At 61.0% G+C, this 115343-nt stretch carries 111 protein-coding genes, 2 tRNA genes and 1 riboswitch (2 of these 114 running past the window's edge); of the genes, 29 read left to right on the top strand and 84 right to left on the bottom strand.

Going from position 1 to position 115343, the window contains the following annotated elements:
* The 5 genes from QEZ49_RS03435 to QEZ49_RS03415 form a co-directional block, all read right to left on the bottom strand.
* On the bottom strand, window positions 1-903 hold the 5' portion of the coding sequence (locus tag QEZ49_RS03435) for a bifunctional [glutamine synthetase] adenylyltransferase/[glutamine synthetase]-adenylyl-L-tyrosine phosphorylase (RefSeq protein WP_280384247.1). 2058 nt of this gene lie to the left of the window's left edge; the window shows 903 of its 2961 coding nt (coding positions 1-903); the start codon lies at window positions 901-903; its stop codon lies beyond the left edge, outside the window.
* A gap of 68 nt (window positions 904-971) precedes the next feature.
* Window positions 972-1349: an ATP-binding protein gene (locus tag QEZ49_RS03430; protein WP_280384245.1), complete on the bottom strand. Its 378-nt coding sequence runs from the start codon at window positions 1347-1349 to the stop codon at window positions 972-974.
* On the bottom strand, window positions 1268-2356 hold the full coding sequence (locus QEZ49_RS03425; RefSeq protein ID WP_280384243.1) for a histidine kinase dimerization/phospho-acceptor domain-containing protein: 1089 nt from the start codon (window positions 2354-2356) through the stop codon (window positions 1268-1270). The genes QEZ49_RS03430 and QEZ49_RS03425 overlap by 82 nt, the downstream gene beginning before the upstream one ends.
* Window positions 2343-3023 (bottom strand): response regulator transcription factor, encoded by a 681-nt coding sequence (locus QEZ49_RS03420; RefSeq protein ID WP_068461670.1) that lies wholly within the window; start codon window positions 3021-3023, stop codon window positions 2343-2345. Before QEZ49_RS03420 ends, QEZ49_RS03425 begins: the two co-directional genes overlap by 14 nt.
* Before the next feature lie 144 nt (window positions 3024-3167).
* A complete protein-coding gene (locus QEZ49_RS03415; protein WP_280384241.1) occupies window positions 3168-4709 on the bottom strand; it encodes a Do family serine endopeptidase in 1542 nt (513 codons plus the stop codon).
* Window positions 4710-4916: 207 nt separating this feature from the next.
* On the opposite strand from QEZ49_RS03415, the gene QEZ49_RS03410 reads away from it, so the two are divergent.
* Window positions 4917-6008 carry a peptidoglycan-binding protein gene (locus tag QEZ49_RS03410; RefSeq protein WP_280384239.1) on the top strand — a complete coding sequence of 364 codons (1092 nt, stop codon included), beginning with the start codon at window positions 4917-4919 and terminating at the stop codon, window positions 6006-6008.
* Window positions 6009-6151: 143 nt separating this feature from the next.
* On the opposite strand, the gene QEZ49_RS03405 is transcribed toward QEZ49_RS03410, so the two are convergent.
* From QEZ49_RS03405 to QEZ49_RS03275, 27 genes are all read right to left on the bottom strand, one after another.
* Entirely contained in the window at window positions 6152-6637 is a 486-nt protein-coding gene (locus QEZ49_RS03405) for a cytochrome c-type biogenesis protein CcmH (RefSeq protein ID WP_280385062.1), read from the bottom strand.
* 101 nt (window positions 6638-6738) lie between these two features.
* The gene (locus tag QEZ49_RS03400; RefSeq protein ID WP_280384237.1) at window positions 6739-8724 is read right to left on the bottom strand and encodes a heme lyase CcmF/NrfE family subunit; all 1986 of its coding nucleotides are present in this window, start codon (window positions 8722-8724) and stop codon (window positions 6739-6741) included.
* Window positions 8725-8769: 45 nt separating this feature from the next.
* Window positions 8770-9234: a cytochrome c maturation protein CcmE gene (ccmE, locus tag QEZ49_RS03395; RefSeq protein ID WP_280384235.1), complete on the bottom strand. Its 465-nt coding sequence runs from the start codon at window positions 9232-9234 to the stop codon at window positions 8770-8772.
* Window positions 9235-9256: 22 nt separating this feature from the next.
* The gene (gene ccmI / locus QEZ49_RS03390) at window positions 9257-10465 is read right to left on the bottom strand and encodes a c-type cytochrome biogenesis protein CcmI (protein ID WP_280384233.1); all 1209 of its coding nucleotides are present in this window, start codon (window positions 10463-10465) and stop codon (window positions 9257-9259) included.
* A gap of 281 nt (window positions 10466-10746) precedes the next feature.
* Window positions 10747-11256, bottom strand: a complete 510-nt coding sequence (locus QEZ49_RS03385) for an RT0821/Lpp0805 family surface protein (RefSeq protein ID WP_280384231.1) — start codon at window positions 11254-11256, stop codon at window positions 10747-10749.
* Between the two features lie 191 nt (window positions 11257-11447).
* Window positions 11448-12836 (bottom strand): ATP-binding protein, encoded by a 1389-nt coding sequence (locus QEZ49_RS03380; protein ID WP_280384229.1) that lies wholly within the window; start codon window positions 12834-12836, stop codon window positions 11448-11450.
* 36 nt (window positions 12837-12872) lie between these two features.
* The gene (locus tag QEZ49_RS03375) at window positions 12873-13547 is read right to left on the bottom strand and encodes a response regulator transcription factor (protein WP_068461655.1); all 675 of its coding nucleotides are present in this window, start codon (window positions 13545-13547) and stop codon (window positions 12873-12875) included.
* Window positions 13548-13700: 153 nt separating this feature from the next.
* A complete protein-coding gene (locus QEZ49_RS03370; protein WP_280384226.1) occupies window positions 13701-14063 on the bottom strand; it encodes a DUF1428 domain-containing protein in 363 nt (120 codons plus the stop codon).
* A gap of 75 nt (window positions 14064-14138) precedes the next feature.
* Window positions 14139-14423 carry a hypothetical protein gene (locus QEZ49_RS03365; RefSeq protein ID WP_280384224.1) on the bottom strand — a complete coding sequence of 95 codons (285 nt, stop codon included), beginning with the start codon at window positions 14421-14423 and terminating at the stop codon, window positions 14139-14141.
* Between the two features lie 116 nt (window positions 14424-14539).
* Window positions 14540-15904: a TIGR02594 family protein gene (locus QEZ49_RS03360; protein ID WP_280384222.1), complete on the bottom strand. Its 1365-nt coding sequence runs from the start codon at window positions 15902-15904 to the stop codon at window positions 14540-14542.
* Window positions 15905-15976: 72 nt separating this feature from the next.
* On the bottom strand, window positions 15977-19930 hold the full coding sequence (locus QEZ49_RS03355; RefSeq protein WP_280384220.1) for a glycoside hydrolase TIM-barrel-like domain-containing protein: 3954 nt from the start codon (window positions 19928-19930) through the stop codon (window positions 15977-15979).
* On the bottom strand, window positions 19930-20382 hold the full coding sequence (locus QEZ49_RS03350; protein WP_280384218.1) for an NlpC/P60 family protein: 453 nt from the start codon (window positions 20380-20382) through the stop codon (window positions 19930-19932). Before QEZ49_RS03350 ends, QEZ49_RS03355 begins: the two co-directional genes overlap by 1 nt.
* 55 nt (window positions 20383-20437) lie before the next feature.
* Window positions 20438-21301: a DUF2163 domain-containing protein gene (locus QEZ49_RS03345; protein ID WP_280384216.1), complete on the bottom strand. Its 864-nt coding sequence runs from the start codon at window positions 21299-21301 to the stop codon at window positions 20438-20440.
* A 30-nt stretch (window positions 21302-21331) separates the two neighbouring features.
* Entirely contained in the window at window positions 21332-21967 is a 636-nt protein-coding gene (locus QEZ49_RS03340) for a DUF2460 domain-containing protein (RefSeq protein WP_280384214.1), read from the bottom strand.
* Between the two features lie 50 nt (window positions 21968-22017).
* Complete coding sequence (locus QEZ49_RS03335) at window positions 22018-22614, bottom strand: phage tail tape measure protein (protein ID WP_280384213.1); 597 nt, start codon at window positions 22612-22614, stop codon at window positions 22018-22020.
* A gap of 27 nt (window positions 22615-22641) precedes the next feature.
* Window positions 22642-22815, bottom strand: coding sequence for a phage tail assembly chaperone (locus tag QEZ49_RS03330; RefSeq protein ID WP_280384211.1), 174 nt, complete (start codon window positions 22813-22815; stop codon window positions 22642-22644).
* Window positions 22815-23189 carry a gene transfer agent family protein gene (locus tag QEZ49_RS03325; protein ID WP_173953577.1) on the bottom strand — a complete coding sequence of 125 codons (375 nt, stop codon included), beginning with the start codon at window positions 23187-23189 and terminating at the stop codon, window positions 22815-22817. Before QEZ49_RS03325 ends, QEZ49_RS03330 begins: the two co-directional genes overlap by 1 nt.
* Before the next feature lie 105 nt (window positions 23190-23294).
* Window positions 23295-23624 carry a YnfA family protein gene (locus QEZ49_RS03320; RefSeq protein WP_280384209.1) on the bottom strand — a complete coding sequence of 110 codons (330 nt, stop codon included), beginning with the start codon at window positions 23622-23624 and terminating at the stop codon, window positions 23295-23297.
* Window positions 23625-23704: 80 nt separating this feature from the next.
* A complete protein-coding gene (locus QEZ49_RS03315) occupies window positions 23705-24121 on the bottom strand; it encodes a phage major tail protein, TP901-1 family (RefSeq protein WP_068461640.1) in 417 nt (138 codons plus the stop codon).
* A 56-nt stretch (window positions 24122-24177) separates the two neighbouring features.
* Window positions 24178-24585, bottom strand: a complete 408-nt coding sequence (locus QEZ49_RS03310; protein WP_280384204.1) for a DUF3168 domain-containing protein — start codon at window positions 24583-24585, stop codon at window positions 24178-24180.
* Between the two features lie 135 nt (window positions 24586-24720).
* A complete protein-coding gene (locus QEZ49_RS03305) occupies window positions 24721-25050 on the bottom strand; it encodes a phage head closure protein (protein WP_280384203.1) in 330 nt (109 codons plus the stop codon).
* The gene (locus QEZ49_RS03300; RefSeq protein WP_280384201.1) at window positions 25050-25622 is read right to left on the bottom strand and encodes a head-tail connector protein; all 573 of its coding nucleotides are present in this window, start codon (window positions 25620-25622) and stop codon (window positions 25050-25052) included. Before QEZ49_RS03300 ends, QEZ49_RS03305 begins: the two co-directional genes overlap by 1 nt.
* 180 nt (window positions 25623-25802) lie before the next feature.
* Window positions 25803-27041: a phage major capsid protein gene (locus QEZ49_RS03295; protein ID WP_280384199.1), complete on the bottom strand. Its 1239-nt coding sequence runs from the start codon at window positions 27039-27041 to the stop codon at window positions 25803-25805.
* A gap of 26 nt (window positions 27042-27067) precedes the next feature.
* Window positions 27068-27802, bottom strand: coding sequence for an HK97 family phage prohead protease (locus QEZ49_RS03290; protein ID WP_280384197.1), 735 nt, complete (start codon window positions 27800-27802; stop codon window positions 27068-27070).
* Between the two features lie 50 nt (window positions 27803-27852).
* Window positions 27853-29103 carry a phage portal protein gene (locus tag QEZ49_RS03285; protein ID WP_280384195.1) on the bottom strand — a complete coding sequence of 417 codons (1251 nt, stop codon included), beginning with the start codon at window positions 29101-29103 and terminating at the stop codon, window positions 27853-27855.
* A 72-nt stretch (window positions 29104-29175) separates the two neighbouring features.
* On the bottom strand, window positions 29176-30504 hold the full coding sequence (locus QEZ49_RS03280) for a terminase family protein (protein ID WP_280384194.1): 1329 nt from the start codon (window positions 30502-30504) through the stop codon (window positions 29176-29178).
* Window positions 30458-31012: a hypothetical protein gene (locus tag QEZ49_RS03275; RefSeq protein WP_280384192.1), complete on the bottom strand. Its 555-nt coding sequence runs from the start codon at window positions 31010-31012 to the stop codon at window positions 30458-30460. Before QEZ49_RS03275 ends, QEZ49_RS03280 begins: the two co-directional genes overlap by 47 nt.
* A gap of 328 nt (window positions 31013-31340) precedes the next feature.
* On the opposite strand from QEZ49_RS03275, the gene QEZ49_RS03270 reads away from it, so the two are divergent.
* From QEZ49_RS03270 to QEZ49_RS03255, 4 genes are all read left to right on the top strand, one after another.
* Window positions 31341-31547, top strand: coding sequence for a hypothetical protein (locus tag QEZ49_RS03270; protein ID WP_280384190.1), 207 nt, complete (start codon window positions 31341-31343; stop codon window positions 31545-31547).
* A 230-nt stretch (window positions 31548-31777) separates the two neighbouring features.
* On the top strand, window positions 31778-34054 hold the full coding sequence (locus tag QEZ49_RS03265) for a PBP1A family penicillin-binding protein (protein WP_280384188.1): 2277 nt from the start codon (window positions 31778-31780) through the stop codon (window positions 34052-34054).
* Complete coding sequence (locus tag QEZ49_RS03260) at window positions 34026-34694, top strand: DUF1214 domain-containing protein (protein ID WP_280384186.1); 669 nt, start codon at window positions 34026-34028, stop codon at window positions 34692-34694. Before QEZ49_RS03265 ends, QEZ49_RS03260 begins: the two co-directional genes overlap by 29 nt.
* Window positions 34685-35269, top strand: coding sequence for a hypothetical protein (locus QEZ49_RS03255; RefSeq protein ID WP_280384184.1), 585 nt, complete (start codon window positions 34685-34687; stop codon window positions 35267-35269). The genes QEZ49_RS03260 and QEZ49_RS03255 overlap by 10 nt, the downstream gene beginning before the upstream one ends.
* Before the next feature lie 414 nt (window positions 35270-35683).
* Here the strand turns inward: QEZ49_RS03255 and QEZ49_RS03250 are convergent, their stop codons facing one another.
* The 3 genes from QEZ49_RS03250 to QEZ49_RS03240 all read right to left on the bottom strand — a co-directional run bounded on the left by QEZ49_RS03250 (window position 35684) and on the right by QEZ49_RS03240 (window position 37479).
* On the bottom strand, window positions 35684-35878 hold the full coding sequence (locus tag QEZ49_RS03250; protein ID WP_280384182.1) for a hypothetical protein: 195 nt from the start codon (window positions 35876-35878) through the stop codon (window positions 35684-35686).
* Window positions 35879-36010: 132 nt separating this feature from the next.
* The gene (locus tag QEZ49_RS03245) at window positions 36011-36361 is read right to left on the bottom strand and encodes a DUF1491 family protein (RefSeq protein ID WP_280384180.1); all 351 of its coding nucleotides are present in this window, start codon (window positions 36359-36361) and stop codon (window positions 36011-36013) included.
* A 416-nt stretch (window positions 36362-36777) separates the two neighbouring features.
* Window positions 36778-37479 carry a peptidoglycan-binding domain-containing protein gene (locus QEZ49_RS03240; protein ID WP_280384178.1) on the bottom strand — a complete coding sequence of 234 codons (702 nt, stop codon included), beginning with the start codon at window positions 37477-37479 and terminating at the stop codon, window positions 36778-36780.
* A gap of 249 nt (window positions 37480-37728) precedes the next feature.
* On the opposite strand from QEZ49_RS03240, the gene QEZ49_RS03235 reads away from it, so the two are divergent.
* Window positions 37729-38112, top strand: coding sequence for a DUF5330 domain-containing protein (locus tag QEZ49_RS03235; protein WP_280384176.1), 384 nt, complete (start codon window positions 37729-37731; stop codon window positions 38110-38112).
* A 147-nt stretch (window positions 38113-38259) separates the two neighbouring features.
* Window positions 38260-38682, top strand: a complete 423-nt coding sequence (locus QEZ49_RS03230) for a SufE family protein (RefSeq protein WP_173954336.1) — start codon at window positions 38260-38262, stop codon at window positions 38680-38682.
* Window positions 38683-38781: 99 nt separating this feature from the next.
* Here QEZ49_RS03230 and QEZ49_RS03225 read toward each other — a convergent pair whose 3' ends face one another.
* The 3 genes from QEZ49_RS03225 to QEZ49_RS03215 all read right to left on the bottom strand — a co-directional run bounded on the left by QEZ49_RS03225 (window position 38782) and on the right by QEZ49_RS03215 (window position 40730).
* On the bottom strand, window positions 38782-39348 hold the full coding sequence (locus tag QEZ49_RS03225; protein ID WP_280384174.1) for a DUF6456 domain-containing protein: 567 nt from the start codon (window positions 39346-39348) through the stop codon (window positions 38782-38784).
* Window positions 39308-39745: a helix-turn-helix domain-containing protein gene (locus QEZ49_RS03220; protein WP_280384172.1), complete on the bottom strand. Its 438-nt coding sequence runs from the start codon at window positions 39743-39745 to the stop codon at window positions 39308-39310. The genes QEZ49_RS03225 and QEZ49_RS03220 overlap by 41 nt, the downstream gene beginning before the upstream one ends.
* A gap of 583 nt (window positions 39746-40328) precedes the next feature.
* A complete protein-coding gene (locus QEZ49_RS03215; RefSeq protein WP_280384170.1) occupies window positions 40329-40730 on the bottom strand; it encodes a MucR family transcriptional regulator in 402 nt (133 codons plus the stop codon).
* Between the two features lie 602 nt (window positions 40731-41332).
* On the opposite strand from QEZ49_RS03215, the gene QEZ49_RS03210 reads away from it, so the two are divergent.
* A complete protein-coding gene (locus tag QEZ49_RS03210; RefSeq protein WP_280384169.1) occupies window positions 41333-43465 on the top strand; it encodes a S9 family peptidase in 2133 nt (710 codons plus the stop codon).
* Between the two features lie 226 nt (window positions 43466-43691).
* The gene (locus QEZ49_RS03205) at window positions 43692-45968 is read left to right on the top strand and encodes a TonB-dependent receptor (RefSeq protein ID WP_280384167.1); all 2277 of its coding nucleotides are present in this window, start codon (window positions 43692-43694) and stop codon (window positions 45966-45968) included.
* A gap of 124 nt (window positions 45969-46092) precedes the next feature.
* Here QEZ49_RS03205 and QEZ49_RS03200 read toward each other — a convergent pair whose 3' ends face one another.
* On the bottom strand, window positions 46093-47262 hold the full coding sequence (locus QEZ49_RS03200) for a hypothetical protein (RefSeq protein WP_280384165.1): 1170 nt from the start codon (window positions 47260-47262) through the stop codon (window positions 46093-46095).
* Between the two features lie 950 nt (window positions 47263-48212).
* Here QEZ49_RS03200 and QEZ49_RS03195 point away from each other — a divergent pair.
* Entirely contained in the window at window positions 48213-49208 is a 996-nt protein-coding gene (locus tag QEZ49_RS03195) for a peptidoglycan-binding domain-containing protein (protein ID WP_280384163.1), read from the top strand.
* A 220-nt stretch (window positions 49209-49428) separates the two neighbouring features.
* Here the strand turns inward: QEZ49_RS03195 and cutA are convergent, their stop codons facing one another.
* Entirely contained in the window at window positions 49429-49764 is a 336-nt protein-coding gene (gene cutA, locus QEZ49_RS03190) for a divalent-cation tolerance protein CutA (RefSeq protein ID WP_280384161.1), read from the bottom strand.
* A gap of 41 nt (window positions 49765-49805) precedes the next feature.
* Between cutA and QEZ49_RS03185 the strand changes: the two genes are divergently transcribed.
* Window positions 49806-50588, top strand: a complete 783-nt coding sequence (locus tag QEZ49_RS03185; protein WP_068464178.1) for an NAD kinase — start codon at window positions 49806-49808, stop codon at window positions 50586-50588.
* Here the strand turns inward: QEZ49_RS03185 and QEZ49_RS03180 are convergent.
* Complete coding sequence (locus QEZ49_RS03180) at window positions 50582-51316, bottom strand: hypothetical protein (RefSeq protein ID WP_280384157.1); 735 nt, start codon at window positions 51314-51316, stop codon at window positions 50582-50584. The genes QEZ49_RS03185 and QEZ49_RS03180 overlap by 7 nt on opposite strands.
* Before the next feature lie 201 nt (window positions 51317-51517).
* Window positions 51518-52093 (bottom strand): nitroreductase, encoded by a 576-nt coding sequence (locus QEZ49_RS03175; RefSeq protein WP_173954330.1) that lies wholly within the window; start codon window positions 52091-52093, stop codon window positions 51518-51520.
* Between the two features lie 326 nt (window positions 52094-52419).
* Between QEZ49_RS03175 and QEZ49_RS03170 the strand changes: the two genes are divergently transcribed.
* Together QEZ49_RS03170 and QEZ49_RS03165 are read left to right on the top strand one after the other, a co-directional pair.
* Window positions 52420-54465: a vWA domain-containing protein gene (locus tag QEZ49_RS03170; protein WP_280384154.1), complete on the top strand. Its 2046-nt coding sequence runs from the start codon at window positions 52420-52422 to the stop codon at window positions 54463-54465.
* A gap of 166 nt (window positions 54466-54631) precedes the next feature.
* Entirely contained in the window at window positions 54632-55684 is a 1053-nt protein-coding gene (locus QEZ49_RS03165) for a hypothetical protein (protein WP_280384152.1), read from the top strand.
* A gap of 58 nt (window positions 55685-55742) precedes the next feature.
* On the opposite strand, the gene QEZ49_RS03160 is transcribed toward QEZ49_RS03165, so the two are convergent.
* Both QEZ49_RS03160 and QEZ49_RS03155 read right to left on the bottom strand, forming a co-directional pair.
* A complete protein-coding gene (locus QEZ49_RS03160) occupies window positions 55743-56438 on the bottom strand; it encodes a hypothetical protein (protein WP_280384151.1) in 696 nt (231 codons plus the stop codon).
* A 109-nt stretch (window positions 56439-56547) separates the two neighbouring features.
* The gene (locus QEZ49_RS03155; protein ID WP_280384149.1) at window positions 56548-57588 is read right to left on the bottom strand and encodes an amino acid ABC transporter substrate-binding protein; all 1041 of its coding nucleotides are present in this window, start codon (window positions 57586-57588) and stop codon (window positions 56548-56550) included.
* A gap of 188 nt (window positions 57589-57776) precedes the next feature.
* On the opposite strand from QEZ49_RS03155, the gene metC reads away from it, so the two are divergent.
* Window positions 57777-58961 (top strand): cystathionine beta-lyase, encoded by a 1185-nt coding sequence (gene metC, locus QEZ49_RS03150; RefSeq protein WP_280384147.1) that lies wholly within the window; start codon window positions 57777-57779, stop codon window positions 58959-58961.
* 131 nt (window positions 58962-59092) lie between these two features.
* Here the strand turns inward: metC and QEZ49_RS03145 are convergent, their stop codons facing one another.
* The 4 genes from QEZ49_RS03145 to QEZ49_RS03130 form a co-directional block, all read right to left on the bottom strand.
* On the bottom strand, window positions 59093-60124 hold the full coding sequence (locus QEZ49_RS03145; protein WP_280384145.1) for an XdhC family protein: 1032 nt from the start codon (window positions 60122-60124) through the stop codon (window positions 59093-59095).
* 184 nt (window positions 60125-60308) lie between these two features.
* Entirely contained in the window at window positions 60309-63503 is a 3195-nt protein-coding gene (locus QEZ49_RS03140; protein ID WP_280384143.1) for a multidrug efflux RND transporter permease subunit, read from the bottom strand.
* Between the two features lie 11 nt (window positions 63504-63514).
* A complete protein-coding gene (locus QEZ49_RS03135) occupies window positions 63515-64729 on the bottom strand; it encodes an efflux RND transporter periplasmic adaptor subunit (RefSeq protein WP_280384142.1) in 1215 nt (404 codons plus the stop codon).
* A gap of 109 nt (window positions 64730-64838) precedes the next feature.
* On the bottom strand, window positions 64839-65528 hold the full coding sequence (locus tag QEZ49_RS03130) for an FMN-dependent NADH-azoreductase (protein ID WP_280384140.1): 690 nt from the start codon (window positions 65526-65528) through the stop codon (window positions 64839-64841).
* A 228-nt stretch (window positions 65529-65756) separates the two neighbouring features.
* Between QEZ49_RS03130 and QEZ49_RS03125 the strand changes: the two genes are divergently transcribed.
* Window positions 65757-66431, top strand: coding sequence for a TetR/AcrR family transcriptional regulator (locus QEZ49_RS03125; RefSeq protein ID WP_280384137.1), 675 nt, complete (start codon window positions 65757-65759; stop codon window positions 66429-66431).
* Window positions 66432-66565: 134 nt separating this feature from the next.
* On the opposite strand, the gene QEZ49_RS03120 is transcribed toward QEZ49_RS03125, so the two are convergent.
* On the bottom strand, window positions 66566-66955 hold the full coding sequence (locus tag QEZ49_RS03120; protein WP_280384135.1) for a tautomerase family protein: 390 nt from the start codon (window positions 66953-66955) through the stop codon (window positions 66566-66568).
* Window positions 66956-67252: 297 nt separating this feature from the next.
* Here QEZ49_RS03120 and QEZ49_RS03115 point away from each other — a divergent pair, with 297 nt between their 5' ends.
* The 3 genes from QEZ49_RS03115 to QEZ49_RS03105 all read left to right on the top strand — a co-directional run bounded on the left by QEZ49_RS03115 (window position 67253) and on the right by QEZ49_RS03105 (window position 69619).
* The gene (locus tag QEZ49_RS03115; RefSeq protein WP_280384133.1) at window positions 67253-67420 is read left to right on the top strand and encodes a hypothetical protein; all 168 of its coding nucleotides are present in this window, start codon (window positions 67253-67255) and stop codon (window positions 67418-67420) included.
* A gap of 187 nt (window positions 67421-67607) precedes the next feature.
* A complete protein-coding gene (locus QEZ49_RS03110; protein ID WP_280384131.1) occupies window positions 67608-68306 on the top strand; it encodes a VTT domain-containing protein in 699 nt (232 codons plus the stop codon).
* Window positions 68307-68575: 269 nt separating this feature from the next.
* Window positions 68576-69619 (top strand): AI-2E family transporter, encoded by a 1044-nt coding sequence (locus tag QEZ49_RS03105; RefSeq protein ID WP_280384129.1) that lies wholly within the window; start codon window positions 68576-68578, stop codon window positions 69617-69619.
* Between the two features lie 57 nt (window positions 69620-69676).
* On the opposite strand, the gene QEZ49_RS03100 is transcribed toward QEZ49_RS03105, so the two are convergent.
* The 4 genes from QEZ49_RS03100 to QEZ49_RS03085 form a co-directional block, all read right to left on the bottom strand.
* Entirely contained in the window at window positions 69677-70210 is a 534-nt protein-coding gene (locus QEZ49_RS03100; RefSeq protein ID WP_280384127.1) for a hypothetical protein, read from the bottom strand.
* A 133-nt stretch (window positions 70211-70343) separates the two neighbouring features.
* The gene (locus tag QEZ49_RS03095; protein WP_280384126.1) at window positions 70344-71486 is read right to left on the bottom strand and encodes a helix-turn-helix transcriptional regulator; all 1143 of its coding nucleotides are present in this window, start codon (window positions 71484-71486) and stop codon (window positions 70344-70346) included.
* Window positions 71487-71736: 250 nt separating this feature from the next.
* A complete protein-coding gene (locus tag QEZ49_RS03090) occupies window positions 71737-72873 on the bottom strand; it encodes a ribonucleotide-diphosphate reductase subunit beta (RefSeq protein ID WP_280384123.1) in 1137 nt (378 codons plus the stop codon).
* A gap of 134 nt (window positions 72874-73007) precedes the next feature.
* Complete coding sequence (locus tag QEZ49_RS03085; protein WP_280384121.1) at window positions 73008-75875, bottom strand: ribonucleoside-diphosphate reductase subunit alpha; 2868 nt, start codon at window positions 75873-75875, stop codon at window positions 73008-73010.
* 115 nt (window positions 75876-75990) lie between these two features.
* A riboswitch (cobalamin riboswitch) is annotated at window positions 75991-76215 on the bottom strand.
* A gap of 475 nt (window positions 76216-76690) precedes the next feature.
* On the opposite strand from QEZ49_RS03085, the gene QEZ49_RS03080 reads away from it, so the two are divergent.
* The 4 genes from QEZ49_RS03080 to QEZ49_RS03065 all read left to right on the top strand — a co-directional run bounded on the left by QEZ49_RS03080 (window position 76691) and on the right by QEZ49_RS03065 (window position 78184).
* Window positions 76691-76767: transfer RNA gene (locus tag QEZ49_RS03080), tRNA-Arg, on the top strand.
* Between the two features lie 249 nt (window positions 76768-77016).
* Window positions 77017-77649, top strand: coding sequence for a ParA family protein (locus tag QEZ49_RS03075; protein WP_280384119.1), 633 nt, complete (start codon window positions 77017-77019; stop codon window positions 77647-77649).
* Complete coding sequence (locus QEZ49_RS03070) at window positions 77646-77927, top strand: RepB family protein (RefSeq protein WP_280384117.1); 282 nt, start codon at window positions 77646-77648, stop codon at window positions 77925-77927. The genes QEZ49_RS03075 and QEZ49_RS03070 overlap by 4 nt, the downstream gene beginning before the upstream one ends.
* Window positions 77924-78184: a hypothetical protein gene (locus QEZ49_RS03065; protein ID WP_280384115.1), complete on the top strand. Its 261-nt coding sequence runs from the start codon at window positions 77924-77926 to the stop codon at window positions 78182-78184. The genes QEZ49_RS03070 and QEZ49_RS03065 overlap by 4 nt, the downstream gene beginning before the upstream one ends.
* A 7-nt stretch (window positions 78185-78191) precedes the next feature.
* On the opposite strand, the gene QEZ49_RS03060 is transcribed toward QEZ49_RS03065, so the two are convergent.
* The gene (locus QEZ49_RS03060; RefSeq protein WP_280384113.1) at window positions 78192-78797 is read right to left on the bottom strand and encodes a hypothetical protein; all 606 of its coding nucleotides are present in this window, start codon (window positions 78795-78797) and stop codon (window positions 78192-78194) included.
* Between the two features lie 1341 nt (window positions 78798-80138).
* Between QEZ49_RS03060 and QEZ49_RS03055 the strand changes: the two genes are divergently transcribed.
* From QEZ49_RS03055 to QEZ49_RS03045, 3 genes are read left to right on the top strand one after another with little or no spacing between them, the layout of a single operon-like run.
* Complete coding sequence (locus QEZ49_RS03055; protein WP_280384111.1) at window positions 80139-80507, top strand: hypothetical protein; 369 nt, start codon at window positions 80139-80141, stop codon at window positions 80505-80507.
* Complete coding sequence (locus QEZ49_RS03050; RefSeq protein WP_280384109.1) at window positions 80500-80985, top strand: hypothetical protein; 486 nt, start codon at window positions 80500-80502, stop codon at window positions 80983-80985. The genes QEZ49_RS03055 and QEZ49_RS03050 overlap by 8 nt, the downstream gene beginning before the upstream one ends.
* 2 nt (window positions 80986-80987) lie before the next feature.
* Entirely contained in the window at window positions 80988-81779 is a 792-nt protein-coding gene (locus QEZ49_RS03045; RefSeq protein WP_280384107.1) for a hypothetical protein, read from the top strand.
* Between the two features lie 311 nt (window positions 81780-82090).
* On the opposite strand, the gene QEZ49_RS03040 is transcribed toward QEZ49_RS03045, so the two are convergent.
* From QEZ49_RS03040 to QEZ49_RS02985, 12 genes are all read right to left on the bottom strand, one after another.
* Window positions 82091-82402 (bottom strand): hypothetical protein, encoded by a 312-nt coding sequence (locus QEZ49_RS03040; RefSeq protein ID WP_280384105.1) that lies wholly within the window; start codon window positions 82400-82402, stop codon window positions 82091-82093.
* The gene (locus QEZ49_RS03035) at window positions 82402-84948 is read right to left on the bottom strand and encodes a tape measure protein (RefSeq protein ID WP_280384103.1); all 2547 of its coding nucleotides are present in this window, start codon (window positions 84946-84948) and stop codon (window positions 82402-82404) included. Before QEZ49_RS03035 ends, QEZ49_RS03040 begins: the two co-directional genes overlap by 1 nt.
* Window positions 84945-85313, bottom strand: a complete 369-nt coding sequence (locus tag QEZ49_RS03030; RefSeq protein ID WP_280384102.1) for a hypothetical protein — start codon at window positions 85311-85313, stop codon at window positions 84945-84947. The genes QEZ49_RS03035 and QEZ49_RS03030 overlap by 4 nt, the downstream gene beginning before the upstream one ends.
* A 75-nt stretch (window positions 85314-85388) precedes the next feature.
* Entirely contained in the window at window positions 85389-86273 is an 885-nt protein-coding gene (locus tag QEZ49_RS03025) for a hypothetical protein (protein ID WP_280384100.1), read from the bottom strand.
* A 70-nt stretch (window positions 86274-86343) separates the two neighbouring features.
* Entirely contained in the window at window positions 86344-87840 is a 1497-nt protein-coding gene (locus tag QEZ49_RS03020) for a hypothetical protein (RefSeq protein ID WP_280384098.1), read from the bottom strand.
* Entirely contained in the window at window positions 87837-88253 is a 417-nt protein-coding gene (locus tag QEZ49_RS03015) for a hypothetical protein (protein ID WP_280384096.1), read from the bottom strand. The genes QEZ49_RS03020 and QEZ49_RS03015 overlap by 4 nt, the downstream gene beginning before the upstream one ends.
* Window positions 88254-88496: 243 nt before the next feature.
* Complete coding sequence (locus QEZ49_RS03010; protein ID WP_280384094.1) at window positions 88497-88781, bottom strand: hypothetical protein; 285 nt, start codon at window positions 88779-88781, stop codon at window positions 88497-88499.
* A gap of 12 nt (window positions 88782-88793) precedes the next feature.
* Window positions 88794-89204, bottom strand: coding sequence for a single-stranded DNA-binding protein (locus QEZ49_RS03005; RefSeq protein WP_280384092.1), 411 nt, complete (start codon window positions 89202-89204; stop codon window positions 88794-88796).
* On the bottom strand, window positions 89188-89766 hold the full coding sequence (locus tag QEZ49_RS03000; RefSeq protein WP_280384090.1) for a hypothetical protein: 579 nt from the start codon (window positions 89764-89766) through the stop codon (window positions 89188-89190). The genes QEZ49_RS03005 and QEZ49_RS03000 overlap by 17 nt, the downstream gene beginning before the upstream one ends.
* 134 nt (window positions 89767-89900) lie before the next feature.
* On the bottom strand, window positions 89901-90836 hold the full coding sequence (locus tag QEZ49_RS02995; protein WP_280384088.1) for a helix-turn-helix domain-containing protein: 936 nt from the start codon (window positions 90834-90836) through the stop codon (window positions 89901-89903).
* A 255-nt stretch (window positions 90837-91091) separates the two neighbouring features.
* Window positions 91092-91217, bottom strand: a complete 126-nt coding sequence (locus tag QEZ49_RS02990) for a hypothetical protein (RefSeq protein ID WP_280384086.1) — start codon at window positions 91215-91217, stop codon at window positions 91092-91094.
* Window positions 91218-91458: 241 nt separating this feature from the next.
* Entirely contained in the window at window positions 91459-92793 is a 1335-nt protein-coding gene (locus QEZ49_RS02985) for a site-specific integrase (RefSeq protein WP_280384084.1), read from the bottom strand.
* A gap of 544 nt (window positions 92794-93337) precedes the next feature.
* On the opposite strand from QEZ49_RS02985, the gene QEZ49_RS02980 reads away from it, so the two are divergent.
* From QEZ49_RS02980 to QEZ49_RS02970, 3 genes are all read left to right on the top strand, one after another.
* The gene (locus QEZ49_RS02980) at window positions 93338-93892 is read left to right on the top strand and encodes a protein tyrosine phosphatase (protein WP_280384082.1); all 555 of its coding nucleotides are present in this window, start codon (window positions 93338-93340) and stop codon (window positions 93890-93892) included.
* A 242-nt stretch (window positions 93893-94134) separates the two neighbouring features.
* On the top strand, window positions 94135-95826 hold the full coding sequence (locus QEZ49_RS02975; protein ID WP_280384080.1) for an OFA family MFS transporter: 1692 nt from the start codon (window positions 94135-94137) through the stop codon (window positions 95824-95826).
* Window positions 95827-96047: 221 nt separating this feature from the next.
* Window positions 96048-96755 (top strand): hypothetical protein, encoded by a 708-nt coding sequence (locus QEZ49_RS02970; RefSeq protein WP_280384078.1) that lies wholly within the window; start codon window positions 96048-96050, stop codon window positions 96753-96755.
* A 125-nt stretch (window positions 96756-96880) separates the two neighbouring features.
* Here QEZ49_RS02970 and QEZ49_RS02965 read toward each other — a convergent pair whose 3' ends face one another.
* The 12 genes from QEZ49_RS02965 to QEZ49_RS02910 all read right to left on the bottom strand — a co-directional run bounded on the left by QEZ49_RS02965 (window position 96881) and on the right by QEZ49_RS02910 (window position 110429).
* A complete protein-coding gene (locus QEZ49_RS02965) occupies window positions 96881-97186 on the bottom strand; it encodes an ETC complex I subunit (protein WP_068464172.1) in 306 nt (101 codons plus the stop codon).
* A gap of 73 nt (window positions 97187-97259) precedes the next feature.
* Window positions 97260-97336, bottom strand: a tRNA-Pro gene (locus tag QEZ49_RS02960).
* Between the two features lie 143 nt (window positions 97337-97479).
* Window positions 97480-99015, bottom strand: a complete 1536-nt coding sequence (locus tag QEZ49_RS02955; RefSeq protein ID WP_280384075.1) for a PepSY-associated TM helix domain-containing protein — start codon at window positions 99013-99015, stop codon at window positions 97480-97482.
* Window positions 99012-99587: a hypothetical protein gene (locus QEZ49_RS02950; protein WP_280384073.1), complete on the bottom strand. Its 576-nt coding sequence runs from the start codon at window positions 99585-99587 to the stop codon at window positions 99012-99014. Before QEZ49_RS02950 ends, QEZ49_RS02955 begins: the two co-directional genes overlap by 4 nt.
* 230 nt (window positions 99588-99817) lie before the next feature.
* Window positions 99818-102064 (bottom strand): TonB-dependent siderophore receptor, encoded by a 2247-nt coding sequence (locus QEZ49_RS02945; RefSeq protein ID WP_280384071.1) that lies wholly within the window; start codon window positions 102062-102064, stop codon window positions 99818-99820.
* Between the two features lie 487 nt (window positions 102065-102551).
* Window positions 102552-105197: a TonB-dependent receptor gene (locus QEZ49_RS02940; protein WP_280384069.1), complete on the bottom strand. Its 2646-nt coding sequence runs from the start codon at window positions 105195-105197 to the stop codon at window positions 102552-102554.
* 127 nt (window positions 105198-105324) lie between these two features.
* Window positions 105325-106383 (bottom strand): FecR family protein, encoded by a 1059-nt coding sequence (locus tag QEZ49_RS02935; protein ID WP_280384067.1) that lies wholly within the window; start codon window positions 106381-106383, stop codon window positions 105325-105327.
* 137 nt (window positions 106384-106520) lie between these two features.
* Window positions 106521-107054 (bottom strand): RNA polymerase sigma factor, encoded by a 534-nt coding sequence (locus QEZ49_RS02930; RefSeq protein WP_280384065.1) that lies wholly within the window; start codon window positions 107052-107054, stop codon window positions 106521-106523.
* Between the two features lie 470 nt (window positions 107055-107524).
* On the bottom strand, window positions 107525-108037 hold the full coding sequence (gene ribH / locus QEZ49_RS02925) for a 6,7-dimethyl-8-ribityllumazine synthase (RefSeq protein WP_280384063.1): 513 nt from the start codon (window positions 108035-108037) through the stop codon (window positions 107525-107527).
* A gap of 53 nt (window positions 108038-108090) precedes the next feature.
* Window positions 108091-108696: a riboflavin synthase gene (locus tag QEZ49_RS02920; RefSeq protein WP_280384061.1), complete on the bottom strand. Its 606-nt coding sequence runs from the start codon at window positions 108694-108696 to the stop codon at window positions 108091-108093.
* A 4-nt stretch (window positions 108697-108700) separates the two neighbouring features.
* On the bottom strand, window positions 108701-109936 hold the full coding sequence (locus QEZ49_RS02915) for an MFS transporter (RefSeq protein WP_280384059.1): 1236 nt from the start codon (window positions 109934-109936) through the stop codon (window positions 108701-108703).
* A 43-nt stretch (window positions 109937-109979) separates the two neighbouring features.
* Window positions 109980-110429, bottom strand: coding sequence for a MaoC family dehydratase (locus tag QEZ49_RS02910; protein WP_280384057.1), 450 nt, complete (start codon window positions 110427-110429; stop codon window positions 109980-109982).
* A 298-nt stretch (window positions 110430-110727) separates the two neighbouring features.
* Here QEZ49_RS02910 and QEZ49_RS02905 point away from each other — a divergent pair, with 298 nt between their 5' ends.
* Entirely contained in the window at window positions 110728-111591 is an 864-nt protein-coding gene (locus QEZ49_RS02905) for a TetR/AcrR family transcriptional regulator (protein ID WP_280384055.1), read from the top strand.
* A gap of 39 nt (window positions 111592-111630) precedes the next feature.
* Here QEZ49_RS02905 and QEZ49_RS02900 read toward each other — a convergent pair whose 3' ends face one another.
* The 6 genes from QEZ49_RS02900 to QEZ49_RS02875 all read right to left on the bottom strand — a co-directional run.
* Window positions 111631-111756 (bottom strand): hypothetical protein, encoded by a 126-nt coding sequence (locus tag QEZ49_RS02900; protein WP_280384054.1) that lies wholly within the window; start codon window positions 111754-111756, stop codon window positions 111631-111633.
* Window positions 111757-111817: 61 nt separating this feature from the next.
* Window positions 111818-112459: a GTP cyclohydrolase II gene (locus QEZ49_RS02895; protein ID WP_280384052.1), complete on the bottom strand. Its 642-nt coding sequence runs from the start codon at window positions 112457-112459 to the stop codon at window positions 111818-111820.
* The gene (locus QEZ49_RS02890) at window positions 112456-113040 is read right to left on the bottom strand and encodes a cytochrome c (protein WP_280384050.1); all 585 of its coding nucleotides are present in this window, start codon (window positions 113038-113040) and stop codon (window positions 112456-112458) included. Before QEZ49_RS02890 ends, QEZ49_RS02895 begins: the two co-directional genes overlap by 4 nt.
* Window positions 113027-114172, bottom strand: coding sequence for a sulfite dehydrogenase (gene soxC, locus QEZ49_RS02885; protein ID WP_280384048.1), 1146 nt, complete (start codon window positions 114170-114172; stop codon window positions 113027-113029). Before soxC ends, QEZ49_RS02890 begins: the two co-directional genes overlap by 14 nt.
* A gap of 289 nt (window positions 114173-114461) precedes the next feature.
* Window positions 114462-114764: an antibiotic biosynthesis monooxygenase gene (locus QEZ49_RS02880; RefSeq protein WP_280384047.1), complete on the bottom strand. Its 303-nt coding sequence runs from the start codon at window positions 114762-114764 to the stop codon at window positions 114462-114464.
* A gap of 241 nt (window positions 114765-115005) precedes the next feature.
* On the bottom strand, window positions 115006-115343 hold the 3' portion of the coding sequence (locus QEZ49_RS02875) for an LLM class flavin-dependent oxidoreductase (protein WP_280384045.1). Its footprint extends 1105 nt past the window's final position; only the last 338 of its 1443 coding nucleotides appear in the window; the start codon falls outside the window, past its right edge — the gene reads right to left on this strand; it ends in the stop codon at window positions 115006-115008.

The raw sequence follows: 115343 nt of genomic DNA, 5'->3' as shown, positions 1-115343 counted from the left end.
CGCTTCGCCCGCGGCTACGTCGGCTGCACAGGCACGCGCCTTGATAAGCGCCGCCCGCTCCCAGTTCTGGCCGAAGCTTTCATAGTAGATCAGCGCCGCACCGGTTGAGAGCGCAAGCTGCGTGGCACCGGCATCGGGCCGCAAACGCAGATCGGTGCGGAACACATAGCCATCGCCGGTGCGCTCCGACATGAGTTGCACCAGATCCCGCGTCAGGCGCACGAAGAAACCCGGCGCTTCAACACCGGGCGCCAGATGCGCGCGATCGGGATCGTAAAAAACGATCAGGTCGATATCGCTGGAATAGTTGAGCTTGCTAGCCCCATACTTGCCCGTGGCCAGTACGATATAGCCGTCAGGCGCAATGCTGCCATCGGCGTTCAGCAGCCATTGGCCACGCTTTGCGGCCTCACGGAACAGCCACGAAACGGCACTGGCAAGCGTTGCGTCCGCGCAGCGGGTAAGCGCGCCGGTAACTTCCGTAACATTCCAGACGCCGCCCAGGTCTGCGAGCGCCGTCAGCAGCGCAACCTCGTTCTTGTAAACGCGCAGCGCTTTAAGCACCGCAGCGCGATCTCCCGCAGCGTCCGTCGCCGCGTGCAACTCCGACCTCAATTCCGCCATACGCTGCTCCGGCGCGGTCGAAAGCAACCGCACCAGACGCGTCGGATCGCGATCGATAAGCGCTGTCAGATAGGGCGAACCGGCAAATATCCCGGCAAGCAGCGCTTCGGCGCCGGCAGCGCGCAATGCGTCCTGCATCGACGGCAGCACGCCTGCTTGTTCCGCATGCTGCTTCAGAACCGCCATCGCGTCGGCGGCACGCATTTCATCGCCTGCAACCGGCGCCACTTTGAGGCGCGCCATCAGCGGAGCATGGTCTGGTGTCTGCTGGTCGGCCATCTAACCTCGCTAAACTCGGGATATTTCCTTCCCCCGTGTTTAGCGGTCCCGGGCGCGCTTCGGAAGCGTCAGAACAACACGCAGACCCGGCTGATGGTCCTCAAGCCGCACCGATCCGCCATGCAGCCGCGCGCACTGCCTGCACCAGGCTCCAGGCCCAAACCGGTCGCGCGCCAGGCTCGGTACGGCTCTTCTCCAGCCGCATCGAAGCGCTTCAGCACTCGCTCTCGATCTTCCGGCGCAATGCCCGGCCCGTTGTCGGCCACGCAAATCTCCACCGCGTCCGGCAGATCATTGAGCGCGATGTCGATCTGCGTGCGCCGCCCGCCGTTTGGGCCGCCGGAATACTTGATGGCGTTCTCGATCAGGTTCGCCACCGCCTGCACCACAAGCTGCCGGTTGCCGTGAATTTCCGGATCGGCGGCAATCGCAACGCCCAGACCCATCCCGCGCTCTTCCGGCGACGGAGCTCGCCAAGCTCGGCAACATCACTGACGACATGCCCGACGGCAAAACGCTCAGCGTTCTCGCCCGGCGCGCCCGCCTCAAGCTTCGCCACCAGCAGCAGGCTGTTGAAGGTCTTGATGAGCTCGTCGGCTTTCTCGATGGTGTGCTCCAGACCATCCCGGTAGGCATCCTCACCGCGCTCGCGCAGTGCCGCCTCAGCCGAGTTGCGAAGCCGTGTTAGCGGCGTTTTCAGATCGTGGGCGATGTTGTCGGAGACTTCACGCAGGCCGTTCATCAGCGCTTCGATGCGCTCCAGCATCGCGTTCAGATTGGTTGCAAGCCCATCGTATTCATCGCCGGTTCCGCTAACCGCAATGCGACGGGACATATCACCGGCCATGATTGAGCGCGCCGCGGTGTTGATCGTTTCCACGCGCTTCAGCGCAATGCGACTGGCAGCGAAACCGGCCAGCAATCCGCCCAGCGTAAGAATGCCAAGCGCCAGAAAATACATCGTGCCCATTTCGCCGGCGAAGCGGCGCTGCTCGTCAACATCGCGGCCGACGATCAACTGCGCACCGGCGCCGATATCAACCGGAATGGCAACCGCCAGACGATCACCACTACCGTCTTCTGCATCAGCAGAATAGCGGAACACGCCACCGGTGGGATGCGCGGCAATCTCGGGCGGCAACCGGCTCAGGTTTCCAGCCAGCTTTCGACCGCTGCGATCAGCTAGAAAATAAAGCCCCGGACCACCTGCACGGCTACGCGCCGTCACCGCGCGAACAATCGCCTCGCGATCGCCGCTTTGCGCTTCGGCTTTCAGCAGGTCGGCTTCCGCACCCAACGTCACCAGAACCTGATCCGTCAGCACGCGGTTCGACTGCCACAGCAACAGCCCGATGACGGTCCCGGAAAAAACCAGGTAAACCGCCACCGTTATGGCGGCAACGCGGAACGCCGTTGTCGACAGGGCGCGGGAGATGCGGTCAGGCAGGGCCATCACGGATCGTGTATCCTGCCCCACGCACCGTATGCAGAAGAGGCTTTTCAAAGTTCTTGTCGATCTTCGCCCGCAGGCGCGAAACGTGCACATCGATCACGTTGGTTTGCGGATCGAAGTGATAGTCCCATACGTGCTCAAGCAGCATGGTGCGAGTCACCACCTGCCCGGCATGCTTCATCAGATATTCCAGCAGACGATATTCGCGCGGCTGCAACTGGATCGCTTCGCCATCGCGCGTCACGCGATGCGACAGCCGATCAAGCACCAGACCATCGACCACATAGCGCGTTTCCTGCTCCTCCGGCACGGCGCGGCGGGCCAGCGCTTCAACGCGCGCAAGCAGTTCGGAATAGGCATAGGGTTTGGTGAGATAATCGTCGCCGCCAGCGCGCAGGCCCTTGACGCGATCGTCAACCTCACCCAGCGCCGAAAGTATGAGAACCGGCGTGCGCACACCTCTGTTGCGCAGTTCCCTGATCATCGAAAGGCCATCGAGGCGCGGCAGCATGCGATCAACGATCAGCACGTCATAGGCGCCCTGCTCGGCCAGCGATTGGCCAGTTTCGCCATCGCCAGCGAGATCCGCCGCGTGGCCGCTTTCCTTCAGTGCCTTCTGCAGAAAATGGGCTGTTTCGCGATCATCTTCGACCACTAGCACGTGCATTTTCTCACCGCCCGTAATTGCTGCCCGCTGCTCTGATTCGTATTTTCCTTGAAGCGGCGCAATGGCGCCACCCTAAAACATTAAGGCGGCCCGCACGGGAGAAGGTGCAGACCGCCTTTGGCTTCAGCCGCCGTGGGTTACGGCTCAGCCCTTCTTAAGTGGGACAGCAACCAGGATCGTCTGATCGCCACCCTTCTTGATGTGGAACATCACTGCCGGCAGACCATCGTCCTGTGCCTTCTTCACTGCCTTGGCAACATCCTCCGGCGTCTTGACGGATTCGTTGGCAGCGCGAAGAACGATGTCACCTTCCTTGATGCCCTTCAGTGCGGCGTCCGAGTTCGGATCGACTTCCGAGATAACAACTCCGCCATCCTTGCCCTGGCCAGCCTTGATGCTGAGGCCAAGCTGCTTCAGGTCGATGTTGCCGCTCAGATCTTCCTGCTTCGGCGTTTCCGGCTCTTCTTCGGTGTCAGCAGCTGAGTTCGGGTAGGTGCCCAGCTTTACCTTCAGCACCTTCTCGCCCTTGTCGCGCCACACCTTGATGTCGACGGTGTCCTTTGCAGGCAGGTCAGCAATCGTGCGGGCCAGATCGCGGCTGTCGTCGATGTCTTCATCGTTGACGGCCAGGATCGCGTCTTCAACCTTGAGACCAGCATCAGCAGCCGGACCATCCTTCATCACTTCGCTGATGATGGCGCCCTTCGGCTCCTTCAGACCAAGGCTACCGGCAAGATCCTTGTCGATGTTCTGGATCTTAACGCCGAGCCAACCGCGGCTCACCTTGCCGCCCTTCTGGAGCTGTCCGATCACACGGCTGACGGTGTCCGAAGGCACAGCGAACGCGATGCCGACGTTACCACCCGTGGGGCTGTAAATGGCGGTGTTCACGCCAACGACTTCGCCGTCCATGTTGAACGTCGGGCCGCCCGAGTTGCCGTGGTTCACAGCAGCGTCGATCTGCATGTAGTCGTACGGGCCGCCGATGTTGCAGGCCTGCGCCGAAACGATACCGGCAGTCACCGTGCCGCCGAGACCGAACGGATTGCCGACCGCAACAACCCATTCGCCAACGCGCGGGTTCTTCTCAGCCAGCTTCACAGATGTCAGTGGCTTCTTCGGCTCGATCTTCAGCAGTGCAATGTCCGTGCGCGGATCGGTGCCGACGATCTTGGCATCGATCTCTTCCTGGTCGTCGAAGCTCACCTTTACCTTGGTTGCACCATCAACAACGTGGTTGTTGGTAACGATGTAGCCATCCGGCGAGACAACGAAGCCAGAACCGGCTGCCTGGCGCGGACGCTGCTGCATCGGACCGCCCTGGCCACCCTGGCCGCCGGGCATGTTCTTGAAGAACTCGTTCAGCGGGTGGTCATCAGGAAGACCGGGGATACCCTCGAACTTGTTACCGCCAGGGCCACCGCTACGGTCGGCAACCTTGACTTCATTGGTGGTCGAAATCGAGACAACAGCAGGCTTAACGCGCTCGACGATGTCGGCGAAAGACGGCTGCTGAGCGCCGGAGTTGAACTGGGCGACGGCCGGCGGCGCGTACTGGGCAAGGCCGAAGCCCACCAGTCCGGCACCGAGAACCGCGGCAGCGGCTGTCCGGCGCAAATCGCGTGCGAACGTTTTTGTTGGCCCGCTCTTTGCTACGGCTTCGGGCGAGCTGGGATGGGTTGGCATGCGGACGAACCTCCATTCTTGATGCGTGACATTCCTTCGTCAGCTCTAGACCTAGAGGAGCCGGGATTACGGCAGCCTTTCGATTGCCTTAACACTTCGTAATAAAGGGGGCGTTTACCCAGCCCCTCAGCCGAGGCATTGCGTATGAAGCGTTTTTCACCCGCCTCCGACAGGCGGCCTGCCCAGAAGTGCGTGCCCGCCACGCTCATGGTAGTCCTCCTGGGGGGGCTGGCGCTGACAGGCCCGCAGGCGACAGCCTCGGTTTTTGGCCGCGATGATCGCGTTCCGTTGCCAAAGTCGATGCAGCATGTCGGCGATCGACTGGGCCTGTTTTTCGATTCGACCTTCAACTCCGTTTGCACGGCCTTTTGTGTTGCACCGGACGTCATCGGCACCGCTGCGCACTGCCTCTACCGAACCGCGGGACAAAAGCCGCTGCAGCTCACCGATTTGTCGTTCCGCCTGCACGGGACAAGTCGGAAATACGCCATAGCCGGCGCCAAAAACGGTGCCGCGGAAGCCAACGTGTTTGCCGGCTCGACGCGTCTCAATGTTCATCCACCCATCGACGCAACGCGCGACTGGGCCTTCGTGCGTCTGGAGCAGCCCGCCTGCAGCAAGGGCACATTCACCGTCACTTCCAAGCCGGTTGATGAGGTGATGAAGCTGTCGACATCAGGGCGTGTTTTCAACGCCGCGTTCCATCGCGATCTGCCGAAATGGCAGCCGATGCTCAACTCCGGCTGTCTGGTGCGGCGCTCGTTCGACGATGCGGACTGGAAAACAATCCGGCGCGACTTCACAAATTCCGATCAGCTTCTGCTGCACACTTGCGATACCGGCGCCGCCTCGTCCGGTTCCCCGCTACTGATGGAAGGCGCGTCCGGGCCGGAGATCGTCGGCATCAATGTCGGCACCTACGTGCAGTCGAAGGTCATCATGCTCAACGGCGAGGTCCTGCATCGCTTCAAGGCTGACGACGTCGCCAACACGGGCGTCAATGCGCAATCGTTTGATAAATCGCTGACAGCGTTTCTTGCAGCCGATACGGTCAGCAGCCACAAAGACATTTCGCGGCTGCAGGAACTGCTCGCTCAGCGGGGGCTCTACATGGGCCCGCGCGACGGCGTCTATGGTCCTCAACTGCGCACCGCTATCATGGCTTTCGAGCGCGCGTCGCAGATACCTCCAACCGGCTTTGCAAGCTATTCACTGCTGAATGCGTTGGCGGGCGAAAGCGAAATCGTCACCGGGAAAATTCCCAGCGCGCGCACCAGTTCGGGACAGGGCAAGCCTTAGAGTGCTTCCGGAAAAGTGGAAATCGGTTTTCCGACAAGGACCTTTCTGCGATTCAACGAAACGCTGAAAGGCTCAAGCAGCGGAACACGGCACCGACTAGCTTTGCGCGTCACGCCGGTCCGCCGACTCTGATGGCGCAATGACTACTTTTGTTCGGGCGTCGTCGACGACTCACCGCCTTGCTGCTTGAGCAGTTCTTGCAGCTTGCGTTTTTCATCCGGCGTCAGTGGCGTTTGCCGCGCCGGGGCTTCGTCGACCACCGCAATCTGATCCTGACGGCGGCGCCATGCCCGCGCCGTCGTCCAAACTGCCAGCACAAGCGCCAGTATCGGCGCCAGCCACAGCAGCAGCGTGCTCATGTTCAGCGGCGGACGCAACAGCACGAACTCGCCATAGCGATCCTCGATGAACTGCAGCACCTGAGCATCGGTTTCGCCCGTCTGCAGGCGTTCACGCACCAGCACCCGCAGATCACGCGCGAGCGGAGCATTGCTGTCATCGATGGATTGGTTCTGACACACGAGACAGCGCAGCTCTGCCGAGATCGCGCGGGCGCGCGCCTCAAGTGCGGGGTCGGACAGAATTTCATCGGGCTGCACCGCCATGGCCGAGATTGCCAGCAGCATCATGCCGGCAGCGGCCAGAACCAATCGCCGCGCGCCAACCGCAAATCGGTTCGCCAACTTGCCGATGTGTTGCAGCGTCATGCGTTGCGTCCCATGAACCTGCATCACTCAGCGGGCGCGGCAGCAGCGACCGACCGCCGAGCCCTGCCGGGCGCACCGACACGCAGTCGGCGATCAGACAGCGAGACAGCACCGGCGATGAACATCACCACCGCGCCCAGCCAGATGAAACGCACCATCGGATTGAAATAGATCCGGATCGCGTGCCCGCCAGCCTGCTGGGTATCACCCAGCACCACATAAAGATCGCCGCGCCAACCCGCATGGATACCGGCCTCGGTCGTCGGCTCCGGCGGCATATCGTAGACGCGTCGTGCTGGCTCCAGATGGCTCACCAGCGTGCCGCCACGATAGGCGTCGAACATCGCCACTTCTTCGCGGTAGTTGGGGCCGGTCCGCGGCGCGACACCCCGGAACGTGACCTCATAGCCGGCGATGGACGTTGTCTCACCAGCCTTCATCACCAGGATCTTCTCCTGACGGTAAGCGCTCGTCGCAACCACACCTACAACCAGCATGCCGACGCCAAAGTGCGCCAGCGCCGTACCAAATGCGGACCGGGGCAGATTGATCAGCCGCCGCATTGCATCGCTAAACGGCACGTCGCCAAGACGGATGCGCCAGACGATCTCCGAAACCGCACCCAGCATCACGAACACACCCAGCGCTACGCCGAACGGCGCCAGCCACGGCCCGCGCTGCATGACGGCCAGCGTTGCCGCCATCACGACAACCGCAACGAGCATCGCCACCATCAGCCGTTGCGCAGCGCCCAGAATATCGCCGCGCTTCCACGCCAGCAGCGGACCGAACGGCAGCGCCATCAGCAGCGGCACCATCAGCGGCCCGAACGTCCAGTCGAAGTAAGGCGCGCCGACGGAAATTTTCGCGCCGGTCAGCGATTCCAGCGCCAGCGGATACAGGGTGCCGATGAACACCGTCGCGCACGCCGTAGTCAGCAGGATGTTGTTGAGGACGAGACTGCCTTCGCGGCTGATCGGCGCGAAAATACCGCCCTGGCGCAAATCGCTGGCGCGCAGCGCGAACATCGCCAGACCGCCGCCGGTAAACAGCGCCATGATCGCCAGCACGAACACACCGCGCTGCGGATCAACCGCAAACGCATGCACCGACGTCAGGATGCCCGAGCGTACAAGGAACGTGCCCATCAGCGACAGCGAGAACGTCAGGATGGCCAGCAGCACCGTCCAGACTTTCAGCGCGTCGCGCTTTTCCATCACCAGCGCTGAATGTAGCAGCGCAGTGCCCGCCAGCCAGGGCATGAACGACGCATTTTCAACCGGGTCCCAGAACCACCAGCCACCCCAGCCGAGTTCGTAGTAGGCCCACCAGGAACCCATCGCGATGCCGAGCGTCAGGAACATCCATGCCGCCAGCGTCCACGGTCGCACCCAGCGCGCCCAGGCGGCATCGATGCGTCCGTCGATCAGCGCCGCTACCGCGAATGAATACGCGATCGAGAAACCGACATAACCCGCGTAAAGGAACGGCGGGTGGAACGCGAGCGCCGGGTCCTGCAGGATCGGATTGAGACCGTTTCCGTCAGCGGGCGGTGGGTCGAGGCGCAGGAACGGGTTCGAAGTCAGCAGAATGAACAGCATGAACGCTACGGCGATCGACGCCTGCACGCTCAGCACATTCGCCTTCAGGCTGGCCGGCAGATTGCGTCCGAACGCAGCCACCGCCGCGCCGAACAGCGCCAGAATAAGCACCCACAAAAGCATGGAGCCTTCATGGTTTCCCCACACACCGGAGATGCGATAGATCAGCGGCTTGGTTGAATGCGAATTCGCGACGACGTTGGCAACCGAGAAGTCTGACGAAACATACGCGATAGTCAGACAGAGAAACGCGAGCGAGAGCAGGCCGAGCTGACAGATCGCAGCGGGGTCCGCCACCGCCATCATGCGATCGTCGCCAACGCGCGAGCCATAAAAGGGTACCAGCATCTGGAAGATGGCAACCAGCAGCGCCAGCACCAGCGCAAAGTGGCCAAGCTCAACGACCATTTCCTGCTCCCTTGTGCGCAACCAAGCGCTTCGTATGCCGCTTTGCTACGGCTTGACGTTTTCGGGGTGCTTTGCACCCTCACCCAGCTTCACGCCCTTGGCCTCCAGCGCCTTGGCAACTTCGGGCGGCATGTAATTTTCGTCGTGCTTGGCAAGAACGGAGTCGGCGATGAATGTCCCCGCCTCGTCCATCTTGCCTTCAGTGATGACGCCCTGCCCCTCACGGAACAGGTCCGGCAGCACACCTTCATAGACCACTGGCACGGTTTCAAGCGTATCCGTCACCGCGAAGTTCACCTTGGTGCCTTCGCCGCGCTTCACCGAACCCGCCGCCACCAGGCCGCCGAGCCGGAAACGCTGACCGATCTCGATCGGCTTGGCAGCCAGATCGCTCGGCGTATGGAAAAACACGATCGCATCGCGCAGCGCGAACAGCACCAGGCCCACGGCAACCATCAGCACCGCCACGCCGACACCAATCAGAACTCCGCGCCGCTGCTTCCGCGTCATGCCGTTTTCCCTGTCGCCTCTCTCATGAGCCGAGTTCCAGCGTCTGAGCCAGCTCATTCAGCTCTGTCAGCGCCTGCCGATCCGTCGCGAAATTCGACCGCGCATCGGTCAAAGCCGTCTGCGCGTCGTTGCGCTGACCCAGAACAACATAGGAGCGCACAAGCCGCTTCCAACCGTCCAGGTCGCTGCCATTTTCCTTCAGGCGCGCGGCCAGACCTTGCACCATCTGCGCGATGCGCTGCGCACGCTGCGCCGGATCAAGCGCGGCGATTTCATTGGCATCGACGGCGGCGGCGGGCGCTGCACTATCCCCCGGCCGGACGGTCTCACCACCCGCAGGGGACCGTTCAGTCTGCGCCGCAGCCGCACCGCCAGGAGCATTCCTCGCCCGCGCGCCCGCATCCGCCTGTTGAGCGGCCATCTGCTCAAGCCGCGTCGTCAGCACCGTTTTCCAGGGATCTTCAGCGGTCGCCAGCAAGCGGCGGAATTCCGCCTCGGCACCCTTCCGGTCGCCATCCTGTTCCCGCCCGATCGCCAGCCAGACCTCAGCTTCCATCGCCTTGGGATCAAGCACTTTCAGGCGCTCATAGGCGCGGCGCACCGGCTCACTGACAACGCCATTCTGCGCCATGATCATAGAGCGCGCGTACCCCGCTATCCGCCCTGGAGATTCTCCCAACAGCTGGTTGGCGCGCTGAAACGCATCCGCTGCCTGATTGAAACGCCCCAGCCGCAGATATACCGGCGCCAGCACATCCCAGCCGCGACCGTCTTCCGGATTGGCGCGCAGATGCTCTTCCACCCGCGCAACCAGATCGGATGCCGTCGCCTGCTCAACCGGCACGTCCATGCGGAAGCCGTAGGGACGCCCGGGAAGCTGAGGGGAACCGACGCCGAGATAGACCGCAATGCCGATCACCGGCAGCGCTGATCCCAGATAAAGCACTGCCTTGCGCGCCGCGCTCGTTTTCGCGGCGCCATCCCCGGCCAGCTTGTTGGCTTCTTCCGAGCGACGGATCAATCGACGGGCAAGTTCAACGCGTGCGCCTTCGGCTTCAGCCTCGCCCAGAAGGCCCTGCGCCCGCTCGGTCTCGATCTCGGCAAGCTGATCGCGATAAACGGCAAGCTCGCTATCGGCTGCAGGATCAGCAGCGCTGCGCGCCAGCAATGGCCGGGTAACCGCCCAGACGACGGCCGCCGCCAACATCGCAAATAGAATCCACAGCACCATGCCGCCATCCAACCGCCACCGCGAGGCTGGAATAGGGCCCATGGCCGGAAGTTACAAGTGTCGCAAGGCGCGGCAATATTTCTGCCGCAGCGCAAGATAATATGACTATTTCAGTAGAGTTTTCAGGCGAATACTGCGCCATACAGCGGTTTTAGGTGCGATCCTCATGCGCAACGTTGCGCCGCTCCCAAAACAGCGGCGTGCGGGGACTTGATTAATCTCAAGTCGAACCCCGCACACATTTGCGTCATCTCAAGGTCAGCGCCAGCAAATCTCGGCGCTCAGCCAACCACGTTGCTCCACGTGCCATCGCGATTACGGCAGGCGGTGCCCCGCATATCCCGCGGACGACCGTCGATATAGATCGTGTGCGTGTAATCGCGGCAATCCACACCCTGACGCTTGTACGGGCGGCTGGGCACGATATCGCCATAGCGGCCGTTGTCCGGATTACGCCAGCGACGGGGGCGATCCGATTCGCCCTCTTCCAGCGCCGCCAATTCCGCCTGTCCGGCCAGATAGCGGTCCTGCTCATCCATCGAGCGGCCGATCTCGCTGCCGACGATGCCGCCAACCACGGCACCCGCAACCGTCGCCAGAACGTTGCCCGAGCCTTTGCCCACCTGATTGCCCAGAATGCCGCCCGCCGCAGCGCCGACGATCATGCCGGTATCAGCCTTGCTCGGCCCTTCCGGACCGCACGCCGTCAACATCAGCGGCATCACAAGCGCCAAAATCAGCGGCGCTTTGCGGACACCGTATGTCACGGCACCATCAGCGGCATTCGCCATTTTTATCGTCTCCCCAGCGTGCGCCCCGGGCTGCAACGCACCGTGCTTTCTGACAACAGTGTAGCCGATTAGCCAAAGAATGTGCAGCCGACATGGCTGAAAGCAGGCCCGAATTGGGCGAACCAAACTGTTGATAGTTTTCCCTAATCGAGAAGTCCCCGGCGGTGGAAAGTCGCATTTCCCGTCCGCGGCTAAGCCGCTGGCAGGTTCAGGCGGACCTGCAAACCACCCTGCGAAGCACGCGCCAGTTCGCAGGAACCGCCATAGGAGTTGGCAAGCTCCAGCACGATCGAAAGGCCTAGTCCCGATCCCGGCTTGGTCTCATCCAGCCGCAACCCGCGCTTACCGATCCGCTTGCGCTCCTCTTCGTTCAGTCCCGGCCCATCGTCCGCCACCGTAATCAGCAGCCGCCGGTTTTTGGCTCTGCTGGTCGTTGCAGGCACCTCCACCTTCAACACCACCTCGCGCTGTGACCACTTGCAGGCATTATCCAGCAGGTTCCCGAGCATTTCCTCCAGATCCTGCTTCTCGCCCGAAAAACGCGCGTCGGGCGGGCAATCAACGGTGATGACAACCCCCTTGTCCTGATGGATTTTCTGCAGCACCCGCACCAGCGGCTCCACCACCGGCCCCACAGGCGTAACGCGCCCGATCACACCCGCCCGCGCCGCCATGCGGGCCCGGTCGAGATAGCGCGTGACCGAGTCCTTCATGATTTCGGCCTGCTCGACGACCTTGTCTCCGAGGCCGGTCTTATCGGTACGCGCTTCGTTCGCGATCACCGCCAGTGGCGTCTTCAGTGCGTGGGCCAGATTGCCCACCTGGGTGCGGGCCCGATCCACTATCGCCTGATTGGAGCGGATCAGCGCATTCAGCTCCGACTGCAGTGGCTCGATTTCGGCGGGTAGATCGCCGTCCAGCGTCGAAGCCGCCCCCGATCGGATCGCCGCCAGACCGCCTTCAATCTGGCGCAGAGGCAGCAGGCCAAAGCGCACCTGAAACAGCGTCACTGCCACCAGCCCCAGCCCCGCCAGTGCGAGCGCCGTCGTCAGTCGATAGCGGAAATTCGAAACGAGGTGATCCAGCCAATCCTGCGGCCCGGCCACAACAATCGAATAGCGCGGCTTGCCCGGCTCATGGCCCAGCGAGTCAATCACCTCCACCAGCCGCAGCGGCTCACCCTTCGGTCCCTTTGCATTCAGCCAGCGCGCACCGGAAAGATCCGGCACAACCGATTTTGCGGCCGGCGACGGCAAAGTCCAGGTCGCCAGCGATGGCGAAACCAGCTTGCGGCCGCTGGCTGGCTGCAATGGCGTGATCTGCCAGTACCAACCCGAATGCGTCACCTCAAACAGCGGCTCATAAAGATTGCTCGGCGGCAGCGGATGCGCCTCCTGAGCCGCGCTGCCCATGCTGTCGACCGTAATCGCATTGACCAGCTTCAGAAGCTGGCCGTCGAAGCTGGCCTGCACGTCATCGCGATAGAGCTGATAGATGATGAAACCAGCAATCGGCAGCACCAGCAGCGTCCAGGCTGCCGCGGTCGCGAAAAGACGGAATGCCAGCGAATTAAACCGCATTCCCTCACAGCTCCACTTGCGGGCGAGGCAATGTCATCAGGCTGTCGGAGCCGGATTTTCGCTCAGGCGATACCCCAGGCCACGCACAGTCTCGATCACATCCACCGGGATCTTTTTGCGCAACCGCCCGATGAACACTTCGATGGTATTTGAATCGCGATCGAAGTCCTGCTCATACAGATGCTCAACCAGCTCGGTGCGCGAAACCACGCGACCATTGTGGTGCATCATGTAGGCCAACAGCCGATACTCGTGCGACGTCAGCTTGATTTGCTGACCATTGCAGGTAACGCGCGCCGACTTGGTGTCCAGCCGCAACGGCCCACATTCGATTTCACTCTTGGCATGGCCTGATGCGCGCCGCACCTGTGCCCGCACGCGCGCCAGCAGCTCTTCCATATGGAACGGTTTGGCGACGTAATCATCGGCGCCCGCATCCATGCCCTGAACCTTGTCGCTCCAGCGGTCACGGGCCGTCAGCAGGATCACCGGCATCTTGCGATCGGAACGGCGCCACTGCTCGAGAATCGAAATGCCATCCATCTTCGGCAGACCGATATCGAGGATGACGATGTCATACGGCTCGGTATCGCCGAGGAAGTAGCCCTCCTCGCCGTCGAACGCCGTATCAACGGCATATCCCGCATCGCCCAGCGCCGACACGAGCTGCCGGTTCAGATCCTTGTCATCCTCAACTACCAGGACGCGCACAGGCTCCCCCGTCCAAAACCTCAAATTCGGCGGGGACTATAACGGTAGTGGGCGATTCAGCCTAGTGCGCAGCGCGGCCCCGGCCGACGGCCTCAATGGCACGCCGCATCCCGCACACGCAGGGTGCAAATCCGGTATTCAGGCAAGCAGATCCTAGGCCAGCGCTACCAGCGTCTTAAATCCGCCATAGATCATGCGCTTGCCATCAAACGGCATATCCTTGCCTTCCATCATCGTATTCAGACGCGGATCGGCCATCACCTTGGCATTCACCCGGTCACGCTGCGCGCGGTTCTTGTAGACGATATAGGAAAACACCACGACCTCGCCCGGCTTCAGCTTCACGCTCTGCGGAAACGACGTCTGCTTGCCCGGCTTCACATCATCGGCCACACACTCGCGAAATTCCAGCGCGCCGTGTTCCAGCCAGATCTTGCCAGCCTTGCGCGCAATCTTGCGATACTCCGCCAGATTTTCTTCCGGCACTGCCAGCACAAACCCATCGACGTACGACATTCGCTTCTCCCGTTCCGCGACATGATCAGCCAATCAGCGTGATCATAATCCAGCCGCGATACGGAAGCGAACTATTCAGCGCGCAAATGGTTGTCGCGCATCCACGGTGTGGTTCACCAGCCTGCCCCCGGCTTCGCGCACCAACAGTCGATATACGAATATGCCGTTCTCGACACAAAGCGTCGTCCGCACAATATCGCCCGGCATATGCGCGGCGGCTCCCGCTGACAACGCCTCGACCGTCGCCAGTTTTTCCCGATGCACGATCGGAGCAGCGTCCGACCAATCCGGATAGCACTCAGTTGCGGTCGCTGATTGCGCGACGACAGCGAGCAGCAGCGACGAAATAGCGATGCGCATTACAATCATGATTTGAACAATTAAGATGAATGGCCTGCACATCGGATATTCCGCCGCCGCTGAACCCGCCATGAATGGCTAAGCACAACATGCGAGCATGCAGCGCTTCCGTCACATCAGAGTTTCATCTGCACGCTGCGCTGCGTAAGTCCGGTCGACGCACGCATCCGCCCATAGATCGTCATCAGCGTGCCGATGAGGCCGCCCACCGCCTGCACCGTCTGCACAATGCCTTCGCCCGCCTCGCGCACCAGATCGCCCGTAATATCGACACCGAATGCGGGGCCGATCGCAGGCAGCACGGTCGATAGCGCTGTAATCATCGCACCCCAGATGGTGATCGACTGCCCCCACCATTTCGTCGTGCTTTCCTGCTGCAGTACCGCCCCCGACTGTTTCTGCGTGCGCACACTTTCATTCATGCTCGACGTCCCTTTCTCCTGCACCTGATCCGTTGTCTGCTGCGCTACCGTTCCAGCGCGCACAACCTGCCGCGCACGCGTCAGCGTCGTATCCACACGGCGCAGCCACCCGCGGCCGAAGCGCCAGAAATGCGGCAGCGCGCGATACCGCGCGCGGCGCACCTCGGCGTAGCGCTCAAGGCACTGCTCAACCGACAGCCGTCCAATCGCTGCCCGGGTATTGGGGCCGATCTCGCCATCCACATCCGTCCCGACCGCGCGTTGCAAAAGACGCATCGCGCCGGTCACGCCGTGGTTCACCGCAGCATCAAAATGGAAAAGCGCCAGCGCCGACGCCATCTCGTTGCAATGGGCCGGACGCCAGTAGCGTGCGAAATAGATGTCGCGCACAGCATCCGCACCGATCCGGCGCAACTCAGCCTTCAACCCCAGCCGCGTCGCCGCATTCAGTTGCACGCCCTGCCACGCGGCATAGGTCGCCAGCGTTATGCCCCTGTTGGTCGGCCCACCGGGATCATGCGGGTCGTCGGTGTAGCCACCTTCCATCTCCAGCACGTGCGCCAGCGCCTCATCGAACAGCGCGTCGCCCGCCGCGCGCGTGCCGGCCTCTTTGCTCCCCGCATTACCCGATACCGCCGATGGCCATCGCAGCCCGAGCAATCGCGTTTTCGGATAAGCGGCCACGCTCACAGCATCGCCCTGATTGCCCCCCAGCAGCACAACATGCGTCGGCGTTTCACCCATCAGAAAGCCAACATGTCCCGCCGCCGGATCGCTCCCGCGACTGAGCACCGCAACAGCGCCAATACGGCTATCGGACAACGCCTCGCCCCAACGCAGGTACGAGCGCGCCATCAGCGAACGCGTTGACGCCAAGCCTCCCCGCTCCAGGCACGCGCCCACAAACGCCGCACACCACGCCACTTCGTCGTGCAGGATCGCGGGATGCCCGACCTCACGGAAAAATGCGCGAATGCGGGCGTTATCCGCACTCCCGCGCACTTCGCGCTGGCCAAGCTCCGCCCACGCGGCGGCCAACCACGGCGGCTGTTCAATCACTGTCGAAAACCTCAATCTCCGCCGCGCGCGTGCATTGATACGGCCACTACAAGCGCCTGCATTTGTTGCGCGTTACACCAACGCAGCGCGTCCCGTGCCCCGGCCATAACTCGCGGATAGCTGATAGACACGCACCTGATACGCCTCTTGCACGCCACCAAAATCGGCTGCCTGCTGTTCCGCCGTATAGATCGCCGCTGGCACATCGCTCGCTAACGTCCGCACCACCACACCGCCATCCAGCACATCAACTTCGTAGCGCTCGCTGTCTTCGCCCAGCGGCACCTCCGGCGCTTCCCAGCTGTCGCCGCCAATGCGCGTGCGCCGGATCCAGTTCAAATGCACATCGCCATCATCGCGGCGCGCACGCACATGCACCGGTGAAAGCGGCTTCAGTCCCAGTCCCGCAAAACTGTATGTCGTGGTCCGAAAGGTCTCATCGCCAATATCCCGGATCGATGGCCCATAGCGCCACGAATATGGCGCGCGGATTTCCGAAGCTGACAGATCAATGCGCGCCACCGACGAGTTGAGAAGCACGAACTGCGCGCCACTCTCCACCGCTGTCCGCATCGCAAACTCCGTCCCGCCTTGACCGCGCAACAAACCGCCGAGTTGATAAACGCCCGGCTCCACCAGCGTCGCAGTCATGAACTGCAACACTTCCCATTCGCCAACGCCGTTGCGGATCGCCGCCAAATTACGCCCGGCCAGCAGTTGCAGCGCCGTCACCGATGTCAGCGGCTCGCCTTCCACCTGCACGCGCACGCTTGCCGCATGATCGAGACGCCCCTCCGGCCCCACCGGCAACGGATCAAGCGTCACACCCATCGTCGCCGGTGCACTCGCCAAAGCTTTCAGCGCATAGCCGGTGGTCTCCGGCGAGGCATAAATCGCAACACCACCCGGCCACGGCGTCTGCCTGGCCGCAACGTATCCCGCAGCGGGTGGCTCATCACCGCGCAACAGCGGCAGATCGATGAACGCCACCAGCGGCGAACCGGCCACCACCGGCACACCCGGCCGCGTCGGCCGCTCCTGCCCGGAAAGCGCGCCATAAAGCTCCGGATCGACACTGCGCGCTTCAACTTCGCGCACGCCGCGCTCGCCAATCTCCGTCACACGGAACGCGCGCGCATCAACGCCAACGCCGATGCGCACCACATCCGATGGCTCCAGCGCCAGCATGCTCGGAGGCAAACTGAAACTCGCACGCTCACGCGCCGCCCAGGCTTCAAACAGCCACGTCTCCGCAATGGCGTCCGCCTGCTGCGACTCCAGCACGATCGGCAGATCCGCCTGGCTCACGCGACCACTGGCGCCTGTCAGTCTGCGCGCCTCCGCCACCGCCTGGCTGTAATCCGACGCAGCCGAGATGTAGCGCAGCTTCGCGGATGCCGGAAGCTCGGTCTCCTGTCCGCGCGTCAACACCAGCAGTGCCGCTTCCGGCTTCGCCTCAACCAGATCATCGAGCGCCAGATCGATCACCGCACCGGTCGCGCCGCGATGCCGGAAAACAATCTCACCACCGGTTTCAAGCGTATCGAAAAAGTACGCCAACTCCAGTGGCTGCAACGCATCGCGGGCCGCCATCACGCGGTCGATGAGATATCCCGGCACGGTGCCCGAAAGGCCGCGTGCATCGTGCGCGTCAAAGCCGTAGTCCTCCAGCAGCCGCGCAACCGTATCCGCCAGTGGCGCACTGGCGAAGCGCCCCGTCAACCAGTGCCCGACGCCCCAGTTCTCGCCGTCGCCCCACGCATCGGTATCGTTCGGGAACGCCGGATGCGGCCTTGCATCCCACGTGTAAACATAGACGCGCGCCAGATCGACCATGCGCCCGCCGTAGATCGCCGAAACCGGGTTCGCACCATCAAGATAGCCGCCCGCATCCGGATCAAGTCCCTCGATCATCGCGCGCAGAAAACACCGCTGCATGTAATCGTCGCGGGCACCCAGCGAGAAATGCGGCAGCGCCGTTTCGGAGCTTTTCGGATCGACAAACACGTTCGGCTGATTGGCACCCTTGTCGATTGCAGGGCAGCCAATCTCCATCAGCCAGAACGGCTTTGACTGCGGCACCCAGTCGGTCGCCAGCTCCGCTTCAACGCCGCCCGGTCGGTTGTAATGCCGGTTGAGCCACCACGACCTTATATCCTTGTAGCGATAGACCCACGGCTTGCCCAAGCCATCACTGATCGGCGTGCGCACCTGCGCCGCGCGATCTTCGGCCGAGGCGTAATACCAGTCGAAGCCTTCGCCCGCTCTCAGGTTGCCGCTCAAATACGCGTGGTCATAAATCGAGCGCACACCCGCCATCAGATCGAGATGCTCGCGGCCGTCACGCCAATCCGCCAGCGGCCAGTAAACATCAATGCCAATCGCGTCGATCGCATCCGACGCCCACAGCGGATCGAGGTGGAAAAACACGTCGCCGGTGCCGTCTGCGGGCTGATGGCCAAAGTATTCCGACCAATCCGCAGCGTAGACAATCTTGGCATCCGGCAGCACCGTCTTCACGTCTGCGGCCAGCGCAATCAGCGCATCTACAAACGGATAGCTTTGCCCGCCATCACGCACCCAGCTCAAGCCGCGCAGTTCGCTGCACAGCAGAAACGCATCAACGCCACCGGCCGCTTTGGCCAGAAACGCATGGTGCAAAATCATCCGCCGGAACGACCACTCATTTGGCCCGCTGTACACAACGGCGTCGCCAACAACGGCGAAATGGCCAACCTGCGCCGTGCCGACAAAGCTTGCAATCTGTGCGCCCGCCGCACCGGTTTGGTCGACGCTGGCAACACTGCCCGCTGCCGGATGCGCCGTAATGCGTCCGCGCCAGGGATAAGCCGGTTGACTGCCGCCACCATAGGGATTGGCCAGAGCATTCCCCGCAGGCACATCCATCAGAATGAACGGATTCAGCGTCACCCCGATGCCGCGACTATTCAAATCGCGAATGGCGTCGATCACGCTACGGTCGCTCGGTGTGCCGCCATACGCCGCGCGCCCATTGCGCTGGCTCACCATGTAGGCGTTCGCGCGCGTGCGGCCCGCCACCGTCCATTCATAAGGACTTGTGATTTTCTCGCGGTTCTCCACGCCCGGCACAAGCTGACATTCACCCGCGCGCAAATCGGTGCCGAACCAGCTCACCACCAGCGACACATGTTTCGCATTCGGCAGCGTCTCTTCAAGCTGATCCAGCGACACTGTCCAGTCGGTGCCGCCCTGGCGCGAGTGCACGTTCTCAGGCTGCTGGGTTGAAAGCCCCACAAGTTGCGTCACCGGCGTCGGCGAATAGGCGAACTCACCCGATCCCGGGATCATCACCACCGCTCGAATGCTGTCACTGAAGTCATCAACAGTGCGATAGACCTCAAACGAAAGCTGCGGCATGCGGTTACCGAACGGCGCCAGCGCCAGACGCTCAAACACCACGTACGCAACGCCGCGATATGCCGGGGCGGTGTCGGCCCCCTCATAGGCGGCAATCAGGCTGTCGGCGTCCTGCGTCTCGCTGCCGGTATAAACCCGGTGCACCACCCGCGCGCGATCCAGCTCAACCCCATCGGCCCACACACGCCCGACACCTGCGATTTCGCCTTCACACAGCGCCACGGCAAAGCTCGCATAGTAACGGTATTGCGTCGTTACCGTTGTCGGCGCCGACGCACCGCCAAGGCCCTTCCCCGAGCCGCCACCGCTCGACGATGAAACGATCTCCTCCTCGAAAGGGCTCGCCCAGATCACCTGCCCGCCCAGGCGCACGCGCCCGTAAACGCGCGGCACAGGCGCGCCCTCCGTCGAAGCGGTAATGTGCAGCTCCGAGAGACGCGGCCCTTCAACATGCCGCGTGCCACCAGAACCACCCAACAGCGCCTGATCAATCACCGAGCCAGCAACCGCGCCCAATTGCGATCCGAGTGTTGCGCCGGTGATCGTCGCACCGAGCAGCGTCAAACCGCCCGGCAGAACAGCGCCGCCAACGGCCGCACCGGCGGCCGCAAGTGCAAGTGTCGCCATCAGACATCCTCTCGCGGAAAACGGAACACGCCCGCCACTCGGCGCAGCCACCAGCGTGACAGCGGCACCTCACACACCGGCGCACCTTCCATCGCGTGGATCATCGTCATCGGTCCTGAAAGTATCGCGGCGTGCTTCGCCACTACGCCCGGCCGCACACGAAAAACAACCACGTCGCCCGCCGCCCGCTCGCTGGCCGCCACGGGCTGCATATGCCTGGCCGCCGCCTCAAGCATCGTCTCCACGCCACCACCCTCTGCCCAGTCGCGGCTATACGGCGGCGGGCGTTCCGCATCCGCGCCATAAAGTTCGCGCCACACGCCGCGCACCAGACCAAGGCAGTCCGTCCCGACACCGCGCACGCTGGCCTGATGGTGGTATGGCGTACCAATCCAACCGCGCGCCGCGCGCACGATCGCCGCTGCATCCACCACAGGTGACGCATCCGTCATGGCATCGATCCGATTGATTGCTGTTTGCGTTTGTGGGCTGAGAGCGCGAAGAAGGTTAGACGCCGCGTCGCCCGAACGTTGTCAGAAAGTCGTTGCCCGGCATATGCGGAAAGCCACGGAAATTTGCGGCGTTCCCGAATTTCTCTGCACATGTCGTACAATGCTTGTCGCAACCCGCCGTCACGACAAACGTCTGCCCCGCAACAAGCGGTCCGCGCGCCGGTGCCCATAGCTCGATGCGCACCATCTCGCCGGCACGCGTGTGTGACCGGACCTCGACGGTCTGCCCTTCCGCTGCCCCGGACGTGAACGTCAGCGCGCCACGCGCAAACCAGCCATCGTCAAAACCATCAAGCCCGCTGACGGTGAAAAGCCGCGCGCTGCTCACATCAACAATTTCGCCCTCGCCGCGAAAAGCGCTATCGTTCAGCGCAACGCCGCAATGCCTGTCGCCCACATCCGCATCGCAGGTGAACTGGTACAGCCGCCCCTTCGGCTGCTGCAGATAATGCGCCAGCCCGCGCACCTCGGCGGTAAAGCTCAACCCTGCGCGCCGCACTTCCCCCAAACTGCCCGACCGCATCAGCACCCGCTGTTCCGGCGCCTGCCAGTTGACCCGGAATATATCGACGCGCGCATCGTCATAACGGCCCGCCGCCAGATCCGCCTCGCTCAACCGATCGGATGAAAGCGCGCTCGTCACCTCCAGATTATCGACACTCAACCCCATGCTGTCGCGCATCTCACTGGCCGAGAAACCCGCCGCAGCCTCGTATGTCACACCCTCAAACGCCAAATCACGATCGTGATCGGTGAAGCCCATCTTCACACCGTCGCCGCGTGTCAGCCGCCAACACCAGCACAACGTCGTCGCGCCTGTTTGCAGATGCGCCTGCAAATCCGCCGGAAGGGTTTTCATATCCGCATACTCCTGCTACGCGCGCCGCCGTCAAAGCCGCAACTCGACAATCGGGATCTGCGGAATGGCGCCGTGACGGAAGCCCTGCAGATTGATTTCCAGCCGGTCGGTGTCAAAACGCACCGGCACATCGAACCTGAATCCAGCCGTCACCACAGCACTATCACCCGGCACATGATCGCCGTCGAACGTCACCGTGCCGGATGCCGTATCGACGCTGAAATGCTCCGCATCGATCTCCACGCCATCCACAGCCACGCGCACAGACCCGGCAACCGGCTTGCGGATCACCCGTGACCATGGCGCAAACATCGATCCATAAGTCTTGATAAGTTGAAACGTTGTTCGCGCGCCATCGCCGTTACCAAGCACTTGATCGTTTGGCGATATATCAGCGCCCGGCGCACCCGACCTGTCATCGGTATGATCGCACCAGCGAAATCCATGTAACCGCCCGCGCCGTTCCTCAAAAAACGCAATTACCGCGTTGAGATCATCCAGCGACTTCACGCCATATCCGGCATTGTAGCTGCGGCGCGAATCCGCCCAGCGCGCGTTGCGCTCCTCATGGCCCGACCCAAGCACCACCACATCGGTGCGCCGCTCCGGTCCGCCCTGGCTGCCGCGCGAAATATCGGTGGGAAAAAGCACTTCATGAAACGCCATCGCTCGCTTGCCTTGCCATTGAAACCCAACTCACGCCACGTCATGCGCCGTCACATATTGCGCTGACCCAGCGCCACGGCGCGCGTCACCATCGCCGCAATCTGCGCCTCCGAGCGGCGGAAGCTGTCGGCGTCCTGCGCCGTCACGTTGAACGTCACGTTCATGCCGCCGCCCATTCCCTGCGCGGCGACGCCCAACCGCCCGTCGGGCCCACGCGCCAGCGGCATGATCGCCTCCGCCCCGCGTTCGCCCATCAGTCCAGTGCGCCCGCCAGCAAGCGGAAACGTCGTCGGGCTCGCAATCACACCACCAGACGCAAACGGCACCGGCAGCCCGCGCGAAATCACGCCACCGTTGGCAAACGCGAGCCCGCCGCCGCTGAACAATCCCGCCAGTGCCCCGCCCAGCGAATTGGTCAGCGGTTTCAGTGCCGCCTTCAGCACGATCTGCGACAGGTTCAGCGCCAGCGAGCGCAGCACATCGCTCACGCCCTTGCCCTTCACGGCGATGCCTTCGAATGCCGAACCCAGCGCATTGCCGAACTGCCGCCCCATGCGCGACGCATCCGCGAGCTGCTGCTGAAACTGACTTGTATCGGCCAGTACCGTAACCGTCATCGTGTCAGCGGTGTCGTTCCACTCAGCCATTTGCGCTCCTGTATTGCCTTTAAGGTTTCAGCTCCGCGTGCGATCGGGATAGCGCTCAAGAAGACCAGCAAGATCGCTGCGCGAAAGCGGACCGGACATGCGCGGACCCAGCCTGCCGCGCAACGCCGCCGCCAGTTCACGCGGCGTCATCGCCCACAATGTCTGCGGTGACAGTCCCAGCAGGCCGAAACCTGCCGCCATCACATCGTCCCAGGGAAAGGGCCGGGTTCTGCGTCCTCCGCCGCCGATGCCCGCTGGCCTTCGCTCTCTTCGCCGAACGTCGCGCGCAGCAGCCGCGCCACGATATCCACGTATCCGCCAGCGCCACCGTCCGCGCGCATCCCGCGCACCGCATCGTCGGTGATCTCGTAGCCTGCGCCACGTAGCCCAGCGCCAATGATCCGTACGCAATCGCGTGCCGACAATCGCCCGCCGCTGAAGCGCTGTGCCAGCGCCAGCATGTCGTCATCGCCAAACGCGCCTTCCAGTTCCGCCAGCGCGCCCAATGTCAGCACCAGCTTGAACGCCTTGCCATCCAGCTCAGCCGCTATTTCTCCGCGATGCGCGTTCGCCATCACCATCTCCCGATGTCAGAAAAACCCACAGCACGGCCGTCCGCCGCAACGCTCCATCACGAAGCGTCGCGTCGGTTGCAGCCGTGCAATCTCAGTTGTCGATTGTTATGCGCTGCGCGGCGCAAACAGAATGATCAAAGCCCCGGCGACAGAAACCAGAGCACCCAGCACATCGAAGCGGTCCGGCGTCTTGCCCTCGGCCGCCATCAGCCACACCACCGAGGCCGCGATATAGATGCCGCCATAAATGGCATACGCACGCCCGGCATAGTCGACATCCACCTGCGTCAGCAGCCAGCCGAACACCAGCAGGCTGACCACGCCAGGCACCAGCCACACGGTCGGTGCCTGCAACCGCACCACGGCCCAGAACGCAAAGCATCCGGCTATTTCGGTAATGGCCGCCATCACGAATATTGCGATCGTTGTGCTCACCGGTGCCCCCTTGCGCCCATTGTCCTGGGCACAACTCTGCACCGGAGTGCGGCCGCCGATCAATGCGTCACGGCTCCTGCCTATGTCGCAGCGGTGAATGTCAGCTGCCCGGCAGATTCCAGGGCCATCTCAAACCCAACTTCGCCGTCATGGCGTCCCGTCAGTTCGAACGATCCGATATGGAACGGCCCTTCAATGCTGCCGAAATCCGGCACGATCACCTGCCAGTTCCGGATCGTGCCATTGAACACATAGCTGCGCACAATCTCGTCCGACGACGCATCCTTGAAGATACCAGCGCCCGTCACCCGCGCCGACTTCACACCCGCGCCCGCTAGCAGCTCGCGCCACTGCCCCGCGCTTTCTGCATGCGTTACGTCCACGGATTCCGCGTTGAACGCGATCGTGCGCGAACGCAGCCCGGCGACCGTCGTAAATGTTCCCAAGCCATCTGAATCCACCTTCAACAGCAGATCCTTGCCCTTCTGTGCCGCCATCACATCAGCCCTTCGTTGCCCAATTTATAAGCATAGTTTCCCAGCCCCCGCAGGTCTCACTGCGGCTCTGTCACTGCGCGCAGGCGCATAATTCCCTGATACGTTTCACCATCGCTGTGCCGCACGATCTCCGAACTCTCATGCCGCAGATTGATCAGCGTGTGACCGGTCAGCGACAGCTCAGCATCGTGCAGCACGTCGCGCACCGCCGCGATGAGCGCCTGCGCCTCTTTGCGCCCGGCGTAGCGTGACCAGACATGCAACCCTACCGCATGCTCACTGCCCTGGTCGGTGCCGGTGCTCCAGTCCCGCTCGGTACCACCCGCAAACGCAACATAGGGAAACGGCGCCCGCGCCGGCACGCTGTCCCACACATGCTCGCCGCCCAGCAGCGCCACTAGTGCGCTATCGCTTGTCAGCGCTGTCAGCATCGCCTGTTGCAGTGCCCAATTCGCGTTCGCCATTTACCGCCCCACCTGTGTTGCCGATAATTGCATTCTGGCGCCCGCTGTTCACCCGCGACGCCGCCGCTTGAACCATCGCCTCTGCGCGACGCATCAGGCGCGCACGGTCGAACGGGCGCACGCTCACGCCCAGCTTCACAGGTCACGCTCCTGCGCCAGACAGCGCGTCCATCGGCGCCTGCCATCGGGATCGAACACCGCCCGGATTTCAAACACGCGCGTCCCGACGATGATGCGCATGCCCGGCGTCACATCTGCGCGATGTCGCATCACGATTTCATGGCTCACTGAGCCCGAAAGCCTGTCGTGCGCGAAGTTCTCCGAGCCAGTCGTCGCGCGCACGTAAGCCCATATGTCGGCAAGCTTCGTCCACACCACTGCGCGGCCGCCGCCGCCGTCATCCGTTGACGTCGATGTTTCTATCGAAGCGCGCGTGCGTAGATCACCGATGTCAAATTCCGCCATTACAGCCGCACCGCGCGATAGGGCATCAGCAGATTTGAAACCGCCGCAGGAATTGCCGTTGTCTTCGAACCGACTTCGATCGGATCACGATGCTCATACCAATGCGCAACCAGCAGCAGCAACGCCTGGCGCACCGGAGCAGGCACGTTGCCAGCGGCAGCCCCAAAGCCCGCGCTGAAATCGATCTCGATCCCGTTGGTTCGCTGACCCGGCACCGGCCACGCTCCGCGCGGCACAATCCGCGCCGGGCTGCTGGCAACATCCGCCACATAGCTTTCCGGTGGCACCGTTTGCGCAACACCCGCACCGTCGAGAACGCGTACGTCCGTCACCGCCTGCACCGGACCCAACGGCAGCTCCACCGCGCCGTCTTTCGGCCAGCGATCCAGCTTCAACCGCCAGCCCTGCGTTATCAGCGCCAGTCCCAAAGCCGCCTCGATATGCAGACGCGAGGTTAAGATCAGGCTGCCGATCAGAGTATCCTCAGCCGTTCCATCAACACGCAGGTGCGCCTTCGCCTCCGAAACCGTCACCGGCTCCAGAGCGGGCGCACTGGTCAACACCAGAGCCATTCGCTGTCCTATTTTTAGAAGTCATGCAGTTGCGGCCGGCTCCGCACAGCGGCGTCGCAACTGCAAACAAAAGAGCGGCCGCTGCGGCCGATTGATACATTTTCTCGCGGCGGGCGGCCGGCTCCCCAAAGGGGAGTCGCCCGCCGCAGACGAAAAGCTCGCACGCCGCCACTAAAAACCTCAGCCGGGGGCTGAGAACTTCATCAGCTTGATCGCGTCGAAGTCCTGCACGCCGCCACCCACGCGCTTGGTCGTATAGAACAGCACGTATGGCTTGACGGAATAGGGATCGCGCAGCACGCGGATACCGATCCGATCGACGATCAGATAACCGCGCCGGAAGTCGCCGAACGCAATCGACAGGCTGTTCGCCGCGATGCTCGGCATGTCTTCCGATTCCGCCACCGGGAAGCCCATCAGCGTCGGAGCTTCGCCCGCGTTAACTGACGGCTGCCACAGATAATTGTCGTCGGCGTCCTTCATCTTGCGGATGAGCGATTGCGTCGAGCGGTTCAGTACGAAGTGCGCGTTGGCGCGATATCCCGCCTTCAGCGCGTAGACGAGGTCGATCAGCTTGTCGACCGGATCGGACGACGGGAACGCGCCGCTCACGCCGGTTTCGACAACGCCGATCTTGCCCCACTCCCAGGCGGAATTCGCGACCGTCGTATAATCCAGGAAGCCTTTCGGCTTGTTGGTGCCGTTGCCGGTCACAAACGCCTTGCCTTCCTGCTCGGCGAACGCAATGCGCACTTCCTCCGCCAGCCACTCATCGATGTTCACCGCCACATCGTCCAGCAGCGTCGAAGTCGCCGCCGGCATCGCGTAAAGCTCCGCCGTCGGAAACGACAGCGCATCGAGCTTCGGCGCCGTTGTCTGCGTGCGCTCGCCCGTTTCCGCCGCCCAGCCCGTCACCGGACCGGAGATTGAAAACGGCCGTTTGTAAACCGACCCCGAAACCTGCTGCACGCTGGCAATGGCGCGAATAGGCGAGATGTCACGCAGCGCGCGGTTCACCGCATGTTCGGTTTCCACCGGCACAAGATAGCCACCGTCCGCATTGCTGCTGACCGAAAGCGCCTTGCGTTCCAGATCTGCCAGCGCGCCGCTTTCGCCCTTACGCACGTAACTGTCGAACGCAGACCGGTGCGCCAGCGACGCTGCGCTGCGTGGTGCTTCGCCACCGATCGCCGGCCGCGCCGCCTTCAACGCCATATCATCCACCACGCGGCGGTTGTCATCCAGCGCGCGGTCAATGCGGTTCAGCTTTTCCTCGATCAACGGATCAACCGCCGAGCGCCGCTCAAGCTGATCCAGGCGATCGTCGTTGGTCTCCTTGAATGCCTCGAAGGCACGCATGAAATCGTCAAACGCCGCGCCCACGGCGGCATCGTTCGACTTGTTTTCCAGTTCCGGCATCAAATCTCGTCCTGCTGCTGTTTCGGTTACTGTTGCTGTGGTGTTGCCAGCAGCGCGTCTGCCGCCGCGCGAATTCGCCCGGCCAGTCCATCGCTCCCGGCTTCGTGCTCGCCGCCCGCATCCCGCAAAGCCTTGAGCCCTGGCAGACCGCCGCCCATCAGCGCGCGTGCCTGCCGTCGCGTCAGCCCAGCATCCCGCGTAAGCCAGCGCTCAAATTCCCGTTCGGTCGCGCTTGCACCATCAAACGCGCGCGCTTTCATCGTCGCCACCCGCGCATCGGGCAGCAGCGGAAACGTCACCACCGATATTTCCCAAAGATCGATCTTCTCCAGTCGGCGCACACCGCTCACCCGGTCGCGCCGCGCGCGCACTGTGCGGAAGCCGATCGACAATCCATCAATGGCGCCGGCGCGCATCAGCGCATGCACTTCACGCGCCTTCGTCACCTCCGGCATCAAGCGCCCTTCGGCATACAGCCCGCGTGCGTCCTCGCGCAGTTGCGTCCACACGCCGATCGGCTGATTTGGATCGTGCTGAAACAGCAGCTTCACGCCAGCCGCGCCACGCGTTTTCAGGCTATCCGCAAACGCCCCCGGCATCACCACGTCGCCGGCCATGTCCTTGCGATGAAACAGACTTGCATAGCCCGCGAACATCCCGTTCGGGTCCACGCTTTTCAAGTTGAGCTGCGTAAACTTCACCTCATGCGAACATGAGGACGCGCGCACGCTACCCGGCCGGGCAGTCGCGATTGCCAGCATTCAGTTTCTCCGGTTGCTATCCGTCAAAGTTTATCGTGGTGCGATGCGCGTCATGCGCCGCTGTCAAACGCTTCCGCTTCGCCATCACCGAACGTCAAAGCATCCGCGGGCGCAGCATCGCTCCCATCAAGCGGACCATATCCAACCGCTGCGCGCTTTTCGTCCTGCGTCAGGAAGCTTGCCCGCTCGATACGCGCCCACAACGCTTCCCGCTCCGACTGCAGAGCTTCCACCTGGTCGAGATCCGGCCGCAGCTCCAGCCCGCCGCCGTAAGCCGGTGCCAGCCATGCCGAAAACCCGCGCGCCAGACGCTGCACCAGCGGCAACACCGTGCCGCGCCAGAACGCCCGCTGCGCCTCCTGATAATTCGCGTAGGTGTTGTCGCCGGGGATGCCCAGCAACATCGGCGGCACGCCCAGCGCCAGCGCAATCTCGCGCGCCGCCGCGTGCTTGGTGGCAATAAAATCCATTTCCTTCGGCGACAGCGACAGCGGCTTCCAGTCGAGCCCGCCCTCCAGCAGCATCGGCCGCCCGGCGTTACGCGCGCCCTGAAACGCTTCCTCCAGCTCACGCCGCAACCGGCCAAACTGCGCTTCCGTCAGATTGCCGCCGTTCGCCGCGTACACCAGCGCACCCGATGGCCGCGCCGAATTGTCCAGCAGCGCCTTGTTCCAGGCCGACGCCTGATTGTGAATGTCGATCGCCGATGCCGCCGCCTCGATTGGGCTCATGCCATAATGATCGTTGTCGGGGTGAAACAGACGCGTATGCAAAATGGGACGCACACCGGGCACGGCCTCGTCCGCAAATCGAACCGACGCACCGTTGGCAGAATATTCAAACGCCTCCGGCCAACCGTTCGGCCCCGGCACCACTTTCATGCGATCCGGCCGCAGCACATAGAGTTCGCGCAGCCGGCCGCCCACGCCCACGGCCTCGACATAGGCATTGCCCGACACGAGCAGAAAGCCATACCAGGCTTCGGTGAAATCGATCACCGTGTGATCGGGCGATGGCTGCGCAATCAGATCGAGCAGCGGATGGCGCTCGATCTCCTCATCGCCGCGATACAATAACAGCGGCACCGAAGCCGCGGCTTCCGCCACCATGCGCACCGACCGATAAACGATCGCGTTCTGCATGAAACCTTCCCGCGCGAAGGCCGCATAATCGCGCGGGCTCCACACCGGCCGTCCCAAAGGTTCCCACGCGACCAGCGGTCCGCTCGCGCTGGCCTTCAGCTCGTTGACTGGCGCGCGGACAAGCACAAGCCTGCCGAGCGCATCGAGGATGCGCGACATGCGTTTCCTTTTCACACAGTTAGAATAAATGGCGTGGCCGCATCGCGCTGCCACGCCCAAAAGCCAATCGTCTTACAGCTTGCGCACCAGCGGCCGCTGCCGTCCTGCAATCATCAGGTCGGTCAATGCCCACACCAAAGCGTCCAGCCGATCCGGTGAGCGCCCGCGCGCCAACCCATCAGCGCCGAACGCGCACAACTGATCTTCCAGCGCGCTGAACATGCCGACATGCACAACCCGTCCTTCCGCGTACAGCGCCGCCACCGGCTCGGCCCGCAGCCACTTGCCCCGCGTTGCGCGCACTGTACGCACCGCAAGACTGTCATCGATCTGACGCAGCACCGTCGTCACCAGGTCGCCACCCTGATTCACCTCCGCAACGACGCGATCGGCGAGGTATTCCGAATATGCCGCCGCCACGGCCCGGGCCCACACCTGCGGCTCACGTCCCTGCAACGTTCGATCCGCCAGCACGTAGGCTCGCCCATCCTCCCCCAATCCCGCAACGATGATCCCGCACGCATCCGATGCCGCCGTCGCCGTCACCGGCGGATCGACCGCCACCACAATTTCCGTCAGCTCCGGCGCACCCGCCATCCGGTGCATGCTGATCCAGTCACGCCGCCACAACGCGCCCGATGTGTCATCGACAATCTCGCCATCAAGTTCCTGCCGCCCCAGCGCCGTGCCCGCATATCGACGCGTCATCTCCTCAACGAACGACGGTGCGAGATTGTCGGCGTTCGCCAGCGTTGCGGCGCGCGTCACCACCGTCGATGCATCGGCCATCAGCGCCTTCAGAAATGGCGTTGCGCGCGGCGTCGTCGTCGCCACCATCTGCGGTCGCTCGCCAAGCCGCAGCGCAAACTGCAGCATGTCCCACGCCGCCGCCGCGTTGCGCCACTTGGCAACTTCATCGCACCACGCGGCATCGAACTGCGGACCCCGCATGCCGTCGGCGTCTTCGGCTGAAAACACCTGCGCAATCGCGCCGTTCGGCCACACGATCTGCCCTTTCGATGGCTCGAACCGCGGCCGCTCCGTTGCCGTATGCACATCCAGAATGCCGGACACGCCCTCCACCATCACGCGGCGAACCTCGCCGTAGGTTTCACCCACCAGCGCGATGCGCCGTGCTGCGGGCGAACCATCGGGCGTGCGGCCCAGTGCCTTGGCGCGCACCCACTCGGCGCCCGCGCGCGTCTTGCCCGCACCACGACCGCCGAGAATGAGCCACACCCGCCAGTCGCCACAGCCCTGCGTTGCTGCCGGTGGCAACTGATCGGATCGCGCCCACAGCGGCCAATGGCCGAGGATCAACTCCAGATGCGCCGCGGTCAGTGTGCCCGCTAACTCAGCCAGATCCTCTTTCAGATACCCGGCGGCGCTCGATCTGCTCAAAGCGCTCGATAATCTCGCGCTGAAGTCGTTCCACCTCAACGGCGTTTCCGGCTCCGGCGTTTGCATCATCGGGCTTCATCACCTTGTCTTCACCAGGAACCTGAACCACCTTCTGCATGCCGCCGATCATCGACGCGACCGTTTTGGCATCGCGCTCCAGATCGGCGGAACTCAACGCACCGCTTGCCATGTCCTTCTCCATCTGATCGAGCTTTCTGTTGATCACCTTGCACAGCCGTTGCGCGATGACCTTAGTTGCGGGCTTACGTGGCTTTGGCGCCGCCATGGCCCGTTTCTGCGCTTCGGTTGTCTGTCGCCTGCGACGCCACTCATGTTGCCGTGCATACTTGCACACGAGTGCGCCGGAGCATCCGTATCGTGTTCCGATATCTTCGAGGCCCAGCTTGCCCTCCTCGTAATCGCGCTGAATGAGAAGAAGCGTCTGCTGATCGAATTTCGGTTTGCGCATATCGGAGCGGCTGCCATCCTTGCTTTGCCATCGGATCATTCTTCCATCCGCAAACAAAAAACGCCGGGGCATTGGCCGCCGGCGCATCTGTCGCGTTATACCTGAAACATACCGCAGCACCGTAACGCTGAGGATAACTTCGCCGTTTTGCGTGCTATCGGTTAAGCGCCGTTTGCAATCCACAGCCGCAACGCGCCACCATCACCCGCAGTGCCAATAGCTTCTGGGTTTGCTATCAAGCGGAAGTCGACGTCCGTTCCCGCCGCGCAATCAGACAGGCACGCTGCGCCCGCAGATCGCCGTACTTTGTGTATTGAGATCCCAGCGACCAGATCGCCGCTTGATTGGGTCAATTGATGGGGAACACGTGAAAACAATTCTTACCGGGCTGATTGCGCTCATCGTCGGCTATCTCGTCGGCGCCGTCGGCGGCTACTTCCTCGTGCTCGCCACCACATCCAACACCCACGATGCCTCGGTCGAGGCGGCCACCAGCGCCGCATTCATCATCGGCCCCGCCGTCGCGGTGTTCGCGCTCATCTCAGCCCTGCCGCTGCTCCGTCGCCGTCGCTAAAAACAGCGTCGGCGGCCGATCAGCCGTGCCCTCCGCGATCTGGCGCTGCGGCCAGCCGGGCAACCTCCATTCTTTGTGGCAAAAATACACCACAATTCTGCGCTTCTTCCCCCGATCCAGGTTCAAACGCGCCTTAACAGCACCGCCCTCGAACGGCTATAAGCATTCGGGATTCTAATCAAATTGCTGCTCCGGGTAGCCCCGGAACCTCTACGGGGGCAGGGACCGACGTGCAGGATTGGTTCTTCAAACGTCGACGTCGCGAGCGGACCATCGATTGGCTCGCCCTCGATTCTCGCCTCGACTCCGGCCTCGCGGCCGCGTGGGCGTGGCTCCGCGACACCTGGAATGCCGGCTCCAGCTTTTTCGACCGCTTCCGTCTGCGCGGCTGGAAGCGCCTGCTCAACGAGGCGGCATCTGAAGGGCTCACCCTCGGCGCGGGCGGCTTCGTTGTCATGTTCGCGCTGGCGATCCCGGCCTTCCATGAATTCAACGAGGGCAAATTCCTCACCGGCCAGTATGCGGTGAAGTTCCTCGACCAGAACGGCAACGAGATCGGCAAGCGCGGCATCCTCCACAACGACGCCGTGCCGCTCGACGAAATCCCCGACCCGCTCATCAAGGCCACGCTCGCCACCGAGGATCGCCGCTTCTTCGAGCACTGGGGCATCGACGTCCTCGGTACCCTGCGCGCGCTCGTCACCAACCTGCAGGCCAACGACGTCGTGCAGGGTGGCTCGTCCATCACCCAGCAGGTCGCCAAGAACCTCTTCCTCTCGTCCGAGCGCTCCATGCAGCGCAAGATCAAGGAAGCCTTCCTCGCGCTGCTGCTCGAAAGCCGCTTCACCAAGCGTGAGATCCTGAAGTTCTATTTCGACCGCGCCTACATGGGCGGCGGCGCATTTGGCGCTGAAGCGGCATCGCAGTTCTATTTCGCCAAGTCGGTGCGCCAGATCAACATGGCCGAGGCGGCAATGCTCGCCGGCCTGTTCAAAGCGCCCACGAAATACGCGCCGCACGTCAATCTGCCCGCCTCCCGCGCGCGCACCAGCATCGTGCTCGACAACCTTGTTGAAGCCGGTTTCTACACCGCCGGCCAGGTGCACTGGGCCCGCACGCATCCCGCCAATATCGTTGAGAACCGCAACACCTCCAGTCCGGACTGGTTCCTGGACTGGGCCTTCGAGGAAGTGCAGCGTATCGCCGCCGGAACGGGGCAATACGTTCTCACCGCCCGCACCACCGTCGATCTCAACATCCAGAAGGCAACTGACGATGCGCTCACGGCCGCACTGCGCAAATACCGCGGCAACCGTGTAACCAGCGGCGCCATCGCCCTGCTTGAAACCGACGGTGCCGTGCGCGCCATCACCGGCGGACCGGACTATGGCGAAAGCCAGTTCAACCGCGCCACCAGCGCGCGGCGGCAGCCCGGGTCGTCGTTCAAGGTCTATGTTTACGCCGCCGCGCTCGAAAACGGCTACACGCCCACAACCAGCGTGCGCGACGCCTCGCGCCGGTGCGGCAACTGGCATCCGCAGAACTATGGCGGCAGCCACGGCAGCGGCGGGCGCATGCCGCTCTGGATGGCACTCGCCAAATCGCTCAACACCGTCGCCGCCGAACTCTCGTTCGCCGTCGGCCGCGACAAGGTTATCGAGCTCACCCAGCGGCTGGGTATCACCGGCATCCGTAAAACCTGCTCGATGGCTCTGGGTGACTATGGCATCAGCCCGCTGGAACATGCGGGCGGCTTCGCCACCTTCGCCAACGGCGGCAAACAGGCCAAGCCCTACGCCATTCTCGACATCGTCAGCTCGCGCGGCGATCTTGTTTACAGCCGTGACCGCGACGAGCCGGAAGCACCCCAGATCGTCGAGCGCAAGGTCGCTGAAGGCATGAACTGGATGATGCACAAGGTCGTCGAAACCGGCACCGCCCAGCGCGCCAAGCTCGACTTCACCCACGTCGTCGGCAAGACCGGCACGTCCAGCGGACCGAAGGACGTCTGGTTCGTCGGCTTCACGGGCAAGTATGTTGCCAGCGTGTGGCTCGGCAAGGATGACAACCGCGCCATGGTCAACGGCACCACCGGCGGCCAGTATGCAGCGCCGGTGTTCCAATCCTTCATGTCGGTAATCCATCGCGACATGAACATCCCGACCATTCCCGGTCTGGAGCCTCATCCAGTGCAGGTTGCCGAGCAGCAGCGCATCGCCGCGATGCATCCCGCTGGCGTGGCACCGCAGGAGCAGCGCAAGGGCTCCAGCCTGATGTCGGATAAAACGCGCGACGCGTTGCGCAACGTTGCCCAGGCCCTGCGCAAGGCCGGCGGCATAGAGGAGCCAGCCGCTTCACCGCAGCCGGAAAACAGTACCGGCAGCACGCGTTCCGGCGCAGCGCCGGCCACTCCCGGCTCGCCATCCGCGCCGGGCCGGCGCGCAGATGCCGCCATCAACGCCAACCCGGCAGCCAACAATGGAACATCGCTCCGTGCTGTCCCATAGCGCCCGCGCGCCGCTTTCCGTCGTCCTCAACCGCCTGCAGAAGCGCGTCGGCATCGTCGTCGGCATCCTCGGCGACTGGGCCGCCTTCATTGGCGCCGTGCTGATCCTTGGCCTCGGCACAAGCTGGTACATGATCGACATCGGCACCGGTTTGACCACCGAGCGGCACGGCCCGTGGGTTGCATGGACGTCGGCCGGCCGCTCCGATGGCGACCCCTACACCCGCGCGCATTTCGCACGCTTCGGCACCCTGCCGCTCAGCTCCGACATCGCCCTCACCTACACCGCCTTCACTGACGATACCGGCGAGCGTCTCCACTCCTCGTGCGAGTACAGCGTCGAGGGACGCGACGTCGACGATGGCTGGTGGAGCGTCACTGTCTTCAACGATCGCGGCGATCTGATTGCCAACGCTGCCGACCGCCACACCTATACGCGCCAGACCGCCGCCATCAGGCCCGATGGAAAATTCGCTATCGCGCTTGGGCGCCAAGCAAGTTCCGGCAACTGGCTCCCCACCGGCGGCGCCGGACGGCTGGCGTTGCAATACACCGTATTCGATGCAGGCGCGTCCATGCTGGAGCGCGCCGATGATGAGCCCAAGGCGCTACCGGCGATAAGGCGCGTGCAATGCCGATGAAGCTTTTCAACGCGATCCGCAATGCCAACTGGCTGTTCATTCTCGCCGTGCCTGTAGCTGCTGGCATCCTGCACATCTGCGCGACGATGGCGGCGCCCTATCTCACGGCGGCATCGGCTTACAATCGTCTCGCGCCGGGGCTGCCGGTCAACAGCATGCAGGTGCTCAGCGTCGCTGCGCCAGGGTCCGAACCGCTGCCCTTCATGTCACCCGATGCGCGCTATGCCATGTGCAGCTTCGATGCGCGCGGTGGCCCGATCGACGTTTCCGCAACGCTTCCCGCCGATCAGGGCTGGAGCCTCAGCGTTGTGACGCCCGCTGGCGACAACATCTACGCAGCGGCCTCGGTGCCGAGCCGTCCCACACCGATCACTCTCGTGCTTGTTCCGTCTGAAGATGCATTTCTGGGCGTCACGCCGGAAGCACGCGGCATAGCGCGCAACATCCAGCCGCCGACACCGCTTTCCGCCAGCCGTGGCATCGTCGTTATGCGCGCGCCCGACAAGGGCTTCGCATACACGCCGCACGTGGAAACGTTGCTGCGGGACGCCAAGTGCGTCGCCCGTCCATTCTGAGTGGCGCTCGCCGACTCCCTCCCGGGGAGCCAGCCGCCGAGCGCATTTAAGTTGGCGCTGGCGACTGCGCTCTGCGCAGCCGGCCGCCAACGCTGATTTGTACGAGGGCGGCAGCGCCGCCCGGCAGTCGTTTCCATACGCCGTCATCCCGACGCAGGTCGGTATCCACGCCAGTTTCCACTTTCTCGCACCGGCGACACCCCTTCGGGGCGCCGGCCGCCGGTGCATGATTGTGCAGACCCGCAGCACGCTGCACCTTGAGGCAGCTGACGACGCGATCAAATAAAACATGGGCAAATATGAACATGCGCCAGTGCGCACTCGCTGACGCGCGCTGCGAAAGGGCTTCGCAGCCAACAGCCCGTCTGCGGGCTCATCTCTCCCGCAAACGGCGGTCTTGCAAACGAATGCCGGCTACTCTGCCAGATCCAGCACGTCGCGCTCATTCTGGCGGCCGCGCCGTGATGTTTGCTCATCGTGCAATTCGTTCCAGCGCTCATAACGAACGCCTGGAAAAATTATGACTTCCCCAGTCTCGCCACCGCCATTGCGGTGGGATGGATCAGTACTGCGAGATTCCGGGGCACTGAATGTGAGTATCTGTGCCATGTGCTTTCCCCCGTAACATGGCTGATTTTTGATTCGGGTTGGGCGTCAAGAACATTCCAGCAAAGCGATACGAATCACAGTGTACAATTTGGCGACCGCATCCGTTACCAAAAGGTAAACCTCGGCGTGCACTTAGTCGGACGCTGTGACGATGCTGTCGTCGAGGAAATGTCGTCCTTGACGATCCTCGACTTCCACGACCCAAAGATCGGAATCAAACCGCTGCTCGCGGGCGATAAAATCATCCGCCTTGTCGTACGCGCTTCCCGCCGGCAAATGACAGATCCAGCGCCGATCCCATTCCGCGCCGTCCATCCCGGCCGGAGCAGGTCCGAACAGCTGGCAAGTTCCATCCAGCCGGTCGATGCGAATGAAGATCGCTCCGGCATCGTCGTCGCCATGGCGCACCACGGCGGCCCACGCTCCAGCGGAGGCGCAACGGCGGATGTAGGCGCTCACCCATATGTCGGCGCGCAGTCGCATGGCATGTGATGCTCCGGTTTCAGGCTGAATGCACTACCGCGCAAAACGCATGCGCGCCAGCACTGCCGCCCGGTTGGCATCTTAAGGCAAACAACACCGCTACGCTCTGGACCGTTCGGCCTCTCAGACCGTCATCCCAGCCGCACCATCCCTGCGGTCGCCGAAGAGAGCTGTAGGGCCAAAGCAACACGCCTATGGGCGTCGCGGGTGAAAAACCCCGCACCGGCGGCCGGCTCCGCAGCGGCTGACGTGGATCCCGACCGTAGTCCGGATGACGGCGTGCGGAGGCGGGCCGTTCTGCACAAGCCATTACACGCTCGGCGGCCGGCTCTCCGGAGGAGAGTCGCCGAGCGCAACAAACAACTACGGCCGGCTGTGCGAAGCGCTGCCGCCAGCGCAAAAGAACTAAAAAACCATCACGGAGCGGCGGCGACGCGCCCTTCACCCGCCAAGCGCCCAAGCCTTGCGATCAGAGGCCCCGAGATGCGGCCCGATTCCGAAAGGCCCTGGTCGCTTTCGAACGCGCGAATAGCGCTCGCCGTCTGCAGCGTCAGCACTCCATTGACATCGCCCGGCTTGTAGCCCAGCTTTTTCAACGACTGCTGGACCGACCGGATAACCTCGCGCGCATTGCCCGTCTTTGGCGTGATCTGCCCCTTGAGCGGCTTGCCGCCCTCGCCCAGCACGATCGCCTTCAACAGCGCATCGCTCGGCTGTGCCGTCAGCGGCAATCCATGATCCTGCTCATAGGCCATGATAGCGCCGCGGGTCATCGTGCCCGCAATGCCGTCCTGCGAGCCGGTCTCGTAGCCGCGGATTTGCAGCTCGCGCTGGATCGCGCGCGTAACATCCGTGGCGCTGATAGCGGGCGCGGAAAGATCCCCGCCGATCGCAGCAAGATCCAGCCCCTCAGCGGGATGCTTGGAATTACCGCCGATCGATCCGGTGTCGCCGAACTCGGCCGCCTCAATCGCAGCGATGTTCCACGCGGTCAGATCGTTTGCGCTCGCAACCGGACTATGAGCTCCACGGGATTGCAAAAGAAAAATATTTGCAGCAACGCCCCCACTAAGGGCCAGAAAGGCCAGGAGTTGCACCGTCACTTTTTTGGGCAGCATCACTCATCCCTCAACGCGCTGCTTACCTTAATGAACCCAATATGCGGCCCACTTCGTAAACGATCTCTTAACTCTCGTTTAAGAAGTGTTGATATTTCGCGGGTTGCATCGCCTCTCATCCTCACCGCAACCCCTTAAAAATTAGATCAAATTGGACGCAATTTTTCCAAGTCCATGAGGCAAGTTTATTGAGATCGCTCTGCTAATACGGTGAACAGTCCCAGTCCCGAGACGGTTGGAGAGGCCAACATGTCCCTATTGAAATTAGGTATCCTGATTGCGGTGGTTGTCGCGGTTCTGCCTGCAGATCGCGAACAGCAGGCCGCACTCTATGACAAGGCCGCAACGGCGGTGCATTGGACGGCAACGTTCTGCGATCGCAATGGGACAACCTGCGATCAAGCCGGCGTCATCTGGTCAGCGTTTGTCGAGAAGGCAAAGTTCGGTGCCGCGATGGCATATGAGCTTGTCACCAAAGACAGCGAAGGTGCACCTGCCACGGCGCAAACGGTCCGTTACAACGTGATCGAGCCGGGCGTCGACCTCACCCCGCGTGGCACTTTGCGCGCCGAAGATCTCGAACCGGTGTGGCGCGGCGCAATGCCTGCTCAGCCGAACGGCGGCCGCATCTGACGCGATCCGGGCTGCAATGCATCACATGAAGCGCGTAGCAGCTCAACCAGCATCACGCTTGAGCGGCATAACAGCTTGACGCACTTGCGCGATGGCGCCGCGCCAACCTATGTGAAGGCTGCAACCAATCACCAAGCGAGCTGCAGCGTGACCAGCCTTTCCGACATATCGAGCGATTTTGCCCTTCTGGATGACTGGGAGGATCGCTATCGCTATCTGATCGAGCTTGGCCGTACGCTTGCCCCACTGCCGGAAGAAGAGCGCACCGAAGCCAACAAGGTGCGTGGATGCGCCAGTCAGGTTTGGCTCGCCACACGTATTGAGCCGAACAACGGCGCCCCGACCTTGCATTTTGTCGCCGACAGCGACGCCCACATCGTGCGTGGGTTGATCGCAATTCTGGTCGCGATTTACGACGGCAAAACGGTCGACGAAGTGCTTTCCACTGACGCCGATCCGATCCTTTCGGAACTCGGCCTCAAGGAGCATATCACACCGCAGCGCTCCAACGGTTTTGCATCGATGGTGGCACGCGTGCGCTCCGACGCTGCCGCCAGCAAAGAGCTTTAATCTCGTTCGCATTTGCTGACACGAACCGTCGATGACCTCGACAGACAGACGCCGGCCGCAGTCGCTTCTGCTGCTCACTGCTCCCGCGGTCGAGCAGCGTCATTCGCCGCCGTCGATCAGTGGCCGGAAATCTTCCGCGCCCCAGTGACGCGTCGGCGGTGCTCGCAAGCCACACTCTGCTTTACGCGTTATTCCGTAGTGCCGCGCCAACGCGCTCAACGCCAGTTGCAGCACAATCTTGCCCGAGCGTTGCGGCCAGCCCGCCGCCCGCTCCGCCTCCTCAAGTCCCTTCAGGTGACAACACACATCAACCAGCACACCGGAGAGTTCTGGCCCCACTGCTGCCAGGGCGTTGCGTACGCGTTCTGCCGCTGACGATGCACTGTCGATCATGTCCGACGTTGAAGCACGGGAAGCTCCATAACGGCGGCCTCGCTTCGTCGGTGACATTGCCGACCAGTTGGTGGTCGTGCGCGGTGTCATCTGTGCAAACCAGAAGTCGGCGCGCAATCGCTCTCCGGCCTCAAACTGCGCCTGCGAAATCATTGCAGCACCGCTGCGGTCCTTGCGCCGACGCAACCAGACCAATGGGCTTTCATCATCGTTGATGCGCGCGCCCGCGTCATTACGGGTATTCAGGGTTGGTGCCGAAGGAGTTTTTGACATGCTCACCCCGCGCCACGTCTGCTGCATCATTGCCGTGGCGATCGAGCAGCGCCGGCATCGCCCACTCAAGCAGATCAAGCGCGCGATCAAAAAGCGGATCGTCTCGGCGGTCCTCGATAACACCGCACGCATGGGCTACCGTGGTTCGGTCGCGCTCAAAAAGACGTCCCGCTTCCGTCAACGACAGCCCGCATCCAACGTGCGCCAGATACATCGCGACCTGCCGCGCCAAAGCCACGTTGGCACGCCCGCGCGAAGCCCGACGCAACTCCGACTCCGAAACCCCGAACACCTGCACCACCGCATGTTCGATAGCGTAGCGGCGCAGATCTTCCTGGCCGAAATCATCCGGCGGGCACGCACCGGCCCCACCTTGTGCTTGCACGCGAACAGCCATTGGCATGTCAGCGGTATGGGTTGGAAAGGCGCACTCTGACGGCATCGTTCAACTTTCTGTCCTGCGTCACTGCTGCGTGCACATTAGCGCAACACAACTACTTATGCGTGTGCAGGTTATAGAGCGAGTGAACGGAGGGGATAATTCGCAGTCGCCGTCGTTGTCCCCGCCCGGAAAGCAGAACGCAAAGATTGCCGCTTCCTTACCAACAGCGCGGCACCCCCATGTCCCCCTCCGCACAAAGACACACACGCCCTTCGCCACCTCGGCACAGCACCGCAGAAAATGCGGCAGCACAGAGCTACGATCGTCGACGCGATCTGCCCAAGTTACTCTCGTTATGGCCATATGAACTTGAAGTACCAGACAGCGCAACGCATGCCCGCTTGCTGGCGCGCATGCGGCGAGCCCTAAGACTGGAACGTCAACGGGGACGGGCGGGACATTGGGCATACGATCTCAATCGTCATGCCATGTTATTGCGTGCATACAGGATCGAGGTTGCGCTGCACCGAGACCAGAACGAAAAACGCGCGCCAGCATAGGTGGCGCGCGATAACTTGTCGGCAAGGTTGTCGTTCTCTCAGCGACGTGTACCGAGGCCCATCTTCTTGGCCAGATCGGAGCGCGCGCGCGCATAGTTTGGCGCCACCATCGGATAGTCGTGCGGCAAGCCCCACTTCTCCCGATAGTCTTCGGGCGAAAGATTATAGTGCGTGCGCAGATGGCGCTTCAGCGACTTAAACTTCTTTCCGTCTTCCAGGCAGATCAGATAATCTGGCATTATAGACTTCTTAACCGGCACCTTCGGCTTCTGCTCTTCCCGCTCAACAACGGCGACGCCACCGCTCGCACGGCTGAGCGCTGCATGGGTTTCACTGATGAGATGCGGAAGGTCAGTAGCGATAACAGAGTTATTGCTCACATAGGCTGAAACAATCTTCGCCGTCAGTTCTACGAGTTCCGGTGCCGGTGTATTCTCCACATCGCCCTCCCGAGGCGAGTACAGACGAAGTCTCTTAATCGCCTCGTCAGTGTTGTGCCTTGATAAAAATCTGGCCCTATACACAACGGCGCGGATGCATTAGCTCCGCCGCCAGTAAAAGCCGTAAAATTTTATTGTTGCGGCTGATTTCGCACTGCATGGTAGTAAAGTCAACTACGTCACTGCGAGTGCCACCTTGTATGGATAATGCTAAAGCCTGCAAGCTGAAACTCGCCATGCCATATAATAGCGCACTATAGTTTTTAAGCATTCCAAGTAAAAACTAGAATAAATAGCTTCACGCTCACGGGCTTGAGCGCCGGTGTGCTACTAACGCCTGTTCTGAAATTTGCCCATTTAACAATTATATTCTCTCTAAGACCCGTAATTCAAAAATACACTGCCTGGGAATATCCAATCTGGACGAAGTGCCTTAGCCTGCCAATATTATAGGGACGCTATGTCTAAGTTTGACAAAACACCCTAGCCCAACCCTCTGATCTGGCCGTTTTGAGAGATGCCCCGTACGGCCCGGCATCCTTGACGACCAGCTCCTAGTAGCACCCCTGTTCCTGAAATTCCCCCGGTGGAGAAATACCCAGATGTCCGTTCCCGCTAAGCATGCCGTCGTAACCACACCGCCAAAGGCCGATCGGAAGCCAGCCCGCTCCACTTGCCACGGCGTTGAACTGGTTGACGATTATGCGTGGCTACGGGCGGAAAACTGGCAGGAAGTCATGCGCAACCCGACCGCGCTTGCGCCGGAGATCCGCAGCTACCTAGAGGCCGAAAATGCCTATAGCGAAGCCCAGCTTGCAGACACTGCCGCGCTGCAGGATCTGCTCTTCAAGGAGATGCGCGGGCGACTGAAGGAAGACGATAGCTCCGTCCCCGCTCCGGACGGCCCTTATGCCTATTACTCGGGTTACGTCGCCGGCGGCCAATACCCTCTAGTCTACCGCCAGAACCGCTCTGGCGAGGGCGAGCACATCCTGATTGATGGCAACCGCGAAGCGGAAGGCAAAGCCTACTGGGATCTGGCCAGCTTCCAGCACAGCCCTGACCACAGCCTCATCGCCTACGCCTCCGACGACAAGGGTTCAGAACTCTACACCGTCCGCTTCCGCAACGCGGCAACCGGCGAAGACCTGCCGGACACCATCCCCGATACGCGCGGCGGCGTGGTGTGGGCGAATGACAGCAAGACGCTTTTCTACGTTCGCCTCGACGACAACCACCGCCCGTTGAAGGTCTATCGGCACACGCTGGGCACGCCGGTTGAAGATGACGTGCTCGTATATGCTGAAGGCGACATCGGCTTTTACGTCGCCATCGGCGAGACCCAATCCGGCAAGTACATCGTCATCGATGCCCACGACCACCAGACAAGCGAAGTCCGCCTGATCGACGCCGATAATCCGACCAGTCCGGCTGTGCTGGTCGCAGCACGCCAGCACGGACACGAGTACTCGGTTGAGCACCGCGGCGACAACCTCATCATCACCACCAACTCGGACGGTGCGGAGGATTTCCGCATCTGTGAAGCGCCTGTCGCTACACCGGGTATTGAGAACTGGCGTGAGGTCATCCCCCATCGCCCCGGCTGTCTCATCCTCGATACTATCGTCTATCGCGATTACACGGTGCTACTGGAGCGCGAGAACGGTCTGCCCCGCATCATCATTCGCCATGTCGATGGCAACGAGCACTCGATCGCCTTCCCCGAGGAAGCATACTCGCTGTCGACATCGGCCGGTTACGAGTTTGATACCGCAACGGTGCGCTTCGTCTATTCGTCGATGACGACACCTTCGGAAGTCTACGATTACGACATGAACACGCGCGCCCGCACACTGCGCAAGCGGCAGGAAGTGCCAAGCGGCCACAATGCAGCCGACTACGTCACGCGCCGCCTTTATGCACCCGCGCCGGATGGGGAAACCGTTCCGGTCTCGATCCTGTATCACAAGAATACGCCGCTGGATGGCTCGGCGCCGGTGCTGCTCTATGGCTATGGCGCCTACGGCATCTCAATCCCGGCATCGTTCTCAACGACCCGACTTTCGCTTGTAGATCGCGGCTTCATCTATGCCATCGCCCACATCCGCGGCGGCAAGGACAAAGGCTATCGCTGGTACACGGACGGCAAGCTCGAAAAGAAGATCCACACCTTCACCGACTTCATCGCAGCCGGCGAGCATCTGGTGGATCAGGGCCTGACCCAAAAGGGGCGCATCGTTGCCAACGGTGGCTCTGCTGGCGGCATGCTGATGGGCGTTGTCACCAACATGGCTCCGGACCTGTTCCTTGGCATCATCGCCGATGTTCCGTTCGTCGACGTCCTCAACACCATGCTCGATGCATCACTGCCGCTGACACCGCCGGAGTGGCCCGAGTGGGGCAACCCGATCGAGAGCGAAAAGGAATTCGGCATCATCCATTCCTACAGCCCGTATGAGAATGTGGAGGCAAAAGCCTATCCGCACATCTTCGCCTATGGCGGCCTGACCGATCCGCGCGTCACCTACTGGGAACCGGCAAAATGGATCGCGCGCCTGCGTGAGCGAAATACGTCCGACAACCTGATCCTGCTGAAGATCAACATGGATGCGGGACATGGCGGCGCTTCTGGCCGCTATGAGCAGCTGAAAGAAATCGCAGCTGACTACGCGTTCGCCCTCAAGGTTGCCGGCTTGCTGGATGCACCCGGCAAACAGCATGAAAAAGCGGCCTGAAGTGTTAGCCCAAAGTCTGGCGGCCTGAACATCGGCGGCGGAGCGATCACGGATATGCGTCCGGTGTTGCTCCGCTGCACTTTTATTGTGCCCGATACGAGTCAACAATAACGGAAGGGGGTCGGCGGCGAACCGTGCTCCAGGCATCTGAGCAGCGCTGCACACTAGTGCCTGCTCCGGGGGGTGCCGTGTCGCCGGTCTGAGGGTATTGCGTAGCAGGTAAGTCATGCGTTTTGTACGGCGTTCCGTGTCCGCGGCAATTTCTGCCGCGGTTGCCGCATCCGTTATTGGGCCCGCAAGCGCTCAAGATGCGGGCCAGGCCATTGCCAGCCCAGATGAAGCAGCCGCCATTTCCCTTCCCGAGCTCAGTGTCGAGACGGAAGCAGCTCCCGCCAAGCGCAACAAGAAAAAGCAGACCCTCAAGCGCAACGCCGCCAGCGGCAGCGCTGGCACATCGTCCGGTGTCGTCAGCACTGCGGCGTTGCCCGGCATTGTTGTCGAGGGCGAGAAGGTTGTCCGCACCATGCGCGACACCACCACAAGTATCGGCGTCGTCACCGGCCAGCAAATACGCGACGAACAGATCGAGGATCTGCAGGGCGCACTCAATTCGCAAGCCAACGTGATCGCGCCGAAAGGCGCGGGCGGCAACAACGGCTTCGCGATCCGCGGTCTCAATTCTGAAGGCCTGACGAACAACCAGAACCCTTCAGCGGCGCCGCTCATCTCAGTCGTCATCGACGGCGCCACGCAGAATGCCGAGGCCACCCGGCGCGGCGCGCGCGGATTGTGGGACGTGGAGCAGGTGGAAGTTTTGCGCGGACCGCAGACGACACTGCAGGCACGCAATGCGTTGGCCGGTGCGGTATTCGTAAAAACCAACGATCCGACTTATAAGTGGGAGACGATCGTTGAAGGAACGGTCGGCGGCCAGGATCTGAAGAGCGGCGGTTTTGTTTTCAACGCTCCCATCGTCGTCGGTCAGTCAGCGCTGCGTATTTCCGGCCAGTCCTTCCAGCGCAACCACGACATCTCCTACGGCAATCCCGAGAACAATTCGCTCGACGAAGACGTGTTGCGCACCGTCCGCGGCAAGCTGCTGCTGGAACCGGACAGCCTTCCCGGTCTCAGCGCGCTGTTCACCATCTCGCGGGTAGATGATCGGCCGGCCGTGATGTCGGTGTCGCCGCCATTCTTCGAGCGCCATCTCGACGCCACAGCAAACCTCGACTTCCGCGAAACCAAAACCACGAACTACATCGCCGACGTTGGTTATGACCTGGGCGCAGGCCTAAGCGTGCGATCCATTACGGCCTATGCCGACACTGAGACGGCAATCGGTTCGGCACCCAGCAATTCCTATCAGCGCCAAGTGATGCGCGAAGGCGGAGACTTCACCCAGGATCTGCGACTGGAAATCGAGAACCGCGGCAACGGGCTCTCCGGCGTCGTCGGTCTGTTTTATGGCTCGTTCAAATACGCGAATAATACGTTCGACACGATTGAGGCAGCTTCTCTCGGGCTGCCATTTCCAGGTGCCATCACCGTGCAGGATCTGGCCGTCGACGTCGACACAGAAAGCATGGCGGCCTATGCCGACCTTCGCTATCGCTTCTTCGATCGCTTCGTTCTGATCGGCGGCGGGCGCCTGCTCAAAGATACCGTCAAAAGCTCGACTGTCGGCGATATTCTGCCACTCATCGCCGGCGTCTCGCTGCACAACAACTTCTCAAACGATTTCACTGAAGCCCTGCCGCGCCTGGGCCTGACCTACGACCTGACAGCTGAGCAGACCGTGGGCGTCACCTATAACAAGGGCTATCGGAACGGCTACACCGAGTTCAACATCAACACGCAGCAGTTCAACACGGTGAAGCCCGAGTACCTCGACGCCTATGAGCTGTCGTACCGCTCGAATTGGGCCAACAACACGATCTCGTTCAACGCCAACGCCTTCTATTATGACTACAAGAACCAGCAGGTTGCGTTCGAAGAAGACCTGTTCGGAATGCTGCCCTACCCCGTCTCGTACATCCTCAATGCCGACAGCTCACACGCCTATGGTGCGGAGTTCGAGGCACGCTGGCGTCCGATCGCGCCGCTGCAGCTCTATGGCTCGCTCGGCCTGATGCGGACGAAGTTCGATACCTTCGTAAGCCCCACCGCCGACTTCAGCGGTAACGAATTTCCCGACGCACCCGCATACACGATCGCGGCGGGCGGCATGTATCGTCATGCATCCGGCTGGTTCGCTGGCGCCAATGTCCGCTACACCGACGGCTATTACACGGGCGGCGACCTCGGCAATACCGCGCTGCGTTTCGTCGATAGCTATACGCTGGTGGATGCGCGGATCGGCTATGAATGGACGAACTACACACTCACGCTGTTCGCCAAGAACCTCTTCAACGAAGACTACGTCACCAGCATCGGACAGAACGCGCGGCAGGCCACCGTCGGTGACACCCAGCTGATTGGTTTGACGTTGCGCGGCACATTCTGAGTGTCGCATCCAAAATCTGAAACGCAAAAAGGGCGGCCCGAAGGACCGCCCTTTTTTGATGTGCTCCACACTGGAGCTCAAATACAAGAAAGGCCGCTTTCGCGACCTTTCAGAAGCCTATCTACTAGGCGGCCCGATCATTGAAGGCCGTCAGCTTCTTATCCTCCGCGAGGTCGCTGGCGGACTTCAGCGCAATGCCGATGTATCGCACCCTTCCTGCTATACGTGCCTTCTGCACACCGAGTTCACCGAACTCACGACCGAACGTGGGTAGAGCAAGTGGCTCTTTCTGTTGTTCTTCGCACCATGCGCAGTAATCCTCATATAGAGAAGTTGCAGTCATACTTGATCCGTCTTGCGTCTCGATTCTCTCCTTGTAGAAGCGCTCCACATCCGTTTCGGGAGCGATCAGTCTTGGTTGCTGCGCATTCGTCGCAACGATGACGGCAGCAGTTTCTTCAGTAGCAGCCGGCGCTGCAATCTCAGCAACAGTCTCAATAACCTCGGTCTCAATTTCCTCGGTTACCGACTTGTTGTCGTTTGCGCCGGAACGCGGCTTTTCTATCGCAACAGCCTTGGGAGCTGCCACCACTGCCGCAGCGGTGCTGACCGTGACCATCTCAGGTGCAACGGCAGGCGTCTGACGCTCGTAGAGGCGCCACTGACTAAAGGCAATGTACATGCCAAAGCCCGAACCAACTTCGAGAAGCAGTGCGATGAAGACCGTGAGCGCGGTCTGCACATCTTCTACGCTGATGTTCGGAGCAATAATCGCAGCAAGCTTGGCCAGGACCGCAGCCTGCGGATCCGCTTCAGCCAGAACGTTCTTGCCGCCACTGGTTACCACCGCGATCTTGGACTGGATGTCCGAAATGCGGGCCTCAAGGGATGATGCCTGCTGTGCCGAGCCTAGCTCAGCTGCAAGTGCATGGTACCCCTGACAAAAGTCGCGCGAACGCTTGATCGTCGCTTCCGCGCATCCCTTGGTTGAGCTCCAGGCCTTATCGTTCTTGAGCACCTCCATCTCAGCTTGCACAGCCTGAGCAGGGCGGTGCTGCGGGATCCAGGAAAGCTGTTCCTGGGCCCGTGCCAGATCGGCGCGATAAGACTGATAGCTCTCAGAGGACACTGCGCGTTGGCCGGCGGTATCAAGCCGGTTCAATGCGGCATGCCCTAGGGCAGAGGTCAGCGAATATGCTGTGACCACAACCCAAACGAGGGCGGAGGCGGCTGCCTGCGACCACATTTTCGTGCGTATTGCGGCGAAGAAAAAGAAAGGCACCAAGGCCTTCATGCAGTCCGCAGCCGCGCTGGCTGCGCCGTAGATCTGACCGTCAAACTCGGTTCGTCCGAGACTGACGCCAAATCGCCAGTTCATCGCTGCCGATACGGCGAGCAAGACGCCGGCAGCTAGAACCCCCAACACGCCTAGAGCATGTCTCATGTTTGCCCTCATGAATTATGTTCGCCAGCTGTTGGCTCGAAGCCAACGCCAACGCTTGACTTGTCTCTGTCCACAAGAAGGGCGTGTTGGACAGAATGGCTCCATCTCTGACGCGATTTACGGGATATCTGCCACGGTGACGGTCTCAATCGATCCGCTGAGCTCCAGGATCATTCCCCAATGTTCCTGGTCGGACCGGCGATAACGCGCCGCAACGTATATCGAGAGCTGGATCCCCTTCCCGCCGGGTGCCATGCACTGGAGAGCATCGCCGCTCGATCTCCCCTGTGCGTAACTTTCCCCACGGGACGGGGCGACAAGTTAACAGACGCGGTACTGCCCCTCGGCTTTCCTTGCTACGCGATTCGAAATCTTTTGTTAAGATAATCAGCGCGATAGCCAGAAACGCCTGATTTTTGGCCCATTTCTTGACTGTCTTCAGCCACGCAACCGTCCACAGGTTGCCCACTTTGGCGCTGCATTTTGTCCCCAGGCCGCGGCCGAGTTGTTAACACCTCGCACCTGCAACATGGCGACATCGCCTGCGCCAGCCCCCCTCCCTCACCTGTCGATAACGCACGAAATAAAGTTGCATCCGCCCGTGTGCGGACTTATTTTAGTTAACATTAGGTTACATCTAAGGAAGCTGAAGTTTTTCGCGTCCTTTAAGTGGTTTGACACTGCTGCCGCCGTAGTGTCTGGCGGCGCCGTCTGTACTGGGATGTGCGTCCGGTCATCCTGGCGACCCGGCGGTTGGACCGCCGCAGATCCGGGATCGAAGCGTAAGGGAGTTGACCATTATGCGCGGCCTCGGTGGCTTCGTGTTGTTGGCAGGTGTCGGCGTAGGCCTGTTCGTCTACTTTCCGGCCCCCGTTGACTCCGGCACCACGCTCCAGCAAGCGACGCAGGCGCTGGCGGTCCGACATGCCGCTGATGGCGAAGTTGCAGCCCATCGGCCCCCTTCCCGCGTCAGCCAGATCCAAAAAGCCGTAGCAAATGGCGGCTCACGTCTTGGCGCCTTTGCCCCCGCTCTCAATCTGGCGCCGTCGCATTCACTTACCGCCGCGCCGACTCTGTCAGCCCCCCGCGTAGAGAAAGCCGCTCTTTCCGGTCTCGACGGCTGGTCGACACAGGTTTCCGCCGCGGTGTCCAGCGATGGTGCGCTTGCACCGACGGATGCCGATGCTCGCTATCGCCTCATTGTCGATATTCAGCAAAATCTGAAGCGTGCTGGCTGCTATCCGGGCCGGGTCAACGGCTCCTGGACCGCCAACACCCGCGAAGCCATGCAGGAATTCACCACTCGGGCCAACGCTACCCTGCCGGTGGAAGAGCCTGACTATCTTCTGCTGACGCTGCTGAAATCCTATAACGGCCGCACCTGTGGTGGCGCCGAGCAGGTAGAATCCGCGTCTGTTGCAGCTGGCGCCGGCAGCGTCGCCACCGCTGCGAAGCAGGAAGTGCTGCCCTGGAAGGCCAATTCCGCGCAAGCAGCCACCCGACTTTATACGCCTCTGCCAAGCAGCGCCGCTAACACCGCTCCGCTGCCGGGCCGCATGGCGATCGGTGGCCCGCGCGATTTCCAGCCGGTGCCGCAACAGCCGCTTATTCCGGGTAGCAACGTTGCATCGCTGGATCAGGACCGGTCGGCATACAGTCCACCGGCTGCAGTTCCACCCGGGCAGGCAGCGGCGCCAAAGGCCAATCGCAAGGTCAAGAAGTCGAACAATTCGCGCCGTCCCGCGCGAGGCACACCACGCTATAATCTGATGTTGAGCCTCGGCGGCGTTTATTGATTGATCGGCGCTAGCGCTGATCCAAACGCTGAGCCCCGGCTTATGACACGCTGCGTTTTCACGCCCTTCCGCGCGCACTTGGTTGCGATGCACCAGCGTGCGCCGTGAGCGATCTGCATGCCAGCAGTACGCCGGCATAGGTTGCATCATCACTCTCGCTTCTGCCGCAGTGGCGACTGCATCGCGGCGGCGGGCAATGCCACTGCTGGCTCATCAGACATCAATCCGGCCCGGCTGTTTCAGCCATCAGCCAGTTGAGATAATCGGCGGCGCCGTCGGCCACCTCAATCACCAGCAGCGCGGGATGGTCATAGGGATGACGGGCTGCCACCTCCTGCATGACCTTGGCGGCGAGCTGCGAACGTGTCTTGATGATCGCCACGACTTCGCTATCCCGGTTGATTGTGCCATCCCAACGGTAAATTGAGGTCATGCCGGGCAGGATGTTGACACAGGCCACCAACCTCCGCTCGATGAGTTCCCGCGCCACCTGCTCCGCCACCTCCGCTGAAGGGAAAGTGGAATAGACGAGAACGGGCTTGTCGTTTTGCTGCACTTGCGCCAGCCTCCCACGCCTTGGTTGCGTTCCAGAGCTCGATGTCAAAATTGAAAAACACATTCGACAAGATCGCGTTCGTGGCAAGCGAGATGCCCGAAGCCATGGCCGCGCGCGAACGGCTTGTGGAAGTCTATGGCGATTGCGAGGTTCCCGAAGCGGATGCCATCGTCGCCCTCGGTGGTGACGGCCACATGCTGCAAACGCTGCATCGGTTCATGAACAACGGCGTGCCGATCTACGGCATGAACCGCGGTTCGGTCGGCTTCCTGATGAACGACTACAGCGAGATCAACCTGCGCGAACGCCTCGCCGCCGCCGATATAAGCCGCATCCATCCGCTGTCGATGATCGCCTACGAGAAATCGGGCAAGGCGCACAAAGCGCTGGCAATCAACGAGGTTTCTCTTTTCCGAGAGCGCTATCAGGCCGCCAAGCTGCGCATCATGGTCGACGATACGCTGCGCATGGAAGAGCTGATCTGCGATGGCGTGCTGGTGGCGACCCCCGCCGGATCGACCGCGTACAATCTTTCCGCGCACGGGCCGATTTTGCCGATCAACGCGCCGTTGCTGGCGTTGACGCCCATCAGCCCGTTCCGTCCGCGACGCTGGCGCGGCGCCCTGCTGCCCAACAAGGTGCGCATCGTCATCGATGTGCTGGAGGCCGACAAGCGGCCGGTGAGTGCCGTTGCCGATCACTTCGAAACCCGTGCGGTGACGCGTGTCGAAGTGGAAAAAGCGCGTAACGTCGAGCTCTATATGATGTTTGACGCCAACCACAGCCTTGATGAGCGGGTGCTGGCGGAACAGTTCCGCTATTGAGTTGCAGCGGCGGCGGGAACAGCGTTGATGCGTGCGCGCCAGGCGGCGATAACACGCTCGCGATCAACCCGCGCCGCCTGCTCCGCTGTTTCATTTTCGGATCGGGGCCTTGGCTTCAGACCCAAGGCGACGAGCCGCGGCGGTGCCGCCGTCTTGGCAATCAACAGCCGATAGAACTGCTCAACCGTCATGGCTTGGCGCGTTTCGTCGGCCCCGATGCCGAATGCTGCCGCCAGCCGAGGAGCAGCGGTGGCGAGCGCCAGATCGGGCGTGTTTGCTATTGCTGAAACCAGCGCGACGGCGGTTGGAACATCGACAACGTGAGCGATGAAAAGATCAGCCGCAACAGCCGGTTTTCCAAGCAGCGGCTGCATGCGCCGGGCATTCTCACGTGCAGCAGCTTGCGCAATCTTCGCAGCGATTTTGGCGTTGTTACGGGCGACAAGCAGGCGCTGATGCGCACCCGGAGCCGGAACATAAAACCGCCCGCCACTTGTTACAAAAACACGCCCGCCCAACTTCTGCGCATCATCGGGAACGCCATGCAGCGCCTGCATCCATGAGCGCTCGGAGAACAGCAGCGGGCCTTCAAGGTCACGCTCGACATGTCCTGACAACGGAGGCTGCGCGATGGGCGGTGGCAGGTTTGGCTGGGCACCTTCCACCGACGCCGCAGCGAGCGAGAGCGCCAATGCAAGCTGGGCTGGAACATCCAACAGCGGGCTCAAGGCTTTCACCTCCGCGGCGGTGCGCGACGATCGTTCAAGCCTGCCCGCCACCTCACGGGCCGACACAAACAGGCTGCACGACCATGGTGAAGATGGCGTTAAGTCCCGGCGCAGCATGAACCGAGCGCTGTGCATGCGCCGCTTGATGGGTGATGCCTGTGAAGTGTGAATTACTGGCCGATCAAACCACCGGAGCGCAGCTCACTCGCCCCAGCGACTAACGATATCCGTAAGCGCGGGACGTTCGCGCTCGGTGGGCGCCTCCATCGGCGTGCCGATATAGATGAAGCCCGCAACGCGCTCATGCTCACCGAGGCCGAGCGCCTTGGCCACGTCGGCGTTGTAGGCAATCCATTCCGACAGCCAGGCCGTGCCGTAACCCAACGCGTTGGCCGCAATGCACAGATTGAGGCACGCCGCGCCCGCCGAAAGCACCTGCTCCCACTCCGGCGCGCTGCGATGGGGCGTAACGCGCGAAATGGCGGCAATCACCATCGGCGCCCGCTGCAGCCGGTTGCGTTCGGTTTCGAGCCTCACGTGGGACGGTGGCTCCTGCTCCGCCGCGACGCAGGCCTCGGCGATCGCCTCACCCAGCTTCGCCCGCGCATCGCCCTCGATCACGATGAAGCGCCACGGCGCCAGCTTCTTGTGGTCGGGCACACGCGAAGCAATGGTGAAAATAGTTTCCAGCTCCTGCGCCGTGGGCGCGGGAGCCTGCAGGCGATCCGGCTTCACGGAGCGGCGCTTCGACAGAAAATCAATGACGGGGTTTTCCATTGCGACACTCCTGTGAAATTGCGGGGCAGAAACGGCAAAAGCTATGAGCGGGAAAGGCTGGCCGCCTGAATTCATATTCTGAATCGCTGGGTTAGCCGGCAACGGACAGATCGGCCCGCCATCGTCCCTTAGCCAGACCAATAGGCGTAACGGCACCTGCCTCAGGTGGTCTAACCGTCGCGACCGCTTCCCGCCAAGCCGAAATTGCCGCAGCAATTCTGATGTTGGGGTTTCACCGCCGGGCGATACCGGTGGGGAAGCGGATAGGCTATTGTGCCCGGGCCGAATCCGCCCTGCGCACACGTGCGCGGCAATCAGGGACACGCATGTTGCAGCTCAACAGACCGCTCACCTCGCTTTGCGCCGCCGCCGTGATCGCTATCGGCACGATTTCCGCCATCGCGAGCCTTGGCAGCGTCTCGGCACGCGCGCAGGAAGCCGCTGCTGCCGCCACTGTTACCCCGACCGCTGCGCCAACAGCCATGATCATCGTCGATGGTTCGGGCTCGATGTGGGGGCATCTGGGCGATGAAAAGCGTTCGAAGCTGGAGATCGTGCGCGATGCGCTGCGCACGCTGGTGCCAGACCTGCGCGCGCAGGCCAGTGTCGGCCTGGCAGCGTTCGGCCATCGGCGGCGTGGCAATTGCGGCGATGCCGAGATCGTTCTGCCTCCCGGCAACAATGCGGCTCGCAACCTGTCGGCAGCGGTCGACCGCATGAACGCCGTTGGCAAGGGACCGGTGGTGCTGGCGCTGCGGGAGTCAGTCAATGCAATCGCGGGCGCCAAACCCGCCAGCATCGTTCTTGTTGCAGACGACATCGACAACTGCGGTCAGGATATTTGCAGCGCGACCGAGAACCTGCTCCGCGCCAATCCCGGCCTTGTGATCCACACCGTTACGCTCGGCCTTTCCGCCGCTAAGATCGCGCACATGAGTTGCCTGCCGCGTCTGACCGGTGGCCAGATGTGGAATGCTACTGACACCGGCACCGTTTCATCGGCGCTGACACAGGCATTCCGGCTTGCAAAGCTCATCCCCGATCCGCAGGCTGAAGAACCGGCGCCGCTTGCCCATGCCGATGACGCCGCTCAGCCGGATGCTCCGGCAGCGCCCGCCCGACCGGCTGGCCTTTATTTGACGGCAAGCCTCGGCGCATCGGCTGCACCGTTGAATGTGCCTGTGCGCTGGCGCATCCGTCATGCTGACGCGGGCGGCGAAATCGTGAAAGAGATTGCAGCGCCTTCCCTGATCGAAAAGCTTGCCCCCGGAACCTACGAGATCGAAGCGCAGCTTGGTTTGGCATCGGCACGCCAGACCGTCACCTTTACCGGTGATGCGGCTGTCGATGCGCGCTTTGATCTGGACGCCGGCGTGTTGAAAATGCAGGCGCGCCCTTCCGCTTCCGGCGCACCGCTGGCCTATCCGATCTTCACGGTGACACCCGCGAATGCTCCGGCGGGCACACCGCCCGTCTGGCTGGGTCGCGAAGCGGGGCCGGAAATCGTTGTGCCTGCGGGAGACTATAACGTCACCGCACAGAGCGGCGCCGTGCAGCAGCAAAGCACCGTCACCGTCACGGCAGCCGCAGGCAGCGGCTTCACGCCGGTTCTCACCGCCGGGCGACTGGAACTCTCGGCTACGGGCGGAACCGGCGCAACGCAGGGCGAGCCTTTGACGGAAGGCGTCACGTTTATTCTCTATCGGGACGATCCGGATGCGCCGCAGGGCCGCCGCGAGGTTCTGCGCTCCGCTGCAGCCAAGCCCACCTTCATGCTGCCGGCTGGCACCTATCATGTGACCGCCAAAACGGCGATGGCAGAAGCGCGGACGCAGGTGGCAGTTGGCGCGGGCGATGTCGTCCGGCACGCGCTGCCGTTGGCGCTGACACGCGTGACGCTGGCCGCCGTGCACAGTGGCGAAGCGACCGGCACAGCCTTGGGCCAGATAACCTACCGCGTCATCCGGCTTGGCTCCGATGCTGCCGAAATAGCCCGCACCATCGATACCGAACCGCAGTTTGATCTTTCGGCCGGCCGATATCGGTTTGAAGCCACCGTGGCCGACAGCAACGTGATCGCCGCCACCGAACTGACGCTTGGCGCCGGACAGGAGCAGCGTGTTTCTCTCCCGCTGCAAAGTGGCAGTGTGACGCTGAAACGGGCCGATGCCCGCAACGTGCCCGGCAGCGTATTCTGGGAAATACAGGATGAGAAGCAGCGCACCGTTCTGCGCAGCAGCGATCCCGAGCCCACCGCAGTGCTGGCGCCGGGGCATTACGTCGTGCGCGCCGACACAGCCGATCGCCCATTGCTGAGCACGGTCGAGATCAAAGCCAACGAACACCGCACGTTCGATTTCACCGATCAGTGAGGGCTGCTTTCAAACGGGCGGGCGGTCTCGGCTGCCTGCCGATAATCAGACGAACGGAAATGTCATAATTCAACCACGTCGGAGAGTTTGAAGAGGTCATGACCGTTCTGCCACAAAGCCGCGTAATGTCCGGACGCATGCAGCTATGATCCCCGCCTGCTCTGACATGAAGCTGCCCGCTGGGCCACGCGCTGGCAATGCCAAGGCGCAAGGCGCACCGACGTTTGCTGGCTGTGTGCGCGCGCTGGCTTGCGGTTGTGCGCTGCTGCTGAGCGGGTCACTTGGCGCGCCTGCTTCGGCGCAGATGTCCGACTTCGACACCTCCGTTGAGCGGCTGCGCGGCGCTTTCCCGCCCGACACCGGTCGCGACACGCCGGCCGATTCCGTGCCTGGCCCCTCGCTGCCGACAAACACAACGGTTGTTCCGCGCGCACCCTCCGCCGACGGCACGACGCCGACCGGCAGTCAGGTGAATTTAACCGCCCTGCTCACTGTTGACGGCCAGAGGATAGATTCCGGTGTGATCTGGCGCGTATACGCAGCGTCACGCGATCCGCGCGCGCGCCCCAAGCCGCTCATCACCAATCGCGAGCCCAGCCCGACGATTGAACTTGATCCGGGCGAATACATTGTCAACGCAGCGTTCGGGCGCGCCGATATCACCCGCAAGATCGTCGTGACTGCGGGCACCATCACGTCTGAAAAGTTTGTGCTCAATGCTGGCGGCCTGAAGGTCAAGGTGCTGGTGGATGGCGCCGAGCCGCCGACCAACACCGTTGCCTATGACATTCTCTCCAGCGAACGCGACCAGCTGGATAACCGCATGCGCGTGCTTGCTGGCGCCAAACCCAACATCGTCAACCGCCTGAATGCGGGCATCTATCGTATCGTGTCGCGATATGGCGATGCCAACGCGAAGGTCGAGGCCGACGTTACCGTCGAAGCTGGCAAACTGACCGAAGCCACGGTGACCCATGCGGCTGCTCGTGTAACATTCAAGCTGGTGGCACGTGAAGGCGGTGTGGCGTTGCCCGACACGCAGTGGACCGTGCAGACGCCCGACGGCCAGCTGGTGATGCGCAGCGTTGGCGCGCTGCCGACCCACATACTTGCACCGGGAACCTATGCGGTGACAGCCAAGGGACAGTCCGGCGTTTACAAGCGCGATTTCACGCTGGCCGATGGTGACATCGCCCACGTCGAAGTCGTCATGCAGTAACGCTTACGATCGTGAGGCGCGATGCTGTGCCGTCGTTCCGTTCAACGGCGATCGTGCTCTAGAAATCGGTCAACACCCAATCGCTCGGACAGCCATTGCGCTGCATGCGGACGTCGACGTCATCGTAGGCGTCTTTTCTGCCGATCTCGTGAAAGAGAATCCGCGCGATCTGCCAGTGCTCGCAGGCCGTAGAGGGGTCGCCATTTGCCTGTGCGATATCGCCCAGTATTACCCGCCCGCGGGCATGCGGTTCCTTCAGGCCAAACTCAGTGGCGCCGCGCACGCAGGAGCGCAGCAACTCTTCAGCTTTCTCCGGGCTGCCGTTGGCAAGGTGCCATTCCGCCAATGCAAGGTTGAGTTCGGGCAGCCGATCGTTGGCCCCCATTGCCGTAGCAACGTCGATGGCTTTCAGAAGAGACGGCCGATCAGCTTCCGGAGCGATAGCGGCAACGCCGAGCATCACGTTGCGGGTCTCTGGCGGCGTTGGCGCGGCGCCATCATGGTCCTCGATGTCTGCGACATCACCCGCAACGGTCTCAACATTCGGCACTGCATTCCGGTCGTCCATTCTCTCAACGTCAGCGGCCTGACGCTTCTCTTCCGCTAACCGTGCGCGCTCCATCTCGCTGCCGTATCGCGCCGCACGTCTGGATAATCCCAGAGCGATGATGGTGATCATCAGCGCCGCGATAAAAACTGCGATCAGCACCAGCGCCCGTTCAGGATCGACGCTCAGATCGGCGGGCCACGTCATCTCACCGCACCTTTTTCATCGCGACGTTCCAAACACGGATGGGGCTATCAGCCTGGGTATCGGACTTGCGCGGCATCGCACCGTACGCAAGACCGCAAGCTGGACAGCTTCAGCGGAAGGGCACTGCGTACATCAAGCCGCCTTTGGTCCAAAGATTATTGAGACCACGGGCAAGCTTGAGATCCGATTTGGCACCGAGATTACGGTCGAAGATCTCGCCGTAATTCCCAACGTTCTTGACGATCAGATAGGCCCAGTCACGCGGCAGCCCCAATGCCTGCCCGAGATTGGCCTCCAGACCGAGAAAGCGGCGAATGCTCGGCTGTGTTGCCGCGCGCTGCGCATCGACATTCTCTGAGGTGAGTCCCAGTTCCTCAGCCTCGATCAGCGCCATCAGCGTCCAGCGCACGACGCCGAACCACTGCGGGTCGCCCTGTCGCACGGCCGGGCCGAGCGGCTCCTTGGTGATGAGCTCCGGCAGAATGATGTGATCGGCGGGCGTCTTCAGCTTGCTGCGCGCCACCGCCAGAAGGGAGACATCACCCGTCAACACCGTACAGCTGCCCGCCGCATAGGCCTGCACCAGATCGTCCCAGCTCTCCTGCGCGACGATCTGATAACGCATCCGCTGTGTGCCGAAGAATTCCGCCACGCCCTGCTCGCCCATGGCGCCAGGCAGTGCGCAAATCGATGCGCCGGAAAGCTCCAGCACGGACGCTACAGCATTGCCGCGCCGGGTCAGAAAGCCCTGGCCGTCATAAAACAGCACGCCAGCAAACCGGGCGCCAAATTCGGTATCCCGGGTCAGGGTCCAAGCGCCGCCACGGGCCAGCACGTCTACGTCGCCGGATGTCAGCGCCTTGAAGCGATCATTGGGTCCGAGCGGCCAGAATTTGACGGCATCGGCCGTACCAAACACCGCTAGTGCCAGCGCCTTGCAGAAATCAACGTCCATGCCGCTGCGCACGTCCGCCGCACCGGTCTGCGAAAAACCGGCCTGCGCTTCACCGATCCCGCAGTTCAGCACGCCACGCGCCCGGATGGTATCCAGCGTGGACGTTTGCGCGTGCGCCACCGACAAGGCCGCGAGCAGCAACCCAAATGCAAGGATCACCCGGACCGGACAGCGAAGTGTTTGAAAAATCTGCATGGCTTGAATGTTAGTGTGGGCCGATCACGCCAGCGGCGCAAGGGTCACAGTGCTGCGGTTTGATGAAACATTTGCCGATCAATCGATAAACTGCTCAATCCCGCAGATTGGTGGCGGGGTCAAGGCCTTGACCCCACGGCAAACTTGCTCCACACGGGGCTTTTCCCGCCAGGAACAGGATGCGACAGATGTCCTCCGACAAAAAATCTTCGCGCCCCCATGCACCTGCCACCCGAGCCGTGCACTCGGGCCGCGCGCCCCACGACAATTTCGGCTTCGTCAATCCGCCGGTCTATCGTGGATCGACGGTGCTGTTCCCCACGGTCGAAAAGCTCTGGAACCGGGATCAGGCATATACCTACGGCCGCACCTGCACGCCGACGGTCAAATCCCTGCAGGACGCGATTGCCGACATCGAGGGCGGCGCGACCACCGAGCTGACCGCATCGGGCTATCAGGCCGTCAGCACCGCCATCCTCGCCTTCGTCAAGGCGGGCGATCACATCCTGATGGTTGATAATGTCTATCAGCCGACGCGCAAATTCTGCGACTACCTGCTGGTGCGACTGGGCGTCGAGACCACCTATTACGATCCGCTCATCGGCGCCGGCATTGCCGATCTCATCCGGCCGAACACGCGCCTCATCTTCACGGAGAGCCCCGGCTCGCAAACGTTCGAGGTGCAGGACATCCCGGCCATCGCGCGCATTGCCCGCGAGCGTGATCTGTGGCTGCTGATGGACAACACCTGGGCCAGCCCGCTCTACTTCCGCCCGTTCGAACATGGCGTTGATGTTTCCATTCAGGCGGCAACGAAATACATCGTCGGCCATGCTGACGCGATGCTGGGCGCCATTACCTGCAACGAGCGCGCGGCGAAGTATGTCGCCATGGCCAAGGACCAGCTCGGCGTCTGCCCCGGTTCGGAAGAAACCTATCTCGGCATGCGCGGCCTGCGCACGCTGCCGACGCGGCTGGCGCAGCATCATCGCGCGGGGCTTGAGATCGCGCGGTGGCTGGAAAGCCGCCCCGAGGTTGCCCGCGTGCTGCATCCGGCGCTGGAAAGCCATCCGCAGCACGAACTGTGGAAGCGCGATTTCCTCGGCGCCAGCGGACTGTTCGGTGTGGTGCTGAAACCGGTAAGCGACAAGGCCGTTGCGGCAATGCTCGACGGACTGGAGCTGTTCGGCATGGGCTTCTCGTGGGGCGGCTATGAAAGCCTCGTGATCCCGTTCGATGCACGTAGCTATCGCACCGCCACCAATTGGCAACCCGAAGGGCCGACGCTGCGGCTGCACATCGGCCTTGAGGATGTGAACGACCTGCGCGCCGATCTGGAAGCGGGCTTCGAACGGTTGAACGCAACGGGTTGATTGCCTGCCGCGCTGCTTTTCTGGCGCTCGGCGACTCCGCTGCGCGGAGCCGGCCGCCGAGCGCGTAGGGATACTTCGCTCTCATCGGGGGAGCCAGCCGCCGGTGCATCAAACAAGCATGTGAAAACGCGCTAGCCCGCTCGCACAACCTTGATGATCTCAGCGAGAATCGACACTGCGATCTCCGCCGGGCCTTTCGCACCGATCGACAGGCCAACCGGGCCGTGAATGCGGGCGAGATCTGCATCGCTGAAGCCTTCCGCGCGCAACCTCTCCAGCCTGCGACCTTGATTGGTGCGCGAACCCAGCGCGCCAATGTAAACGCATGGGCTACGCAGTGCTGCAATGAGCGTGGCGTCATCGAATGCCGATGTATGCGCCAGCGCGACAACCGCCGTCCGCGTATCCAGCCCCAACGCTGCAAACGCTTCCGGTGGTTGCGCAACCATCGTCGTGGCATCAACGGAACGGAAGGCGTCGATGAATTCGCGGCGCGGATCAATCACGCTGACACGGTAGCCGACCTGATGGGCCAACGGCACAAGCGCCTGTGCGATATGCGCCGCGCCAACGATCACGACATGCACCGGCGGCAGCAGCGGCTGCACAAGCAGCTCGTTCGCGTCGTCGCCGGCCAGCACCACCGTACCGGCATCCCGCGCAGCGGTGACATCGGCGGGTAATGCATCGCATTCCGCATAAAGTGTGCGCGTTCCATCTGCGATACGGGTTGTCACGACCACCGCACGGCGATCCTGCTCCGCCGCGATAACAGTATCGAGAAAGCCTATATCCGCCTGCCCCAAGGGCTCCACAACAACCTTGAGACGGCCGCCGCACGCAAGCCCTGCGTGCCATGCGGCTTGATCGGAAACATCATAGTCAACGACGCGCGGCGCACCCTCTGCAATGGCCCCCTCCGCGACCGCAACCAGCTCACCCTCAACACAGCCACCGGAAACATCGCCTTCATACCGTTGTCCGGCAATCACAAGACGTGATCCAACCGGCGCCGGCGCAGTGCCCCATGTATCAACCACTGTGACGACCGCCGCAGCGCCGTGCAGTTCGATCCATTCACGCGCCTGTTCCCAAACCGATCGCGCGCCGTTGCGATCGTTGTCGTTATCATTGTGATTGTCGTTGCTGGCGGCACGGCTCATCAGGTTCCCCGCAAATGCGTCCGGATCAATGCACACAGCGCAACGCTAACATATTGCTGTGTCCGACGGCGTAGCCGGCAGCGCGCAATGAACCTTTTGCGAATTACACAGCCTTTCGTGCAACAAAAACGCGGGCCGCAATGCTGCGACCCGCGTTGTTGTTTAGAACTGCAACAGCCTGATGTTATTCAGCCGGTTGCGTTGCAGGCGGATGCGCTTGCTCATCGGCGCTGCCCGACTTCTTCTTGCCGCGCGAGAAGCGATCGCCCAGCCAGCGGCAGGTGACATAAAACACCGGCGTGAAGATAAGGCCGAAGATCGTCACGCCGATCATGCCGGCGAACACCGCCGTGCCCAGCGCTTGACGCAATTCCGAACCGGCGCCAACAGCCCACACCAGCGGCACCACGCCGAGAATGAACGCCAGCGACGTCATGATGATCGGGCGCATACGCAGGCGCGCTGCTTCCTTCGCAGCCGACCACTTGTCGTTGCCTTCCGCCTCAAGCTGGGCCGCAAACTCCACAATCAGAATGGCGTTCTTGGCCGCCAGACCGATCAGCACGATGAAGCCCACCTGCGTGAGGATGTTGTTGTCCATGCCGCGCATGACGACGCCGGTGATCGACGCAATCAAACTCATCGGCACGATGAGGATGACCGCCAATGGCAACGTCAAACTTTCAAACTGCGCCGCCAGCACAAGGAAAACGAACACAACGCCCAGCGCGAATGCGAACACCGCCGTGTTACCAGCCTTGATCTGCTGGAACGCAAGTTCGGTCCATTCGAAACCGAAGCCCTGCGGCAGCGTCTCGGCGGCGATCTTCTCCATCAGATCGATGGCCTGTCCCTGCGAATAACCCGGTGCTGCGGAACCATCGAGCTCAGCGGCGGGATAAAGGTTGTAGCGCGGAACACGGGCTGGCGCGGAGATGTTGTGCACCGTCGTGAAACTACCGAGCGGAACCGTGTCGCCCGCGTTGTTGCGCACGCGGATGTTGAGAATATCGCGCTCGTCCAGTCGATACTGACTATCGGCCTGAGCGGTCACACGGAACGTGCGCCCGAGCAGGTTGAAATCATTCACATAGGCCGAGCCGAGATACGTCTGCAGCGCCGTGAACACCTCGGTGATGTTGATGCCGAGCATCTGCGCCTTGACGCGGTCGATGTCGAGGTAGAGCTGCGGTGTCGTGTTCTCGAACATCGTGAACACCTGCTGCAGCCCCGGCGTCTGGTTGGCCTTCATCATCATGGCCATGGTCGCCTGCTGCAGCGCCGCCGAGCCGGCACCGCCGCGATCCTGCACCATCATGCGGAAACCGCCCGCGCTGCCGATGCCACGCACCGGAGGCGGGGCCACAACGAACACCATGCCATCCTGGATGGACGCATACTTCTGCATCAGCGCGCCCTGGATAGCGCGCGCGGACAGGTTCGGATCCTTCGCCCGTTCCTCAAACGGTTTCAGCGTCACGAACACCGCGCCAGCATTCGGCGCGTTGGTGCGCGTTGCGCCAGAGAAGCCGACGAAGTTCACCGCATGGGCGACACCGGGCGTTTCCAGCGCCAGTTCCACCATGCGCTTGTTGACGGCATCGGTGCGCGAAAGCGACGATGCCGGCGGCAACTGCGAAACAGCGATGAGATAACCGCCGTCAACCGCGGGAATGAAGCCCACCGGAGTCTTGCGGAATTCGTTCATGCCGAACACAATGAAGCCGCCGTAGATCACCAGCATGATCACGGGGATCCGGATCATCTTGCCGATCGACCACGCATAGCCGTTGGAAAGCTTGTCGAAGCTCCAGTTGAAGACACGGAAGAAGCCGCGCACCGGCAGCATGTACCACGGCGTGCGATGATGCTCCGCGTGCGGCTTCAGCAGCAGCGCGCACAGTGCGGGCGACAGCGTGAGCGAGACGACCAACGAGATGATCGTGGCACCCGCGATGGTCAGCGCGAACTGTTGATAGAACTGGCCGGTGATGCCGGTGATGAATGCCGATGGCACGAACACGGCTGTCAGCACCAGCACGATGGCGATCAGCGCCCCGCCTACTTCATCCATGGTCTTGAACGCGGCATCGCGCGGACTGAGCCCCGACGCCATGTTGCGTTCAACGTTCTCCACCACCACGATGGCGTCGTCGACAACGATACCGATGGCCAGCACAAGACCGAACAGCGACAGGTTGTTCAGCGAGAAGCCGAACATCGCCATCAGGAAGAACGTGCCAACCAGCGACACCGGAATGGCCACGATCGGGATGATTGCCGCACGCCAGGTCTGCAGGAACAGCATCACCACGAGCACCACGAGGATCACGGCCTCGATGATGGTCATGACAACGGCGTCAACCGACTGCTGAATGAACTCCGTCGGGTTGTAGACGATGTCGTACTTGATGCCGTCGGGGAAGCTCTTCGACAGCCCCGCCATGGTCGTCTTGATGCGCTCGGCCGTATCGATCGCGTTCGAGCCAGGCAACTGGAACACACCCAGCGCCACCGCAGGGCTGCGATCGAGATACGAGATGATGCCATAGTCGAGCGCGGCAAGTTCGGTGCGCGCGACATCCTTCAGGCGCACAACCGCGTCGCCATCCTGCTTGACGATGATCTCGCCGAACTGATCGGGATCGGCCAGACGGCCCAGCGTCTGCACCGAGATCTGGAACGCGCCCGGCTGTTCGACCGGCGGCTGATTGAGAATACCCGCCGCCACCTGAACGTTCTGGCGCTGCAGAGCGGCCGTCACGTCATTTGCGGTCAGGCCAAGCGATTGCAGCCGGTCCGGATCGAGCCACACGCGCATGGAATAGTCGCGACTGCCGAACACCGTGATCGAGCCGATGCCCTCAATGCGGGTCAACACGTCCACGACGTTGACGCTGGCGTAGTTGGAGATGAACAGCGTGTCGCGCGATTGATCGGGCGAATAAAGATGCACCACCATCATCAGGTCGGGCGATGCTTTCGCCACCGTGACGCCGATGTTGCGCACGTCTGCGGGCAAACGCGGCTGCGCAATGGCGACGCGGTTCTGCACCTGCACCTGTGCGGTATCCAGATCGGTGCCGAGATCGAACGTCACCGAGATGGTGAAGCGGCCGTCAACGGTGGAGTTCGACGAGATGTAGAGCATGTGCTCCACACCGTTGATCTGCTGCTCCAGCGGCGCGACAACCGTCGACGCCACCACCTCCGCGCTCGCGCCTGGATACTGGCCGGTGATGTTCACCACCGGCGGCGCGATTTCAGGATACTGCGCGATCGGCAAGCGCCCCAGCGCCACCGCGCCGAGGATAATCAGCACCACCGAGATGACGCTGGCAAAGATCGGCCGGTCGATAAAGAAATGCGACAGACGCATCGCGCCCTACCTTAATTGGTGCGGATGGAAGAGGTGGCCGGCGTGCCGTCCGGTTCGATGGCAACGACTTCCGGGGTTACCGGAGCGCCGGGGCGCACCCGCATCAGGCCGTTGACGATGACGTTGTCGTCGGCCGCCAGACCTTCAACGACGCGCAACCCATCGACAAGTTGACCCAGCGTGATGAACTTCTGCGTCGCGACGTTGTCGGCACCCACCACGTAAACGAACTTGCGCACCTGCTCGGTGCTGATGGCGGAATCGGGAACCAGCAGCGCCGTCGTCGGTGCGGACGTTGCAATCTGCACGCGGCCGAACATGCCCGGCGTCAGCTTGCCATCCGCATTTGCGAACTGCGCACGGCCACGAATGGTGCCGGTTGAGCGATCGATCGCGTTATCAACGAAGTCGATCCGACCCTCGTGGCCGAACGTGTCTTCGTCGATCAGCTTCAGATGCACCGGCAGCGTCATGCCACGGTCGGCAGCAGCGCTGGCTTCACCGCCCGCGATGCGCAGGTAACGCAGATAGGATGCTTCATCCATCGTGAACTCAAAGCGGATCGGATCGATGGATGCGATCGTCGCCAGCATCGTGGTGCTGCCGGAAGCGCCACCCGAAACGAGGTTGCCCACCGACACGCGGCGATCACCGATGCGGCCGGAAATCGGCGCGGAAAGCTCGGTGAAACTGAGATCCAGCTCGGCCTGCTCCAGTGCGGCCTGCTGGGCTGTAACGCCCGCCGACGCGACACGCGAAGCCTGCAAGCGCTGATCCAGCGCCTGCTGCGTGATCGTGGTGCCCGCACGCAGGCTCTCGCCGCGCTTACGGTCGCTTTCGGCAAACGCAAGGTTCGCCTTGGCCTGCTCGATCGATGCTTTCGCCTGTTCGACAGCGGCACGGAACGGACGTGGATCAATGGTGAAGAGCGGATCGCCCTCCTTCACGAGCTGGCCGTCCTTGAAGTGAATCTTTTCCAGATAGCCGGAAACGCGCGCCCGCACCTCGACGTAGTCATAGGCTACGAACCGGCCGACATATTCATCGCGCTCGGTCACCTGCTTCTGCACCGGCTTGGCGACAGAAACAGCCGGCGGCGGTGGCGCGGAGGCCGCTGCTGCCGGGCCCTGCTCCTGATTGCAGCCGGCCAGGAAAGTTCCGATCAAGGCAAACGTAGCCACGCGCGCTGAAGTGCTGCGGAAGTTTGCGAGAGAAGTGAAGGACATCTGCCATCCGTCCATAGGTTGTATTGCTGCGGAACAAGCGCCCCCTGCGCCGCTCCGGTAAATCGTCTCCGGCCCGGTCCCGATTTTGGACCGCTGCCGGAATATTGTGTCATCCCGCCAGAACGCCAGCCACCGCCCCAGCCCGTCGCAGGGCCGCGTCCACCGCGCGCTCCGCGCAATCCGGCCCTAGCGCCATGCCTTCCAGCAGGATGGTCTGCACGTCCGAGATACCGATGAAGTTCAGCACCGAACGCAGGTAGCTTTCGTCGTGCTCGTATGCAGAAAGCGGGCCAGCGCTGTAGAAGCCGCCGCGAGACAGCACCAGAATTGCCCGCCGTCCACGCAACAGCCCCTGCGAACCGTTGTCGGTGTAACGGAACGTGCGATCGGGGCGGATGACGTGATCGACCCACGCCTTGAGCGTCGAGGGGATGCCGAAATTGATCATCGACGCAGCAATGACCAGCGTGTCCGCGCTCAGAAGTTCATCGATCAGGACATCGGAGCGATCGATCATTTCACGCTGACGATCGTTGCGCGCGCCGGCGATCGATCGGGTCGCAATGACGAAGTCTTCGTCGATATGCGCCAGCGGATGCCGCGCCAGATCGCGAATCGTGACACTTGCATCTGGATAGACTTGACGCAGCTCACGGAGCACGCGCATTGCTACCAGACTGGAATAAGAGGTATCGCGCCGTGGACTGCTGGTCAGGCAGAGAATGTGCGATTGGCCTTGACCCTCGACCTTCCGGGAAGGCGGGCGCTCGTTCGATTGCGGTGCACGTGCTGACTGCATTTGACGCTCGCGTGGTTCGTGCGGTGCAGTATCGTCCTGCCCTGAAAAGGCAGAACACTGATCAGGATCAGGAGGTCGAAGTCTTGGATGACAGCCGCCGCACACTATGTTACTGACCAGTAACGTCGTGGTATACTGACCGGTAACACCCCATGTCAAGAGGCCAAGTCGCCAAGGCTCAAGACTTCCAGGGGCAGCCGTATACCGAGGCCCGGACTTAGAGAGGCAATGGGACAGACCATCAAAACCGCCGCTGTGCAGCCACCGCCGCGCGAGCGCATTCTTGCCGCGGCACGCGATCTGTTTTACCGCCATGGCATCCGAGCCGTAGGTGTTGACGCCATTGCTGAGGCTGCCGCCACCAACAAGATGACGCTCTACCGTCACTTTGGCTCCAAGGATGAACTGATCTCGGCTTACTTGCAGGAGCTCGCCAAGGAGGGTGACGACCTCTGGCAGCGCCTGAGGGACACCTACCCTGACGATCCCCACGCCCAGATTGAAGCCTGGGTCCAGCACGTCGAGCAGGTTCTGACCGACTGCTCCGAACGGGGCTGCGCGATGGCGAACGCCGCCGTCGAAATGCGCGAGATCGATCACCCCGCGCGCCAGATCATCGACGATTACAAAACCCGCAAACGCGATCAGCTCGTTCGCCTGTTCAGCGAAGCCGGTTACGGCGAGCCCGAGCAGGTTGCCGACGAAGTTTTCCTGCTGTTCGAGGGCGCGCGCATTTCAATTCAGTGCTGCTCAAAGGGGCCGGCGCTACGCGTCGTGCGCATGTTGCGCTCCCTTTTGGCCGATCACGCCCCGAAGGTTGAAGTCGAAGCCCTTGCCGCCAAAAATGCGGTTTCAGAGCGCGAGGCGGGCACCAAGTCCAGCGCCAAATCCAAAGAAACCTGACTTGCAAAACGCGCTGCCGACGCAGCTTAAGCGCGCGTGTCCGGCGCGTGCATCCGGCACAACGGAAATCTGAACAAGTCTGAACACCTGCGCGCGGACTGATTGATCCGCGCGCCCGGTATTTCTGGAAGATCTTACAGGTCGCCTTCAAGGAATTGCGCACGGCCAAGGCCGAAAGACCAATCTTCGTCCGTATTCTCGACCATCGAGATCATGACGTCCGTGGGCGCAATCCCGCAGCTCTTTTCCAGCTCCTCCACCAGCAACCGGTAAAATGTCTGCTTGGCCTCCTTGCCGCGCGGTCGCGAAATCACCTGCAGCAGCACGGCCTTTTCCGTGCGCGCGAAACCCAGCCCCGTGTCCTCCATGATCATACGCGAGGGCTTGTGTTCGGTGACGATCTGATAGCGGTCGCGCTCCGGCACCTTGAACGCGGCCAGCATCGCGCGATGCGCGGCATCCAGCAGCGTCTTCAGTTCGTCGTCAGTGCGGCCTTCAATCAGATCGAAGCGGAGCAGCGGCATAGCAATTCACCGGGGTTGCGTTTGCGGAAAGGTGAAACCTCGGAACTGTGTAGTCATGTGCGCGCCAGCAAACAACACGCCATGCGCATAACCTGCCTGCCACCATCGTCGAAGCCGCCACGCCACGTCGGTTCGTGCCCAATGTTGCGCGGCGCAGAAAATTCCTACCCGGATGGGTGGCACTTCAGATGTGTGCGATGCACAAACTGTTTCATATTGTTTCATCGGCCCAAATACCGTTATTATCCGCCCATGACCAACGTGATTTCTGCGGGTGCCCAACAGGACATTTCCGCCATGACCAGAGAACAAGTCGAGCAGGCCATTCGCGAGATGGAGCGTCTGCGTGAGGCTTCGCGCCTGGCCGATGAGCTGGATGAGCAGCGGCGCAACGCCAACGATTACCATCGCCTGTGGCGCGAGTTGCGCCCCTATGTGCAGGCCAGACGTCTGGCGACGGACTGATCAGCAGCTGACGCGCGGCGAAAGCCTGTGCTGGATGCGGGAGGATCTGAACTTCCCGCTCCGCTAATACGCACCCTCGGGCAACGGCGCCGAAGTTCTGCGGAAAAACGCTTCTCACCCTGACAGCTAGCGTTTTAAGGTTGGCCCGCGCATTCCTGCGATAGGCTGATGACGGGGACGGATGCACGTGCAGCAAGAGCCCCTCCCCAGCCCGCACTCACCAACGCGCACCTCCAAGGCCTGGGGCCTGATCGCGAAATATACTGCCTGGACCATCGCGCTCGTAATCGGCGTTTCTGTTCCGCTTGTTGTTCTGGGGGATCGGTTCGATCTCATCATCCGCGATTGGATGACTGCTCCGGAATCCTCCCTCGCGGTGGCGGCCATCGGCATTGCCCTGCTTGTGGCTGATCTGCTTCTTGCCATCCCCTCGGCCCTGGTCATTGCCCTCATGGGCGGACTGATAGGTAGCACTGCGGCCACCGTTGCCGGGACAATCGGCCTGTCGCTGGCCTGCGTGTGGGGCTTCCTGCTCGGCAGGAGCGTTGGACGCGACTTCTCATCCGCCGACGAACGCGAGCAGAAGGAGTTCACCTCCGCTACGGCCATGCTGAAACAATACGGGGCCGTCGCGCTGGTTGTTGCCCGCCCGGTGCCGATCCTGGCGGAAATATCCGTCATTGCAGCGGCCGCCCTGGGCATGCCGGCAGCACCGGTTCTGATTACCACCACCCTGGCCAACTTTGGCATCGCAGCGCTCTACGCATTTGTTGGCGCAACGGCGGAGGGTTGGCTCGGCATCGCGCTGGTTTTCGCGGCCGCCACGACGCTGCCGGCACTGGCATTGCTGACAATGCACCTCATCCGGCAGCGCTCGCGCAATTAACCCATCCCGGCCCCGAGCCTGCGGCATAGCCCATTTGGGTGATGCCCACGGCGGATGGAACACTGACAATGCTCCAGCGCCCGGGGAGGCCCCGCCATCACCCATACTAGTTGGGGGTGTCCGCCAGACTGCGGAGTTCGCCATTCCCGGGCGCGCCCATCGGGCAGGCCGCCATCAGGCGCCTACCCGCAGTCCGGCAGAGTTATGGAATCCGTTACCATCCGTACGCAGTAGATTATCAAGGGACTGCATCTAAGCTTGCGGCTGCCATGACACCACTTCCGCCGCAACCGGCAGCCCCTGCTCCGATGAACCTGCGCACCGCCGCCGCTTTCGGCATTGCAGCGGTAGCGGGCTGGTATCTGTCGAATGTGCTTCTGGTGACGTTTGCAGCGATGCTGGTGGCACTGGCGCTCTGTTCAATCGCCCGCCCCATCACCCGATATGCAGGCGTACCCCGTCCGCTCGCAATTCTGATCGCGGCGGCACTTTTCGTGTTGGTGGTCGGCTGGCCGTTCTTCCTGTTCGGTTCACGCCTGTGGACCCAGTTCGATGAACTGGCGGTGGACATTCCCAACACCATCGAATCCATCAAGCTCAACCTGGAAAGCCATCCGTCCGTTGTGCTGCTGGAGAAACTCTCGCTGCCATTCGACATGACGACGATCGCAGGACCGGTTAGCGCCCGGCTAACCAGCATACTGTCGTCGATCGGCAGCGTGCTGGCCTATCTCACGCTGCTGATGTTTGCTGCGTTGTATTTCGCCTTAAGCCCGACACAATACGTGGACGGTGCCTTGCGTTTCATTCCCGGTGATTACCGCAACAAGATCCGCCAGTTTTTCGACCGCGCCGCCCGCCTGCTGAGACTGTGGCTGTCGACCCAGCTCGTCGTTGTGGTGTTGAACGCACTGTTCACCGGCATTGGCCTGTGGCTGTTCGGTGTCGAAGAGGCCGGCGCGTTGGCAATGCTGGCAGGCCTGCTGTCGTTCATTCCCTATGTTGGCACCATCATCGCGATGGGCATTGCTGCACTCGCCGTGATGCCCCAGGGCATAACGCTGTCGCTCTACGTGCTGTTCGTATTCACGATTGCAAGCGCGGTCGAAGGCTATCTGATCACGCCCTATATTCAGAGCAGAACGCTGTCGTTGGCACCTGTGGTGCTGATCGTGGCGATCTTCACATTCGGCGTGCTGTTTGGAACGCTAGGCATCATTCTCGCCGCACCGCTGACAGTGGTGATCATGGCTGCCCTCGACACCTTTTATGTGTCCTCGCCAGCACCCGAAGAAACACCGGCTGTCACGTAAAACGTTGCCTGCAAGAAGACCGATCATGCTCGATCAATAAACGCAGGCAAACGTCGGTCACTTGCGACGCCACAACACCGCGAACAACGCAACACCGGCCGCACCGATCAGAACCGCCAGCAGCGCAGTCTGCTTCAGCCACAACATGGCCGGCACCGCAGCCGCCATCACCAGCCCCAACACGCAGAGCTCCAGCGAGATGTTCAATCCGGCCAGAAATGTCCCGAGCGCCAGAATGAGCAGCAGCGCATAGCCCGTTGCGGGCCCGGTGAACATGGTCTGGATGCCAGGCATCAACACGATGCGCATCGCCACAATGATCGCGAGCCAATGCGCCGACTGGCGCAGGATCAATTGCAGCCGCCCCTGACCATCGTAATGCGGCCAGGCGGTGAAGATGCACAGCAGCCCCGTCAGCACCGCCAGAATTTCCCAATAGCGAATAAGCGGCGTGTTGGCGATGCTGGTAAACGCGACGCCGCCGATCGTTAGCGCCAACAGCGCAATGTATGGCAATTTGCGTACAAGGAAGCTTTGCCAGCTGTGGGTGGAGGCGGGTGTGGCGGACGCTTCTACGTTGGAGTCTTCCATCAGGCTGCTCCGATTGCGGCAGTCTTCATCCACTGCCTACTGCGGGCGGCGCCACGATTGGCACGCTCAACCCACCATCCTAACCGCCGAACGCAAATATTCCGCCAACGCTGCTTTTCATTCTGGCACCCACTCAGCGTTTGCTCCCGGGCACAATCGCCAGATGCGCCAGCAGCGACACGAGTTCGGCCTGCCTGTTTGTCCGGGTCTTATGCATGACGGATTTCAGTTGGCTACGGACCGTGTGCCGCGTCACCCGCAGCCTGTCCGCCGCCTCGCCGAGGTCAAGCCCCTCACTTAGCAGGCAGGCCAATCGCGCTTCCGCTCCGGTCAGGCCGTAGGTCTGCGACAACAAACTCGCAGATGGCAGCCGGCGGTCGTCCGTAGACACCAACACCAGTACCGCGCACGCCTCCTGGAAGATGTTTCGATCCCTGCCGACCTCACTGAGAGGCAAGCCATGGACAACGATCGGGTTGCCGTTGCCACGGCGCACAGTGACAGCGGACGAAATGGCGCGCTTTGTCAGCTGCGGCGGACACAGGGTCAGATCGTGGACCAGCGCCTGCAAATCGCGGTTGGAACGTGGATCCTTGGCCTCCAGACGCCGGTTACACACACTAAGATCCGGCCCCATCAGCAGTTCCGCTGAGGGATTGAGGTTCAGCGTACGGCCGCTGGCTCCCAGCAGTACCGCAGCCGTCGCCGTATGCTCGAAGGCGTTGATCATGCCGTTGGCCTCGGCCAGGTTCAGCCTCAACGCAACCTGCGCCGCCCTTTCAAAATGCGGAAACAGAGCTGCCATCAATTCCTTTTCAGCAGAACCAAACCGCTCGGTGTTGCGTCCACGCGTTACAGTAAAAAACAGCGGCGCGTCGTCGGCGCGGCTGAAAATGCCCCCCATCTCCCAACGATAGAACCGGTTCACCGCCGCGTTATAGGGAAGGTGTTCCAGCTCCCATGGTGAGAACATGTCGCTTTCGCACAGCACCGGCGATTTGTGTCGCAGGCGCATCGCGCGCTCGGGCCGCGGATTGTTCATCGCGATGCCTTCGCGAAAAAACCAATCCATAGTTTCGCACAGCCCCGGCGAACAACGCGTCCCATTGATCCCAAGCGGAGCGCCGAAAACCACCGCGCCGCTGGCGCCGAGCGCGCCGGAAATTTCATGCAAAGTGGGAGACCAAAGCGATGAATCGAAAGCGGCATCGTATACTTTGGCAATCAATTCATTGAGGTAATCCGTTTGCGGTCCACGCACAACCAGCTCCTCCAATTTGCAAATATCGCGAAGGGTCACTTCGCCAAATATGAAATTTTGATCCTCAAATATAACTGTCAGGCTGCAAAGAATGCAGAATAGCAAGTAGCTTCGCGAATTCCAGCCCTAATGGCTGCCCAGCCTTATCGGCCGTTGTCGACGCCAACAAAAAGGCACCGGCGCGTGACGCCGATGCCCGTAAAGCTCCTGATAGCTGCGAGCCAATCGCGCGACGAGCGCGCACCCCGTCGCGTCGCCGGAAAGGTCAATCCCAGCTCAACGCGCCGCCATTCTGGTATTCAATGACGCGCGTCTCGAAGAAGTTTTTCTCCTTCTTGAGATCCATAGCTTCAGACATCCACGGGAACGGATTTTCCGTCTCCGCAAATACCGGCTTCAGGCCAAGCTGAGCGCAACGGCGATTGGCGATGAAGTGCATGTACTGTTCGCACAGGTTTGCGTTCAGCCCAAGCAGGCCAGTCGGCATCGTGTCACGGCCATAGGAAGCTTCAAGCCGCGCCGCGTCCTCAATCATCTGGCGCACTTCATCCTGGAACGCCTTGGTCCATAGGTGCGGATTTTCCACCTTGATCTGATTGATGACGTCGATGCCGAAATTCATGTGAATGCTCTCATCGCGCAGGATGTACTGATACTGCTCCGCGATGCCCACCATCTTGTTGCGACGGCCCAGCGACAGGATCTGCGCAAAGCCGGTGTAGAACCACATGCCCTCGAACACGACGTAAAACGCAATGAGATCGCGCACAAATGCCTGATCAGCCTCGGGCGTGCCGGTGCGGAAACTCGGATCATCGAGATGCTGCGTGTAGGCCAGCGCCCACGCCGCCTTGTCGGTAATTGACGGCACCTCGCGATACATGTTGAACAGCTCACCCTCATCGAGGCCGAGGCTTTCAACGATGTATTGGAATGTGTGCGTGTGCACGGCCTCCTCAAACGACTGCCGCAACAGATACTGGCGGCACTCCGGATTGGTGAGATGGCGATAGATTGCCAGCACGATGTTGTTGGCGACCAGGCTTTCCGATGCAGCGAAGAAGCCGAGATTGCGCTTCACCATGCGCCGCTCATCTTCCATCAGTCCATCGCGCGACTTCCACAGCGCAATGTCGGCCTGCATCGAAACTTCTGTCGGCATCCAGTGGTTGTTGCACGCGGCGAGATACTTCTCCCACGCCCAGACATACTTCAGCGGCAGCAACTGATTGACGTCGGCGCGCGAGTTGATCATCGCCTTGTCGTCGACGCGTACGCGGCCCGCGGTGCGGTCAATCGAGCCGAGGCCCGTTCCGGCATCGGCCACAGCGGGTGGTGCGGCGGGTGCAATGGTCTGCGGGTTTACAGCGGGGCCGCGCGTCAGTTCCGACCAGTCGAGCATGATGTATTCTCCGTGTACGACAATGTTACTTCGTGCCGACGCGCTACAGACGGGGCACAAGAAGGGGTGGACCGGGGCAACACAACAAAGCGCCCCGGCATTTCGTTCAGTTCAGCAGTCCGCTTACGCGGAAATTACTGGCAGGCTTCGCAGGTCGGATCGTCAATCGAGCACGATCTGCCGCTCATCGCTTCTTCCGGCGCAGACAGCATGCCGCCACCGCTCGATACCGCGTTGAGCTTGCCGTCCGTGCCTTTCAGCGTCGACTTCTCAACGTGCGTCGCGGACTGCGAGCGCAGGTAATAGGTCGTCTTCAAGCCGCGCTCCCACGCCAGCTTGTACAGCGCGTCCAGCGCACGGCCGTTCGGTGCGGCGATGTAAAGGTTGAGCGACTGCGCCTGATCGATCCACTTCTGGCGTCGCGATGCTGCATCTACCAGCCAGTGCGCATCGATCTCGAACGCGGTGGCATAAAGCGCCTTCAAATCGTTTGGCACACGGTCGATGGAGCCCAAAGAACCATCGAAATATTTGAGGTCGGAGATCATCACCTCGTCCCACAGGCCGCGCGCCTTCAGGTCGGCGACGAGATAGGGATTCACCACCGTGAAATCGCCCGACATGTTGGCCTTGACGTAGAGATTGCGGAATGCCGGCTCGATCGACTGCGCCACACCGCAGATGTTCGAGATGGTCGCCGTCGGCGCAATCGCCAGCACATTCGAGTTGCGCATGCCGACAGCAAGCACCCGTTCGCGCAGGGCATCCCAATCGAGCGTCGATGACGTATCCATCCGCAGATATTCGCCGCGGGCTTCCGCAAGCAGGGCGATGGAATCTATCGGCAGGATGCCACGGCTCCACAGCGATCCGTCATACGAAGCATACCGCCCGCGCTCTTCGGCAAGATCAGCCGACGCCGAGATAGCTTCGTAGCTGATCGCCTCCATGCTCTCGTCGGCAAATGCGACCGCTGCGTCTGAAGAAACCGGAATGCGCAGGATTTGCAGCGCGTCCTGATAGCCCATCAACCCCATGCCGACCGGACGGTGACGCAGGTTCGAGCGCCGCGCTTCCGGGATCGTGTAGAAGTTGATGTCGATCACGTTATCCAGCATCCGCATCGCCGTCTTCACGGTGCGCGCCAGACGGGCACGGTCGAGGCCCTTCTCGGTGATGTGCTGAGCAAGGTTGATCGAACCAAGATTGCAAACCGCAACCTCGTTATCCGATGTGTTCAGCGTGATCTCGGTGCACAGGTTTGACGAATGCACCACGCCGCAATGCTGCTGCGGCGAGCGCAGGTTGCATGGGTCTTTAAACGTCACCCACGGGTGGCCGGTCTCGAACAGCATCGTCAGCATGCGGCGCCACAGATCGACCGCGCGCACGCGGCGGGCAATCTTCAGCTCCATACGCTCGGCCATCTGCTCGTAGTGCTGATAGCGCTCAGCAAATGCCCGGCCGTAAAGATCGTGCAGATCCGGAACTTCGTCGGGCGAGAACAGCGTCCACTGGCCGTCCTCGGCCACGCGCTGCATGAACAGATCAGGCACCCAGTTCGCCGTGTTCATGTCGTGCGTGCGGCGCCGGTCATCGCCGGTGTTCTTGCGCAGGTCGAGATATTCCTCGATGTCGATGTGCCACGTCTCAAGATACGCGCACACCGCACCCTTGCGCTTGCCGCCCTGGTTGACCGCGATGGCAGTATCGTTCGCCACCTTCAGAAACGGCACGATGCCCTGGCTCTCGCCGTTGGTGCCCTTGATGTGTGCACCAAGCCCGCGCACACGAGTCCAGTCGTTGCCGAGGCCGCCGGAATATTTTGCCAGCAGCGCGTTGTCTTTCACCGCCTTGAAGATGCCGTCGAGATCGTCGGACACGGTGGTGAGGAAGCACGATGAAAGCTGCGGACGCGGCGTGCCGGCATTGAACAGCGTCGGCGTCGAGCACATGAAATCGAACGACGACAGAAGATCGTAGAACTCGATTGCCTTGGTTTCTCGGTCGATCTCGCGCACCGCAAGGCCCATCGCCACACGCATGAAGAACGCCTGCGGCAGCTCGAAGCGAACACCGCGTGTATGCAGGAAGTAACGATCATAGAGTGTCTGCAGGCCGAGGAACTGGAACTTCATATCTCGGTCGGCGCGCAGTGCATTGGCGATGCGCTTGATGTCGAAACGCTGCAGCTCCGGATCGAGCAGACCAACTTCCACGCCCTTCGCGATGTAGGCCGGAAAATACTCCGCATAGCGGGTTTCCATTTCCGCCTGCGTCGCCTGCTCGTAGCCGCCATGCACGAACGACAGTGCTTCCTGACGCAGCTTGTCCATCAGCAGGCGCGCACTGACGTAGGTGTAGTTCGGTTCGGTTTCGATCAGCGTGCGGGCAGCCAGGATCGGCGCCAGCATCAGTTCCGACGCCGTGATGCCGTCATAGATGTTGCGGAATGTTTCGGTCAGGATCGGTTCTGCGGAAACATCCGCCAGCCCTGCACACGCCTCGACAACAACGCTCTGCAAGCGCTTGTCGTCCAGCGGCGCAATGCTGCCATCCGGCGCGCGCACGTTGATCTTCGGCGCCTCAACGGCTGTCACCTGCTCCGCCTCGGCGCGTTCGCGGGCACGCTTCTCGCGATACAGCACATAAGCGCGCGCAACCTTGTGGTGCTCGCCGCGCATCAGTGCCAGCTCGACCTGATCCTGAATCTCTTCAATGTGGAACGTGCGGCCGCGGTCCTGACGGCGCGTCAGCGACGATGTGATCTGCTCGCTGAGCTGCTCGACGATCTCATGCACACGGCGCGAAGCCGCCGCGCGATTGCCCTCAACCGCAAGAAACGCCTTGGTCAGCGCAACCGCAATCTTGGTGCCGTCGAATGGCGTGACGGAACCGTTGCGGCGAATGACCTGATAGGTTTGTGTGGCCGCACTTTTCGTACGCTCGGCAGCGGGCGTGAAATCCGCTTCGGAACGGCGTGCTTCGATTGTGATGGACATCGGCGAACCCCTGCATCGATTAAGGGGGCTGGGCCGAATGGGAACACGGGTTCAGGCCGCCGCAGAAATGCAGGCAGCAACGAACACCACCCACCGGGACACCCCGCCCGCGGACGTGAAAAACGGTGTCGCAGGCAGGTCTCCTGGCTCGCGGTTCAACACCGTCTGTCTGGCCTTCCCGATGCGCATTTGCATCAGTGACCATGATCGACAGACAGCTCGCCGCTTACAGTTGCGGGGGCAGCTCCGGAATTGCCGTTGCCTCTAGCGAGGACAGCGCACCGAATTCCCTCTTAGCGCCGAGTGTTTTGGCTCGGCGACCCGTGACGCACCCATAAGGCCCGATTCTCGCCCCAACCACTAGATGTAGTATTTGAGTTCTCAAACCACACACCGATTTCCCACCCATTGCGCACAGGATACGCAGATGCGTCAGCACGGCGCTTGTTGCCGGAATGCATCGTATTGGGCAGCGCGCCAGCAGCCTTCTGGAATAGGAAAGCTATCATCCGTCGCTATGGCGTATGCAGCGTATCGAAGCTGTGCGCCATGCGATCGCGGCCTTGCGGCAGGTGTCGCTTGACACCCTGACATTCGGCAGGTGCTCGGCTTCGGCACCCAGGACAGAGCAGGCACCTGCCTTCCAAGCAGGGGTCGCAGGCTTGAATCCTGCGAGGTGAACGCTTTATCAATCCGCAGCCATCAATGCTTCACGTTCCGGTCTGCAACGCATCGCCAAGGGCAAACAATCCGGCCGCGACAATCAGAACGGGCTTTCAGACGCCGCCGCAGGCGCTATAAGGGCGCTCAGGCATGGTCCCGTAGCTCAGTTGGATAGAGCATCTGCCTTCTAAGCAGAGGGTCGCAGGTTCGAATCCTGCCGGGATCGCCAATACTTAGCTGGTTTCATTGGGCTTTCGAACGGCCCCAGGGTAACGACTGGGGTAACAAAAAGCCTAGTGAGTCTCGAAAGCCACGCCAGCCGACAATCTTCAACCAGCATCGTCTGAACCCCGATTTCCGGGGCTACCCACCGGGTGGGTATCCTTCCGGGCGTCTGTTCTGACGAATCACCTGCTTGCGCTTGTTGTCCGCTAGCGAAAGCGCTATCTTGTTGCTAGCAACATTGGAGCGCTAGCACATGAAAGCAATTGCGCTTGCATCCCTAAAAGGCGGCGTCGGAAAATCCACGCTAGCGGCAGCGCTTGCAGTCCGTGCCGCACAGGACGGTCTGCGGGTGGCGCTGGTGGACCTCGACCCGCAGGAAAGCCTTGCCGACTGGTTTGGCCGCCGGGCGGATCGGACTGGGCTGGCGCTCTTCCACAATGCCGATCTGGCAAGCGATGCCATCGAGGCGCTGCACCAGACCGAAGCCCCTGACCTTGTGATCTTCGACACCCCGCCGGCATTCGTGCCCGCGGTTGCTGATGCCATTGCGACCGCCGATCTGTCGGTCATCCCTCTCCGGCCTGGCGCGCTGGATCTAATCGGCAGCGAAGGCGCGGTGCAGCTCGCTGCTGAGGCCGGGCGGCCATACCTCTGTGTCTTCAATGACGTCGATACCCGATGGAAAGGGCTATCATCGGCGCGGGAATACTTGGAAGGCGCTGGCGTGCCGGTTGCTGGCGCTGTGGTGGCGCATCGCTCTGCATTCATGGTCGCCATGGCAGCGGGAAAGACCGGCGCGGAAGGCAGCGACAAGCGCGCGGCTGAAGAAATCGACGCGCTGTGGTCCGAGGTGAAGGCTGCCCTGGAGAAAGGCGGCCGCCAATGACGCAAGATGCCGACGATCAGAACTTCAAGGCGCTGCTGGGTGCTTTCGGAAGTCACGCCAACGTCGAACGCCGCGCGCGCGCCGAACGGCGGGCGGGAATGGCGGTCAACGACCGGCGGCGGAAGAAACGGGAAACCCGCAACACCCCGTTGAACACCCGCGTGCGCAAATCGGTATCCGATCTCGCCAAGGCACTGTGTGAGGCTGAGGGCATTTCCCAAGCCGATCTGCTGGAGCAGCTCATCGAAAAGGCTGCCAAGACGAAAGGCATCAAATGACTGATGCCCGCGAACACGTCTCCGCTTTTCTCAACAGCACCATTGCGCCAAGCGTGCCGGGTGCTGCCGTGTCGCTGCGCAAGATCCACAGCCTCTATCCCGGTTGGTGCAGCCGCCAGCAGGTTGAAGGGCTGCCAGCGGACCAGCTAGGCCAGCAGCTTCGCGAAATCATCGGCGCGCTGAAACTGCGATGCGATGCCGACGATGTTGGTGGCGATATCTGGGTGTGTGGACTGAGGTTCCGGGCAAGAATATAAAAACAGGCTACGCTTGCGCGCCACTCGACACAGCATCAATCTTTTGAAGAAATTCGCGCATGTAATGCCGCGCACCAGCCCCACCAGCCTCTGACCGCTCAATGGAGAAGTCAGCTTCTTGATACCCCGCGCTGGTGATAAAGCGAATTTTGCAGTGTTCCGAACTTACCATCTCACGCACCAAGCTGAGAGGAACGGCAACCGCGTTCTTACTCTGCGTGTATATCTGTCGTGTCACGGTATTGTAAGGACTGCTGCTCATGGAGGTCCCTGCGCCCGCCTTAAACGAATGGATCTGACCGTTTAAGTTGATCTGCAGTCCTTCCAGTCCAGCGTAAACGAGGGAGCTCTGTGTGGAGCTGTTCACCATCATCACAAGATAAACCGTTTCAGCATTTTCAGCGGTCCAGGACGCGCCAAGCTTTACCATCGAAACACCGAAGAAATCGCCGCCGTAAACCCATGCAGGCTGCATTCGCACTTCGTAAGCGCCACTAAAAGTGGACTTCTCGGCGGAAATGCTGCCGATGCCGACTAATGCGTCGGTTCCGTCAGCCAAGCCAGCGCATCCGCCAAGAAAAACGGTGGCTGCCAATGCAGCAATTCGGTTCATCGCGACCTCAAATATTCTCAGAATCGAAATATCAGTGAGAAGGTCAGTCGCCAGAGAGATGCACGCAACCTGAAGCCAGACTCAAACTGTGGATGACGCGACAGAGTGAAAATCTTTCCACAACATTGAAATGACCGGCCATGGCCCTAGCGCCAAGTTCGTGAACGATGGCGCGATGAAAAATTTCGCTCAGAAGTCGCCGCAAGAGGCACCTCATATCGCTCAAGAGAGCAGCAGCCTTTCCTTCACCGGAGATCTTTGGAAGCTTTTCATCGCTGCTCTTGGCGCTATTGCCGTCGCTGGGTTAGCGGCGGGTAGCCAGCTTTGGACGATGCCTTTTCCACGCGTCATCTTTCTGACGATGGCGACATCATTCGGAATGGCAGCACTGTGGGCCTCGGGCATATATTTGGCGGTGCGGGTGCAGGCATCTATGCCGAAGTCGGTAAAACCAACTTGCTCCTGGCGTCGCCCTGTCCATCGAGGCCCAACCGCATTCGCGATTGCGGCATCTCTAATGTTTGTATGGCACATGTCGTGGGGGTTATCCGCCGTGGCTGACCTACGAGGCTGCTTACGTGACGTGAGTGCTTGGTATTGCGTTTTATCCGCAGAAAACGCTTCACCCGCACAGATGACAGAAGTCGAGGCGATGCTGGCGCCGTATAGGCGAGCTCACTGGCGCTCATTGTGGTGATGATGCCACCTAACCTTTGCCCGTTTTCATCCCACTGCTGGTGCGGGCTACCGCTTGGTTTTGAATCTCGCAGATCCATAGCCCTGATGATCTGACAACCGGCCATTCTCATAGCGTGGAAGACTTCGGCCCTCCGGATCGTAGACCATCTCAAGATACCAATCGCGCGCCCAATCGATCAGTCGAACCTTCTGCGCCCACCCGCCAGTGGACTTGATAGCTTCTTCGCCTCTGATCAGCTCGTGTGTGCGTCCTGCTTTACCTGGGCCAACTCGCCCTAGAACCTTCACCCGCTCCTTCGCTCCGACTGAAATTACGTCGTTCGCGACCACATGAACGACCGAGCGGCTTCTCATCGCTTGGCCTTCGGTTTCGCCTTGCGGGCGATGAAATCACGCAAAGCGATCTCCACCATAGATCCAAACGACCGGCTTTCAGCTTCAGCCATCTCTTGAATAGCTTCAGACGTCTCTGACGTAAGGCGGATGGAGTGTTGTCTGTCTTTTTTCTGCATCTATGTAATACAATGTAATTGACTTGCTATTGACGACATTGTATTACATTGAAGTGCCGTTAAATGCAAGCGGCCCCTGCAGGTGCGCTAACACCGAGCAAGGGCCTAACCCCAAGCACGGATGGAAGCCATGCTCAGAGCTGCCGAAGCTTATACACCACCCCTGCGCCCGCGCCCAAGCGCACCGCGCCAGCAATCCCCTGAACTTCTCCGTTTCAGCCAAGCCCGGTCGGCCTACGTCGACTGCATCTGGGCCGGTGACGAGGCGCGCGCAGCCGTCGCCAGTGACCTGATCGACGATGCCATCGTCACCCTGCTTGAGCGGCCAGTTCGCTCGTTGGCCGACCTTCTGGACATTGCAGAAATGGTCGTAGCCGAGCGCTGGACCGCCGATGAGAACGGCCTGCCCGATGAGCAGTTCTGCGAAGGGCACCGCTTCAACATTGAGCGCGCCCTTCTGCGCGCGTTGCTCCAGTTCGGAGGCCGCTGCAATGGCTAAGCACATGAACGACAACATCGCCGGAACTGTCGTCCCGACACCGAAGCGCAAACCGCGAAAGGCAAAAGCCGCAGCACCAAGGCGCACCAAGCGCGCGCCTAAGGCCGTGCCACCGTCACCCGCCGAGATTGATGCAGCCCGCGCCGCTGCAATTCGTCAGGAACTACTGCTCCGGGACGCTAACGCCTGGCGTGAGTATCTCGGAAAATCGCCACGCATCGAATGTCATCTCTACCGCATCGAGTGCATCGCCCGGCTGGTCGACGACCTGATGATGCTGCAAGGCGGCGGAAGACGCACGCACGACATCCAGGATGGGACCTTCGCACTTATTGGAGACCTGCTCCATGAATCGAAGCGTGCTCTTTGGAACGGACTCGAACTGATGGACTGCAACGCATTCAATCAGCCAGCGCCGGCATGGCTGCCCAGCCATCGCCCCGCGACGATCCCGGCACCACCTGTGGGGAGGGCATGACGATGGCAGCTAAACGCAAACGCAAGGCCGCGCCGAAGCGCGATGCCAAGCTGATCTCTCTCGCCCGAAAGCTGGAGCGTGCGGAAAAGATCGTGAAGATGGCCTACGACGATGCAACGCTAGACAAAGCACTGGGCGCCTACAACGCCATCGTCGACCAGATCATCGCCGCGCGCGTGACGACCGTGCAAGGCATCAAAGCGAAGGCCGCCGCGCTTGCCTCGGTCTACACCACGACAGCGGCCAGGTTCGATGACAACGATGAGCAGGACGCAACCCTGTCACGCCAGATTGTGGCGAGCCTGCTGATGTTGGCCGACGATACACGCAAGGTGGAAAGCAAGCCGCATGTAGCGTCGCCGTCGCCAGTGACGAAAGGCTTCGATGCGGTGTCAGCGCCTGTTACGCCCTCTGCTGATTTCATCGAGCTTCGCCGTCTGGCGGCAGAGCTTAGCGTTGTGATCGACCACTGGGACAATGCTCCACCCGGCGATCCCTACTGGCACGAACAGCTAATGGCAGCGACAGGGAGAACACATTCCGTCTGCGCACGCATCCATTCGCGCCCAGTGCGGGGCATGAGCGACCTTCTCGACCGCGCAGCAGTCGTATTGCACATGAGCAACGGTAGCTGGCTTCCCGGTGTTTGGGATGACCCGGTAGCTCACCTTCGCGGCCTTAGCCTTGAACTCGACCCGAGTGAAGACCGCGAGCAATGGGCTGCCGTCGAACTCGCCGCTGCCGTGTTCAGCATGACCGGCACTGCCCTCAAATTTGAGGAGAGAGTAGCCTGACGCATCAGCAGGGTGTGGGTGTCATTCCCACACCTTTGCCACCATGGCCACACCTTGAAGGTATGTGCGTGACGCATATACCCGGCACGGGGTCTTCCTCCATTGGAGGAAGTGTCCCCACTGAGACCTTCACCAACGGTGGACGTCATCCGTCCGCCATCGGCGGGTGAACATCCAACCCCCGATGGGGAATGAACCTGTCCGTCCTCCGACTGAGGATGGACCCTGCAAGGGGGACCACATTGTGGCTACCCTTGCGCAAGAAGGATACTCACCCGGTGAGTACCCCTCAGCGCTCGGTGCCGCCGCTTTCACGTCTGCGGGTCGTCATTCGTAACGACGCGCGGCTTCCAAGGTGTCGCTGTTCGCAAGTGCATCATCTTCGCCAGTTCTCGGAGAAGCTCGGTATCGTACTTCGTTGCCTGATCTTGGTCGCGGTCGAGGATCTCTGCCACCATCAATAGCCGCTCCTCGATTTCAGCCCGCTTTCCGGGGTTCTCACGCGCCAGGCAATCGACGATTGCCCAAATGGCAACCGTGAGCGTATTGCCAAGTGGTCGCACAAGCCTGTCGGTGACAATGACTTCCACCGGCTTGTTGTCGCTGTTGATGTACCTCTCCATTACCAGTCGCTCCCTCGCTGCACGACAATCCGACCACCATCGCGACCATGCTCGCTCAGCCGTTCGACCAGTTCTTCGATCTCTTTGTATCCGAACCGTTCGCCGTTGATGACAATCGTTGTGGCTGGCTGCGTCGGCTTATCGTTCGTGGCCGTTGGGATCTGAGCAGGCGCACTCGATGCCGACGACACAGACGGCGTTGAAATCGAGCCGATGGAAGTGCTCTGACTACGGATCGCCGCGACAGATGCAAAACCCTGCGCAGCCACAGCAGCCGCAAGCGCGAAGTTCCAAGGCGGTGCAGATGAAGCCAATGCCTTTGTGATGCCGACGTGGGTGTTGACGATTGCCTGCGCAATGCCAGCCGCCTGCGCAATCTTCGACATGGTCTTGTTGGACTCACCCGACGACTTGGCAACAGCGACGATGGCACCCGTTATCGTGTCGGCGGTCTGGTGCCATGCGATGCCGGCGTTTTCTGCTGCGCGTGTAGCCGCCTTTTCGTAATCCTCCATGCTCAGTGCGTTCTTCTGAACAAGGTAATCAAGCCGCTCAAGCTCTTTGCCATATGCCTCGAACGGCGTCAGGTTTTCAGCCATCACCTGTAGTCCGTCGAGGTGAGCCGTCAGCGATTCAACATCGCTTCCAAGCCGCTGAATCTGCGCAATCTGGCTTTCGTTGAGTACAATGCCTTCTGACGTAGCGAGGTTCGTTAGCTCCATGACAGTGCGGTATCGCGCAGCCGCTCCACCAGCCATGTCATATGACGCCGCCTCGATCCGCATGCCCTCAATGCGTTTTTGAGTTTGCTCAATCGCCTTATCGTACGCGGACATATCAGCAACGGCTGGCGGGGGGCTGGTCTTTTCTTTCTCCGGCATCACCACGCTCGATGGCATGTTGGCGGCGAATGCGAGACGGGTCACATTGATCTTGTCCCAAGCCTTGCCGATCTTCGTCACCGACGCCACGATACTGTCAGCCGCCTTTTTGGTGTCGGCATCCAGTTCACTCATGTACTGCTTGAGGCTGGCCGCGCCGGATTCAGCAATGTCGGCAGCAGCGCTCCAATTTCGCTTAATGAAGCCCCATACTGACGTTGCAAGATTGGTCGCAGATTCTGCGATGCCGCTGAACACCGACTTTGCCATAGAGGCGAAACCATCAAGGCCAAGCTTTTTCCATAGCCAGTCTCGCAGTGAGGTGATGGCAGTGATTGCGATGTTCACGGACTCGGTGATGGTGGTCCAGACCGCATCGAGCGTATTGCCGAGATGGATCGTCCGGCCACTGACCTGAACCATGCGGTCGCTGAACTGCCACAGAGTCGAAATCACCGTGCCGATAACGACAGCAAGAGCACCAAGCGGATTTGCCGCCACTGCCACCGTCAACGCTCGCATGGCCCCGACAGCGCCGACCAAGATTGCAGTGCTGAGCGCGTAGATGCCGGTGATAATTGATGAGGCGAATACCAAAGCAATAGAGCTGGCCGCAACTACAGCAGTACGGGCAACCGTTTTCAAGCTGTCGGCTACTGCGACGAAGCTCATAGCGACAGACTCACTGAGTTTGTTGCTCTGATCGTAAGTTCCGATCAGTCGCATGAATGAATTGCGTAGTAGCGTAAAGCCGTCGCCCAACGTCGCAGGCATTTTTTCGGCTTCCTCGCGGAACTGCATCAGACGCTTTGTCATGGCGTTGTACATGACTTCAGAGGTAATTTTGCCCTGATTGCCGAAAGCGCGAAGCTGGTTCACGCCAACGCCGAGTTCCTCCGCAATCGCCTCCGCAACGCGTCCGCCTTGTTCAATGACTGAATTTAATTCCGTCCCGCGAAGCGCGCCGCCAGCCATCGCTCGGCCCAGAGATTCCTGAAGCATTCTGGCTCGATCCGCTTTCGCACCAGAGACGACAAGGGCGAGGTTCAACGCTTCGGTGAAATCGAGCTGCTGCGCTGTGTTTTTTCCAAGCTCGCGGAGCGTGGTCGAATTGCGGACGAAGCTTTCGGCTGTCGTTTCAAGTGCCGAGTAGGTCCGCCGCGCGACTGTTGCAAGGCGGTCCATCACGACAGCCGCGGCGTCCATGTTACCGATAGCCAAGCCCACCCGGCTTGACATATCCGACCAGGAATCTGCGAATTGCGTCCCAAACCTTGTGATCGCTAACACCGCTGCCGCCGCACCAGTGGCCAACAATGCTAGTCCCACGCTCGTTTCCCGAACCAGAGAACCGAGAGACCTGATGCGCGAAGCAACGCCGCCCAGAGGGCCGTCAAGAGTCGATGCCGCCTGCGCCATTTTGCGAAGTTTGTCTGCCGCGTCTGAAGTCTGCACAGATAAGCTGCCAGCAGCGCGTCGGGCTGCTTCGGCTGCGACCGCCATTCTGGCATGGCCGGACTGCAAGCGGTCACCCCCAGAGACCATGCGCGTCATCTGGCCTTCGAGTTTCCTGCCCGTCTCAGCGAGCATTTCCAAGCGCTGCTTCGCAGTCAACGCCTTGTCGGATTTGACTTCGATTCCCAAAGTCGCAATATCGACGCTCATTGCACACCTGCTTTCTGGCGCCACGCGAGCGCCTGCTCCCCGCTAAATTGTATGAACCCGGGTTTGCCGAAGTCCTTGTGTGAGTTGGTCGATGCGAATAGCTCCGAGAGAAACGCCTCGTCATCGACTATCGCTGTCCGGCTGTTTGGCTTAACGACCATTGGAATGATTTCGCCAAGCGGATTGCGCCAGACCAAAAGCCAAACTTCAGTTCCGTCGATTTCGTCTTTGCTTGATGACCAGTATTTGGCCTCGTGGGGTAGCGCCCGCCGCGCTCTGAAGTGACGCTCTGGGTTGCAGTTGAAGAATGCACGATCACGCTTTTGGCCGGCCTGTGCGGCCTTGAGACAACGATCTGACGTCATGTTTCCCTCCGCCTACAGGAGCGACCGGTTTCCCGGCCGCCCCCTAAAAGCCGCGAGCTTGCCCGCAGCGAAACCTTACGCAGCGCTAAGCAGGACGTCGCCAGGCTTGCCCAGCCAGTCCTTCGGAATGTGCGTCGACGGATCGTCGTCCTTGATCCAGATGCCGACCGTGATCTGATCGACGCTTGCGATCTCCTGCTTCACCTGCCCGTCTGCGCCGCGTGTGAAGGCGTACACATGCCCGTCGCGCTGCTTGAGAAAAGTGCGGCTCACGCCCTCAAGCGGAGCACCGTCGAGCCATGACTGAAACGCCCGCGTCGTGAGAGCGAACTCACTCTGCATGCTCACCTCCGCCGCAGAGACCATGCGCTCGACCGTTTCAACGGCCTTCTGCAGTTCGGCAACTTCCTCGCGTTCGCCCGGATGCAAAGCATCAATGGCTTTCTCGACGAGCCGCGCGTGTCGCGAGGGTGAAACGCCAGAAAGCGCCGCCGGCCCCTCAACGATTGCCAGTGCGATCAGTGGATCTGCATCCGCATCCAGAACCGCGCTGCGCCCCTTGGCCGGCAAGCCCCGTAGCCATGTGCGGATCTCGCCACGCATCACTGCGCCCGCTAGGTCCGACTTGTCCGGCCCTTCGACGTGCAGGCGGTTCGTGCGCGCCTCGATTTCTCGTTTCGCTGCCGGGATGGCAAGCTTCCTTGCTTTTGCAAGAGGCCCCAAAGCCGAAGCGCGAGCCCACTTCTCAAGTTCGAACTTCCGTCCGGTGTCCGTCAGATGCTCGTTGCTTTGCAGATCCTGGCGACGCTTCCCAAACTCTCGCGCCACGTTCAAGCTGGAGTCATAGGCATCCTTGAGCTTGGCAAAGATGGGGTTCTGTTTGTCCCCCCACTGCCACGTGCCAACATAACGTCCATTCACGGTGATGCGGCCATCTTGGCCCGGCAAGCTTTTCAGCATTTTCCATCTCTCTCGTTGTTTTGTCTGAACTCACACCTCCACTCGAACGCAACTGCACTACGCAGACAGACTACCGATCAACACGCCCCACGTAGGGGCACGCGGACTCCGGCTCATCGGAAAACTCAGAGTATTCGGTCGGTCGCCCCCACCGCCCGACAACGGCAGTTGGCGGCATGAACTCGCGGCGGACCGCACACAGATCAATGACGCCAGCCACTGCGTTGCAGAGGTCCTCATGGCCACCAGGCGGTGCGTCGATGATTTCCTTGCCCCCACGCGATACACGACGCTCAAGGCTCACGATCTGAGCAACGAGCCGGCCGTTATCCAGCAGATCCGCCTTGTTACTGTTCAGCACCGGGAGCATGTTTCGATAGAGATCGCTGCGGGTCTTTTCTGACGTGTCGTAAGCAATGCCTTGCTTGCGAAACTGCTCACGGGGCCACTCGGAAGCGTACCGATCCCCGGTGATGCGCGTGATGCCGTAGGCCTTCAGCGTCTCCGCGAACTCAACCACCACTGACTCCGGCGAGAACGGCGGTTTGCGCTCCCTGACAGCATCCAGCACGGCCATGTCACCATCCCGGTGCCCGACTGCCAATGTCATACTGTCGGAGCCAGAGCCACCTGCCGGATCGACGAATGCGAAGTGCGTGACACCGGCAGCGCGCAGGCGCTCAAACACGCTGGGCGATACGCAGGCCTGCACCACCTCCAAGGTGATGAAGCGCTCAACATCGGATCGAAACTCGGCGCCGAACTCGCTGGCTGCATTGATGGGATCGTCGTTGAAGGCTTCAGTCAGGAAGTCACCATCGCGCGGCAGCGTCGGGTTGAGCACCCATGTCGGCGCTTTCAGGAACAGCACGCGACCCGGCTTGCCGTAATGCGCTTGGTATTTCTTCCAAAACAGCCCACGGCGGGCATAGGGTGACGAGATACCGATCAACAAGGCGTTCGGAATGGTCGCCATGGCGGGCTTGAGCGCCCGATATACTTCCGTGTCCGGATTGGTGGAGGTCTCGCTCGGCAACCAGTGTGCGACCTCATCGAGCACGGCGGCTACTACGGTCCGCCCGCGCACGCGGCGCTTGTCGTTCGTCGTGATTTCGATGGATAGCCCGTTGTTCAGCTCGATGGTGTCGGCAGTCGTGCCCAGTACCATCTGCGCCAGCAGCAGTTGCTCAAAGTAGGCTTTCAGATACCCCATCGCGATCTTTGCCTGATCGCGGTCGACCGCCAGCAACTGCACAACGCCCCGCTCGCCTCGCACCAGGTGCGCGCGGAAGTTCAGAAGCTCAGCGCCAACGGTTGCGAGAAAGGCCACCAGTGAGGCGGCGTTGACGTCCTTGCCGCCACGGCGACCACCTGCGATCCAGATCTCATCGGCCTGCGAAGTCGGTGCCTGATCGTGCCCGGCCAACTCTGCAAACACCTTGAGTTCATCAGCCGTCAGCGCCTCGCCAAACACTGCCTTGGCGATCACATCCCAGGTGCCCCATGAAGGGCCGGAGAACCACGGCCCGAACAGGTTGGGGTCTTTACGTGCTTCGCTGTACCTCATGCTGCGCGCGCCCCCTGATGTGACTTGGCGTCGATATAGGCGCGAAGCGTCGGCGTGACGTCACGCTGGCGGCGCTGAAGGCCCAGGATCGTCAGGATCCGCCCCAGGCTGTTTGCCAACGTCGCGTATTCGCCGGGTGCCAAGCTCTGCGTCTCGCCGGACAGCAGTTCAGCATCGGCGGCGTTGAGCCTCGTTGATAATCCGGCGACGCGTTCGACGAGTTCAAGTTCCGCGCGCGATAGCTGGTCTCGCCCGCCGAGATCCGATATGATGGCCTCCCTCGTGTCGCGATAGAGTCTGCCGGCGCGGGTGCGCATGTCCAAGGTCGCGACTGTCGGCAACTCGATCTTGGTGCGCCGACGCTTTCGAAGCTTCGGCGGCTTGTCCGACCTCGTTTCGTCATGCAACTGCATGTATCCGTCCCCCATCCATTCGGCGTCCGCGCACCTTGCGGCGGCATCCGTTGTTACCCATGCGATACCCTGCCCCTTGGTTTCGCAGCCTGCGGACGCGATAAAAGCCCATAAAACAAAGGCGTTTCGTGCTCGGACCATCTGATGCGCAAGCAGAAGGTCGCGATTTCTGCAATGCCGGAAGGCCTTGCGAGCCGCTGCCGCAGAAAAGGTTGGTTCGGCAAGCTTCGGTTTTGTGGCGCATCAGTGCTTGACCGCATTTTGCGCTTGATGCTGCGCGACGAGTAGTTCCAAGCGGCGGTGCACCTCGTCCTGGATTGCCGAGAAGAACAACGCCACCTCGTGCGGGCAGGATGCCGTCTTCTCGATAAAATCGAGCATGGTGCTGAGCAGTGCTTGCCCTATGACGGCGGTGCTCTCGCCTTGCTCGAAGTGATCGCCAACGATCTCGCTCAATTCGCCCTCGATGAATTGCTGCGCCTGTTCTTCGTCGTGGTCGTGGTCTTGGTCGTGGTCGTTATCGTTCATGGTCTTCCCCCCTCAGAATGGTATCAACGCTTCGTCGAGCGGCTGCTGTGTCCGCTGCATCGCGCGTTCGTCCGTCGCCGGAAGCGATGGCTTGTCCTGCCGGCGAGGTTTGTTCCGGCCAATGGCGCCGAGCCTTTCGCCTTTCCATGCAGCCACTGACAATCCAGATCGCTCACGCCCGTCATGGTCCGTCCAGGTGTTGAGACGGAGCGTGCCCTCGACGTAGACGCGATCGCCCTTATGCAGCCTGGTGGACAGATCTTCGGCCTGCTGCCCGAACACTGCCACCTGCACCCACTGCACTGCGTCGTCCGATCCGACTGCCACGCTGAAGCGCAGCCAAGGTTTGCCGGCCTGACTGGTTCGGCGCTCAGGATCCGTGCCGACACGGCCGCTGAAGGCCGTTTCAATGGTGCCGTTCATCGCGCACCTCCGGCTTCGGGATTTCAATGCCGCACGCCTCCAAGTGACGTGCCCGATTTGCGGCGCTATCATTCGCCTCACGCTGCACAGCGGCTGCGTACTTTCCGCGGGCAGCAACGATCCGCTCGTGAGCGTTTTCAGGAAAGGCCGCTCTTGGAATGGCGGCAAAAACTTCCTCTGCCATCGTGATTATCGGGTGGCAATCGTCACGGTATCCGTCTCTAAACAGGCGGAGCATTCGCTCAAGGTTGTCGTTTATGTGCCGCCGCAGCGTCGCCAACTCGAACGCAGCAGGCGCGATGCCTGCGTTTCTGCGCATGTCCCTGACTTCGGACGGACTCCAACGTTGTGTGCTAAGCAGCCCGAATTTGACGAAAGTATCCGCCTGCCATCGGCTTTCCTTCTTTTTGCACGCCTCGAAAATATCCTGCGGCGTTGGCCAGAATGGATTTGCCTTGTTGTCCGTCAGCAGTTCGTCGAGCACAGCAACGATGATCTGCTCGTCAAACTTCGCGACGGCCTTGGCGCAGATCTGCAGCCACCGCTTGCGGTCGTCGTCCATGTGCTGGCGCCCGGGGCGGAATGCGATGGTTAGATCAGTCAGGCCAGTAGCCACCGCCTTGCTGACTCGCAGAACTGGCTCAGTAGTTTGTGCCGGAGTGTTTGCGCGGATCGGCACGACCGCCTTGCTCACTGTCATGGCGTTGCCCCCTCGAAGATCTCAAAAGCTGAGTTTGCAAGATCGGCAGCACTGGCTCGCGCATATGTTTTCTTGCTTCGAGCGCTATCCTCGCGGACCCAAGTGCCCCACCGCGCAAGCAGTGCATCCATCGTCGGCCAGGACTTGTTCTGTTCAACGGCCCAGTTGCGCAGTCGGCTGAACGCATGGAATGCCTCGCCCTCGGATAGTCCGGCTTTCAGCGCTATGGCCATCGCCGGACTATCAGGATCCAGTTCAGCGCTTGGCTCAAGACGAATTCGCGCCCCTCGCGAGCGGGAGCGTTTAGCGACCTCACACTTAGGTGTTACCTTTAATTGTTCCTCTTTAAGTGTTTGTCCGACAATTTTGTCGGGCAATTTCGACATTTTCTGTCGGGCATCTGGTACATTTTCTGTCGGGTCAGAAGCATTTTTCTGTCGGGTAGTTGTTTCCTCCGAAGTCCTCACCTCACGGATGACTGCAAGGGTCGTCTGCCACGGTTTGCGAGCTTGCTGCTGCCGCGTCAGGCCTGGCAACGATCGACCTAGCGGGATAGGTCGCGACACGATGTAACCGCGCTCCCGCAGTTCTTTTCTGCCTCGTTCAACGCTGCGCTCGGAAAGCGCCTTACTCTCCGCGATGGCGGCATTCGAATGCCAGTCGCACCCCTCGCCCCAATTCAGATGACGGAGGTAGAAGTTCAGGACTGCCTTTGCGGCAGGCGATAGCCGGTCAATGTCCGCACGATGCGCGACCCGCTCCTTAATGTCTGAAAGGTCTTTGCGTGGCACTGAGCGACAATGCGCTTCCACCTCCTCATAGTGGCGAACATCACATGCGCGCGACGGCGGCTTTCCGTTTGGCCATTTGCGTGGGCGTCCGCGATTACTCCGCTTCGTCTCGTCGGGTCTCAGTTGAATGACAACAGCCATGGTCGAATAACTCCGTTGTGTAAGCGCGGAGATCGACCGTTTTCGCTTGCTTGGAAGCGAGAATGCGAGTATCAGAATACATGCTCTGACGATCTCCTGTGTTGACGAGATCCTGTTCTCCTGAGGCGTTGGTCCGCCTCGGAACGCGAGACAAGGATCGGGTGACGATACAAATTTACGAACGCAAAACAGCCCCGATGGCGCACAGCGCCGCCGGGGTTTTTTCTTGTCTAAGGTCGGCGTCGTGTTTTCACGTTATGCCGCCTTCTTGGATCGCTCGAACGCCTCAAGATCCGACAGCGCCCAGTAGTCGCGGGCACATATGGTGATCGGCTTCGGGAAGCCCAGCGCCTCGTTTTTCACCCATCGATATATCGTCACACGAGTGACGCCACCGTATCGCTGCCGGACCTGCGTCCGCGACAGATATACGTTTTGAGGCTGCGGCTTGCGCTGCGCTTCATTCACAGGGGGGACGCTGCCGACGCGGGAACCAACTTCGCTGCGACCCACCGAATCGATTTGAACGGTCATCGGGAGTCCTCGTCAGTCTTAAGATTTCGTAAATATGCCAGAACAAACGCTGAACGTCAATGCCGAAAGTCACAAAAAGTGATATTTTCTAACGCACTGTGGAATGCAGCTCAACCATTGTGGTAACTCCATCCACCGTAAATCGCGTCTTCTGCTGATTTTTCGGCTCTGCATCGGGCGAGCCATGCCCCTGAAAACCGACGATCTCGCCCAGGCGCCGCTCCCACTTTTCGAGCGCCGCGCGCTTCTCATCCAGGTAGCTGTGTCGGTTGTAGATCGCAGACACGCCGCTGATGACGCCGCTTCGGTGGTTTAAAATGGCCTCGACAACATGTGGTGGCACTTCCAGCTCAGCGAGCCGCGTCGCGACCGTCCTTCGCAGATCGTGCAGAACCCAGGGCTGAACCGGAGCGCCGAGCGTCTTACTCATCGCAGCGTCTAGCCGCTTCTTTGACCGGCTGAACCCCGAGATCGGACTACGCCCAGTCACCGAGAACACGAACGGACATTCGGCAATGGCCGGAGCCTGCTCGATCAGCGCAGCGGCGGCGTCCGTCAGCGGAATAAGGTGCTCCTGGCCGTTCTTGGATCGGTCCCCCGGCAGCGTCCAAAGTCGGGTGTCCGAGCTCAGCTCTGGTCGCACAAGGCCTGCAACCTCCGTGCGGCGCTGGCCCGTCAGCATCAAGAGCTTCAGCGCTTGGCGGAATGGTGGCTGTTCGGCGTCGACGGCTTGCCAAAGGGCGCGTAGTTCGTCGTCAGACAACACGCGATCCCGCTCTTTGGCCGGGACTGGCGGCTTGACCCCGGAACACGGAGACGCCTCAATGACGTCTCGCTCGACAAGCCAGTTGAAGAATTTTCGCAAGGCGGTGAGGGTGTGGAGCGCGGTGCAGCCATGGCCACGGTCTGCAATCGTATCCAGCGCAGCCACAACCTCGCGCTTCTTTATCTGGTCGACCGGCCGATGGGACCACTTGTCGGCCACGCTGCCCTTAATGACGGAAGCACCTCCGTCTTCATCGTACCGCAGGCCAATCAGGCGGGCCGATTCCTTCCAGCGGCGATTACGGGGCTTTGCGTACCGGGCGACGAATTCTTTCGCCAGCGCCGGAAAGCGCTTGTCGCCGGCTAAGCCAGCCTCGCTGCGGACGATCCGCTTCTCCTGCGCCGGATCTCGACCTTCATCGACCGCCTGCAGCGCATCGCGCGCCAGCCTACGAGCGTCGGCAAGCTCGATGCGTGGATACGGGCCGAGCGTATACTTGCGCGTGCGACCGCCAGTGCGATAGCGCACCGCCCAGCTCCGCGCGCCACCTGGTTGAATAATAAGGTATAAGTTCGGTAGCCGCGCGTCGGGAACCTCCCATCGGTGCGGCTTCGGCTTCAGCTTTTCAACTGCTGCTGCTGTCAGAATTTTCGCCACGTCGCATTTCCCCCAAGGGTAGCGCCGGGGTAACGCGATGCACCTGTTCCGCCCGGAAATTGTTTGTTCGCAAATGATACGAACCAACTTCCGTAACGCCAATAGGAACAACAAAATTGTCCATGTGTAAGTTGTGGTTTGCGGCGTTTTGAATCAGCGCGGGACGTAACTTCTAAGCAGAGGGTCGCAGGTTCGAGCCCTGCCGGGATCGCCAATATTTCTAATAGTTTTAAAATCGGCTGATGGGCGAGCTAGCTAAATGCCTGCGCCACAGCTTTAAGCCGCAGATGCGGCGTCCTTGTTGTTTCCAGCGCCTCACGACATATTTCGCTGGCCTTGTATGGCCGCCGCCGGACACCATTTGAGCAACATCGAATGTGCCAGCAGTGTGCGCCGTTTGCATTCGCTTAGACCAAGATGGTCTTTGCCAAGCATTCATTTGCCATCCACGCTGCAACACACGCCAAAGTGACGGCGCATTCTTGAAACGGTCATGGTTGGGTGGCACTAGCCGCGCCAACAAGAAACCGGATCGAAGCAGGCCATGCAGAGCAAATCCGCAGCAATCCATGTGTGCGCCCTAAGGCATATTCCCGATATCATCGCGGAGACCGGCGCGCGCCATCTGGTCAGCGCAATCAACGCTGAACTCGCGCCTCAAACGCCCCCAGCGCTGTCACCGGATCGTCATCTGCGGCTCGACATGCACGACATTGTCGATGCCCTCCCCGGCGCTGAGCCGCCTGCTGTCGACCACGTCCACCGCCTGATCGACTTTGCGCAAAGCTGGGATGGTGAAGCTCCGCTGCTCATCCATTGCTTCGCCGGCCTCAGCCGTTCAACCGCTGCAGCGTTCATCACGCTGTGCGCGCTCAATCCCAAGGCCCCCGAGGATCGGATCGCATTGGCGCTGCGCGCAGCATCCGACACTGCGGTTCCCAATCGCCGCTTCGTCGCGCTGGCCGACAACATCATGCGCCGCCAGGGCCGAATGCTCGCAGCAGTTGAGAACATGGGCCGCAATCGCATTGCTGCAGAATGCGTTCCGTTCCGCGTTGAAAGCTATTATGCGGAAGCCGAAACAGCGCGTGTCGCATAATATAGCGAACATCGCCGGGCACGTTGGCAGCACTGTCTGTTTAACAATGCTGCCCTTTAACTCTGTTTCGCCGCTGTATTTCTTAGCTCGGCTTGCCCAATCAGTCCGGTTCCAGCGCGTTTGGCCTTGCTTCTACCCCCTAAGTCGTTGATCGTGACGGCAAACCCGTGCCAAGTAACGGGTAAGAGCGGAAGGCGCCCGCCGCAATCCGCCTAAAATCGCACTTTCGGGGATGGATCTTAATGACCAGCACGACTTCTGCGGCCGGCTCCGCGCCCTTGCTTTCGAGGGAACGGATCGTCGCCAAACCGGGCTTTAATCGGTGGCTGGTGCCGCCGGCCGCGCTTTGCATTCACCTTTGCATTGGCATGGCCTACGGGTTTTCGGTGTTCTGGAAACCGTTGCAAGGTGTGCTCCACGGCGCTGATGGACAGCCGCTGCCGGAGTGTTCGCAAGGCGCTGTCACCTTCGCTGAAAAATCGCTCGGCACGCTGCATGCACTGACCGCGACGGACTGCAACTGGAGTCAGTTCGACCTCGGCTGGATGTACACGTTCTTCTTCGTGCTGCTCGGCGTATCGGCTGCGTTGTGGGGCGGCTGGCTTGAGCGCGCCGGTCCGCGCAAAGCTGGTCTTGTTGCAACGGCCTGCTGGTGTGGCGGCCTGCTCATCGCAGCCCTAGGCATCTATCTGCACCAGTTGTGGCTGATGTGGCTCGGCGCCGGTGTCATCGGCGGCATCGGTCTCGGTCTCGGCTACATTTCACCGGTATCAACGCTCATCAAATGGTTTCCAGACCGCCGTGGCATGGCCACCGGCATGGCCATCATGGGCTTTGGCGGCGGTGCCATGATCGGCTCGCCACTCGCCACTCACCTCATGAACTATTTCCGCACCGATGCGACACCCGGCGTATGGGAAACGTTCGTTGCGCTGGCGCTGATCTATCTCGTGTTCATGCTCATCGGCGCGTTCGGCTATCGCATTCCTCCCGGCGGTTGGAAGCCGGAAGGCTGGAAGCCGCCCGCGAACGGCAACAGCATGATTTCTTCCGCCAACGTGCATCTGAAGGATGCCCACAAGACCCCGCAATTCTGGCTGGTCTGGCTGGCGCTGTGCATGAACGTTTCGGCCGGCATCGGCATCATCGGTGCGGCGTCTCCGATGCTGCAGGAAACCTTCGGCGGCGCGCTCGCGGGCGATCCGGGCGTCGGATACAATCAGCTGCAGGAGAACGTAGCGCTGGCCGCCAAGGCTGCGGGCGTTGGTGCGGGCTTCGTTGGCCTCATCTCGCTGTTCAACATCTTCGGGCGCTTCGCCTGGGCCTCATCGTCGGACAAGCTGGGGCGCAAGAACACCTACTTCATCTTCTTCGTGCTCGGCGCCTCGCTCTACATTCTGGCATCCGCCGCCGCTGAGTGGAAAATGCTGGCGCTGTTCGTTGGCTCCTTCTGCATCATCGCTTCGATGTACGGAGGCGGCTTCTCAACGGTTCCGGCCTACCTCGCCGATCTGTTCGGCACGCAGTTCGTGGGCGCAATCCACGGCCGCTTGCTCACGGCGTGGTCGACAGCCGGCATCGTCGGTCCGGTGATCGTGAACTACATGCACGACACCCGCCAGGCTGCCGGCATCGCACCGGATCAGATCTACGGGCCTATTTTCTATACGCTCGCGGGGCTGCTGGTGATCGGCTTCATCGCCAACCTGCTTATCCGTCCGGTCAATCCGAAGTGGCACATGAGCGAAGCGGAAGTCTCGGCGGAGCAGGCCAAGCTTCACACCGGCATCTCCACCTCGCCTGCGTCAGGTTCCTACGGCATTGGCATGGGCGGACTGGATACCAAGGCAGCACTGTTCTGGCTTCTGGTTGGCATTCCGCTGGTCTGGGGCATCTGGAACACCGCAGCCAAGGCCGTGGAGCTGTTCCAGTAACCTGAGCGCACAACGATAGACGTTGAACATCAATCTACGGCGGCGGCCTCCGGGCTGCCGCCGTTTTACTTTGCCCGAGCAATTCGATGGATGTTTTGTCACTGCGCTCGGGAAAGGGCTCACACACGCAACCACGCCAGGCCAAAAAGATTGCAGCCTGTCAAAATTTTGTCATGCTTGCCGAAGAACGGGATCTAACTGGATTGCAATGAAGCGTTGTGATGGACCGTCTGACGAATCCTAAATTCGCGCCCTGGTGGTGGCTGTACTTGCCGCTCGCCATTATCATCGCGCTGCCGATCATCAATCATGCCGCGCCGGAATTCTATCAACGCCATATGCTGCCGGAAGGCTTTGGCGTTCTGGAGCTGTCGCACTTCTTCATTCCACTCGTTGGATTCTTCCTCGGCGTGCGGCTGCTGTTCAACCCCATCGTCCGGGCAAAGCGCCTGTGGTGGTATCTGATCCTGCTGGGCACGCTCGCCTGTTTTTACACCGCCGGCGAAGAGCACAGTTGGGGGCAGCATTTCTTCAATTGGGAGACGCCGGAAGAGTGGAGCCAGATCAACCGCCAGCACGAGACCAACCTGCATAACGTGCACCCGGTCTTCAACATGCTGCCGCGCGCCGTGCTTGAACTGACCATCGTTGTCTGCGGCCTGTTGCTTCCGCTACTGGCGTGGCTTGGCCGTCCCCTCCGCATCAAGGCACTGGAGCTTTTCGAACCGTCGATCATCCTGGTGCCGGTTTCCATCGGCGCGCTGATCTACAAGCTCGACAGCATGTATCAGAAGGAACTTGGCTTTGACGGCACGGAAGGCCTCGTCACCCGCCCGGCAGAGGCGGCGGAGACGTTCTACGTGTTGTTCATGCTGTACTATCTGATCCTGATCCAGCGCCGCGTCGACGACATGGCCCAACAGGCTTAGAGCCCACGACAGCGCTCGCCAGATTTGACAACGGTAGCCCTGACCCTACAGCGCTCGGCAAGGCAGTCTGGCGACAACCGTCAGGACGACGCCGTTTAACGGGCCGAGGTCGTGTCAGTACCGGATCAGTGGGTCCAGCGGCCGATGCGGCCATACCGGAAATTGTCAGCGTAAGACTTGCGGATCATCTTGCGCGGTGATGGCTCTATCACCTGAAACGGAATGCCTTCGCGCTCGGCATAGGCAATCGCTTCTTCCTTGCTGTCGAAGGAAAGCTGCACCTCGGCACGCATGTCGCGCGTGCCCGTCCATCCCATCAGCGGGTCGATTTCACGCGGCGTTGCCGGAGCAAACTCCAACAACCATTCCTTCGTGCGGCCTTCGCCGGACTGCATGGCGGTTTTGGCTGGCTTGAAGATGCGCGCGAGCATGGATGGCTTTCCCGATGGCAGCCACAGAACTCGCAGGGCGCTTGGCTTATCTGCGAGATCGTGGTGGAAAGTTTGGTCGGGGCGGCGGGATTCGAACTCGCGACCCCCTGCTCCCAAAGCAGGTGCTCTACCAGGCTGAGCTACGCCCCGATCCAAGAAACATGGGCCTTCTACAGGCCATTCGCGCGGAAGTAAATGGACAGAAAGCGCCCATCGCACTGGAACCGCTCAGCCTCGACAATTTAAGTGCCTGACGGCCCGCATTGTCACCGCGAAAAGCCAGGCATTGCGCCCTACTTCGTTAAAGATGGCGCCATCGTGTTAACTCCACTGCGACGCTTCGCCAGCGGCATCAAAAGCCCCAGCGCGACAAGCAGCAGCGTTGTATCAACCGCAACACCCATGGTGTCCACGACGCGTCCATTCCAGATCGTCAGATGGGCGAAGACAACCGCCAGCAGCACAAACGCGCTCGCGGTACGCAGGATGGCCGCCGCTGCGGTACCCGATCGGCATCCCAAGGCAAACAGTATCGCCAGAGCGCTGGCTGCCAGGTACGCCGGGATAATAATCGGCGAGCCGAGATAAAGCGCTGCGAGTGCCGACAGCCCCAGCGCCAGCGGCTGGCCCCAGCCGACACCGGCCCAGATCTTTTCCCAGCCCGGAGCAGGCCTGCCCTTGTCGCGGCGGCGCGACAGCCAGATCGTAACGCCGGTGTAGGTGACAATGCTGAGCGCAATCCCCAGCACACCGTAGGCCAGCTTTACCGGAATGCCTCCAAACCAGCCGAAGTGCAGCGGCTGCAGCACGCCTAGGATCTGTTGGCCAATGCCGCCTTCCTCTAGCCCGCCATCACCCAGCGCCATACCGTCGCCCTTGAAGTAGTAGACATTGGCCAGCGGCAGATGTCCGGGCGCGCGCATCCCAAGATGCACCACCTGATCCGCCTTGGCGATATGGTCGAAGTTGGCGCTGGTGAACACCGCGTCCGGCTTGGCCGCCTGCACCGCCCGTATCATGGCCGCGATGTCCGGCAGCGGCCCGGCGCTTTCATCGGGGCCGGCGTGCGGTCCCAGAATAGCGGCAAACGCCTTTTCGGTGTCGCCGTCATAGGCTGCCAGCGCAAGCACACCAACAACCAAGGTTGCGAGACCAATCAATGCGCCGCTGAGCGACACCACGAAATGAAACGGCAGCCCCCAGACGCCCAGCCGATTGTGCAGATCCGCGTCCTGCAGGCGCCGCGAACCACCCCAGCGCAAATGAAACGCGTCCTTGAACATGCGCGGGTGAGAAAGCAATCCTGATACCAGCGACGATAGCAGCGCCACCCCGGTCAGCCCGACCAGAAACGCACCCCATGTGTGGGGAAGATGCAGGCTGCCATGCAGCACGGTAACGAAGGTGGTCCACGGTGCCTGTGCCCGCGCGACCAGATCGCCGTCGGCGTTGGCGATCCAGTCGCCGCGCACGTCGGTTTCATGATCGCGATAACCGACAGCAAGGCGCGCATAGCCGGAATGCGGATTTGGCCCCATGATGAAAAGGTCGTGCGCTGCGTTGTCCGCAAGCGCCTGCCGTTGCCCGGCCTGCAACGCGTTGGCCACGACTTCAGCCGAGACCGAGTGCGGTATGGGGGCGATGTCTGGCTGCTCCCAGCGCTGCAGCTCAAACATGAACACCGCAATCGTGCCGGTGAGACAGACGATGTAAATGAGCGCGGCAAAGGCCAGCCCGAGCGCGGAGTGCCCGGCCAGCATCGCCTGCACGAACTTCGGCGGCAGCAGCGGACGCTTGTGCGTTGGCGAAGAAGTTTTGGGAGACGTCATAGCGCGAGCGCCTTAGGCAAGAATGCTATCCCATAGCTCAACGCCGAAATCAGCAACAGCAACAGTGTTGCTCGCAACAGCTTGGCATCAGCCAGCGTCCACGCCATGCCGCCCCCCCATAGCACAGGCACCAGCAGGCCACCTATCACGATGCGGTCATGGGTTTCCATCGGCGCTGAAACTGCGAAAGCAACGCCAATGCCGATGGCGGCAACGCCAGCGAGAACGATCGACAACAGCGCCTTTGCAGTGGCCCGTCGCCAGTTCGTTAGTCGCTCCTCGGGTTCAGGTGCCACATCGCGCACTTTTTGGCGGCGATGGGAGCGATCTTCGATGCCGAAGGCAATGACCAGAAACGCAGCGAGCGAGAACACCAGCAGCGCATAGGCCATACCGACCTCACCACCCCACGCATGGCAGAACAGTGCAATGCCAGCGACAACAGCAAACCAGCCAAAAATCAGCGACAGCAAATTGCGCGGGCGTTTGCCCAGCCATGACCGGCGCAGAAACGCAATGCCGTTGATAAGCAGCAGCGTGCCGAAAAAACTGAACGTCACGGCGGGAGTCATCAGTTCCTGCACACTCGCCTCATAGCCTTTCGCTTCGTGTTCGTGTGATTACGTTGCTATCCACGTTAAAGCTGCGCGCCCCGGTCTCTATCCAAGTGTTGGCCTCATTGTTTATGCCCCAATGACCACGCCGCCGCTTCCACATTTCACCAACCTACTAACCGCGAAATGCCCCTGCCGCCGGTGGGCGACAGAGGCTACGCAATATATCAGCAGGCAATAATCAGTCGTCAGTATTTATAGGTGATCCCCGTGGTGATGGTGCGTGCTGTGCTAAGCCAGCAGTCACCGCGCGCAAGACACGTAGACACATAATATTTGTCTTCGAGGTTGCGACCGGTGAGCTGCCAGCGCCAGTTCTCGTTCTCATAGGCGATCATGGCATCATACAGCGTAACGGACGGAATCTCGTGGACAACGGTGCTTGCGTTTGACTTCTCCGTCCAGTTCTCGCCGATGTAACGCGCACCACCGCCGACCGACCATCCCTTGAGCATCGGCTGGTCGAACTCCCACAGCGCCCACATCGACGCCAGATGCTTCGGCACCGATTCAATCTGCATACCGTTATGGGCATGAGGCCTCTTGTCGTCGTATTCGGCCTGCGTATAGGAGTAGCCGCCCATGATCTTCAGGTTGCGTGTGAGCTGACCGACTGCCTCAATCTCAAAGCCCTTGACAGACACGGCACCGAGCTGGCGCTGGAAAGTGCCATCGGGAACAAGACGGCCAGTTTCAGCAATGTCGAACACCGCACCGTTGATAGCGAAGTTTGCTCCGGTGGGCTGGAATTTGAAACCGACTTCGTACTGCCTGCCTGTTTGCGGATCGTGCGGAGTGCCCTGCCTGTTGGTGCCCGCAACCGGAAGGAAGGATTCCGCATAGCTGATGTATGGCGTCAGACCGAACGCGAACTCATACATAAGGCCGGCACGATATGTCGTAGCCTGCTGCTTTTTCGCCACCGACTGACTGGCTGCGGGCGGAGCACTGCTCACAGTGTCGTTCTCAACCCAATCATGACGCACACCCACCACGCCAATCCAGTTCCCCAGGCGCATCTGATCCTGAAGATAAACGCCCGTCTGAGTGATTGTCTGGTCGGTGAAGCATCCTTGAGCGCAGCCGAAGGGAATCCAGTCGCCCATCGTATAGGGTGGATTGTACACGTTATAACCGAAGAGCACCGAATTCACGTCGAGGAAGGTGCCGTAGACGCGGTCTGTGCTGAGATGGGCGTAATCGACGCCGCTCAGTATCCGATGCTTCAGGGCACCGGTCACAAGACCGACTTCGATATTGGTGTCCTGAGTGAACGTTCGGGCATTCGCGTCAGATCTTTCGGCGGCGCGCATCATAGATTCCTGCGTCGCGAAATCGGTGTATCCCCATATCGCCGGATACTTCACATCGTACTTTTTCTGTACGTCGGAGTAGCGCGACACATGCTTCACTTTTATCGCCGGGTTAATGTCGTGCTCAATAAAGAGCGTGCCCGCAGCGACGTCCGTGTCGAAATAATCTCCCGGATCACCCATAAAATTACTGCGCGGAATGCGGCGACCATTCACGTTCGGATAGAGAGTGCCGACGCGCGCCCAGATCTGCTGTGTCGACCCTGACCGGTCTCTTTGGTAATGGCCGAGCAACGTCACCGTGGTGTCGCTGGTGGGCTTCCAGGTAATGCCAGGCTGGATCGCGAAGCGGTCATCCTCGACATGGTCGGTCTGGCTATCGGCCACGCGTACCACACCGGTAACGCGATAGGCCAAACTGCCGTCGGTGGTAATGAGCCCGTTGGTGTCGAACTTCATCTGCTTGAAATCGAAGGTGCCGTACTCAAAGCCGATCTCGCCGCCGGTCTCGCCGGTGGGACGCTTCGACACGGAGTTGATGATGCCGCCAACCGGAGATTGCCCGTATGAGACGGCAGCCGGTCCGCGCAGCACCTCGATACGCTCCATCAGATACGGATCGCCGCGATAGCCATACCAGAAATCACTGAAGTTGCGCCGCATTCCATCGAGATACTCGGCCGCTGCAATGCCGCGAATGAAGTATCCGTCGACACGGCTGTCGGCACCGTGGCTCTCGGCCACGACACCCGGCACGTAGCGCAACGCTTCCGACACTGACTGCACGCCCTGATCGCGCATCTGCTCAGTGCCGACGACAGAAATCGACTGCGGGATTTCTTTCAGCGGCGTATTGGTCTTGATGCCCGTAGCGGTGTTCTGCGCAACGTATCCCTCAACCGGGCCGTGCGCTGTGCCGTCGTTGGTTCTTGGGATACCGGCCGGCTTTTGAGGCGCCACCACAGGCTGCTGGCTTGGCACGCCCACCGCTGCCGCCGAGGCCTTCTTCTTCGCAGCCTTCTTTTTGGCTTTTGGCGCCGCGCCCTGAGTTTCGACCGTAACCGGCGGCAACGGCGTTGCCTCCGCCTCGGGCTCCTGGGCTAAGGCCAGATCAACACTCACACATGACAAGGAAATGCACGCGGCCAAAGCCGCGCTACGCCGACGCAAATGCATTGTACGCTCCGAAACACGCAATACTGAAAGGACGCGTAGATGCTTGGCGGCGGCTCAGCCCACACACATGGGAACCTATATTAACAACGCGCCACAAGTATACCGCCCAGGTATTGTTTTTGAGGCGGTGTCACATCCGGAACACATTCATGCGCAGAACGCATTGATCGATGCCTCTAGCGCACGACCTCGGCACGCAGCCCGCCCCGCGCAATCAAGGCGTCAATTGCCGCTGAGCAAGCACGCCATATCGTTTGTCCAGGAAAGCGGGATCGACTGCGCATGCAGGTCCGCGCACAGCATCTAAGCTTACCTGGCAGGGGATGCTCATCACGATGCGGCAACCGTTCAAACCGCAATGCTCTGCGCCGATGGAACCTGCAGGTGCCATCGGCGCAAGGCAACAGTCAAACGTCGGCAAATACAGAGGCGCTCAGAACCTCGCCGTGAACGCACCATACAATGTGCGTCCCGGCCCGGGCTGCTGAATGAGGCTCAACGGATCAACGTAATACTGATCGGTCAAATTCTGCACGCGCAGATCAACGCTGAGATTCTCATTGATCTTGTACTCGGAGAACAGATCTACAAGCGTATAAGGATCCCAATACACGGCACTGATGAAGGGCGCGGCACCACGGACAATCATCTCTCTGTGATCTGCAGCACGCTGGCCGATATGAAGCACGCGCCCGCCGACCGTGAGCTTGTCGTCAAACAACTTCTGCGCCACCGTAAAATCGATCGTGTACTTCGGGGGCACCTGATTGGTGGCGTAGTCGCCGTATATCGAGCTCCCTTCGCACGTATTTGCAGTCGGGCAGAACGACACGTTGGTATAGTAGTTCGCCGACATGCTGGCCGAGAACCCTCCCACTTCGTAACGCGCCGACATTTCAATTCCAGAAAATTCGGCCTGATGGATATTGCCGATCACAAGACCACTGCGGTCCGTACTACCCGTGACCGGCGGAACGTACGCCCGCGAGATGTAGTCATCGACGATCGAATGGAAGTAGCCAACCTTGAGCATTCCCTTGTCGTTGCCGGTGAGCAGATCGCTGCGCATGACATTAACGCCGACATCAAGATTCCTGGCCCGCTCCGGATCAACGAGGTTGTTCACTGCAAGACCGAATGTCGAGGTCGCTTCCATCAAGCTTGGCATGCGCATAGCGTGGGCGTAGTTCGCATAGATCTGCGCCCCCTCGAAGGGCTTCAAAACAACTCCTACCGAAGGGCTGAAACCTCCCTTGTTCTGCGAATAACCATCCTGAAAGTACGGGAGTTGTGCAGCGGAAAGACTCTCGCGCGCCGACCGATCGCTTGACCAGAAGTGCTGATAGCGCAAGCCTGCATTCAACGTCATCCAGTCAACGGGATCCCACGCCGCCTTCGTGAACGCCGCAGCTTCCTGCCGCTCACCATCACGAGGCACGTAGCGCCACTCCAGCACCTTACTGTGCTTGCTCGGGGTGGTATCCTCACTCAGCCAGGACAGACCATAGCTCCAGTTAAGCGCGCCAATCGATGTATCGAACCGCGATATGTTCGTTACGTCTGCCCCCCACATCGTGGTGTCGGAGCCGGTGCGGAAATTATGCGGCAGCGTTGCTAGAAGATCGACGATCTCCTGAGTGATGAAACTGTTCCGAACCGGATTTCTGACTTCAAGCTCGGTGATCCATACATTGGATTGCAGATCAATCAGGTTGTTGTTGGCTGGGTTCCACGCATAGTTCAACGTGCCACTGTTGACCTTCGCTCCAACGGTTTGGCCGCGCTGCCATGGCTGAATCCTCAGATCGCTCTGCCCCGACGCCATCACTTCGCCAGCTTCACTTTCAAAGCCGTTGTAGGTTGCGCGGACCGTTTGACCGTTCTCAAGGCTCAGCTTTGCCTTGGCGAGAAGTGACGAAGTTTCCAGCTCGCTGTTCAGAACCTCCTCGCCGCCACGGTAATTCGCAACACCGCCGTTAGCGATGTACTGTGGCCAGTTCTGAATAAAACCGGCACTATTGGGAACCTGTTGCGCGCCCATATCTACAGGCCGGGCCACCGGGCCACGTGTGCCGGCATGATAGTTGCCCTGCTTGCGACGCGAATAGCCGACGACAAACTCCGCATTGCCACCCTGCGCGGCTCCAATGATGCTGCCTGATCCGCTTGTCGGCGTGAGAACTGACGGCCTGTCCATTCCGGCGCTCGACGAAGTAACGACCGGCGAGACCCATGGCGCGAAAGGAAAGCTGTAGCCGGCAGTAGTACCGACGGCCGGCGGCGAAGATGTATTGGTCCCGAAACCGCCCTTGATGCGGACGCCATGCTTTCTGCCCGGGAACAGAATGTCCGACGCCTCAATGGTACGCATGGCGACCTTGCCTGCGATGCCGCCTGAAGCAGCATCTGGACCCTTGGAAATATCTACACCGCCGATGAAATCCGGATCTACAAAGCTGCGATTACTGATGCCCTGGTAGCCATGATAAACATTGCTGGCGTTCTGCGCTCCGTCGACCGTAACTTCCACGCGTCCCATGCCCTGCATGCCGCGAATATTAACGTCGATTGCGCCGCCACCGTTTCTTGCCTCGCCCGAAAGAACGCCAGGGACACCGCGGAACATGTCGGCAGGGCTCGCCCCACGAAACCGTTCAATATCTTCACCCGATATAAATGACGTCGCGGCCGCTGTTGCATACGGCGTGTAAACGGTGCTCACATCGCCGGAGCCGCCGCCACTCACATCAATCGTATCAAGAGCTATCGCGCCATCAACCGTTGCTCCGGCGCCGCCCGCGTTCGGAGCGTTGATCGCATAGGTCGTGCCATTGAATGAGTACGTCAGCCCCGTGCCGGCCAGCAGCGTCTGCAGCGCTGCATCGGAAGACATCGCACCGCTGACCGCAGTCGACTTCTTCCCCGACGCCACCGACGATGGGACGAACACCTCGATATTGGTCTGGCGGGAAAACGCTATGAGCGCACTGGCAAGCGGTTGAGCGGGAATGTTGAAGCTGCTTTGTGCCTGCGCCATCGCAGGCACCGTTGCCGCATAGGGCACAGCAACGCTCGTCATTAACACAGCCGCCAATCCAGGCAGCACCCTGCCGGTACGCAAACGCAACATCATCATACCCCACTACGCAATACGCTGAGGGGCAACCGGCCCCTAACTTAGAAGACGAGGGCGGGGCAAAAAGTAATTACTCGGATGGAGAGATATTTTTCACTTCGCCAGGACCAATACCAATCAGCAGGTCCGTGAGACGATAGAGCCGCAGATCAAGATTGCGCGCGATGGTTTCCAGCGCAGCATCGGGGCGACGTGTATCAAACACAGCCGTAACCCGGCGGTCGTTCAGCGAGGCGTCCAGAACACGCACATAACCGCGCCGGTATCGCTGTAATTCGTCTAAAACATCAGCAAGGCGCGCGTCGTGGAAAACAAGCTGATGCTGACGCCAGGCCTGCACCGTATCGAGATCTACCGCGGCGACTGGCGAGATTGAAACAGCAGTGTAGGAAACGCCCTCACCTTGCGCAACACGTACTGGCTGCTGTCCGGCCGCCTCGACCTCAACAACGTTTTCGGTCACCGCCACGGCAACGTTGTTCCCAATGCGCACATTGAAGGCGGTGCCGCGCACGACAACTTCACCACCATCCGCAGAGACGATGAAGGGGCGGGAAGCATCCTTAGCGACGGTGAAAAACGCTTCACCGGTCAGCAGCCGAATGCGGCGCTCACCTTCGGAATACTCGACGTCCAATGCGGTGGAGCTATTGAGCTCAATGCTTGAACCATCGGCAAGCGCCACCGAAAGCTGCTCGCCCGTACCCGTACGATGATCGGCCCACAGGCCCACCGGCGTTGCCTGCCAGACCACGACAGCTGCGGCCAGCACAGACGCTGCGATAGCAACGTATTTCCCGGTGGGAGCATGCGCAGGTGGCGACCGGCGGCCTGACAACGGGATCATATTTCGCTGTTGTGCAGCAGCAGCGGCGGCGCGTCCGGCCGGTTGGGCGTCGGTGCCGGGAACCGATATATCGCGTTCGCCGGGACTGCCCGATGTCGGCGCCAGCGCATCAAGCCCAACCCACAGGCGCTCAAGCTCGGCCCAGGCCTTGGCGTGTTCAGGCGAGGCAGCCAGCCACGTTGCGAAATCGCGCCGCTGCAATGCGGTCACGTCTTCGTCACGCAGGATGACGAACCACTCAATCGCGGCGTCGTCTGGGGATTGGCCGCTATCGCGGGTCATCATTCAGCTCTGCCGCGCGGGGTTCCATGTTGAAGCGCATCAATGGCCGCCGAAATGCCGAATTGCCCATCGGGCGCTTCGATCATCGATCAGCCAAAGACATCTATTCCGTTAGACGATTCTAATCTGCGAACCTATTAGCGCAAATCGACATCTGTGCCGGCTTCGCGCAGACCGCGGCGTAAAAGCCGCATCGCCTTGGCCAGATGAACCGTCACCGTATTCTTCGCGATGCCGAGTTTAGCGGCGATCTCCGCATAGCTGAGGCCTTCAAACTTATGAAGGATCAGCACCTCACGGCACCGGGGCGGCAACTCCGCCAGTGCCGACCGCAGCGCCTCGAACTCCTCCGCCGCGATTACCGACACATCTTGCAATGGCGATGGATCGGCGACCCATTCGCAATCCTGGATGTCGGCATGGGCATCGATGACGGTGCTCGAACGCTTCTGCCGTCGATATTCGTCTACAGCAATGTTGCCGGCAGCGCGCAGAAGATAGTGCTGCGGATTGACGACCTCGTCCGACGGGCTCCGCAGCATGCGCAGAAACACGTCCTGCACAAGATCGGCTGCGGCGGCAGCGGATAGGCCTTTACGCATGAGCTGGCTGCGCACGCGGTCGTGCTGCGCGACGTAAAGGGCTTCGATATCGGCGATCGTGCTACTCATCGTTCCGGCGAACTCTGATAGTCAACAGCGGGCAAGACCACCTACCCCACTGAACGCGTATTCAAAAAGCCGAACGCCCGCAACAGGATGGAGTTTGGAACCACTCCAGACACACAACATCGCACCGGCCTTTAGTTGACCGCCGCAGTACACTTAAGCGTTGATTTTATGGGCTTAGTGGCAAGACGTTACGAGTCTATCGGAGCGCACAGCGCCAACCGAAAGCCAACGATTTTGAAGCATTGCGTTGCAGCCTTGCAACGAAATCAGCGCTCCGACGCTGCCACCTGCAATATGTTGCATCCACCGCAGCACGCTGCGGCATGACTTTCGCGGCACGATGAACAAAAGGCCAGCGCGTAACAGAGCGGCCCCGCCAACCGCGGGTCACGCTCTTCCAATGCTTTGAAGCGATATGGTCGTTTATCGCACGCACGGTAAGTCACGTGCCGCACACTACAGCCCGGGCTTCACACGGCCCCGGCGCGCCTGCTTTCAAACGCGTGGCCAATCTCAATCAGTTGCATGCACGCATTCGCGGCATCGGCACCCTTGCCACCATTGGCGCGCGCCAGCGCCTGCTCCATGGTGTCCACAGTCAGGATCGCGTTACCGACCGGCGTTGCATGACGCGCCGCAGTTTCCATCATCCAGTGGTTGGCGTTGTTGCAAACAATATCGTAGTGCGATGTCTCGCCGCGAATGACACAGCCCAGCGCCACAACACCGTCAAAGCGGTTCGGCGCATCGCGCGCCAGCAGGCCCCAGTTCGCCGCCTGGATCAGCACCTGCGGGATTTCCAATGCGCCCGGCACCACGATGTGCTCGTAAGAAACGCCGCGTGCGTCCAGCGCCGCAATCGCATGCTGCAGCAGCAGGTCGCCGATCTCTTCATAGTACCGGCCCTCGATGATCAGCACGCGCGCGTCGAGTTTGCCGCGCGGCGTCCGCTGCTGAGACTGGCTATCGGTCTTAACAATCATCTTTCACTCAATCCCGCGCGCGTTAAAGCTGAGGTGTTCGCCAGCACTGTTCGTCACGTTCTGAACTCCAGCAGGCGCGCGATATATCGCGAGAACAGATCAACTTCGAGATTGATCGATTGGCCGGCGGTTTTCGCGCCCCACGTCGTCACCGTCAAGGTGTGCGGGATGATGTTGACCCCGAAACAATTGTCGCTGACCTCGTTCACTGTCAGCGAAACTCCGTCCAATGCAACGGAACCCTTAGGCGCGATGTACGGCGCCAGGTGATCGGGCGCCTCGATGACAAAGCGGCGGCTGTCGCCATCGGCAATGATGTCGGCGATGCGCGCGACGCCATCGACGTGGCCGGTGACAAGATGTCCGCCCAGTTCCTGACCCATCGCCAGCGGGCGCTCCAGATTGATGCGCGTGCCCGGCTGCCAGCTATCAATCGTGGTCTTGGCGCAGGTCTCATTGGAAACGTCGGCGGTGAAGATGCTGCTGCCGGCAACAGCACCATCGTCGGTGCGGATCGATGTCACGGTCAGGCAGCAGCCGTTGCACGCCATCGAGCCGCCGATTTCCAGCGTCTCAGCTGGATAGGGACAGCGGATCGTGAAGTTGCCGCCGTTGCGCCCGATCACCTCGCCGATGCCGGTGACGATACCCGTGAACATGCCGTCACTTCCTGCCGTGTGCAATCTTGATGGCGTCAGGCAGACGCCGCAACATCAGCATCGCAATGACACCGATGAACGGACCGGGCACCAGCACAAGGAATGTCCACTGCCAGCTTCCCATCGCGGCCGCGATTTCCGGCACCACGCGAATGGCAACAACCGTGAGCGCAAAGCCGAGACCAAGTTGCAGCGCCAGCGCAGTGCCGACACTGGAGGATTCGCCAATCTCCGTAACGATGGCGGAAAACTGCGCCGAATCTCCGATTACGGAGATGCCCCAGATAATGGCCACTGTCAGGAAGACCCAAAGCGGAGCATCGAAAGCAAAGCCGATTAGCAGCGCGCACAACCCGGAGACAACCATCATCAAGGCTGTGGTTGCTGTTCTGCCGATTCGATCCGCCATCACGCCGCCCAGCACGCATCCGACGACGCCGGAGGCCACTACCACAAACGTGATCATGGATGCGTACGATGTGTCGACGTTCTGGTGCACCAGTGCCGCCTGAGCGAAGGCCAGGAACCAGCCCCACATCGCATAAAGCTCCCACATGTGGCCAAAGTATCCGATGTTCGCCAGCATCACCGGCTTGTTGCGCAGCACGCGACCGATCTGGCGCGGGTCGAACGTAGCGCGCGCATACCGATGCGGTCCCTCAACGGCGAAGCGTGCCATCAGCAAAGCGCCGAGCAGTGTCATTCCAGACGTCGCCGCGACAACGAGCTTCCAGTTCAGATCCGATGTCACCGCGCGCAACAGATGCGGAAACGCCGAGCCGAGCGTCAGAGCGCCAATTACAATGCCCAGTGCGAGGCCGCGTCCGTGCAGGAACCAGGTCGAGATAACCTTGAGCGCCGGAGGATAAATGCCAGCCAAGGCGATGCCCGTCACAAACCGCAACGCGATCGCCACCTCGCCCGATGGTGCAATCAGAAGAGCCAGGTTAGCAACAGCGGCCAGACAAGCCGAAATCGCCATCAGCCAACGGGCCGGCACAATGTCGGGAATGTTGAGAAGACTGGAGCCAAGTGCGCCGACGACGAACCCGATCTGCACAGCGTTTGTCAGCCATGCCGCCGCGGCGCCATCAATGGCCCACGTCTCTTTCAGTTCATTGATGATAGCCGTCGCGGAAAACCACGTCGTCATGGAAAGAACGATGGCTAGGCTAAGGATAGCCAGAACCTGCCACTGCCCATGGGCTGCCTGCCGATCGGCATCGGATTTCATCAGCATCTAAGTTTTCTTTGCATGCGAGGCGAGCCTTCCGGCCCAAGATTTACCGCTGCAGCGCGGCGACATAAACAACGGCTGATCCGACGAGGCACTCTTCGCCTGCGGCGTTCAAAACCCGGGTTTTCAGTTCGCAGATCGGTTTGTCATCGCGCACCGAGACAATCTCGACCTCGCCCGTTATTTCCTCATCCACGCCGACTGCCCGAACAAAGCGCCAGTTCACGCTGAGAAATACCGTGCCGGGTCCGGGCAGATCTTCCGCCACAACCGCGTTCAACAGGCCAGACGTCACACCGCCCTGCACAATCAGTTTTCCAAAAATCGAGGCTTCAGCCAGCGCGCGGTCATAGTGGAGCGGGTTGCAATCGCCGGTGATGTCAGAGAACCGCTGAATGTCTTCCTGCGAGGTCCTGCGCGTGCGCCGCGCGACCGCTCCAACCTGCGGCTTCCCGTTCACGACACCGGTCCAGCCTGAGCCGACATTGTTGCCCATGGATTGCAACTCCACTTAATTATTTTTGCAGTGCAGTTCGGCGGCAGCGGCCGAGCGGCTTTTATTGACCCAGCCGCAAAGCACTGCATCCGAAGAGTGTTTGTTTGCGCACGCAGTTAAGTGCCTCGGGCGACGGATGTGGCCGCTGTGCTCCAATCCGCTGCTGCAACGCTCACCTGCGCGACAAGGTCTTCCGCGAACGGTCGGTGATGGGCTATGAGTGGTTTGCGCCGGGCATCCCCAGCGCGCCGGCGCTTCGCGTTTGGAATTACCGCATTGCCTAAAAAACAAGAATGCAATGCGCCAATTCCTTCGTTCCAGCGTCGGAATTCTTTTGACTTGGCTTTTCGCAGCCAAGATGACTTGCATTTCAGCGGCCCTGTGCTGTTATTGGTTTGTCGCATCATCTGATGCAGCAATGGAATTCGGAGAAAAGTCCTTGTCGCGCGCTAAAACACCTTCGCCGACGCAAGCCTCTCAAGGATCATCCTCGGAGTGGTATAACGCAAATGTATCGACCAGTCCACACGATGAGGATGTAGATTCGGCGACGCAAATCAGCCGTACGACCAAGGGAACTCAGGCCGCTGGGCAGCAGCAGGAGCGCATCCAGAAAATTGCTGCAGACCTGTTCGCGACCAGGGGCTATCGTGCTGTAGGTGTTGCAGAAATTGGCGATGCGGTTGGCTTGGGACGCGGTGCGCTTTACTACCATATCAGCAGCAAGGAAGAGCTGCTTTTCAGCATTGTCGTGCGTTACATTGAAGAATTGGTCTTAAGTGGTAAGTCCGCAATGGAGACCGAGCCGGACCCTCGGAAACGGATCTTTTTGCTAAGCCGTTTATTGATGCAATGCATTTTTACAAACCTGCCCGAAATGACGGTTTGCTTCCGTGAAGCCGACTGTCTGACAGGCCAGCGCCATCGAATCGTTTCTGATTTGCATAAGGCCTATCAGGATCTTTGGTCGGAAACTCTGAAAGAGGGCGAGAAAAAAGGCCTATTCCGTCCGCTACCAAACGTAGCGATCAAAGGCATCCTGGGCATGTACTTCTACAGCTTCCTCTGGCTCAAGCCGGGCGGTAAGCAGGCATCGAACGACATCGCCGACGTATTTGCCAGAATGACCCTATCGATCGCGGAAGATAAGAACGCTGCCTAACCGGCATCGGGCTCGTTCTAGCCCTTCACAGTGGCCGATTTAATCGAGATCAGGCCGCTCAAGAACGACACACGCAAAATTGATGGTCGACAATCCGGCGTCGGAGCTGATCGCGTTGTGCATCGCAGCACACAGCAAGTAAGGCACCGCGGCGACGTCGATCACGATGCGTTTCAAGTGTGGAGTTGACCCAGCCGGCGCAAGTGCAGCGCAGGAAATGGGCTGCTCAGATCTGGTGACCCATGCGATCCCGCTTGGTATTCAGATAGCGCTCATTGTGACGGTTAGGCTTGCTAGCCACCGAGATCCGTTCGGCTATCGTGATACCAAAGCCTGCCAGCGCTTCAACCTTGGCCGGGTTGTTGCAAAGCAGCCGGATTTCATTCAGCCCCAGATAGGCGAGCGCCTTAGCGGCCAGTCCAAAGTCACGTGCGTCGACAGGAGCACCGATCGCCGTATTGGCATCGACGGTATCAACGCCGCGCTCCTGCAGCGCGTAGGCGCGCATCTTCTTGAACAGGCCGATGCCGCGACCTTCATGGTATGGCATATAAACAATGGCGCCGTGCGACGACTCCAGCACCGCCTTCAGACTTGCCTGAAGCTGCTCATAGCAATCGCACCGCATGGAGTGGAAGATGTCTCCGGTTACGCAACCGGAATGTAGCCGCACCAGCGGCAACGCCTGCCCCGCCGATGCTTCTCCGTGCACCAGCACGAGCAGTTGCTCTTCCTCTTTTGCGCCCTGGAATGCAAAGGCACGAAACATTTGCTCCTGCCCGTCCACGGTGATGGGCAACGCTGTTTCCACCACCTCCAACGCGGGAGCATCCGCCATTGACGCCACTACATTCACTTGTACGGTCATTTCGATGTTGCGCCACCCTGCGCGCGGTAGATCAGCCGGTCAGGTCCATTGTCGACATAAAAACCATCGACATTGGGCATCTTCACCTCGGAAAGCGATTTCGCATCCAGAACGGTGCCCTCGTCGATGATCTTGCCGAACGACAGAATGTACGCCGTGATCGAATACACTTCGTCAGGTGTCAGCGATCCTGGCTCGTGGAACGGCATAGCCCGCCAGATGTAATCGTACAACGTGGAAGCATAGGGCCAGTAGCTCTCCACGCTCTTGAAGGGCTTGTTGGTCGCCAGCGTGCCCCTGCCACCCGCGAGTGGCGGCGCGCCGGTTCCCTCAAGGCCTTCGAGATTTTCACCATGGCACATCGCACATTTTTCAGCGTACAGCGGCAACCCTGCAGCAGCCGTTCCTGACCCTGGAGGCAAGCCCTCGCCATCTGGCATGATGACAAAAAACTTCGCGAGCTCCTCGGGACTGACGGGCGACCCGATGGTATCAATCGCGGGATCACCGCTTGCGCTTGCGATCAATGGAACGGCGGCCAGCATGGCCACTGCTGCTACGATGGCTCTAAACATGGACATTGCTCACGCTCCCGTCCGCTGCCACAGCCCAGCTCTGAATTGCGTTGTAGTGATAGAAGAAGTGGTCGCCACGCAACCGGATCAACTCCGTGCGGGTCGGCTGCACATAACCGGAATCTTCAATGCAGCGGCTCTGCAGGATCGCTGGCTTGCCGTCCCAGAACCAGGGACAACTGAAGCGCACCGAGCTCATTGCCTCGGGCGTATCGTCGATGCGCGCAGGGATCCAGTTCTTGCCGCCATCCATCGAAATATCGACAGCCTGCACACGGCCGCGTCCCGACCACGCAATGCCGCGAATTTCGTAGTGACCGGGCTTCGGCAGTAACATCTCACCCGACGGGAAGGTGATGACGGATTTTGCATCCATCGAATAATAGAACTGCCGAGCCCGGCCATTCGGCATCAGGCCGGTGTAGCGGCCCGTTTCCTCACGGGTCATAAACGGCCTGTCGCTGACCTGCAGCCGGCGCAACCACTTGATCATCATGTTCCCCTCATAACCGGGAACCACGAGACGCAGCGGATAGCCCTGCTCCGGACGTATCATCTCGCCATTTTGGCCATAGGCAATCAGACCGTCGGTCAGCATCTTGTCGAGCGGAATGGAACGCGTCATCACCGCTGCGTCCGCGCCCTCGCCGAGCACCCAGGATGCATCATCCTGGAGCCCGACATGGCGCGCGAAAGTCGCGAACGGAACGCCCGTCCATTCAGACGTGCTCAGCAACCCGTGCGTAAACTGAACGTTCTTGCCCTTCGGCTTCGCCCATTCTTCGTACGTGTTACCGGAGCACTCAATAAAGTAGCGACGGGTGATCGATGGCAGACGCAGAATGTCCGCCACCGAAAACTTCTTCGCCTGATCAACCATGCCGTGCACGTAGAGAAAATGCTTGGCAGGATCGATGGCGGGGATACCGCCATGGTGCCGTTCGTAATGAAGGCCGGATGGCGTCAAGTTGCCCTTCATGTCGGCCAGCGGCGTATATGACCACGAGGTCATATCGTTTGGATTGTCGGCCCGTGCCTTTACAGCGGTCTCGAACTGAGAGCGAGTTCCATAACCGCCATCTTCCAACAGAGCACGCCCCATCACTTTGGTGGGGTCATCCGGCACATCATAGAGCACAGCTCCGGGGGAGCTGTTTTCGTCTCAGCGAGTGCCGAAGAGGCCAATAGTTGAGCAGGAACTGCGGCGATTGCCGCTGTCGACATCAGCATACGCCGACGTGAAAGATCGACATCCAGATGCATACCGTCCTGACACGGACAGATTTCGCTGTCTTCCGCGGAAGCAGATTTTTGCTTCCCGTTGTCATGCCGTTGCGCCACTGCTCGCTCCTGCATTCTTTTACATGGGGCAAGCTCGCCGAAGCTTTCTATGCAAGATTAGCCCGGCAAGCTGCCAAAACCATTCGTCAGCCAGGCAGCTTTACTGCAAGCGTGTCCCAGGCTTCGATTTTCGGCGCCTCAGCCAGCAACTCGTCAGCCTTCGCCATCAGCGCCGCAGCAATTGCACCGTTGATGTGCGCTTGCCGTCCGGCTTCAGCATCAAACGCGTCGAAAATTGCGAAATCACCGGGCGCAAAACGCACCGCGTACCAAACCGGCGTATCCTTTTCGGCCTCGGCGGCAGGGAGCGCAGCTTTCAGAAAGCTTTCGAGCTCAACTTCCTTGCCGGGCTTCGCCTTCAGCCTCACGTAAAGTCCGCACGTTGTCATTTCGGCACCCATGTGAGTGTTGCAATCAGCATTAGGAATTCAGGTATCCCGCACGCATACGCCTCCCAGAAACGCGGTGTGTGCAAACGCGCTTCAGCATACGCGTGCGGGATAATGCGGGCGCGGCCATCGGCGTCAGAACGACGGCCGCGCCCCTACGGGATTTGAAGCGAGACGGACAAGGCGACTTGGCAGACGCGTTCCCCTCCCATCCATCTCGCTCCAGAGCATCCCGCTGGCGTTACTCAGCCACCGGCGCCTTGGCGTTGGCGAACTGCGACGGCTGCGTGCGATCGGCAACGCTTTCCTTGCCAACATACGCTTCGCGATACTGAGCAGCCGGATGGGTGCTCTCGACGCGACCGTCGTTGGTGCCGATGAGCTTGCGACGCAGCGAGCCCGGCTTGTAGGAATCCTGAGCGCGACCACGCTTGCGCAGTTCCGGCACGATGTAGTCGATGAAGTCGGTAACCGAGCCCGGCGTTACTGCGTAAGCCAGGTTGAAGCCGTCTACGCCGCCTTCGTCGACCCAACGCTCCAGTTCGTCAGCAACCTTCTGCGGGCCGCCAACGAGCACGG

Source organism: Hyphomicrobium sp. D-2, assembly GCF_029872155.1.
Taxonomy (GTDB): Bacteria; Pseudomonadota; Alphaproteobacteria; order Rhizobiales; family Hyphomicrobiaceae; genus Hyphomicrobium_A.
The sequence above is the reverse complement of the archived record's forward strand: the minus strand, read 5'-3'. Positions and strand labels throughout refer to the sequence as shown.

Bases quoted from the DNA above. Each gene is read 5' to 3' on its own strand.
- QEZ49_RS03060 (WP_280384113.1), bottom strand. From the start codon at position 78,797: ATGAACCGAATTGCTGCATTGGCAGCCACCGTTTTTCTTGGCGGATGC.
- QEZ49_RS03165 (WP_280384152.1), top strand. From the start codon at position 54,632: ATGAAGCTGCCCGCTGGGCCACGCGCTGGCAATGCCAAGGCGCAAGGC.
- QEZ49_RS03140 (WP_280384143.1), bottom strand. From the start codon at position 63,503: ATGCGTCTGTCGCATTTCTTTATCGACCGGCCGATCTTTGCCAGCGTC.
- QEZ49_RS03070 (WP_280384117.1), top strand. From the start codon at position 77,646: ATGACGCAAGATGCCGACGATCAGAACTTCAAGGCGCTGCTGGGTGCT.
- QEZ49_RS03315 (WP_068461640.1), bottom strand. From the start codon at position 24,121: ATGGCGGCACAGAAGGGCAAGGATCTGCTGTTGAAGGTGGATTCAGAT.
- QEZ49_RS03085 (WP_280384121.1), bottom strand. From the start codon at position 75,875: ATGTCCATCACAATCGAAGCACGCCGTTCCGAAGCGGATTTCACGCCC.
- QEZ49_RS02980 (WP_280384082.1), top strand. From the start codon at position 93,338: ATGCAGAGCAAATCCGCAGCAATCCATGTGTGCGCCCTAAGGCATATT.
- QEZ49_RS02950 (WP_280384073.1), bottom strand. From the start codon at position 99,587: ATGACTCCCGCCGTGACGTTCAGTTTTTTCGGCACGCTGCTGCTTATC.
- QEZ49_RS03115 (WP_280384133.1), top strand. From the start codon at position 67,253: ATGACCAGAGAACAAGTCGAGCAGGCCATTCGCGAGATGGAGCGTCTG.
- QEZ49_RS03355 (WP_280384220.1), bottom strand. From the start codon at position 19,930: ATGGCGACACTTGCACTTGCGGCCGCCGGTGCGGCCGTTGGCGGCGCT.
- QEZ49_RS03045 (WP_280384107.1), top strand. From the start codon at position 80,988: ATGGCAGCTAAACGCAAACGCAAGGCCGCGCCGAAGCGCGATGCCAAG.
- QEZ49_RS02955 (WP_280384075.1), bottom strand. From the start codon at position 99,015: ATGACGTCTCCCAAAACTTCTTCGCCAACGCACAAGCGTCCGCTGCTG.
- QEZ49_RS02910 (WP_280384057.1), bottom strand. From the start codon at position 110,429: ATGGGCAACAATGTCGGCTCAGGCTGGACCGGTGTCGTGAACGGGAAG.
- QEZ49_RS03415 (WP_280384241.1), bottom strand. From the start codon at position 4,709: ATGCCAACCCATCCCAGCTCGCCCGAAGCCGTAGCAAAGAGCGGGCCA.
- QEZ49_RS03205 (WP_280384167.1), top strand. From the start codon at position 43,692: ATGCGTTTTGTACGGCGTTCCGTGTCCGCGGCAATTTCTGCCGCGGTT.
- metC (WP_280384147.1), top strand. From the start codon at position 57,777: ATGTCCTCCGACAAAAAATCTTCGCGCCCCCATGCACCTGCCACCCGA.
- QEZ49_RS03025 (WP_280384100.1), bottom strand. From the start codon at position 86,273: ATGCTGAAAAGCTTGCCGGGCCAAGATGGCCGCATCACCGTGAATGGA.
- QEZ49_RS03345 (WP_280384216.1), bottom strand. From the start codon at position 21,301: ATGAAAACCCTTCCGGCGGATTTGCAGGCGCATCTGCAAACAGGCGCG.
- QEZ49_RS03120 (WP_280384135.1), bottom strand. From the start codon at position 66,955: ATGCCGCTGCTCCGCTTCGATCTGATTGAAGGCCGCACTGACGACGAA.
- QEZ49_RS03295 (WP_280384199.1), bottom strand. From the start codon at position 27,041: ATGCCGGAACTGGAAAACAAGTCGAACGATGCCGCCGTGGGCGCGGCG.
- QEZ49_RS02935 (WP_280384067.1), bottom strand. From the start codon at position 106,383: ATGACCCGCGATAGCGGCCAATCCCCAGACGACGCCGCGATTGAGTGG.
- QEZ49_RS03330 (WP_280384211.1), bottom strand. From the start codon at position 22,815: ATGGCGGCAGGTTTCGGCCTGCTGGGACTGTCACCGCAGACATTGTGG.
- QEZ49_RS03325 (WP_173953577.1), bottom strand. From the start codon at position 23,189: ATGGCGAACGCGCATCGCGGAGAAATAGCGGCTGAGCTGGATGGCAAG.
- QEZ49_RS03105 (WP_280384129.1), top strand. From the start codon at position 68,576: ATGACACCACTTCCGCCGCAACCGGCAGCCCCTGCTCCGATGAACCTG.
- QEZ49_RS03185 (WP_068464178.1), top strand. From the start codon at position 49,806: ATGTCAAAATTGAAAAACACATTCGACAAGATCGCGTTCGTGGCAAGC.
- QEZ49_RS03015 (WP_280384096.1), bottom strand. From the start codon at position 88,253: ATGCAGTTGCATGACGAAACGAGGTCGGACAAGCCGCCGAAGCTTCGA.
- QEZ49_RS03195 (WP_280384163.1), top strand. From the start codon at position 48,213: ATGCGCGGCCTCGGTGGCTTCGTGTTGTTGGCAGGTGTCGGCGTAGGC.
- QEZ49_RS03255 (WP_280384184.1), top strand. From the start codon at position 34,685: ATGCCGATGAAGCTTTTCAACGCGATCCGCAATGCCAACTGGCTGTTC.
- QEZ49_RS02995 (WP_280384088.1), bottom strand. From the start codon at position 90,836: ATGGCTGTTGTCATTCAACTGAGACCCGACGAGACGAAGCGGAGTAAT.
- QEZ49_RS03260 (WP_280384186.1), top strand. From the start codon at position 34,026: ATGGAACATCGCTCCGTGCTGTCCCATAGCGCCCGCGCGCCGCTTTCC.
- QEZ49_RS03430 (WP_280384245.1), bottom strand. From the start codon at position 1,349: ATGGGTCTGGGCGTTGCGATTGCCGCCGATCCGGAAATTCACGGCAAC.
- QEZ49_RS03220 (WP_280384172.1), bottom strand. From the start codon at position 39,745: ATGGCTGTTCGCGTGCAAGCACAAGGTGGGGCCGGTGCGTGCCCGCCG.
- QEZ49_RS02965 (WP_068464172.1), bottom strand. From the start codon at position 97,186: ATGCTCGCGCGCATCTTCAAGCCAGCCAAAACCGCCATGCAGTCCGGC.
- QEZ49_RS03030 (WP_280384102.1), bottom strand. From the start codon at position 85,313: ATGACGTCAGATCGTTGTCTCAAGGCCGCACAGGCCGGCCAAAAGCGT.
- QEZ49_RS02970 (WP_280384078.1), top strand. From the start codon at position 96,048: ATGGACCGTCTGACGAATCCTAAATTCGCGCCCTGGTGGTGGCTGTAC.
- QEZ49_RS03405 (WP_280385062.1), bottom strand. From the start codon at position 6,637: ATGATGCTGCTGGCAATCTCGGCCATGGCGGTGCAGCCCGATGAAATT.
- QEZ49_RS03170 (WP_280384154.1), top strand. From the start codon at position 52,420: ATGTTGCAGCTCAACAGACCGCTCACCTCGCTTTGCGCCGCCGCCGTG.
- QEZ49_RS03005 (WP_280384092.1), bottom strand. From the start codon at position 89,204: ATGAACGGCACCATTGAAACGGCCTTCAGCGGCCGTGTCGGCACGGAT.
- QEZ49_RS03155 (WP_280384149.1), bottom strand. From the start codon at position 57,588: ATGCAGATTTTTCAAACACTTCGCTGTCCGGTCCGGGTGATCCTTGCA.
- QEZ49_RS03065 (WP_280384115.1), top strand. From the start codon at position 77,924: ATGACTGATGCCCGCGAACACGTCTCCGCTTTTCTCAACAGCACCATT.
- QEZ49_RS03350 (WP_280384218.1), bottom strand. From the start codon at position 20,382: ATGACGGATGCGTCACCTGTGGTGGATGCAGCGGCGATCGTGCGCGCG.
- QEZ49_RS02940 (WP_280384069.1), bottom strand. From the start codon at position 105,197: ATGACGAGCGTTGCTGTGCCCTATGCGGCAACGGTGCCTGCGATGGCG.
- QEZ49_RS03335 (WP_280384213.1), bottom strand. From the start codon at position 22,614: ATGGCTGAGTGGAACGACACCGCTGACACGATGACGGTTACGGTACTG.
- QEZ49_RS03200 (WP_280384165.1), bottom strand. From the start codon at position 47,262: ATGAAGGCCTTGGTGCCTTTCTTTTTCTTCGCCGCAATACGCACGAAA.
- QEZ49_RS03225 (WP_280384174.1), bottom strand. From the start codon at position 39,348: ATGTCAAAAACTCCTTCGGCACCAACCCTGAATACCCGTAATGACGCG.
- QEZ49_RS03020 (WP_280384098.1), bottom strand. From the start codon at position 87,840: ATGAGGTACAGCGAAGCACGTAAAGACCCCAACCTGTTCGGGCCGTGG.
- QEZ49_RS03340 (WP_280384214.1), bottom strand. From the start codon at position 21,967: ATGGCGTTTCATGAAGTGCTTTTTCCCACCGATATTTCGCGCGGCAGC.
- QEZ49_RS03160 (WP_280384151.1), bottom strand. From the start codon at position 56,438: ATGACGTGGCCCGCCGATCTGAGCGTCGATCCTGAACGGGCGCTGGTG.
- QEZ49_RS03050 (WP_280384109.1), top strand. From the start codon at position 80,500: ATGGCTAAGCACATGAACGACAACATCGCCGGAACTGTCGTCCCGACA.
- ribH (WP_280384063.1), bottom strand. From the start codon at position 108,037: ATGATTGTTAAGACCGATAGCCAGTCTCAGCAGCGGACGCCGCGCGGC.
- QEZ49_RS03285 (WP_280384195.1), bottom strand. From the start codon at position 29,103: ATGTCGCGCATCCTCGATGCGCTCGGCAGGCTTGTGCTTGTCCGCGCG.
- QEZ49_RS02975 (WP_280384080.1), top strand. From the start codon at position 94,135: ATGACCAGCACGACTTCTGCGGCCGGCTCCGCGCCCTTGCTTTCGAGG.
- QEZ49_RS03370 (WP_280384226.1), bottom strand. From the start codon at position 14,063: ATGTCGTACGTCGATGGGTTTGTGCTGGCAGTGCCGGAAGAAAATCTG.
- QEZ49_RS03305 (WP_280384203.1), bottom strand. From the start codon at position 25,050: ATGGCGGAATTTGACATCGGTGATCTACGCACGCGCGCTTCGATAGAA.
- QEZ49_RS03365 (WP_280384224.1), bottom strand. From the start codon at position 14,423: ATGCGCATCGCTATTTCGTCGCTGCTGCTCGCTGTCGTCGCGCAATCA.
- QEZ49_RS03235 (WP_280384176.1), top strand. From the start codon at position 37,729: ATGTCCCTATTGAAATTAGGTATCCTGATTGCGGTGGTTGTCGCGGTT.
- QEZ49_RS03420 (WP_068461670.1), bottom strand. From the start codon at position 3,023: ATGCACGTGCTAGTGGTCGAAGATGATCGCGAAACAGCCCATTTTCTG.
- QEZ49_RS03000 (WP_280384090.1), bottom strand. From the start codon at position 89,766: ATGGACGACGACCGCAAGCGGTGGCTGCAGATCTGCGCCAAGGCCGTC.
- QEZ49_RS03400 (WP_280384237.1), bottom strand. From the start codon at position 8,724: ATGGTCGTTGAGCTTGGCCACTTTGCGCTGGTGCTGGCGCTGCTGGTT.
- QEZ49_RS03075 (WP_280384119.1), top strand. From the start codon at position 77,017: ATGAAAGCAATTGCGCTTGCATCCCTAAAAGGCGGCGTCGGAAAATCC.
- ccmI (WP_280384233.1), bottom strand. From the start codon at position 10,465: ATGGTGCTGTGGATTCTATTTGCGATGTTGGCGGCGGCCGTCGTCTGG.
- QEZ49_RS03290 (WP_280384197.1), bottom strand. From the start codon at position 27,802: ATGCTGGCAATCGCGACTGCCCGGCCGGGTAGCGTGCGCGCGTCCTCA.
- QEZ49_RS02920 (WP_280384061.1), bottom strand. From the start codon at position 108,696: ATGTTCACGGGTATCGTCACCGGCATCGGCGAGGTGATCGGGCGCAAC.
- QEZ49_RS03245 (WP_280384180.1), bottom strand. From the start codon at position 36,361: ATGCGACTGCGCGCCGACATATGGGTGAGCGCCTACATCCGCCGTTGC.
- QEZ49_RS03310 (WP_280384204.1), bottom strand. From the start codon at position 24,585: ATGGCGAACGCGAATTGGGCACTGCAACAGGCGATGCTGACAGCGCTG.
- QEZ49_RS03145 (WP_280384145.1), bottom strand. From the start codon at position 60,124: ATGAGCCGTGCCGCCAGCAACGACAATCACAATGATAACGACAACGAT.
- QEZ49_RS02930 (WP_280384065.1), bottom strand. From the start codon at position 107,054: ATGAGTAGCACGATCGCCGATATCGAAGCCCTTTACGTCGCGCAGCAC.
- QEZ49_RS03380 (WP_280384229.1), bottom strand. From the start codon at position 12,836: ATGCGGTTTAATTCGCTGGCATTCCGTCTTTTCGCGACCGCGGCAGCC.
- QEZ49_RS02890 (WP_280384050.1), bottom strand. From the start codon at position 113,040: ATGTCCATGTTTAGAGCCATCGTAGCAGCAGTGGCCATGCTGGCCGCC.
- QEZ49_RS03135 (WP_280384142.1), bottom strand. From the start codon at position 64,729: ATGTCCTTCACTTCTCTCGCAAACTTCCGCAGCACTTCAGCGCGCGTG.
- QEZ49_RS03175 (WP_173954330.1), bottom strand. From the start codon at position 52,093: ATGGAAAACCCCGTCATTGATTTTCTGTCGAAGCGCCGCTCCGTGAAG.
- QEZ49_RS03130 (WP_280384140.1), bottom strand. From the start codon at position 65,528: ATGCAGTCAGCACGTGCACCGCAATCGAACGAGCGCCCGCCTTCCCGG.
- QEZ49_RS03385 (WP_280384231.1), bottom strand. From the start codon at position 11,256: ATGGCGAATGCCGCTGATGGTGCCGTGACATACGGTGTCCGCAAAGCG.
- QEZ49_RS03010 (WP_280384094.1), bottom strand. From the start codon at position 88,781: ATGAACGATAACGACCACGACCAAGACCACGACCACGACGAAGAACAG.
- QEZ49_RS03090 (WP_280384123.1), bottom strand. From the start codon at position 72,873: ATGCTCGACTGGTCGGAACTGACGCGCGGCCCCGCTGTAAACCCGCAG.
- QEZ49_RS03040 (WP_280384105.1), bottom strand. From the start codon at position 82,402: ATGGAGAGGTACATCAACAGCGACAACAAGCCGGTGGAAGTCATTGTC.
- QEZ49_RS02915 (WP_280384059.1), bottom strand. From the start codon at position 109,936: ATGCTGATGAAATCCGATGCCGATCGGCAGGCAGCCCATGGGCAGTGG.
- QEZ49_RS03240 (WP_280384178.1), bottom strand. From the start codon at position 37,479: ATGCTGCCCAAAAAAGTGACGGTGCAACTCCTGGCCTTTCTGGCCCTT.
- QEZ49_RS02905 (WP_280384055.1), top strand. From the start codon at position 110,728: ATGCGCCAATTCCTTCGTTCCAGCGTCGGAATTCTTTTGACTTGGCTT.
- QEZ49_RS03300 (WP_280384201.1), bottom strand. From the start codon at position 25,622: ATGGCTCTGGTGTTGACCAGTGCGCCCGCTCTGGAGCCGGTGACGGTT.
- QEZ49_RS02880 (WP_280384047.1), bottom strand. From the start codon at position 114,764: ATGACAACGTGCGGACTTTACGTGAGGCTGAAGGCGAAGCCCGGCAAG.
- QEZ49_RS03210 (WP_280384169.1), top strand. From the start codon at position 41,333: ATGTCCGTTCCCGCTAAGCATGCCGTCGTAACCACACCGCCAAAGGCC.
- QEZ49_RS03125 (WP_280384137.1), top strand. From the start codon at position 65,757: ATGGGACAGACCATCAAAACCGCCGCTGTGCAGCCACCGCCGCGCGAG.
- QEZ49_RS03100 (WP_280384127.1), bottom strand. From the start codon at position 70,210: ATGGAAGACTCCAACGTAGAAGCGTCCGCCACACCCGCCTCCACCCAC.
- QEZ49_RS03410 (WP_280384239.1), top strand. From the start codon at position 4,917: ATGGTAGTCCTCCTGGGGGGGCTGGCGCTGACAGGCCCGCAGGCGACA.
- QEZ49_RS03275 (WP_280384192.1), bottom strand. From the start codon at position 31,012: ATGATCCGATGGCAAAGCAAGGATGGCAGCCGCTCCGATATGCGCAAA.
- QEZ49_RS03055 (WP_280384111.1), top strand. From the start codon at position 80,139: ATGCTCAGAGCTGCCGAAGCTTATACACCACCCCTGCGCCCGCGCCCA.
- QEZ49_RS02895 (WP_280384052.1), bottom strand. From the start codon at position 112,459: ATGACCGTACAAGTGAATGTAGTGGCGTCAATGGCGGATGCTCCCGCG.
- QEZ49_RS03250 (WP_280384182.1), bottom strand. From the start codon at position 35,878: ATGGCACAGATACTCACATTCAGTGCCCCGGAATCTCGCAGTACTGAT.
- ccmE (WP_280384235.1), bottom strand. From the start codon at position 9,234: ATGACGCGGAAGCAGCGGCGCGGAGTTCTGATTGGTGTCGGCGTGGCG.
- QEZ49_RS03035 (WP_280384103.1), bottom strand. From the start codon at position 84,948: ATGAGCGTCGATATTGCGACTTTGGGAATCGAAGTCAAATCCGACAAG.
- QEZ49_RS03425 (WP_280384243.1), bottom strand. From the start codon at position 2,356: ATGGCCCTGCCTGACCGCATCTCCCGCGCCCTGTCGACAACGGCGTTC.